The organism is Burkholderia lata, from assembly GCF_902499335.1.
Classification (GTDB): domain Bacteria; phylum Pseudomonadota; class Gammaproteobacteria; order Burkholderiales; family Burkholderiaceae; genus Burkholderia; species Burkholderia lata_B.
In genome coordinates, this window is sequence record NZ_CABVQK010000015.1 from 113,504 (window position 1) to 228,846 (window position 115,343).

The following is a 115,343-nucleotide window of genomic DNA, read 5'->3' on the forward strand; positions in this document are numbered from 1 at the left end:
GTGCCGCTCGACGAAAAGATCGTCGCGGCCCAGCAAGGTGTCGCCGATGCGTTTTATGCGGCGAAGCTGATTCCGCAGAAGCTGAGCGTGGCCGACAACGCATGGGTCGATAAAAGCGTGCAGAGTGCGCTCGCGGCGAAGTAGCGAGAACGCAGCGCGCAACTTGTCAAAGCGGCCGACGGGCGCACAACTCGCCGGCCATTTTTGTTCCTGTCGAATGTTCGGGAAACGCGGGCCGAACTATCGGCGTTCGGCCTGAGCGCGGGTCACGCTTTCACGTTTATCGTGGCGACCTTGTGCGTCGTCCCGGGTAGCGCGCGCGGCCAGGCAGGGCCACATCGCCTCATCCGCAAAGCGGGCCGCCTGGTGAAACTGTTACAAGATTGCGATTGACGCCACCACTGCCCACCGGTTAGTGTGTCGGTCGAAGTTCAAGAAGTCCGATTGCTGTTCATCAATTGATCGCTCCTCGGCGGTATTCGTTGTCCTCTCCCTCCTTGACGCTTCACGCGCTCTTTTATAGAGCAAATCATCATATTTTTCTTTTTCTCAAGGATTCTTCATGGATACCGGTATCGTCAAGTGGTTCAACGACAGCAAAGGCTTTGGCTTCATCACGCCCGACAACGGCGGCGACGACCTGTTCGCACACTTCTCCGAAATTCGCGCCGACGGCTTCAAGACGCTGGCTGAAAATCAGAAAGTGAGCTTCGAAACGAAGCAAGGCCCGAAGGGTCTGCAAGCGGCTAACATCAAGCCGCTGTAAAGTTTGAAGGACCCGGCCTCCCGTAACGGACGCCGGGTTGCAGCGACATCCTCGCGGAGACTGGTCTCCCAAAGTTGGCGCGATTGCTCTTAGCTGCATCTGTTCATGCAGCAGCTCGCCAAGCGCCACACGCCTCGTTGCACTTCATTCGCCCTCCGGCCGCGAAACCCTTTTCGCTTTACGACTGCTTCAGATTCAGCCCGCAATGGCTTTGAATCGGCGCACCCGTGCACATTCGGCACGGCACGCGCGCAGTCGAACATTATTAAAATTAAAATGCAGAACAAACAAATTCAACAATACAACGGCTATGCCGTTCACCCCTCGGCGCATCGTTTGCCCGACGGTAGTTTTTCATCCAACCTGCTGCTTGAACGCGCCGGCAGCGCACGCACCGAAGGCCGCTACCAGTTCTATTCGCTCGATTACTTCACGAGTGAGGAGCAGGCGTTGCAGCATTCGGCCCGCTGGGCACGCAACTGGGTCGACACGCGCGGCTAAAGGCAGCGCCTGCCCATCGATCCGCGACGCGCACAACGCACCGGCGGTCGGTGCCCGCCACCTTCTCCGCCGGCCGCGTTGGCCGCGATATCGCGAGTCTCGAACCGCCCTGCCCGCGTATCCCGAACGCGTTCCACCTGACCAGGCCGGGACGCGCATCGGGAAACACGCCGCCGATCGCTTCGGCCGAGTGTTCCAGCACGTTCGTGCGCCGTCCGATGATGACGGCCTGCGCATTGCGCCGAGCGAAATACGTCGCGGTGGCCGGGTCGACTCCCGTCCCGCCGCCACTCACCGGCACCCGCCGATTCATCGCACCGCCTCAAAGATCGTCGTTCGACGACAACCACTCCGGCTCATACGCACCCAGCGCACGTGCCGGATAAAACCATCGGAGCGGTGCATCGTCGATCTGCACTGGCGGGAGGAGCCGGGATGCCGGCCCCCACGACGTCGGTTCGACGTGTTCCGCACGATCATGTTGACCGTCGGCGACCAGTTCGACCACCTCGCTCATCGGCTCCGACCGCAGTTGCAAATCGGCCGCCGTGCGCGCCAGCGATGCGCGAACCTCGGTACCGACGCCCTGTTTCATTCGTGTCGTCAGCCCACGGATGGCGGCCATCGCCATCAGGTAGCCCGTCGTATGGTCGATGGCCTGAACGGGCAGGTTCACCGGTTCATCGCCGCCCATCACGCGCATGCCCGCCTCGGCGATGCCCGTGCTCGTTTGAATGAGGCTGTCGAAGCCGCGCCGGAAACGCCATTCACCCGTCCAGCCATAAGCGTCGAGCGACACGTCGATGAGCGCGGGATTCAGTTCGCGCCGATGCGCGGCATCGAGCCCGAGGCGCGCCAGCGCATCGGCCCGATAACCGTGCACGACGATATCCGCACTGCGCAGCAACTGCTTGAGCGTATCGAGATCCGCGGCATCCTTCAGGTTCAGCCGCGCACATCGCTTGCCGAGGACGACTTCGGGCACCGTACCCGGTTCTTCCCATCCGTACGGATCGATGCGCAGCACGTCGGCGCCCAGGCCAGCGAGAAATCGCGTCGCCACGGGGCCGGCGAGAATGCGCGTCAGGTCGAGCACGCGAATGCCGCGCAACGGCCGGTCTTTCGAAGGCCGCCAGTCATGCGCGACGGCATCGGTCGCGGCATGAACATGCAGCAACGGTTCGGTTGCGACCGACTTGCCCTGCGGATGCTCGGCCCACTCCTGCGCCGAGTACATCGCCGCGGCACAACCGCCGCGCTCGACGATCGCGCCTTCGAGCGCACCGGCATCCCAGCGATTCACCGCTTGCGCGACCGACTGTGCATCGTCGGCACAGTCGAGCACCGACAAGGCGGCCAGCCGATGATGCGGTGCGTTGGTGTGCAACCGGATCCAGCGATCGCGCGCCCGATAATTGCCGGCCACCGGATCCCATTGAGGCGGCATCTTCCAGCCCTGCGGGCGCAGCGACGTGCCGAACCACAGCGACGCCATGCGCCGGTCGACCCGAACCGCCGGCAACGCCCCGGTCGATGCATGCAGCAACTCGGCAACGGACACCCCTGCCGCGCCGATCGCCGCCGTGGCCATGTCGGTTACGCGAAATGCCGAAACCAGTTCACCCGATCCGCTGAAGCTGCACGACTCGAGGAATGCCTGGGACCCACCCGCCGCCAGCCAGAACGCCCGCAGATGACGCGACACCCGATCCTCATCGGCCGCGGCCCATTCCCTCGATATTTGATCGACTCGCATGTTCGCCTCGCATGAATTAGGTGACGCAAAGATCGTCTCGCTCGCATTTGCTGTCAACGTTGATTATCCTGATCAACCTGTCGAACGATTCCCCCTGCGCACGATGTCGAACTACCTGAATTCGACCGAAGCCGCGGCAAGGCTCGGTGTCTCGCGGCAAACCCTCTATGCGTACGTCAGCCGCGGCCTGCTTCGCGCTGAGCCGGGCGGCAGTCACCGTGAAAGCCGCTACCTCGCGGCCGATGTCGACCGGCTCGCGGATCAACGCGCACGCGGCCGCAAGCCGAAGGAAGTGGCGAAAGCCGCGCTGAACTGGGGCTCGCCCGTGCTCGAATCGAGCATCACGTTGATCGACGCTGGCCGGCTCTTCTATCGCGGTATGGATGCACTCGATCTCGCTGCCCGCGCGAGTCTCGAGGAAGTCGCGGCGCTGCTATGGCGATGCGACGAGCAGACCGCGTTCGGCCGTCGCGCCCCCGCGACGCCTGCGGTACTGCGAACGCTCTTCAGGCACTACGGCGAGCAACGCGCCGAGCAGGCGCTGCTACCGCTCTTCACCGTCGCAAGCGAGGACGCACCAACGGCGATCTGGCATCAGTCGACCGATCGTCAGGCGCAGGGCTGCGGCGATCTCGTGCGGATTCTCGCGGCATGCCTGCTGCGAACCCGGATCGATACGGCACCCATCCATGTGCAATGCGCGCGGGCATGGGGCGTCGGGCCTGCGGGCGCCGAACTGATCAGGATGGCGCTCGTGCTGTGCGCGGATCACGAACTGAACGCGTCGAGCTTCACGGGGCGATGCATTGCGTCGACGAACGCGAGCTTGCGGGCCGTCGTGGTCGGCGGCCTCGCCGGCCTGTCGGGCGAGCGGCACGGTGCCACCACCGCGCGCGGCGAAGCACTGTGGGACGAACTGGGTAATAAGGACATCGAGCAAAAAATGGGCGAGCGTCTCGCCCGGGGAGACGGCTTGCCGGGCTTCGGACATGCGCTCTATCCCGACGGCGATGTGCGCGCGACGTATCTGTTGTCGCGGATCCTGCCGCGTCATCCTCAATGGAAAAGGATGATCGATGCCGGGAGCGCGCTCGTCGGCCAGAAACCCTCGCTGGATCTCGCGCTGGTGGCACTGCGCAGACATTTGCGGCTTCCCGTCGGCACCGCATTCGGCCTGTTCGCGCTTGGCCGCTCGATCGGCTGGATCGCGCACGGGCTGGAGCAGCGCGAGCAGTCCGATCTCATCAGGCCGCGTGCGGTTTATACGGGGACGTGGCCAGGTGAAAAAGGCGCCGGGCCGGGTCATTCTCGATCCCGCGGACGGTCGGGAAAGCAGCAAACAACGCAACCTGCCGCTCCGAAAGACGACATGCTTGCCGCTTTTTTCAGGAGTCGCTAGCTTTTCGGTCGATGCGATGACGTCGGCGCACATCATCGGTGACACGCCAACGCCTCGTTGGCGTACGGAATCAGCCACGCTATGACTTTCCGCTGAAGTCGCTAACGGAAACGGGTCGGCAAGGTCCCTTCCTGGAAATCCGCGAAGACTGCTTTCGCCGGCCCCATGGCATGCGAACAGCTCACGGCGCATCGACCCGGCGACGCGCGCACCACTCCAGCGGTACGCGCATCCTCGGCATGCTGACTTACTTCAGCGTCCCCGCCACCTTCTTCTGCCGCCACAGACACAGCAAGTCACACGCGACGTGCGCGGCCGCGATCGCGGTGATGTCCGCGTGATCGTATGCAGGCGCAACCTCGACCACATCCGCGCCGACCAGGTTCACCGCGCCGAGCGCGCGCACGATCGCGAGCGCCTGCGCGGACGACAGCCCGCCCGCGACCGGCGTCCCCGTACCGGGCGCGAACGCCGGGTCGAGGCAATCGATGTCGAACGTCAGGTACGCGGGCCGCGTGCCGACGATGTCGACGATCCGCTCGACCGCCGCGCGCGAACCGTGGTCATGCACCCACGCGGCATCGAGCCGCTCGATCCCGAGAAAATCGTCGTTCCACGTGCGAATCCCGACCTGCACCGACGTCGCCGGATCGATCAGCCCTTCTTTCACGGCCTTGTAGAACATCGTCCCGTGATTGAGGCTGTCCGGATCGTCGTCGGCCCACGTATCGCAGTGCGCGTCGAAATGGATCAGCGACAGCGGCTTGCCGTAGCGCTCCGCATGCGCGACCAGCAGCGGATACGTGATGTAGTGATCGCCGCCGAGCGTCAGCATCTTCGCGCCGGAACCGAGGATCGTGCGCGCATGCTCGATGATCGCGGGCTTGATCGACAGCGGGTTGTGCGCGTCGAACCAGCAGTCGCCGTAGTCAATGGCCGCGAGATCGTCGAACGGGTTGAAACCCCACGGATACGGATGAAGCTCCGCGAGTTGCACGCTCGCCGCACGGATCGCGGCCGGGCCGAGCCGCGCACCGGAGCGGTAGGTCGTCGCGAGGTCGAGCGGCACGCCGGAGATCGCGACGTCGACGCCGTCGAGCTCGCGTGAATAGTTGCGGCGCATGAACGACAACACGCCCGCATAGGTGTTTTCGATCGACGAGCCGTACGGCGTCGTGCGACGGATCGCACCGTCGCCGTGGAGAAGTTCGGTCATGGTCGGACCTGTTTTCGTGGGGGGCCGGCCGACCCCGCTTCGCATGAGCGCACGGGCCGGGCACGGCATGGATTCATCGGGCACGCACCGGCTTGCGCATCCAGTCGCGCGGCCGGGCGAGACAACGACAGCAACAACCACAACGGGAACGGCAACACCGCGGCGATCATAGCAAGCCGAATTGAAGTCGTTGCCCCGGTTCAGCCGGGGCAACGCGCGGAGAAATCCGGCGGCCGCGCCCCGGCATCGAAACCCGGCAATGCGGGATCGCGGCCCCGGCGGGCACTCCTGTGCACGGCGATCCCGGTCGCTTCCTAGAAGGATTCGCCGGTTTTCGCTCGCCCTTTCTTCCGGATAATGGCCGACAGCCGCGCCCTCGACGGCGCGCCGTCCACCGCAGACAACAACAAACCGGAGACACCCGCCTTGATCGCCACGCTTCCCGCCACCTACCGCCGGCTCTGGCCGCTCGCCGTCGTCGCCGCGCTGCTGTACGGGCTGTCGCTCGCCGCCGCGCCCTATCCCGGCCAGGCCGCCGCGAAAGCCGCGATGGGGATCCTGCTGCTCGCGGCGGGCAGCACCTGCGGTGCGCCGCGCGAACGCGCGTGGCTTTGCGCGGCGCTCGTGACGGCCGTGCTCGGCGACGTGCTGCTCGCGCTGCCCGACTGGCCGCTGTCGTTCGTGCTCGGCCTCGGCGCGTTCCTGCTCACGCACCTGTGCTATTGCGCGATCTTCATGCGCTGGCGCGCGCGGCCGCACGGCTGGCGCATCCTCGCGCTGGTCGGGCTGTGGATCGCCGCGCCGGCGTTCTACGCGGCCTTCCTTCCGCACCTCGGCGAGTTGCTGGCACCGGTCGCCGTCTACATGCTCGTGCTGTGCGCGATGGCGAGCTTCGCGCTCGCCGCACGCACGCGCGGCCCGCTGGTGGCCGTCGGCAGCCTGATCTTCGTCGGCTCCGATACGCTGATCGGCGTCGGCCGCTTTCTCGGCGGCTTTCCGGGCATCGATTACCTGATCTGGGGCCTCTACGCGCTCGCGCAGGTCACGATCGTGGCCGGGGTTTTCCATGAGACGTCCGCTCGATCGATCCGTCCCTGATACCGTTTCAAACAGACCGCCGCGTGCCGGCGGTCTCGCCTGCTTCCTCTCTCGCCCTGTCGACGGCCCTTCCCGCGCATCCCGCGATGCGGAAACCGGCCCGTTCCAAACCCCGCTCAGCCTTTTCCCGCCTGGCTTCCGGCCCTTAGAGCGCCGCTTCTAGCCTCTTGCGGTTTCCGGGCTCACCCACTATCGTTACATCAAACAATGTAACATTCGAAAATGAGCCAAATCGGAGACACCCGGATGAATGCTCGCACGTTGCCTTTCGGTCCGCCCGGCCACGACGGCCTGGACGAAACCATCGACATCGCCATCATCGGCACCGGCTTCGCCGGCCTCGGGATGGCGATCCGCCTGCGTCAAACAGGCGTAACCGAATTCGTCGTCCTCGAGAAGGCCGCGTCGGTCGGCGGCACGTGGCGCGACAATCATTACCCCGGGTGTGCATGCGACGTGCAATCGCACGTCTATTCGTTCTCGTTCGCGCCGAACCCGCGCTGGACGCGCATGTTCGCGCCGCAGCCGGAAATCCGCGCGTATCTGGAAGACTGCGTGCAGCGCTTCGGGATCGGCGCGCACCTGCGCCTGAACCACGAACTGCAGCGCGCCGAGTACGACGAGGCCGCGCAACGCTGGCACCTCACGTTCGCGAACGGCAAGCGGCTGTCCGCGCGCGTGCTGGTATCGGGGATGGGTGGCCTGTCGCGCGCCGCGCTGCCGTCGATTCCCGGCGTCGAGAACTTCAAGGGCCGCGCGTTCCACTCCCAGAATTGGGATCACGACTATGCGCTCGAAGGCAAGCGCGTCGCGGTGATCGGCACCGGCGCGAGCGCGATCCAGTTCGTGCCGCAGATCGCGCCGCGCGTGAAGGAACTCGCGCTGTTCCAGCGCACGCCGCCGTGGATCATGCCGAAGCCCGACCGCAACCTGACCGGGCTCGAGAAGTGGCTGTTCCGCACGCTGCCGTTCACGCAGAAGGCCGTGCGCAGCAGCATCTACTGGATGCTCGAATCGCGCGTGCTCGGCTTCGCGATCCATCCGTCGCTGATGAAGAACGTGCAGAAGCTCGCGCTGCGCCACATCCGCAAACAGATTCCCGATCCGGAGCTGCGCAAGACCGTCACGCCGAACTACACGCTCGGCTGCAAGCGCGTGCTGATCTCGAACGACTACTACCCGGCGCTGTCGCGCAAGAACGTCGACGTGATCACGACCGGTATCGACCATATCGAAGCCGACGCGGTCGTGACAACCGACGGCCGCCGCCATGAAGTCGACTGCCTGATCTACGGCACCGGGTTCCAGGTGGCCGATCCGTTCCCGCGCGGCGCGATCGTCGGCCGCGGCGGGCTCGACATCGTCGACGCGTGGCGCGACGGCGCGCACGCTTATCTCGGCTCGACGCTGCCCGGCTACCCGAACTTCTTCATGATCGTCGGCCCGAACACCGGCCTCGGCCACAACTCGATGGTGTTCATGATCGAGTCGCAGATCGAATACATCCTCGGCGCACTGCAGGCGATGCGCCGCGAACGTGCGGATGCGATCGAGGTGCGCCCGCTCGTCGAGGCGCAGTTCAACAGCGACCTGCAAGGCCGGCTCAAGAAGGCGATCTGGTCGACGGGCGGCTGCAAGAGCTGGTACCTCGACCCGCGCACCGGCAAGAACACGACGCTGTGGCCGGGCTTCACGTGGCGTTTCCGCCAGGCGACCGCGCACTTCTCGATCGCCGACTACCACGCGTATCGCACGCCGCAACACGACACGACCGCGCGGCCCGCCACCGCGCCCGCCGCTTCCGCTTCGACTTCCACGTCCGCCGAAGCGGCCTGAGCCAGACAAGGAGCAACCGACATGAGAGATTTCACCAACAAGGTCGCCGCGATCACGGGTGCCGGCTCGGGCATGGGCCGCTCGCTCGCGATCCAGCTCGCGCAGGCCGGCTGCCAGGTATCGCTCGCCGACAAGAACGCCGTCGGCCTCGCCGAAACCGAGCGGATCGTCCGCACGATCGCGCCGAACGTGCGCGTGTCGACGCGCGTGCTCGACGTCGGCGACCGCGAAGCGATGTTCGCGTGGGCCGACGACACCGCGAAGGAACACGGCAAGGTCAACCTGATCTTCAACAACGCGGGCGTCGCGCTGTCGAGCACGATCGAGGGGATGGAATACAGCGATCTCGAGTGGATCGTGAACATCAACTTCTGGGGCGTCGTGCACGGCACGAAGGCGTTCCTGCCGCACCTGAAGGCATCGGGCGACGGCCACGTGATCAACACGTCGAGCCTGTTCGGGATCTTCGCGCAACCGGGCATGAGCGGCTACAACGCGACCAAGTTCGCGGTGCGCGGCTTCACCGAATCGCTGCGCCAGGAACTCGACATGATGAAGTGCGGCGTGTCGGCAACCTGCGTGCATCCGGGCGGCATCCGCACGAACATCGCGCAGGCCAGCCGCGTCTCGAAGAACATGGTCGGCTTCATGGTCGCGAGCGAGCAACAAGGCCGGGACACGTTCGAGAAGTTCTTCATCACGACCGCCGACGACGCCGCGCGCACGATACTCGCCGGTGTACGCCGGAACAAGCGCCGGGTGCTGATCGGCCGCGATGCGAAGGCCGGGGACTGGATGGCGCGCGTCCTGCCGTGTACGTACCAGGCGCTCGTCGTGCTCGCGACGCGCCGCGAGGCCGCGAGGGCCCGCCGCGACGCCGCGCGCGGCACGCCGGCGGCCGCCCCGCTGCACGCCACCTACAACAATGCAGGCAATCAGGGAGGAGAACAATCATGACGACCCCGAACATGATGCCCGTGCGGCGCGACATCCGTTTCGCGCTGCCCCCCGAACGCGCACGTGACTGGCACGTGCAGGGCGTGCCGGTCACGCACTTCATGAACGCGCTGTCGCTGCTGTTCCCGGCCGGCGAACGCTTCTTCATGGATTCGGTGCGCAACTATCGCGACCAGATCGAGGATCCCGAACTGAAGAAGCAGGTGCTCGGCTTCATCGGCCAGGAAGCGATGCATACGCGCGAGCACATCGAATACAACGACCTGCTGCAGTCGTCCGGTCTGCCCGCGCACAAGCTCGACAAGCGCCTGTGGACGATCCTCGGCTGGTTCAAGAAGGTGCTGCCGCATTCGATGCAGCTCGCGATCACGATCGCGCTCGAGCACTACACGGCGATCCTCGCGAACCAGCTGCTGTCGGGCCACGAGCACCGGATCGACGGCTCGGTCGAAGGCTACCAGCAGATGTGGATGTGGCACGCGATGGAGGAAACCGAGCACAAGGCGGTGTCGTACGACGTATGGACCACCGTGATGAAACCGGGCCTCGGCAGCTACCTGCTGCGCACGGGCACGATGCTGACGACGACCGTGTTCTTCTGGACCATCGTGTTCGACTTCCACGTGCGCCTGATGCGCGCGCACCGTCGCGAACACGGCAAGTTCGGCGGCATGTGGCGCCTCGTGAAGTACCTGTACAGCCCGAAGCACGGCGTGTTTCCAAGCATCGCGCGCGAATGGCTCGACTACTTCCGCCCGGGCTTCCACCCGTGGGACCACGACAATCACCAGTACCTGCAGGGGCTCGATACGTTGCTCGAGAACATCGACGCGACCAATGCGCGCTACGCCGCGCAAGCCGCCCCGCGCCGCGTGCCGCTGCACCCGGTTCCGCAGGCATGACGCCATGGCGCGCGCCCACGAGATGCTGACCGTCCAGTCCGGCGACGTGAAACTCGCCGTCTACGTAAGCGGGTCGCGTCGCGCCCCGCCGCTGATCCTCGTGCACGGCTACCCCGATTCGGCGGCCGTGTGGGCGCCGATCCGCGCGCGGCTCGCGAAGCGCTACCGCGTGATCGCATACGACGTACGCGGCGCCGGTGCATCCGATGCACCGCGCCGCCGCGCCGACTACACGCTCGAGCGGCTCGCCGGCGACCTGAAGGCGGTGGCCGACGCGACCTGCGGCGGCCGGCCGTTCCACCTCGTCGGCCACGACTGGGGCTCGATCCAGTGCTGGGAGGCTGTGACCGACCCCGCGTTTCGCGGCCGGATCGCGTCGTACACGTCGATCTCGGGCCCGTGCCTCGATCACGTGTTCCGCGCGAAGATGCGGCTCAAGCAGAGCCTGAAGTCGTGGTACATCGCGTTCTTCCACCTGCCGCTCGTGCCGTCGCTGGTATGGCGGCTCGGCGGTGCGGCACTGTGGCCGCGCTGGCTGCAGCTCACCGAACGCGTGCGTGCCGAGCGCGACCCCGTGCAACTGAAGAACGCGCTGAACGGGCTGCAGCTGTACCGCGCGAACTTCCTCGCTCGGGCACGCAAGCCGCGCGAACGGTACGCGCAGGCGCCCGTGCAGATCCTGGTGCCGGTGCGCGACCGCTATGTGACGCCCGAGATGTCGGTCGACCTCGACCGCTGGCTCGGCGACCACGTGCGTGAGGAAATCGACGGCACGCACTGGATCGTGCTGCGCCATCCCGACATGATCGCGTCGCGGATCGACCGCTTCGCGTCCGCGCAGGAGCGGCCGGCGCTCGCCCCGGCCGTGGCCCGGGTTCAGCGCATCGCCGGCGCCGGCAGGCGTCTGAACAGCGTCTCGTAATCGACGACGAGCCCGTCGTCGTCGATCTCCATCTCGGCCGTGAAGTCGCGGAAGATCCCTTCGTAGCGGTAGCGCCGGCCCGGCTCGAGGCACGCGTAGGCCTGCTTGACCGGCGTGACCTTAAGGTCGGGCGTAGAGATATACGCGACGTCGATCGGCCGCCGCTCGCCACGCGCGAGCCCGAGGCGGCCGATCGGCAGCGAATTCGTGAACGGCGTCGCCGCGATGTCAATGTCGATGCAGCCGTCGAGCGCCGGCAGTGCGCGGCCCGAGCCGTCGTGCCAGTGGCCGGCGCCGTCGCTGCGCAATTCGAGCGTGCCGCCGCCCATCACCTTGAGCACCGCGCAGGTCACGCGCCAGTGCGCGTCGCACTCGACGCGATACGCGAGCCCGTACGCACGCCCGTACCGCTGGCCGACCACCGCGCTTTCGACGACGATCCCGCCGCCGCTCCGGTCGAATGTCAGATGTTCGACCCCGTCGCCTTCGAGCGACGCCCAACGCACTTCGCGCATCGTTCCGCCTCCCGGTTTTCCCGATGCGGGACATCGTGGCACAGATCGCTCGACGAAAGTGCCGGCCACCGCCGGTATCCGAGTCCCAAACGGGCAGCCCCGCCGAATGGCCTAACGGCGCGGCGTTCGGGCACGAATCGACATCCGGATTCACCGTTTCGGGGCATCGACCACAAATCCTGACTATCCAGAATTCCCTATTCCGGTGCACGGGATTGTGGCCTATGCTCGCGGCTCGTCCTGTTCCGCCGCCATCATGCCTACCGCCCGCCCCGTCCCGCCGTCGATCGACCTGCGTATCCTGCTGCGCGGCATCGGGCAGATCGTGCTGCAGGCGAATGCGCTCACCGGTGCGCTGCTGCTCGCCGCGCTGGCGCTGACCGACCTGCGGCTCGCGAGCGCCGCGCTGGTCGGCTCGGCCGCCGCCAGCATGACGGCCGTGCTGACGGGCGCCGCGCGCCGCGACGTCGAACAAGGGCTGCACGGCTTCAACGGCGCGCTCGCCGCGCTGATCGCCGTGCTGTTCGCGCCCCATCAACTCACCGCCGTCGCGCTGGTGCCGCTGGCCTCGATCGGCGCGGCGCTCGTGCAGCGCGCGATGCGCGTGCCGCTCGCCCGCTGGCGCCAGTGCCCGTATTCGAGCCCGTGCCTCATCGTCACCGCGCTGTGGTTTCCGTTTGTCGCACTGCAACATGCAGGCGGCGCGGCGGCCGACCCGGCGCTGACGTTTTCATCCTCGGCCGATGCGCTGCTCTCCGGCGTCGCCCAGACCACCTTCGCGCAAGGCGCATGGGCCGGCGCGCTGATCGTCGCCGGCCTCGCCTTCGCATCGCGCCGCGCGGCCGCGTTCGCGCTCGGCGGCGCGATCGTGTCGACCGTGCTGCTGGTCGCGCTCGGCGCGAGCGGCGCGTCGTTCGCCGACGGCCTGCTCGGCTTTAACGGCGCGCTCGCCGCACTCGCGCTGATGCCGCGTGGCCCGCGCGCGGCGCTCGCGGCCGCCGCACTGGCCGCGCTGATCCAGTGGCTCGCGACGCGCGCCGGCATTCCCGCGTTCACGGCCCCGTTCGCGCTCGCGTCGTGGGTCACGGTGATCGTCGCGCGCCGCTTCACCTTCGGAGAACCCGATGTCGTCATTCGCACACCGTCCTGATGCCGTGAAACCCGGCGGCCCGATCACGGACGCCGAACGCCAGATGCGCGTCGACCTCGCCGCCGCGTACCGGCTCGTCGCGCTGAACGGCTGGGACGACCTGATCTACACGCATCTTTCCGCGACCGTGCCCGGCGAGCCCGGCCACTTCCTGATCAACCCGTTCGGCCTCACGTTCGATGAAGTTCGCGCGTCGAATCTCGTGAAGATCGACCTGGCCGGCAACCGCATCGGCGACAGCGAGCATGCGGTCAACGTGACGGGCTTCGCGCTGCACGCGGCCGTGCACGCCGCGCGCGCCGACGCCGTGTGCGTGATGCATCTGCACAATACGGCCGGCATTGCCGTATCGATCCAGCGCGACGGGCTGCTGCCCGCGTCGCAGCACGCGCTGCGGTTTCATGGCGACCTCGGGTACCACGACTACGAGGCGCTCGCGTTCTCGCCGGCCGAAGGCGCGCGACTGACCGCGAGCCTCGGCATGAAATCCGCGATGCTGCTGCGCAACCACGGCACGCTGACGGTCGGCCGCACCGTCGCCGAAGCCTATGTGCTGATGGATACGCTGATCAAGGCGTGCGACATCCAGGTGCGCGCGCAGGCCGGCGGCGGGCCGCTCGTGCTGCCCGACCCGGCCGTCGCCGACCGAACTGCCGAACAGCTGCGCGACGGCGGCGCGATCGAGGGCGAACTGGAATGGCCGGCGCTGCTGCGCCGGCTCGACCGGATCGACCCGACGTATCGCGACTGACACCGCCGGCTTCCCACGAATCATTCACCCCAATCATCGGAGCACTCCGTCATGCCGACTTTCAATATCCAGCTCTTCGAAGGCCGCACCGTCGACCAGAAGCGCGAATTCGTCGAAGCCATCACGCGCGTCACGTGCGAGACGCTCGGCTGTGAGCCCGGCTCGGTCGATATCATCCTCACCGACGTGAAAAAAGAGAACTGGGCGACGGCCGGCAAGCTGTGGAGCGACGAGCGCTGAGCGTCAACGGCGGCGTCGCTTCGACGCTGCGTGCCCTGCTCTGACTCACACGCTGCAGCGCCCGCGACGGGCGCTGCACGCGGCCTCCCCAGGCCACCACTCGTTGTGCGCCCGCACATCGCTTTGTCACGCAATCGGCGCATAATGCCGGACAGACGCAGCAGCCGATGGCCACCCGACGAGGAGACCGCCATGGAAGCGAAGAACGAGGAAGTCGTCGCACACCTGCTCTCGGACGTCGTCGAATTCGCGCGCGGGCGCCTGCCCGAAGCCACGTTCCGGATCGTCGAACCCTTCCTGCGTCATTACTACGATTTCGTCGATGCCGACGATCTGCAGAGCCGCAGCATCGCCGATCTCTACGGCGCCGCGATGGCGCACTGGCAGACCGCCCAGAAATTCGTGCCCGGCAGCGAACGGCTGCGCGTGTACAACCCGATCGTCGAACAGCACGGCTGGCATTCCGACCACACGGTCATCGAAATCGTCAACGACGACATGCCGTTCCTCGTCGATTCGGTGACGATGGCCGTCAACCGCCTCGGGCTCGCGCTGCACTCGGCACTTCACCCCGTGTTCCGCATCTGGCGCGGCCGCGATGGCGGCATCGAACGCGTCGATGCGGGCGGCGCGACGCCCGGCGACGGCCAGTCGCAGCTCGCGTCGTTCATCCATTTCGAAGTCGACCGCTGCGGCGACGCCGCGCTGCTCAACACCTTGCGCAACGACATCGCGCACGTGCTCGGCGACGTGCGCGCGTCGGTGGAAGACTGGCCGAAGATCGTCGACATCGCACGCGCGACGATCAAGGAAATGAAGGCGCGCGAATCGACCGCGGAAGACATCGAGGCGCGCGCGTTCCTCGAATGGATGGCCGCCGATCACTTCACGTTCCTCGGCCAGCGCGACTACGCGCTGGTATCCGACAGTTCCGGCTTCGGGCTGCGCGGTATCGAAGGCTCGGGTTTCGGCCTGCTGCGCGAATCGTTGCGCGCGCCCGATGCGCCCGACGTGACGCCACTGCCGACCGCCGCCGCCGACATCATCACCGGTCCGTGGCCGATCTTCCTCACCAAGGCGAATTCGCGGGCGACCGTACACCGGCCCGGCTATCTCGATTATGTCGGCGTGAAACTCGTCGGCCCCGATGGCAAGGTCGCGGGCGAGCGCCGCTTCATCGGGCTCTACACGTCGACCGCCTACATGGTGTCGAGCGCCGAGATCCCGATCGTGCGCCGCAAGTGCGCGAACATCGTGCGGCGCGCGGGCTTCCTGCCGAAGGGACATCTCGGCAAGTCGCTCGTGACGGTGCTCGAAACCTATCCACGCGACGAGCTGTTCCAGGCCGACGAAGACCAGCTCTACGACATCGCGCTCGGCATCCTGCGGCTGCAGGAACACCAGCGCACGCGCCTGTTCGTGCGCCGCGACCGCTTCGACCGCTTCGTGTCGTGCCTGGTGTTCGTGCCGCGCGACAAGTACAACACCGACCTGCGCCGGCGCATCGCGAAGCTGCTGATCGATGCGTACAACGGCGTGAACGTGGAATTCACGCCGCTGCTGTCGGAATCGGCGATCGCGCGCATTCATTTCGTCGTACACGCGGAACCGGGCACGATGCCCGACGTCGACACGCGCGAGCTCGAAACGCGGCTCGTGCAGGTCACACGCCGCTGGCAGGACGATCTCGCCGACGCGCTGCTCGACGCATTCGGCGAAGAGCAAGGCAACCGCCTGCTGCAGCGCTATGCCGACTCGTTCCCGGCCGGCTACCGCGACGACTATCCGGCGCGCACCGCCGTGCGCGACATCGAGCTGATCGAGCGCGTGAAGGATTCCGGGCAGCTCGCGATGAACCTGTACCGGCCGATCGAGGCCGAGGCGCGTGCGTTCCGCTTCAAGGTCTATCGCGCGGGCGACCCGATCGCGCTGTCGCGCAGCCTGCCGATGCTCGAGCATCTCGGCGTGCGCGTCGACGAGGAGCGGCCGTACCGGATCCAGACGCAGGATGCCGCGCATGCGTGGGTACACGACTTCGGCCTCGAGCTCACGGATGACACCGAGTTCGACATCGAGCGCGTGAAGGGCCTGTTCGAGGATGCGTTCGACCAGATCTGGAGCGGGCGGATCGAGAACGACGACTTCAACCGCCTCGTGCTGCGCGCCCACCTGAGCGCACGCGAAGTGACGATCCTGCGCGCGTATGCGAAGTATCTGCGGCAAGTCGGCTCGACCTTCAGCGACGCCTATATCGAGCGTGCGCTGACCGGCAACCCGGCGATCGCGCGGCAGCTCGTCGAGCTGTTCCTGCTGCGTTTCGACCCGGCCACCGGCGACACGCGCGACGTGCAGGCCGAGCGGCTGCTGAAGGCGATCGAAGGCGCGCTCGACCAGGTGCCGAACCTCGACGAGGACCGCATCCTGCGCCAGTTCCTCGGCGTGATCAACGCGACCGAGCGCACGAACTACTTCCTGCTCGACGCGAACGGCGAATCGAAACCGTACCTGTCGTTCAAGTTCAATCCGGCGAAGGTGCCGGGCCTGCCCGAACCGAAGCCGATGTTCGAGATCTGGGTGTATTCGCCGCGTGTCGAGGGCGTGCACCTGCGCGGCGGGCGCGTCGCGCGTGGCGGCCTGCGTTGGTCGGATCGTCGCGAGGATTTCCGCACCGAAGTGCTCGGGCTGATGAAGGCGCAGATGGTGAAGAACGTCGTGATCGTGCCGGTCGGCTCGAAAGGCGGCTTCGTCGTGAAGAACCCGCCGCCGCCGAGCGATCGCGAAGCGTGGATGCGCGAAGGCATCGCGTGCTACCAGACCTTCCTGCGCGGCCTGCTCGACCTGACCGACAACCTGGTGAGCAACGCGATCGTGCCGCCGCCCGACGTCGTGCGTCACGATCCGGACGACCCGTACCTGGTCGTCGCCGCCGACAAGGGCACGGCCACCTTCTCCGATTACGCGAACGCGATCTCGCACGAATACGGCTTCTGGCTCGACGACGCGTTCGCGTCCGGCGGCTCGGTCGGCTACGACCACAAGAAGATGGCGATCACCGCGCGCGGCGCGTGGGAATCGGTGAAGCGGCACTTCCGCGAGATGGGCATCGATACGCAGACGACCGACTTCACGGTGGTCGGCGTCGGCGACATGTCGGGCGACGTGTTCGGCAACGGGATGCTGCTGTCGCCGCATATCCGGCTCGTCGCCGCGTTCGATCACCGGCACGTGTTCCTCGACCCGAACCCCGATCCCGCGACGAGCTTCGCCGAACGCGCGCGCATGTTCGCGCTCGAACGCTCGAGCTGGGCCGACTACGATCCGGCGTCGATCTCGTCGGGCGGCGGCGTCTACCCGCGCACCGCGAAGACGATTCTGCTGTCGCCGGCCGTGCAGGCCGCGCTCGGCATCGACGCGCACGCGCTGCCGCCGGCCGAGCTGATCCGTGCGATCCTGCAGGCGCCGGTCGACCTGCTGTACAACGGCGGCATCGGCACCTACGTGAAGGCCGCGCGTGAAACCCACCTGCAGGTCGGCGACCGCGCGAACGACGCGGTGCGCGTGAACGGCACGGACCTGCGCTGCAAGGTGGTCGGCGAAGGCGGCAACCTCGGCTGCACGCAGTTCGGCCGGATCGAGTTCGCGCAACGCGGCGGCCGCATCAACACCGACGCGATCGACAATTCGGCCGGTGTCGATTGTTCGGATCACGAAGTCAACATCAAGATCCTGCTCGGGCTCGTCGTGTCCGACGGCGAGATGACCGAGAAGCAGCGCAATGCGCTGCTCGCGGAGATGACCGACGAAGTCGGGCTGCTCGTGCTGCGCGACAACTACTACCAGACGCAGGCGCTGTCGATCGCCGGCCGCTATGCGGTCGAACTGCTCGACGCCGAGGCGCGCCTGATGCGCTGGCTCGAACGCGCAGGCCGCCTGAACCGCGTGATCGAATTCCTGCCGACCGACGATGAAGTCGCCGAACGCCAGGCCGCAAAGCTCGGACTCACGTCGCCGGAACGCGCGGTGCTGCTCGCGTACAGCAAGATGTGGCTGTACGACGCGCTGCTCGAATCCGACGTGCCCGAGGATCCGCTGGTGGCCGCGATGCTCGTCGACTACTTCCCGAAGCCGCTGCAACAGCGCTTCAGCGAACCGATGCGCCGCCATCCGCTGCGCCGCGAAATCCTCGCGACGCACCTGACCAACGCGCTCGTGAACCGCGTCGGCTGCGCGTTCGTGCACCGGCTGATGGAGGAAACCGACGCGCAGCCCGGCGACATCGTGCGGGCGTGCATCATGGCGCGCGACGTGTTCGACCTCGATGCGGTGTGGCGCGACATCGACGCGCTCGACAACCGCGTCGCCGACGACGTGCAGGCGCGCATGTTCGTCGACGTCGCGCGGCTGCTGGAGCGTGCGGCGCTGTGGTTCCTGCGGCACCTGCAATCCGGCGCGGTGGCCGACGGCGGCGTCGCCGAGCTGATCGCGCGCTGCCGCGATGCGGCCGAGCGGCTGGCGCCGCAACTGCCGTCGCTGCTGCCGGCCGACGATCTCGAAGCGCTGTCCGAGCGGCAGCGCGTGCTGGTCGAAGCCGGCGTCGACAGCGCACTTGCGGTGCGCGTCGCGAGCGGCGACATCTCGGCCGCGCTGCTCGACATCGCCGAAGTGGCCGCGACCAGCAACCGCAGCCTCGAACTCGTCGCGGGCGTCTATTTCTCGCTCGGTACGCTGCTCAATTACAGCTGGATCGGCGAACGGGCGGCAACGCTGCCGACGCCGACGCACTGGGACATGCTGGCGCGTGCGGCCGCGCTCGCGGAAGTCGCGCGCCTCAAGCGCACGCTGGCGACGAGCGCGCTCGCGGAATCGCCGGATTCGACCACGCCGGAGACGATCGTCGGCGCGTGGCGCACGCGCCGCGAAGCCGCGCTCGCGCGCTATGAACACCTGCTCGCGGACCTGCGCGCGTCGGGCGGCGCAAGCCTCGCGGTGCTGCTCGTGGTCGTGCGGGAAATGGCGGTGCTCGAACGGGCGTGATGGTCGCTACGGTCGCGACGGCTCAGACCGTCGCGACCAGCAGCTCTTCCGCGTTGTTCGGCGGCCGCAGGCCGTCGGTGCGATCGGCAAAGTAACGGCGCGTCAGTTCGGCGGCCGATACGTGTGCGGCTTGCGCGAAGCCGGCCTCCCGCGCGAGCGCCTGGATCTGCGCCGGCATGAAGAAGCTGATGAACGGTGTGCCGCTGGCGCGCGCACCCTTCGCGGCCATTTCCAGCCCCGGACGCACGTCGGGATCCGCATTCTCCAGCGGCAACAGGAACGTCATCGCGAGCGTCGAGCCCAGCGCGAGCGACGCGACTTCGCGCAACGCAGCCGCATTCGCTTCGTGCGTCAGGTACATGCTGACGCCGGTGGACACCACGACCGCCGGCTTGCCGGCATCGAAGCCCGCGCCGACGAGCGCAGCGCGCCACGACTGTTTCGCCTCGAAATCGACCGGCACGAAACGCAGCCAGTCAGGCACGCCGAAACCAAGCTCGACCAGGCGGCGCTGCTTCCAGGCCTGCGGCGCGGGCGGGTCGACTTCGAAGACGGTCACACGCGACGCCATGTCCGGCCGGCGCTGCACGAAACTGTCGAGGCCTGCGCCGAGGATCACGTACTGGCTCACGCCGCGCGCGGCCTGCTCGGCCACCAGATCCTCGATGAAGCGCGCCCGCGCGACGATCGACGCGCGGAACGGCCGAGTGAACTGCGGATCCATGTCGCCGCGCTGCTGCCAGCCGGGTTCCGGCGCGAGCAGTTGCAGCCCGACTTCGTCGGTGAGCACATGCGGCGGCGCGTCGAGTTCGACGTGCAATGCGCGCCACAGCGCGACGCGCGCGGCCGTGCTGTCGGGGGCGCTTTCGCGGGGTTCGGTCATGGCCGCCTCACGCGCCCTGCTTGCCCGGCGCCTGCAGGCGCCACACGCGGCCGTCCGGATCGCGCACGGTCATGTCGCGCGTGCCCCAGTGCGTGTCCTCGAACGGCGTGACGACGTCGACGATCGGCTGCGGCTGCACCGCCTGTTCATCCGCCACCTTGAGCACGACCTGCATGTCCGGCGTCTCGCCCGGCGGCACTTCGGCGATGAACAGGAAGGGGCCGTCGCCGCCGCGCAGCTGGCCCGAGTGGTGATCGGTTTCGAACTCCAGCGTGAAGCCCAGCGCCTGGAAGAACTTGGCCGACTTGCCCCAGTTGTGCGTGGTCAGGTACACGGCTTCGATTCGCTCGGATGACATGTCACTCCTCCTTGGTGGACGGCCCCGCGCCCGGCGGCGGCGCGGCCAGGTACGCGCGCAATGCGTCGGCCACCAACGCGGACAGCGATTGCTCCGTTTCGATGGCGCGATGCTTGACCTGCCGGATCAGGCCGAGCGGCAGGTACACGTTGAACTGCTTCACTTCTTCGTCGGTCATGGAGGCTAGTATGCTAGCAATCTAGCAAAAGTCAATTGCCGGGGCGGCCGAATGGATAGCAGACGCAGGTGCTGCCGATCGCCGGCCGCTACGCGGTCGAACTGCCCGGCGGCGAGGCGCGTCTGATGCGCTGGCTCGAACGCGCGAGTAGCCGGGTTTGGCCGTTGCGATCGCGGCGATCGCGACAACACGTATACCAATGTAAATCGCCGCAACCCACTATATGGGCTCCCTCTCATAATGCTCAACGATCGACGTCCTTTTTGCCAAAAATTATAGTTGTAAAGCACTCATGCGCAAACTAGTCTGAATTTTCCATATCTGAATTCAGTAAAAGTCGAGTTTCACGTTTTTCGAAACTATTCCGGCATTCGTTGACATGATCGCATGCGATGTTGCGATTTCCGTCGATCCATTACGCTTGTCGTTAAAAAATTAAACAATACAGCCCCGGAGTTTCCATGAATGTCAGCAATGTCTCGAGTTCAGGTTGGCGTGTTTCCCACTGGGCGGCAGCGGCGATATACGCGGGCACTTTCATAGCGGCGACCGGCGCCGCTCTGCCGGCGAATGCAAAAGGCGTCGAAAGCGGTGAATGTGACACGCCGACGACACCATTCTGCGATGCGCTGATGAACCCGTTGCCGGGCTGGCCTGGACACGTTTTCAAGCTGTCGCAGAATTACCCCAATGAAGTGAAAAAAGATTACCGGCCATGGCTTAAATACGATCCAATTACCGACACCAAACGCTACATTCTTTCGGCTCTCACCTATTTCTATGAAGGGAATATCCGGGGGAACCCCGCGGAAAGCGAATACAATTTCGATCCAGAACTCAATTCGAGGCGCGCCTGGTATCACGCCCCTTGGCAAGATCACGGCAAGGAAGGGCGTGAGTTCATCCATGGGCTGACGCGGGAACGTGTATCGGAACCGCTCGAACTCGCCAAAACACAAACGTCATATTGGAATAACTACGCGGTCGGTTTCTACAACGCACCGGGCGGCGTCACGTTCGGAAAGGTCTGGCAGGATCGTGGGAAGCCCGATCCGAATGCCGCAATCTTTCCTGAAGGAACCGTTTCGGGGAAGTTGCTTTTTACGACGGCCACCCCTAACGAGGTTCCCTATCTCGCAGGCGCGCCCGAATGGAAGGCCTATATTTATTGCGACGTGCACGAGCAAAACCCGACGCTGGATAGCAAGCGCTGTGTCACGACGGTTCGCTTGCTGCAGATCGACATTGCAGTGAAGGACAACCGTTCAACGGCCACCGGTTGGGTATTCGGTACCTTTGTCTACGGAGGCGGCAAGCCACCGAAAACGAGTCTGTCAAAGAGTTCGGAACTCGCTGTCGGCGACGGGAGACCGAAACTGAAGCCGCTGAGGAATTGGGAACAGGTTTATCCCGTCGGTGTCATGTGGGGCAATGATCCCGGTTACTCCGGATCCGGCAAGCTGACCCAGACGTGGCTCAATCCGGACGTCAAGCTGCCCCATTACGGTTATCAGAACCGCCTTAACGGCCCGGTCGACAACCCGAAATCGGCTTGCATGTCGTGTCACTCGACTTCCCAGTGGCCGTTGAGTGCAAGCATGATTCCGCCCAACGGGGCATCCGATTATGTCACTGCATGGTGGTTCCGCAATATCCCTTCGGGGACACCATTCGGACCGGGGATGCCGCCGGAACCGCCACCGCCTGGAACGCAGCCCGTGAGCGACGATGTGCATCGTGTATCTCTCGATTATTCGCTTCAGCTCGCAGGCGGCATCAGAAATTTCTATAAAGCCAATCAGCAGCTCATCGAAAAAATGTTTCCCAAGGCATCCGCTGAAGATGTCAAGGCGTTCCTTGGCAATCCGGTCACCCGGTCCGGCGACGAATAGTCTTCAGGACGGGCACAGGTAGCGATTTCGCGTGACTCGGGATCACCACGAACGGGGCGAGGGCCCGGGACTGTCGTTTGCGGGCAGGTATAGCGTCCACACGCAACGGAGAATTTTCTTGCGGCCCTCGGAAACAGCACTATCAGAACCAGGAATCTTCGATCAGGAGCGCATAATATGTTGCAGCCCGGAAAATGCCACGTCCGCTTACTGCGCGTTGCGATGCTGATCGCGGGGGGCGTGTCGCTCACGATTTACCCAACCATCGGGATGAGCAGTTCCTCTGACGAGGATGCGAAAAATCCGATCGAGATCCGTTCCTCGCTCCCCGAGGACCTCAATAATTCCGATGCGCCGCACGCAACATTGCAACAGGCCGCCGCTTTTGCCTGGAATCAGTTTATTGCGCTGAACTGGCCCGCACTTGCAAAAGACACCAATAATCTAAAGCGAGATTATCCCGATACGAGTCTGCCGTTTGGCGACCCCCAGTACAAAGACCCTCTCGTCTGGCATACTTTTCGCGGAAAAGTAGAAATATTCCCAACAGACAATTCCACGGCCTTCGCAAAGGGAGCCGCCAGCGATTACGGCTACGATGACAGGCCGAATTACAATTATGGCCAAGGAAATGTCGCCCGCTCTTCCGGGCCGACGCCCTGGATCAATCTCGACGAGAACAGCCAGATCGGCCTGAATAAAATTTATGCCGGCGTCGTGTCGAGCATGCCGCTGGATAAAAATGCACAAATTCTCTTCATGGCAAAGGCCAACAGGAATGAATACAGGTACATTACCGCAAACAAATGGTGGAATCCGCTAGCCCCCGACCCAAGATGGTCGAATCCGACAGGATCTACCCCAACCATATTCCAGGCAACAGCCGAATTCGTCAAAGCATACAAGCGCGACCCGGTAGCCGGTTCTACCAATTGCGATGGCAATCCTTCTAAAGCCAGGTGCGTCAGCCTCCCCATAGACTCCATCGAAATCAAGGCGGCATGGAGAAGATTGACTCCCGACGAAATAAAATCCGGACGTTTTTATACTACCCTGACACGCCACTACGAAAGCCAGGACGACGGGAAACACATCAAGGCTACCGATGAAGTCATGGGGCTTGTCGGATTGCATATCATCAGAAAAACCAAATCCGCCCCTTATTTCATTTATACGACATTCGAGCAGGCGGACAATATAACGGATGCCGACGGGAATGCAGTCGAAGATGAAGATGGAAATTACAAGAGTGCACTGAAGAACATAACACCGATGACGCCTAACGTCATCTCCAACAACGCCACCCCTGACATGCCCCAAACATTCGCGCGCCCGGGAAGTTACCCTGCCACACCAAACAAACAGCTTTACTATCAGAACATCAAAGACACCAAAGATCACAGTTCCGGCCTGCTCGATGGCGGGATAATTCTCGTCAATAAAAGAATCAATGACATACCGGACGAAATAATAAACACCAACAAGCAAGCCCACGACAAGATTCGGTCATATGCGGCGTCCAGGAATTTCAAGTCGCCGCCCGTCTGGCTGTACTACAAGCTCATCAATGTTCAAAACACACCGCTTGGAGAAAAGATTCCCGGAATCGACAGATTCCCACGATCAACCTACTACCAAGCCAATAGCGTCATCGAAACCGACTACAATCTCCAGCGGTTCAGTGGAGAGTTTGATGACTTCCGGAATAAAAAGTTTACCATTTCCGATTTCACAAAAAGCGGAAGCAACCTGACCAACGTTTCCCACAACGGGAACAGCCTTAACATGGGCGGCTGCATGGGTTGTCACGGCAATGCCCAGGCCGCCGGGTCCGGCTTCAGCTTCATCTTTCTTGATTCACCCGTGACCGCCCCGGAGTGGGACACCAAATCCCTGAATGACAGCAAATTTCGCCGATTCATGAATTACCTGGCCCGCCCATGAGAGCCTTTGCATTTCGACCAGGCACCAGGAAAGTTTTTCAAAAATTTCGCATCCTGTCCTGAGAATGGATAGGTAACTTAGCCATTACTCAAAGAGGCCATCATGTCAAACACCATCAATGTGCTTGTTGCGGTAAATACAACTGGCGCACTCGAAGCAAACAATGGAGGAATTGGAAACAAAACCGTTGGCGACTTCGTATATATGGCGGACGACTCCGACACCACATACCCCGCCGCCCAAAATTACAAAACCGAGGGCACTGACGAATTGCTCACATACTGCAAAGACGGGGACACCATTATTTGGCGCGTTTATTCAATCAACCAACAGCCGAGCATTTCAATTACAGGAATTCGCGGAGACGTAAATTCCACGTTTACTAATTTTAATCCCACCCCGATATCTGGGCATGACGGCCAATGGTGGTCTGCAGTTATTCATGGAACCGGAACAAGCGTTCAATATTCTGTATACCTATCGATAGGCGGTGTACCTGTATCGTTTGATCCGCATATCACGTCGGTAGAATCTGAATACGCCAAGCGCTAGTTGGGCAAAACGGGGCAACCGAACGGAGTCGAGCGCACACACATGCTCGTCCCGGCCCGTTGCCTCCAAGCTTATGAGCGCAGTGTTGAACAGCGCCGCGCGGCACTCGATCAGGTCGTTGACGCCCATCGCCGGCCTGACGAGCGCGATCCGCGGATACGCGCTGCTGCCCGTGTCGACGGCGATGACGGCACTGGCCGGCTTCGCGTCGGTGCCGGTGCTGACGCCCCTCGCGGCGTTCTTCGTACTCCTCGCGCCCGCGGTCGTCGCGATGGTCACGAAACCACTGCGCCATCTTGCGCAGATGCAGCCGGCCGCAGTCGTGCGCGGCTGCGGCGAGATGGCGTAGTCCTGGGGACGGTTGCCGCGCAATCGCCCCGTCACCCTCAGCGCGCGGCAGGCTGCCCGTTCGTCACCGGGCCGCGCACGTCCGACGCCGCTGTTCGCGCCGCCAGCCGCGCAAACAGCGCGTCGAGATCGAATCCCGTCGTGTCGATGCCGATCGTGTCGCGCAGGCACGCGCCCCAGGCGGCCGCGTCGTCGAACGTGACGGCGCGCCCACCGCCCGCCGCATCGCGGATCGTCAGCGTGGTGTTGCGCAGCGCGGCGCGGCCCTCCGGCAGCACGCGGCATGCAATCAGGTTATGCAGGAAGATCGATTCGGGGTACGTCGACGTAAACCAGTTCGCGGCGTCGTAATCGATCCACTCAACCCGCTTCGGCTGGAAGCGGTAGGTGGTCTGCCAGCCGTCGGGCGTCTCCATCTGCATTTCAAATTCACCGTCAACCGGGGCGGCAACGACTCGGAACGTACCGTGCGGCGTCAATTGCCGCTCGTCGGGCACGAAACGCAGCGGCGCGGTCAGCGTCGCGCTGCCGAAGCCGATATCGGCGAGCCAGGCCGCGCCGTCGAGATCGATGCGCAGCAGCATGTGCGTATGCGCGGAGGCCACTTCCGGCGGCAGCATCCAGCGCACGCGCGCGATCATCGGCGTCACGCGAAAGCCGATCGTCGTGAGCGCGGTGTAGAACAGCTTGTTGAGTTCGAAGCAGTAGCCGCCGCGGCGATGCGCGATCACCTTGTCGACGATCGAGGGCAGGTCGAGCGCGACGCGCGCACCGGTCAGCGGATTGAGGTTTTCGAACGGAATCGCCTGCGGGTGCAGCAGATGCAGCCGGCGCAGCACGTCGAGCGTCGGCTCGACCGGGCCGTCGTAGCCGATGCGGGAGAAATAGCGCGAGAGGTCAAACGAGTCTGTCATGAACCTGCACCGAAAAAAGGGACACGCCACGATAGCATCGCGCGCAATCCCCATGTTGGGCGGGGCGATCTTCGTCGTCGCACGCGATGCCGGCACCGCATCGCGCGCCGCCCCGCACAACGTTACGGCAGCAGCTTCAGCGCGGACGATGCGACCGACGGCACCGAAATGCCCTGGCTCGTCGCGAACTGCACGGCCTGGCTGAGCGTCGCGGCGAGCGACTGCAACTGGCCCGGCGCGCTTTGCGCAATATACGACGCAGCCTGCATGTTCTGCGGATTCAAGCCCGACTGCAACAGCGACGCCGCGCTCGTCGAGCCGAGATTGCCGAGGCCGGATTGCAGCTGCGAATACTGCGTGAGCCCCTGCCCGAGCGACGCGAGGCCGTTGCTGAACGCCTGCTTGTCGATTGGCCCGTGCGTCGCGCCGCCGCTCGCGAATGCCTGGCCGAGCGCCTGCGACACCGATTGCTGCGCGCCGCCCATCTGCGACAGCGCGGCCGGCGTCAGCGCGTCGCCGCCGGCCAGCTGGCTCGCGGCCTGCTGCGCCTGCCCGGCCGCGCCGGTCAGCCCCATCGACGACGCGAGCGACGACTGGCCGGTCAGCACCTGCTGGTTCGCGCCGACATAGGCCTGCAGCAGTTGCGCGACGACGCCCTGCGCGGGCGCCGCCTGCTGCTGCCCGCCGCCGAGCAGCGATGCGCCGAGCGACTGGAGGTCGAGCTGCGCGTGCGCAGTACCGCTTGCCAGGATGCCGAACGCGATACCTGCCGAGGCCAGGTGTCGGCCCGTCGCGCGAATCTGCTTCATGTGTTGTCCTCGTGCCCGAATTGTTGAGGCCAATATTGTCGAAGCGCGCCGCGCGCCGCCGCAACGACTGAAACACATCGAAACGAAATCACGCCATGCGGCGGCTTGCAATTCCGCGACCCGTGTACGCGCTCGGGCGGATTCGTCCGCGATTGCCGTGCGATATCGGGCGGGGGCTGGAATTCGTTCGCGAGCCGCGTCAATGGCGGCGGAAGCTGGGGCTGGGGAAGTGGCGCGGCTGGTGGTCGACCACGCATCGTACGTCTTGAACGGCACGTCGAATTCCCCCTCGACCGGCGCAGCGGCGACGCGGAACGTGCCGGTGCCCGTCGCGGCGTGACGCGCGCCGACGAGCAACACAGTCGGGAATCAAAGCAAAACGGGCGGCTTGTCGCCGCCCGCTTCTCCATCTACTACCGGCCATCCGCCGTTCACCGTTCGCAACCGGCTTCGGCTTCGGCTTCGGCTTCGGCTTCGGCTTCGGCTTCGGCTTCGGCTTCGGCTGCGGCTTCGGCTTCGGCTTCCGGCCAGCACGCGTTACGCAGCCATCCACGCCGGCACCCGCCCACCAACCCGCTCGGCCGCCCGCTCGTAGCCGCGTGCGAGTTGCAGCACAGCGAGATCGGCGCGCGGACGCCCGATCAGCTGCATCCCCATCGGCAGCCCCGCGTCGTTGAAGCCGACCGGCACGCTGATCACCGGGCAGCCGGCCAGCGTCCACGGCACGACCGTTTCCATCCAGCGGTGGTAGGTATCCATCGGGCGACCCGCGATCTCCTTCGGCCAGCGCTGCTCGACATCGAACGGGAACACCTGCGCGGTCGGCGCCGCGATGAAGTCGTAGCGGTCGAAGAAGCTCAGCACGGCCTGATGCCACGCGGTGCGCTCGACGCTCGCGTCGAACACGGCCGCGCCCTGCATCGCGAGCAGCCCTTCGACCTCGTAGATCGCCTCGGGCTTCAGCAGCGCGCGCCGCGCCGGGTCGCGATAGTGCGCCAGCAGCCCGCCACCGGACAGCAGGTGCCGGTGCGCGAGCCACAGGCGCCAGATCCGGTCGGGCGCGAACGCCGGCAGCGCGGCATCGACGTCGCAGCCGATCTCGCGCAGCGTCGCCAGCCCCTGCTCGCACAGCGCAAGCACGCCGGCCTCGGTCGCGAGATAGCCGTTCCAGTCGCCGACCCATGCGATGCGCTTGCCGCGCAGGTCGGCGTCGAGCGGCTGCGCGAACACGGCCGGATCCTCCGCGAGCGACAGCGGATCGTTGCGGTCATAGCCGGCCTGGATCGCGAGCAGTTGCGCGACGTCGCCGACCGTGCGGCCCATCGGCCCTTCGATGCCGAGCTGCTGCATGTACACGTCGACGCCCGGCCAGCGCGGCACGCGGCCCTGCGACGGGCGGAAGCCGTAGATATTGCAGAACGCGGCCGGATTGCGCAGCGAACCGCCGAAATCGCTGCCGTCCGCCACCGGCAGCATCCGCGACGCGAGCGCCGCCGCCGTGCCGCCGCTGCTGCCGCCCGCGCTCTTCGTCAGGTCGTACGGGTTGCGCGTCGCGCCATAGACTTCGTTGAACGTGTGCGAGCCGAGCCCGAATTCGGGCGTGTTGGTCTTGCCGATGAAGATCGCGCCGGCCGCGCGCATCCGCGCGACGCCCACGGAATCGGCCTGCGGCACGTTCTCGCGGAAGATCGGCGAGCCGTAGGTCGTCCGCAGCCCCTTCGTCATCGCCAGATCCTTCGGCGCCTGCGGCATCCCGTGCATCCAGCCGTGGTACTCGCCGCGCGCCAGCGCGGCATCCTTTTCCGCGGCTTCGGCGAGCAGTGCGTCGCGATCGCGCAGCGCGACGATCGCGTTGACCGCGCCGTTCACGCGCTCGACGTGATCGAGGTACGCACGCATCGTCTCGACGCACGACACGGCCTTGCTGCGGATCGCCGACGCGAGCTCGCCCGCCGACAGGCGCACGATCGGGTCGACGGGGATGGAAGCGGGAGCGAGAAGCTGCGGGGCGCCGTGCGGCATGCGGAGTCTCCTGGAATCGGAATGGGATGGCGGGCCGCACGGCGGCGGTCGCTCCCGAACCGGCCGGGGGCGGCCGCGCCGCGGTCGATGCACTACTCTACGCGACGCCGGATCGGCGACCTCCGATATTTTCCGCCGCGATTCATTGCGGATCCGACTAAATCGGGGTGGCAAGCCACGGGTCGCCCACGCCGCCCCGGTCGATGAAATCGTTTATGCGCATAAACTTAAATTTCTTATATTTCTATTAGGCGCGGCACGACGCGGCGGGCGTTAACGACATTTTTACGCGGCCGCCCGTTCTCTTTAGATCGTTCGTCCCGGCGGCGCGCTACGCTGGAATCATCTCGTTTCCTGGACAACGTTCATGCTCAAGCTGCTGGTTCCGGTCGGCCACTCTCCCCGCTCGCTTCAGGCGGTTCGCCACGCGACCTTCCTGTATCGCGAACGGTGTGCGTCGGAGATCGTGCTGATCAACGTTCAGGCACCGCTCGAATCGACGCGGCTCGAGGCCTACCATCCGCTGTCGCGGCTGCGTTCCATCGAGGAGAAGTTCGCGTCCGACGATCTGGCCATGGCCGAGCGGATCCTGCGGGAAGCCGGCGTCAAGTACAGCGTCGTGATGAAGGTGGGCCCGGTGGCCGATACGATCGCGTCCGTCGCGGCCGAGACGGGGTGCGACGAGATCGTGGTCGTCGCGCCGCGGCACGATCCGTTGCATGCGCTGATGTCGGTGTTCCGCCGCAGCGTGATGAGCCGGCTGGTGCGGATTTCGAATGTGCCGGTCACGGCCGTGCAATGACGGGGATGACGCGCGGCGGCGCGTCGCCGGCTCGTTCGCTGACGGGCCGCAGGCTTGCAACGAGCGGTGCGGCACGTGTGCGCGTTGCCGCTCACGTGCGCACCGGCCTTCTCGCAACGCTTAATCGATGACCTTGCGCCAGAACACGAAATAGGCGGCTGCCGAAGATGCAACGAGCAGAATGGCCCACATCGGGGCAAGGCTGATCAGGACAGAAGAGACGTTAAGCATTTGGATTCCTCACTATTTCGATAGCGACGTTCAACACGCACCTGCTTGCCGGAACCGATGCATTCGACCGCGATCGCGTTCCGTCAAATCATGCATTCATGCTATCGCTTTGAACGGCCACGCGACCGCCCCCTCCCGTCCGTAACCTGACATTCGTCAAACTCGCGCGAATCGCGTGCCTGTCGAGCTGAAATTCGTCGCGCGAATGCCTCGTCGTACGCCCCGTTTCGCCGGCCAGTCGCATTGAAGTCGCGCCCTCCTTCCGCACGCAAATCACGAAAAACGGGACAGGATCACCCCGCCCGCCCCCCGTTTCAGCAGACGTTTACCGGGGGAACCCCCAAGTGCTTCGTCAAACGGGTCCGCGTTACGCTTGAGTGACGAGGAGACGAACCATGAGACGAGCCGTACATATCGCTGTTTTCGCACTGCTGGCATATCTCATTGGCGATCGCGCGATCCTGCATGCGCAAGGCCGCGACACCAGCCCGCTCGCGTGCGAACAGGGCGCCGCGCAAGTGAAGGTCGACGCGCTCGGCCGCGGCTTCGGCGAAGCCGCCGCCAGCAGCCAGAGCGAGGCATTCATGTCGGGCTGCCTGGTGACGGGGCGCGGCAGCCAGGACGTCGCGCTGGCGAACCGCTGACGCGCATCCGTTGAGGTGCCGGTCGCGTTCGGGTCACGACGGCTGGGCCGGAGCCGCGCGCCCGCATCCATTTCCGCTTTTTCGATCAATATTGCGACCCAGGTCACGGTCCGGACGGCGGTCACACCGAACGTCCACACGTGACCTGTATCGTCGCGGGGAAGACGCGTCGACATCGGTTCGATCGGGGCATCCTTGCCGCCTGGCACGCCCCTGGCGATCAACCGGCCGAATTTCCGGCCGGCGCATCGAAACCCCGCTTCATCTATAACGACAACCCACCCAACGATGATCCATCCGCACACCGAGTTGATCCAGCGCTTCTACACGGCGTTCCAGCAGCGCGACATAGACGGGATGCTCGCCTGCTATGCCGATGACGTCGTGTTCAGCGATCCCGCATTCGGCGAACTGCGCGGCGACCTCGCACGCGACATGTGGCGCATGCTGGTCGCGCGTGCGCAGGACTTTTCATTGACGTTCGGCGACGTCGACGCGGACCAACAGGCCGGGCGCGCCAAGTGGATCGCCCAATACCGGTTCACCACGACCAACCGCATGGTGGTCAACCGGATCGATGCGCGGTTCCGGTTTCGCGACGGACTCATCGTCGAGCATCGCGACAGCTTCGACCTGTGGCGCTGGTCGCGTCAGGCGCTGGGACTGAAGGGCGCCCTGCTCGGCTGGACGCCTTTCGTGCAACGCGCGATCCGCGCGCAGGCACGGAAGAATCTCGACGCGTATCGCGCCAAACGGAAGTAACGCACGCAACCGTTATGGCTTCATCGTCGCGTTGATCAGGTCGTAGGCCATGTCCGGCAGAACGCCGTCCGGATTCTTGAGACCGTACTGGCGATACCAGCTTTCGTCGGCTTCGGGATGCGGGCCGACGAGCCCGACGCGCCCTTTGCCGTAGCGATAGGTCGCGGCCGCGATATCGCGGTTCGGATAGGTCGCCAGCACGACCGCGCCAGGGGCGGCCGGAAGCATCGCGCCGTCCTGGAAGTAGATCCAGCGCTTTTTCCCGCGCCATACCACCGGTGTCACCGTGTCGGCAATACCGTGGAGTGTCGAACCCGGCCGGCCGACCTCGGAATCGAACTCGCCGTCGACCAGCCCGAAACCCGGGTCGCCCGCCAGGTAGGCACCCATGCAGATGCCCAGATAGCGCCCGCCGTTCGACACGTATTGCCGCACGGCCTTGATCGAATGCTTCCCGATGCTGGCCGCCGCGCCGGGGATGTCCTGCCCGCCGCCCGGCTGGACATAGAGCGCGGCGCCCGCCAGGACGGCGGGCGTGATCTTGAGTTTTTCCGCCGGCCCGACGTAGATCACCCGGAACCTGTGTTCCGATTCCCGCAGGCGGCTGGCGATCGTCTCGGGACAGCCATCGCACGCGGCCGGGCCACGATAGACCAGCGCGACGGGACGGCTGGCGGAGCCGCGCGTATCGCCGTCGGCCGCAGCCGCATGAACGACCGATGACGCGACGAGCGCCACCACCACGAAAATCGATTCTCTGGATCGCATGTTCTTGAACGACGGGATTTGAGGGCTCGCGGCCGTCCAGGACGAAGCGACCTGCACGCACCGATGCTCGCCCCGCTTTTTGAAACCTGGCTGAAAGCCGCGTGAAATAGAGCGTAGGCGCGCGAAAGCGGCGTGTGTGTGCCGTTTCTTGCGTGCTTGTGCAGATATGTCGCCGCCGACTCCCCCGCGCCACCGCGCTTCCCCGTGCCCTGCGCGCCAACTCTTATATAAGACATAAGACATTTGACGTTAAAGAGCATTGAGATTAGAATCCCGCTGCAAAGCAGTGCCTGGAACAGCCCCGGAGTGCCGGCAAGGCCTTCCCCTCAAACGCAATATCAGCAGGTCTCCCCATGCTTGAAAACTTTCGTGCTCACGTGGCCGCCCGCGCCGCGCTCGGTATTCCTCCCCTGCCGCTGACGGCTCAGCAGACCGCCGAACTGGTGGAACTGCTGACGAACCCGCCCGCCGGCGAAGAGCAGACGCTGCTCGACCTGATCACCCATCGCGTGCCCGCAGGCGTCGACGAAGCCGCCCGCGTGAAGGCCGGCTTCCTGGCCGCCGTGGCCAAGGGCGAGACCGCCTGCCCGCTGCTCTCGCGCGAACGCGCCACCGAACTGCTCGGCACGATGCTCGGCGGCTACAACATCCAGCCGCTGATCGAGCTGCTGTCCGATGAAGCCGTGGCCGCCGTCGCCGCAGACGCACTGAAGAAAACCCTGCTGATGTTCGACCAGTTCCATGACGTCAAGGAACTCGCCGACAAGGGCAACGTGCACGCGAAGGCCGTGCTGCAAAGCTGGGCCGACGCCGAATGGTTCACGAGCCGCCCGGAAGTGCCGCAAAGCCTGACCATCACCGTGTTCAAGGTGACGGGCGAAACCAACACCGACGACCTGTCGCCGGCCCCGGACGCCACCACCCGCCCGGACATCCCGATGCACGCGCTGGCGATGCTGAAGAACGCACGCCCGGGCATCACGCCGGAAGAAGACGGCAAGCGCGGCCCGGTCAAGTTCATCGAATCGCTGAAGGAAAAGGGTCACCTGGTCGCCTACGTGGGCGACGTGGTCGGCACCGGCTCCTCGCGCAAGTCGGCCACCAACTCGGTGCTGTGGTTCACGGGCGAAGACATCCCGTTCGTGCCGAACAAGCGTTTCGGCGGCGTGTGCCTCGGCAGCAAGATCGCCCCGATCTTCTACAACACGATGGAAGACGCCGGCGCACTGCCGATCGAGCTCGACGTGTCGCAGATGGAAATGGGCGACGTGGTCGAACTGCGTCCGTATGACGGCAAGGCGCTGAAGGACGGCAACGTGATCGCCGAATTCCAGGTCAAGTCCGACGTGCTGTTCGACGAAGTGCGCGCCGGCGGCCGCATTCCGCTGATCATCGGCCGCGGCCTGACCGCGAAGGCACGTGAAGCACTGGGCCTCGCGCCGTCGACGCTGTTCCGCCTGCCGCACCAGCCTGCCGACAGCGGCAAGGGCTTCTCGCTCGCGCAGAAGATGGTCGGCCGCGCATGCGGCCTGCCGGAAGGCCAGGGCGTGCGCCCGGGCACGTACTGCGAACCGAAGATGACCTCGGTCGGCTCGCAGGACACCACGGGCCCGATGACCCGCGACGAACTGAAGGATCTGGCTTGCCTCGGCTTCTCGGCCGATCTCGTGATGCAGTCGTTCTGCCACACGGCCGCGTATCCGAAGCCGGTCGACGTGAAGACGCACCAGACGCTGCCGAACTTCATCAGCACGCGTGGCGGCATCGCGCTGCGCCCGGGCGACGGCGTGATCCACTCGTGGCTGAACCGCATGCTGCTGCCCGACACCGTCGGCACCGGCGGCGATTCGCACACGCGCTTCCCGATCGGCATCAGCTTCCCGGCAGGTTCGGGCCTGGTCGCGTTCGCGGCCGCCACCGGCACGATGCCGCTGGACATGCCGGAATCGGTGCTGGTCCGCTTCAAGGGCAAGATGCAGCCGGGCGTCACGCTGCGTGACCTCGTCAACGCGATCCCGCTGTACGCGATCAAGCAAGGCATGCTGACGGTCGCCAAGCAAGGCAAGAAGAACATCTTCTCGGGCCGCATCCTCGAAATCGAAGGCCTGCCCGACCTGAAGGTCGAGCAAGCGTTCGAGCTGTCGGATGCGTCGGCCGAGCGTTCGGCAGCCGGTTGCTCGGTGCACCTGAACAAGGAACCGATCATCGAGTACCTGAACAGCAACATCACGCTGCTGAAGTGGATGATCGCGCAGGGCTACCAGGATCCGCGCAGCCTGCAGCGCCGTATCGAGGCGATGGAACAGTGGCTGGCCGACCCGCAACTGCTGTCGCCGGATGCAGACGCCGAATACGCGGCCGTCATCGAGATCGACCTCGCCGACATCCACGAGCCGATCGTCGCATGCCCGAACGACCCGGACGACGTGAAGACGCTGTCCGACGTCGCAGGCGCGAAGATCGACGAAGTGTTCATCGGCTCGTGCATGACCAACATCGGTCACTTCCGTGCCGCGTCGAAGCTGCTCGAAGGCAAGCGCGACATCCCGGTCAAGCTGTGGGTCGCGCCGCCGACCAAGATGGACCAGAAGCAGCTGACCGAAGAAGGCCACTACGGCGTGTTCGGCACGGCCGGTGCGCGTACCGAAATGCCGGGCTGCTCGCTGTGCATGGGTAACCAGGCTCAGGTGCGCGAAGGCGCGACGGTCATGTCGACGTCGACCCGTAACTTCCCGAACCGTCTCGGCAAGAACACGAACGTGTATCTCGGCTCGGCGGAACTGGCGGCGATCTGCTCGCGTCTGGGCAAGATCCCGACCAAGGAAGAGTACATGGCCGACATGGGCGTGCTCAGCGCGAACGGCGACCAGATCTACAAGTACATGAACTTCGACCAGATCCAGGACTTCAAGGAAGTGGCCGACACCGTGCAGATGTAAGCACGCGGAGCGGGCTGCGGCGGGCGGTTGACGTCGCAGCACACCACGCAATGGCGTCGCAGGCTGAATGCCCGCGGCGCCATTTTTTTATGCGGTGCCGAAACGAGCCCCCTGGGAGATGGCGGGAAAGCCGCGATGACCGGCGATTCTAGCGCCGCTCGCGACATTCACGCGCCCTCGCCGCCCGGCTGGCGGCGGATCACCAGTTCGTTGAAGCCGGTGTGCGGGTCGGGCTCGCGCGCAAAGCGATGCGCAGGAAGCACGGCAAGCAGGATCTCGGCGGTCGTGCGCACCATGCAGCCGCTGGCCACGTGGCCGCCCGACACGCGGCCGACCACATCGGAAACGGACATGTGCAGGTGCGCGCCGTCCGGCGATACCGAGCCGGCCAGCGTCAGGATTTCGAGGTCGCCGCGCAGCTCGGTCGGCACGTCGGCCCCGGCAAAGCGCAACTGCGCGACGCTCAGGCTGCCGATGCCCTGGATCACGAATGCCGCACGCGCGTCGTGCTGACGCAATGCGTGTTCGATCGACGCGCGCAGGTCGTCGCCGGGGGAAAGACGCAGAGGGTGAGCTTGCATGGTCGAGCACCTGCCGATGGAGGATGGTGTCGACCAAGAGTACGTTCGCGCGGTGAATCCGGCAAGTCACCCGCGCTCGGGAACATCGCGCGCCCGCGCCGCCACTGGCCCCGGCATCAGACAGTAAAACGCTCGCTCGCGAACTGCGTGTCCGGCACGCCTGCCGTCATCGCCACGTCCCGCACCGCCTGCACGAGCGGCGGCGGCCCGCATACGTAGATGTCCGGCGGCGCATCGTTCTGCGCAAGCGCCGTGCGCAACGCGTCGGCCGGCGTGCCGCGCAACCCGCCCCACTTCTCGTCCGGACGCCATACGCACAAATCGACGCGCAGTTGCGGCAGGTCCGCCTGCAATCGCGCGAGTTCATCGAGCATGAACAGTTCGCTTTCCTGATTGACGCCGAAAAAAAGCCGGGCGTCGGCCATCTCCTGAAATTCAGCCATGCGCCGCAGCATCGACAGGATCGGCGCGAGCCCCGTACCGCCCGCGACGAACCAGCGCGGCCGCAGACTGTCCGCGAACAACCCGAAGCCGCCCATCGGCACGCGCACGGTCAGCGGATCGCCTGGCCGCGCACGCTCGCGCAGGTACGTCGAAAACCAGCCGCCCGGCCGCAGCCGGATCAGGAACTCGAGGCGGCCGTCCCAGTTGCTCGTGTTCGCGAGCGAATACGGGCGGCGCACACCGCTGCCCGGCACCTCGAGTTCCGCGAACTGACCGGGCTCGAACTCCGCGGCCGAACCGAACGCGTCGTCGGGCTCGACCTGCAGCTCGACACGCATCGTGTCGGCCGCGATCGTCTCGAGCGCCGCGATCCGCGCGGTGCGCACGGGCACCGGATGCAGCAGCACCTTGGTCCGGTCGTACGGCGCGGCGACCCGCAGGTCGCCGCGCGGCCGGGTCCGGCACAGCAGGACCGCGCCGCGCTGGCCGGCCGGCAGCACGCCGGCGCTGTCGGGCTGCATCTCGTACGCGCCGTCGACGACGGTCGCCTGGCAGGCGCCGCAGCTGCCGCGCCGGCATTGCGACGGCAGCGTGATATCGGCGTCGGCCGCGGCCGAGAGCAGATCCTGCTCGCCGCCGCAGTCGAAGCCGAAGCGCTCGCCGTCACGTGTCGTGATCTCGATGCGATAGCTCATCGAACGATCCCGCTCAAGCGGCCTGGCGCGCCAGCGACGCAGCCAGGTCGGTGCCGGCGTCGCCGATCGGCTGGATGCCGAACTGCTCGACCAGCACCGCCAGCACGCCCGGCGTCACGAAGGCCGGCAGCGTCGGCCCGAGGCGGATGTTGCGCAGCCCGAGCGCGAGCAGCGTCAGCAGCACGGCCGCCGCCTTTTGCTCGAACCACGAGATCACGAGCGACAGCGGCAGGTCGTTCACGCCGCATTCGAATGCGTCGGCGAGCGCCGTCGCGATCCGGATCGCCGAGTAGCTGTCGTTGCACTGCCCGACGTCGAGCAGGCGCGGAATGCCGCCGATATCGCCGAACGCGTGCCGGTTGAAGCGGTACTTGTTGCAGCCGAGCGTCATCACGACCGTATCGTCGGGCGCCTGCTCCGCGAACTCGGTGTAGTAGTTGCGGCCCGGCGCCGCGCCGTCGCAGCCGCCGATCAGGAAGAAATGGCGAATCTGTCCGGCCTTGACCGCGTCGATGACCTTGTCCGCCACGCCGAGCACCGCATGCCGGCCGAAGCCTACCGTGATCGCCTCTTCCGGCGCCGTGGCCGGGAACCCGGGCAGCGCCTGCGCGGCGCGGATCAGCGTCGAGAAATCGTGATGCTCGAGATGGCGCACGCCCGGCCAGCCGACCGGCCCCGTCGTGAAGATCCGCTGCCGGTACTGCGGCATCGGCTCGATGATGCAGTTGGACGTCATCAGGATCGGCCCGGGGAAATGCGCGAAGTCGCTCTGCTGATCCTGCCATGCGCCGCCGTAGTTGCCGACCAGGTGCGGAAACGCCTTCAGCGCCGGATACGCATGGGCCGGCAGCATCTCGCCGTGCGTGTACACATGAATGCCCGTGCCGGCCGTCTGTTCGAGCAGCGCGTGCAGATCGCCGAGATCGTGGCCCGATACGAGAATCGACTTGCCCGCCACCGGCGACACGCGCACGGCCGTCGGCTGCTGCGCGCCGAAGCGGCCGGTGTTCGCGCTGTCGAGCAACTCCATGACCGTCAGGTTCAGCCGGCCGAGGTCGAGTGCCTGCGTGAGCAGCGCGTTGACGTCGCTGGGGTCACGCGCGAGAAACGCGAGCGCCGCCTCGATCCCCTCGTAGATGTCGTCGCGTTCGTAGCCGAGCACCCGCGCATGATGCGCATACGCGCACACGCCCTTCAGCCCGTACAGCACCAGCGCGCGCAGGCCGACGATATCCGCGCCCACCTTGTCGAGCCCGTGGTCCACGCCGACGCTCGCGGCCTGTTCCAGCAGGCCGGCCAGATCGTCCGCCGGCTGCCACATCGCCGGCCCGTGCTGCGCCGGGACGACCGTTCCCGCCGCCCGCGCGCTCGCTTCACATGCGGCCTTCACGCGGTCGCGCGTCTGCGCCGCTTCGCGCAGCAGCGCGACGAAACGGGCCGCATGGAAGTTCACGTTGGTCAGCGTCGTGAACATCGCGTACAGCACGAACCGGTCGGCGTCGCGATCCGGTGCGCCCATCGCACGCGCGATCGCGCCGTATTGCGCAATGCCCTTCACCGCATGGACCAGCAGGTCCTGCAGGTCCGCCGTCGTTGCATCCTTGCCGCAGTTGCCTTTCGCCGATGCGCAGCCGGGCCGTGCGCCGGTCCGGTCGGTCTGTTCGCATTGATAGCAAAACACGGTGCTCTCCTTTCTCGATCATGGGGGTGCGGGTCGGCGCGATCGGCGGCGGAACGCGCGTTCCTCGCCGCCGGGCATCCCGCCCGCTTCAAGATGCGTTGTGTATGCACCTTTTTCCATGATGTTTCGTCACGCGTTTCGCAGCCGTGATGCAGATCAAGAAACCGGACGCACTCGGGTGAGGCAACTTGTCGCTATGACTGCCCGCCGGCTTCGGTGGCAGGTTCGCTTTCGTCGCCGGCATCCACGCCTTCGATGCCCCAGTCGCCGTATCGATACCAGTCGTCACCGAGCAGCTCGCTCGGGTGCTGTGTACGGCTGGAGCCGTTGCCGCAGCGCATCGCGTGCGTCGCGCAGTAGTTGTCGCATCCCCAGCAGATCCGCTCCGGATGCACGGGATGCAGCGGAAATTTCCTGGCCATGATGTTGTCTTCCCGGTGTCGTTTTATCCGCTACCGTTCGACTCTAGTTCACCGGCGTACACGCGCCATGCGGCATTCATTCGCACCGGCGGCACGGCATCGGCTAGGCACGCGCAGGCGATTGGTCTAGGCTGCACGGTATTCCGCGGCGCGAGCCGCCCATCCGGACCCTGCCCGATGACTGCCATTCCGAACCGACGATCCCGCCTGCGCGGTGGCCTGCTTGGCCTGCTGATCGGCGACGCGCTGGGCGTGCCGTACGAATTCCACGATGCCGCGTCGATCCCGCCGCCCGCCGCGATCGACATGACGCCACCGCCCGGCTTTGCGCGTGCACACGACGGCGTGCCGCCCGGCACCTGGAGCGACGACGGCGCGCAGGCGCTCGCGCTGCTCGCCGCGTTATCGGACGACCGCGAGCTGAATCTCGACACGTTCGCCCGCAACCTGCAGGACTGGTTTCATCGCGGCGCCTTCACGCCGGACGGCCGCGTGTTCGACGTCGGCCTGCAGACACAGCGCGCACTCCATGCGCTGGCGGCCGGCGCCGCACCAGCCGTTGCCGGCCCCGGTGGCGAACGCGACAACGGCAACGGCTCGCTGATGCGCTGCTTTCCGGTGGTGATGGTCGCCGCATCGCGCGACGAAGCGATCCGGCTCGCGTGCAGGCAGAGCGTCGTTACGCACGGCCACGTGCGCTCGCAGCTGGCCTGTGCACTCTATGGCCTGACGGCATGGGGCATCGTCGAAGGCCTGCCCGCGCCCGACGCGGTGCGCGCGGCCGAAGACGAACTGCTGACGCGCTACGCGGGCACCGCCGACGAGATCGAACTGAAGACCGTGCTCGATGGCCGTTTCGACGCGCCGCAAGGATCCGGTTACGTGGTCGACAGCTTCTGGTCGTCGATCCATTGCCTGCTGTCGACGGGCAGCTACGAGGCCTGCGTGAAGCGCGCGATCGCGCTCGGCAACGACACGGATACGACGGCGGCCATCGCCGGCAGCCTCGCCGGCGCGCTGTATGGCGAGCACGCATTGCCGGCCCGGTGGGTCACGGCGCTGCACGGGAAAGAACAGATCGAGGGCTGGCTCGCGAAACCGTGAGCGTTCGTCGAGAAAATCCGGCAGACAACCGCCGGGATCGACATGACCGGGCCATCACCGGCCCGGCCGCATCATGCTTCACACTTCACGCGCGCCGGTCGCTCGCCAGCAACCCGTACAGCGCGCTGTCCGACACTTCGTCGCCGACGATCCAGCGTTCGCGCAGCACCCCTTCCCGCGTGAAGCCGAGCCGTTCGAGCAGCCGCGCCGAAGCGACGTTGCGCGGATCGATATCGGCTTCGAGCCGGTTCAGCCGCAGCGTGCCGAACGCGTGATCGATCACGGCCGACGCCGCTTCGCGCATGTAGCCGCCGCTCCAGTACTTGCGCCGCAGGCTGAAGCCGATCTCGGCACGCCGGCATTGCTCGTTCGCATGGAACAGCACGCATTCGCCGAGCGCTTCGCCGGTTTCCCGTAGTTCGAGCACGCAGATCTGGTCCTGCCCGCTCGCGGACGTCGTCAGGTTGCGCGCGACGCGTTCGATCGCCTGTTCGACGTGCGTCATCGGCGAGAACGAGAAATAGCGCATCGCTTCCGCATCCGACCAGATCTCGAAGAACGCGTGCGCGTCGGCTTCGCGTAGCGGCCGCAGGACGAGGCGTGAAGTATCGAGCGTGACGGGTTCGAACAGGGGCATGGCGACGGTCGGTCGAAAAACGGAATCGTGAATTAGAACACGCGAACCGCAAGTCAGCCATTTCGTGCGTTCGCACGCCCCATTCGCCCTCGGCACGCGGTGGCCGCCAAACAAAAAGGCCCGGACATCGTCCGGGCCGCTTCACTTCATCCGTTACCGCCGGCCGCGCTTACGCTTCAAGCGCCTCGAGCACCTTCCCCTTCGTCTCGATCCCGACGAAGTGCACGGTCACCGCCGCGATCAGCGGCACGATGCCGATCAGGTAGAACGCCGGCGCGAGGTTGCCGCCGATGATCGCGTGCGGCACCACCATCGGCGCGACGAACGACGCGATCTTCAACCATGCGCTGCCGAGCCCGCAGCCCGACGCGCGGATGCTCGTCGGATACTGCTCCGGCGTATAGACGTACGCGGTAATGAACCCCGACGCCATCAAGCCGAGCGACAGCGAGCAGAAGATCGACACGACATACACCGACGACGCGTGATAGACACCCGCGAACGCCAGCGACAGCGCGCACAGCACGAACGACCACACGATCACCGGCTTGCGGCCGAGCTTGTCGACGAGCAGCGCCGACGCCAGCGACCCGAGCACGCCCATCACCGAGCCGATCACCGCCAGGTTCAGCGCGAGCTGCAGCGGCGCGTGATAGAAGTTCTTGTAGATCGTCGGCAGCCACGTCGACAGCCCGTACTGGATGAACCCGCAGGTCGCCCACAACGTCGCCACCGCGAGCGTGCGCTTGCGATACGCGGCGCTGAACAGGTCACTCATCTTGCGCTTCGGATGCTGGCGCACCATCTCGTCGAACGCGGCCGCCTGCGTGACGGGCGGCAGTTCGCCGCGCACCGACGCTTCGAACACGCCGACGGCTCGCCCGGCTTCCGGGAGCCGCCCGCGCGACGCGAGCCAGCGCGGCGATTCCGGCACGAGGCGCGTGAGCACGAGCGACAGGATCAGCGGCAGCCCGCCGACGAAGTACATGATTTCCCAGCCGAAGCGCGGCACGAGCCACGCACCGAGCGCCATCGACACGAGCAGGCCGATCGGGAACACGATCTCGTACAGCAGTACGAAGCGGCCGCGGCCATGTGCACGCGTGATCTCGTTGATGTACGTCGCGGCAACCGGCAGCTCGCCGCCCAGGCCCAGGCCCTGCAGGATCCGCAGCAGCACGAAGATCTCGAAGGTCGGCGCGAAGCCGCACGCGATGCTCGTGACGCCGATCACAGCCGAGCTCCACGCGATCGCCTTCACGCGGCCGTGCTTCTCCGCCAGCGCGGGAAACAGGAAGGCGCCGATCAACTGGCCGATCGCGCCGGATGCGATCAGCAGCCCGATCTGTGTCGGCGACAGCCCCCATTTGTGAATCAGCAGCGGCAGCGTCGCCGCGATCGTGATCACGTCGAAGCCGTCGAAGAACGTCGCGGTGCCGATCAGCACGCGGGCGCGGATCTGCATCGCGTTGGCGGGAAGCCGCTCGAGCCGCGCGATGATCGCGCCGGGCGTGGAGGCGGCAGCTTCCATCGTGGCGCGACCGGCCACGACGTTGTCGAAAGTGCTCATGCGGGGTGTCTCCTGTGTCTCGTCGCCCGGTCAGGCCAGTGTCTTGCTCGTGTCTGCCAGGGCTTCCGTATCCACTGCCCGGCCCTGGTTCATCCACTTGCGCGCGAGCTTCAGCTCACGCGCGTTGTTGACGGCGATGACACCTCTCACATGTCCTTCGCCCACGAAAAACAGCGTCGCGCGTCGTGCGGCAAGATCGCCGCGCACGACGAGCTGCGCATCGGCCGGCAGATCGCCGAGGATCTGCAGGTTCACGTCGAATTGATCCGACCAGAACCACGGAATCTCCGCGTACGGCGCACGCACGCCGAGCACGGCCTTCGCGGCCGCGATCGCCTGGTTCTGCGCGTTGGCCCACGATTCGAGCCGCACGCGCCGCTTCAGCCAGCCGTTGTGATGGTTCGCGACGTCGCCACACGCGAAGATCGCCGGGTCGCTCGTCGCGCCGAATTCGTCGACGACGATGCCGTCGTCGATCGCCAACCCCGCATCGCTCGCGAGCGACGCGTTCAGCGCGAGGCCGATGCCGGCCACCGCGAAATCGGCGTCGATCGTCGTGCCGTCGGCGAGCGTCGCGCGTACCTTCGACGCGTCGTCCGGCTGCGCGTCGAGCGATGCGAGCGCCGCGCCGAGCCGTACGTCGACACCGTTCGCGCGATGCAGGTCGAGCAGGAAATCCGACACGATCTGCGGCACCGAGCGGCCGCACAGCCGCGGCGCGCCTTCGACGACGACCGCTTCGACGCCGAGCTTGCGCGCGGTCGCCGCGACTTCGAGGCCGATCCAGCCGCCGCCGATCACGAGCACGCGCTGGCTCGCACGCAGCTTCTCGCCGAGCGCGGCCGCTTCGTCGAGCGTGCGCAGGTAATGCAGGTTCGGCGTCTTCACGAGCGAGGCCGGCAGGCGGCGCGACGTGCCGCCGGTCGCGATCACGAGCCGGTCATATTCGATCTCGCGGCCGCTTTCGGTTTTCACGACGCGGCGCGCACGGTCGATCGATGCGGCGCGTTCCGGCTGCCACGCTTCGACGTTCAGTGCGTCGAATTCGTCGGGACGCACGACGCGCACGGTTTCGATGTCGGCGTCGCCGGCCAGCACGGCCTTCGACAGCGGCGGGCGCTCGTACGGCAGATGCGGTTCGTCGGCGATCATCACGAGGCGGCCGGCATAGCCTTCCGCGCGCAGCGTCTTCAGCACCCAGCCGGCGGCCTGGCCGCCGCCGATCACGACGACCGTGCCGGGCACTGCCTGCTCCTGTGCGTTCCCTTCGCTCATGATTTGCGCTCCGTCATGAACTTGCCTTCCGGCGCCTTCGCGTTCTTCTGCCGGCGCGTGTTGCCGTCGAGGCCGCCATCGACGGCCCATTCGGCGAACACGGTCGGGCCCGGCTCGAATTCGCGCGGCTGCCACTCGGGCGTCAGCACGTCTTCGTCCGCGTAGTACTCGATCAGCCCGCCGGCCGGGTTCTGGAAGTACCAGAAGTACGCGGACGACACCGGGTGACGCCCCGGGCCGAGTTGCGTTTCCCAGCCGCAGCGGTCGATGTGCATGCCGCCGCCGAACACCTCGTGGATGTCGCGCACGGTGAACGCGACGTGGTTCAGGCCACGTTTGCCGTTCGGCAGCGCGAGCAGGAACAGGTCGTGGTGGCCGCCGTGCGGCGCGCAGCGCATGAACGCGCCGCGGCCCGGATAACGGTCGGACGTCTCGAAGCCCAGCAGCTCGTGATAGAACTTTTCCTGCGCGTCGAGGCAGTTCGTGAAGAACACGACATGCCCGACCTCGACCGGCTCCGCGCGTGCATAGATCGGGCTCGGCTGGTCGACGCGCAGCGTCTGGCCCCACACGTTCGACGGCGAGCCCGTGATGTCGAGTTCGCGCTTGCGCGTGACTTCGATGCGGATCGCCATTCCGTTCGGGTCGATGCAGCCGACCGCATCGTCCTGCGCGTAATAGCCGGGCTGGCCGGCGAGCTTCGTGCGCAGCGCGTCGAGTTCCTGCCGCGTCGCGACGCCCCACGTGACTTCACGCAGCGTCGGGCCCGCCTCGAACGCGGGCGGCAGCGCCGGATCGTCGGCCTTGACGGCCAGCACGGTGCAGCCGTTCAGCGTCTCGAAGCGTGCGCGCGTATCGTCGTGCGCGACTTCCTTCATCCCCCAGTCGGCGAAAAAGCGCCGGCAGGTCGCGAGGTCGTCGACGCCGTACGTGATCTGCTCGATTCCCAAAATGCTCATTGCGTCATTCCCCTTCGCTCAGTTCGCCCACGGCAGCGGCGCGTCGTTCAAGCCCCAGTAGAGGCTCTTCTGCTGCATGTACTCGCGGATGCCCAGACGCCCCTTCTCGCGGCCCATCCCGCTCTCCTTCCAGCCCGAGAACGGCGTGGAGATCGAGAACAGCTTGTACGTGTTGATCCAGACGGTGCCCGTTTCCAGCGCACGCGCGATGCGCCAGGCGCGCTTGTAGTCGCTCGTCCAGATGCCGGCCGCCAGGCCGAACACGCTGTCGTTCGCCTGCGCGATCAGCGACGCTTCGTCGTCGAACGGCATCGCGACGAGTACCGGGCCGAAGATTTCTTCCTGGCAGATGCGCGCGCTGTTCGGCAGGCCTTCGAGAATCGTCGGCTGATAGAAGAAGCCGTTCTCGCGCCCGTCGCCCGACGGCCGCTCGCCGCCGCACAGCAGGCGGCCGCCTTCCTCTAGGCCGAGCGCCACGTAGCGCTCCACCGATTCGCGATGCTTCGCGGTGATCAGCGGCCCCATCTGCGTGTCGGGCCGCGTCGGGTCGCCCACGCGCAGCTTGCGCGCGCCCGCGACCAGGCGCTTCATGAATTCGTCGTACACGGAGCGCTGCACGAACAGCCGCGAGCCCGCGATGCACGCTTCGCCCGACGAGCTGAAGATACCGTACAGCACGCCGTTGACCGCGTGATCGAGATCGGCGTCGTCGCATACGATGGTCGGCGACTTGCCGCCGAGTTCGAGCGACACCGGCATCAGCTTTTCGGCCGCGATGCGCGCGATGCCGCGGCCCACTTCGGTGCCGCCCGTGAACGACACCTTCTTCACCAGCGGATGACGCACGAGCACGTCACCGATCACCGACCCCTTGCCCGGCAGCACGCTCAGCACGCCCTTCGGCACGCCCGCTTCCTCGCAGATGCGAGCCAGCGCGAGCGACACGAGCGGCGTGACTTCGGCCGGCTTCAGCACCACCGCGTTGCCGCCTGCGAGCGCCGGCGCGAGCTTCTGCGCATCGGATGCGATCGGCGAATTCCACGGCGTGATCGCCGCGATCACGCCGATCGGCTCGTACACGCTCATCGTCAGGTAGTCGCCGCGCGACGGCGTCAGCTCTTCGTCGAGCGTCTCGAGGCACGCCGCGAAATAGCGGAACGTGTTCGCGGCGCTCGCCACCAGCACGCGCGTCTCGTTGATCGGCTTGCCGTTGTCGCGGCGCTGCAGGTTCGCGAGTGCCTCGTGGCGCTGCATGATCAGATCGGCGATGCGGTACAGCACCTGCGCGCGCAGGTGCGGTTTCAGCCCGGCCCAGTCGGCGCGGCGCCACGCGGCGTCGGCGGCCACGACGGCTTCGGCCGCGTCGTCCGCATTCGCGGTCGACACTTCCATGTTCAGCGACTGGTCGGCCGGATAGATGCTCGCGTAAGACGCGCCACGGCCGCGCCGCCATTCGCCGCCGATCAGGATGTTGCCGTCGGGTACGAGGCTCGTATCGAAAGGAGTCATGTCACAAGTCCCACAAATCTGTCTCTGCACGTCCGCCCTCGCCGTGGCGCGGGCGGACATTCAATGGCCCGGTCAGATCACGCAGCGGGCCGCGCGGTTGCGCAGCGCGCGGATCGCGCTGTACGCCGTCAGCGCGGACGTCTTCGGGTTGTCGGGCAGCGGCTTGCCGCTCATTTCCAGCGACATCTCGCCGAATGCGCCGCGCGCGGTGATGCGGTGCACGTTGCGCGCGACGGCCGGATCGGCAATCAGGCGCACGTGCGTCGCGTCGAGGCCGAGGCCCGCGAGCGCAACGGTTGCCGCGACGTTCGCGTTCTTCGGATACAGGCGTGCGGCATCGCGCGCGCTGCCTTCGAAGATCACCTTTTCCTCGGTCATCGCGCGCAGGTCGCACAGCGCCTCGGCGGGCGTGCCGAGCCAGCCGAGCGGCGGCTTGCGGCCCACGTACAGCACTTCGTCGAGGCCGCCCTGCTTCGCGGACGCCAGCGCGTCGATCCCGCCGATCGCGCCGGACAGCAGCGTCACCGTCGCGTCGCCTTCGTCGGCTGCCTGCGCGAGCACATCGAGCAGCGCGAGATCGGACAACGCGCCGATCGACGCGACCGCGCAATCGGTGCCGGCCTTCAGCAGCGGCACGACGTGATCGACGAGCGCGCTGTGGCCCGCGCATTCGAGCGCGAACTCGGGGCGGCGGGCCAGCGCGTCGACCGACGACACGACCTCCACCGCGCCGCCCAGCACGCCCCGTACCGCCGCGCACTGGTGTTCCGGCACGATCACGTGCGCGACGCGCAGCGACGCATCGTGCTCGACCGCGTGGTACACGGCCGCGCCGATCGCACCGAAGCCGATCATCGCGACATCGACGGGTGCGTGGCCGTTACGCATACTGGCGCTCCGACGGCTCTTCCTTCTTCACCGGCGGGCCGGCGAAGTTCGATGCGAACGAGCCGACCGACAGCATGTCGACCTCGACCATCACCGGCCCTTGCTTCGCCATCCCTTCGCGCACGATCGCTTCCGCGTCGTCGAGCGACGTGATCCGGTAGTGCGTGAGGCCGAAGCTCGCGCAGAACTGCGCGAAATCGGGCTGGTGCAGTTGCACGAAGCAGCGGCGGCCGTCGTAGTGCGCGTCCTGGATGTTGCGTATCACGCCGTAGCACTGGTCGTTCATCAGCACGATCATCACGTTCGCGTTTTCCTGCACGGCCGTCACGAGCTCGCCGACGTTGACCATCAGGCCGCCGTCGCCGACGAGGCAGACCGTCTTCGCCGCGGCGCCCGCGAGCGCCGCGCCGATGCCCATCTGGATGCCCTGGCCGATGCCGCCGCCGAGCGCATGCACGCCCGAGCGCGGCTCGAAGATCTTCAGCAGACGGTTGCCCCACGTGCTGTTCGAGATCGTCACGTCGCGCACCCAGTTGTAATCGCGGCCAACAGCGCCCTGCAGCGTGTCGACGAGCTGCTTGTACGGCCCGAGGCCCTTCGACACGTCGGCCACCGCCTGCTCGCGGGCTGCCGCGAGATCAGCCGCGAACCGCGGGTCGACCGACAGGCGGCCTTCGAGCTGGTCGGCCAGCTCGGCCAGCACGCGCTTCGAATCGCCGTGCACGAACAGCTCGTTGCGATAGCCGCGGTTGTCGGCGAGCGCGTCGGCATCGATGCGGAACAGCGGCTGCGGCAGCCCGAGCTTGTACTTCAGCGTCTCGTTGCCGCGCAGACGCGAACCGACGACGACGAGCGCATCGCAAGTCTTGTAGAACGCTTCGACGGACGCGTGCACGTTGAACGCGCCGAGCGTCGCCGGGTGATCCTCGGGCAGCACGCCTCGGCCCTGCACGCTCGTCACGACGCCGAAGCCGAGCTTCACGAGGCGTTCGACTTCCTCGCGTGCGTGGCGCGCGCCGCCGCCGAGCCACAGCAGCGGGCGGCGCTTGGCCGCCAGTGCGTCGGCGAGCTTCGCGACGCGGGCCGCGTCGTGCTCGCGCGCCGCGACGTGCGCGGGCTCCAGGTCTTCCGGCCATTCGATTTCAGCGGCCTGGATGTCGATCGGAATCTCGACCGACACGGGGCCCGTCGGCGCGGTCTGCGCGATGCGCACGGCTTCGCGGATCGTCGGCAGCACGGTTTCGACCGTGCGCACGCGGAACGCGGCCTTCGAAATTGCATCCAGCATCGACAACTGGTCGGGTGCTTCGTGGATGTACGCGAGATCCTGGTCGAGGTACGGCGTCTCGATCTGCCCCGTGATGTGCAGCAGCGCGGTGCCGGCCGTCAGCGCCTCGACCATCGCGCCGGCCGCGTTGCCCGCCGCCGTGCCCGTGCTGGTGAGCGCGACGCCGAGGCCGCCCGACACGCGGGCCAGGCCGTCGGCCATGTTCAATGCGCCGGCTTCGCCGCGTGCGCCGACGTACCGGATGTTGCCGCGCGTGTTGATCGCGTCGAGGATCGGCATGTTGTGGATCGAGATGACACCGAATGCGGTCTTCACGCCGCACTGCTCGAGGAAGGTGGCAATCAGCTCGCCAACCGTGGTTTTGTTAGACATGGCGTGCAAAGCCTCCAGAAACGTCGATATGGCTGCCCGTCGTGTACGACGACAGATGCGTTGCGAGATAAAAAAGTGCCCAGGCGGCCTCGTCAGGCTTGCCGAAGCGGTTCAGCGGAATGTTCTTCGTGCGGGCGAGCGCGCCCGTCCAGTCCTCCCAGCTTTCGCCGGACTGCGCCTGCGTTTCGTAACGGCGGCGCCACTGGCCCGACTCGACGATGCCGATCAGGATCGAGTTCACGCGGATGCGCTGCGGCGCTAGTTCGGTCGCGAGCGACTTCACGAGGCTCAGTACGCCCGCGCGCGCCGACGACGTCGCGACCATGTGCGGCTCGGGCTGCAGCGCGAGCAGCGAGTTCACGCAAGTGATCGTCGGCGCCTGCGCGTCGCGCAGCAGCGGCAGGAACGCGCGTGTCGGGCGGATGATGCTGAAATACTTCAGTTCGAGCTCTTCGCGCCACGCATCGTCGGTCGTGTCGGCGAAGGTCGACACGCGGCCCTGGCCGGCGTTGTTGACCAGCATGTCGGCACGGCCGAAGCGCGTCGAAACCGCTTGCGCGAACGCGGCCACATCCTGCTCGTCGAGCACGTTGCAGCGCTCGGCGAGCAGTTGCGCGCCCGGGTATTTTTCAACGAGCATCGCTTCGGCACGTGCGAGACGGTCGCCATCGCGGCCGCAAATCGCGACCGACGCGCCCGCCTGCAGGAACCGTTCGGCGGTCGCGAGGCCGATGCCGGACGAACCGCCCGTCACCACCGCCACCTGCCCGGTCAGATCGATCTGAATCATCGGAGTCCTAAAGCCTTGAGAAACGTGTGCTCGTCATCCGAGCGGTAATTGAGCCGCCGCGACAGTTCCGCCGCCGCGCGCTGCACCTTGTCGATCAGCCCGTCGGCGATCAGTGTCGCATCGATCTCCGGGCGCGGCACCGTCACCGTGATGCATGCAACGATCTTCTGCGTCTCGTTGCGCACCGGCGCCGTGACCACCGAGATGCCGCGCTCGAACGACGAATTGCTGACGCCGTAACCACGCAGCGCATCCTCGCGGATCACTTCATACAGCGCGTCGACCGTCTCCGGCGTCGCGTTCGTCATCCGGTTCAGCGCGCTCTCCGGATACAGCGCATGCAGCTCCTTCAACGACAGGTCGCCCATCAGCACGTGGCCGTGCGTCGTCGCATGCGCGGGCAAGCGCGTGCCGACGTTCACGCGGATCGAGCTGAACACCGGCGCCTGGCTCTGCGCCTTCGCGACGAACACCACGTCGCGGCCGTCGCGGATCACGATGTGCGTCGTGAAGCCGGTCGCGTCGCGCAGGCTCTCGATCACGGGCAAGCCCAGATCGGTCAGCTCCAGCGAGCTCAGGTATTCGAAGCCGAGCCGCAGCACGGCGATGCCGAGCTTGTAGTTGCGATCCTTGTCCGCACGCTCGAGGAAGCCGAGCGATTCGAGCGTCTGCAGCAGACGGAACACCGTCGTGCGCGGAATGCCGAGCCGCTTCGACAGCTCGGGCGCACCGAGCACGGGCTCGCGCGGCGAGAATTCGGCGAGGATCCGCAGCCCGCGTTCGAGGCCCGGCACCACGTAACTGGCTTCGGCCTTGCCGTTTTCGAGTTCGGGTTGTTGCAGCGGTTCGTTCATGCCAGCCCCCGCTGTTGGTCGCACTGACGGCAGAACGTGTCGATCAGTGTGGAATAAACGGCCGGTGCCTCGACATAGCCGGCGTGACCGGCTTGCGGAATCACCTGCAGCCCGACGTGCGCGGCCGCGGCAATCCGCTCGCACGCGGCAGGCGGCGTAATCGCGTCGTTCGCGCCGACGGCCACGGCCGTGCGGCCGCGAAAACCGGCGAGATCGGCCGCGAGATCGGCGTTCGCGAGCAGATGCGTGGCCTGCGCATAGCCGGCCGGCACGATGCGCGCCATGTTCCAGCGCACCCATGCACGCGCATCCTCGTTCGCGAAACCGGACAGCATGTTGCCGCTGCGCTGCTCGGCGAGCCCGGCCGGGCCGAGTTCCGCGAGCATCGCGAGCCGCGCGGCGCGGCGCGATTCGCGTGTTTCGGCCGGCGCGCTGCCGTAGCCGCCCGCGGGCGACACCAGCAGCAGGCCGGCGATCCGCGCGGGCATCACGCGGGCGAGACCGCCCGCGATGATCGCGCCGAGCGAATGACCGACCAGCACGCAGCGTTCGATGCCGAGTGCCTCGAGCCACGCGTTCAGCGATGCCGCGTAATCGGCGGCGGCCGGCGACGCGCCGTGCACCGGCGTCGACACGCCGTAACCGGGCGCATCCCACGCAAGCACGCGCCGCGATGCGCCGAGCGTGTCGAGCTGGCGGACCCACGATGCGGCGCCCGAGCCGATGCCGTGCAGCAGCACGACCGGCAGCGCACGGCCCGCATGCTGCGCGCCGGCCTCGCGATAACCGATCGTGCCCGCTGCGCCGGCCGCGCAACGCTGTTCGGGAAACTGCCCGAGCAGCGTGGCGAACGCCGAGGTGCGGTCGCGTTCACGTTTGTCGATGACACTCATTGCTTCACCTGCTCCGTCTCAGCGCTTGATCTTCGCGAGCGGCGAATCGGGCGGATACGTCGGCGTGATCGGCTTCGGCGAACCGAGCATCACGCACATCAGCGCATCTTCCTCGCCGATGTTGATTTCCGTGCGATACACGCCCGGCGGCACCGAGATCAGGTCGCGCTCGCCGAGGATCGCTTCCCACGTCTCGCCGTCGCGCTCGCAGATCACCTTCATCTTGCCGCGCAGCACGAAGAAGATTTCCTCGACGTCCATGTGGATGTGGCTCGGGCCGATGTTGCCGGCCGGGATGACCATCGTCGAAAACGTGAAGCCGCCGGCCGGCACCGTGTTGACGTCCTTCGCGACGCCCGTGCCGCCCGTGCCGACGTAGCGCATCTGCGCGCGGCGGTACTTCGGGTCGTAGTCGGCCTGGAACTTCAGTGCGTCCCAGTCGTAGCGCCGCGTCGCGTAGCGAGCAACGCGCCCTTCCATCCAGTCGTTGAAGCTTGCGCCTTCCGGCTGGTCCCACGACTTGCGTTCGAGATCGGCGTCCGCCATCGTCCTCTCCTTCATCAGAGTGAAAACTTCAATTCATTACGAAGCCGCCGTTCACCGGCAGCAGTTGACCCGTCACGAAGCGCGCGCCGTCCGACAGCAGGAACAGCACCGGGCCCGTCACGTCGTCGGGCACCTGCGCACGCGTCAGCGCGCGGCCCTGCATGTAGAACGCGTGGCGCTCGGCCGGCACGTAGGCCGTCGCCTCGACTTCGGTCAGCCCCGGCGCGATCGCGTTGACCGTCACGCCGTGTGCGCCGAACTCGCGCGCCTGCGCATGCGTCATCGCGATCACCGCGCCCTTGCTCGCGACGTACGCGAGCAGCTTCGGCGCGCCCCACAGCGCGGTGTCCGATGCGAGGTTCACGATCGCGCCGCGGCCCGACTGCGCGAGGTACGGCAGCGCCGCATTGCTGACGAGCCACACGCCGCGCACGTTCACGTTCATCACGGCGTCCCACGTCGACACGTCGAGCTCCGTCGACAGCTTGCCGCCCGAGTTCGTGATCGCCGCGTTGTTGATCAGCGCGTCGATACCGCCGAGCGCCGCCGCACCGTGCGCGACGAACGCGGCGACGCTCGCCGGATCGGCGAGATCGAGCGCGAAGAAATGCGCGACATGGCCCGCTTCGGAGAGTTGCGCGGCAAGCGCTCGGCCTTCGTCGGCCAGCACGTCGCCGAACGCGACCTGCGCGCCCGCTTCGACGAGCGACTTCACGAACGCCGCGCCAAGCCCGCGCGCGCCGCCCGTGACGAGCACGCGGCGCCCCGCGAGCGACACGACCGGAGCGCGCTCAGCCATTTGCCGGCTCCGATGCGGCCTGCGCCTGCGCCGCGCGATGCGCGTCGAGCGTGGAAAGGTGCTCCTGGGCACGCGTGCGCAGCATCCGGCGCACACGCGTCATGCCGACATCGTGCTGGTACAGGTATTCGTGATCGCGCGCATTCGGCGCGAGGCTTTCGAGGACGTAGCGGTCCTGCTCGAGCACGTCCCAGTGCAGGCCCTCGAGGCGGTTGCGGTACATGAAGCGCCACACGTCGCGCTGCCAGCCGCTGACCTTGCGCGTGCGCCAGAAGTAGACCTGGCAGTTGTCGCCGTCGACCGGCGTCGCGAAGCCGATGATCCCGAAGTTGCCGCCCGGGCCGAACTTCTGCTTGTACGGAATCGCGAGGCGCATCCACAGGCAGCCCGTTTCGCCGAGCTCGACCCAGTCGAAGTTCACGTCGCGCTGGCCGATCTTCTCGAACATCAGGCCCGTTTCCGTCTTGCGCACGCGCATGTCGGCCTGCTTGTCGCCTTCGGCCATCGAGTGCGAGGTGGCATGCAGGTACGCGCCGTGCATCGGGTCCATCACGTTGTCGATCGCGTACTGGTAATTGCACTTCCAGTTCGACACGCACAGGAAGTGGCCGTACTCGTCGTCGACCAGTTCCTCGGGCAGGTTCAGCGGCGCCGGCTCGCCGTGCGCTTCGTCGCCGAACCACAGGAAGATCGCGCCGGCCTTCTCTTCGACCGGATACGACTTCACGCACTTCGTGCCTTCGAGCGGGCAGTTCGACACGGCCGGCACGCGGTTGACCGTGCCGCCGCCGTCGACTTCGATGCCGTGATACCAGCAGGCGATGTTGCCGCCGAGGTTCCAGCCGAGCGACAGGCGCGCGCCGCGGTGCGGGCAGCGATCTTCGAGCGCATGGACCTTGCCGTCGTGATCGCGCCACAGCACGATCTGCTCGGACAGGCGCGTGAGGCCGACCGGTGCATTCGACACCTGCCAGCTCGGCGCGACGGGATACCAGTAGTTCTTGATGCCGCGGTCGAGATACTCACGGACCGGGTCGTGTTGGACTGCGTGTTGTACGGGGGACGTCATCAGTGTGCTCCGGATGCGGTTGTCGTCGGGTCGGCGGTCAGCGCTCAAGCGCTCATTCCGCGAGCGAGGCCATTTCGGCGCGGAAGCGCTCGGCGGTCCACACCGTGCCGTCCGGCGCGCGGAAGCCGATGCGGTTCAGGCCCGCGACGACGTCGTCCAGCTCGACCGCACCGGCTTCGAACACGCGCTCGAGCGCATCGCCGAGGTCGTCTTCGTACTGGGTCGGTGCGGCCTTGCGGTTCTGCCAGACCTGGTTCTCGACCTGGCCGGGGATCTCGATCTGCCCCTTGCCCGCGACGTTGTTCGGCTGCGGCGCCACCCACGGCTTCAGGAAGGGATTGAAGTTGACGGTCGCTTCTTTCATGTCATTCCACCTTGATCTGGATTTCCTCGCCGGCGAGACGCACCGCGTACTGCTTCAGTGCGCGTCCGCCCGGACCCTTCAGGCATTCGCCCGTCTTGATGTCGAACACGGCCTCGTGCAGCGGGCATTCGACCGTGCCTTCGTCGACGAACCCCTGCGTCAGCAGCGCATACGCATGCGGGCACACGTTCTCGAGCGCATACACGTCGTCGCCGACGCGGTAGATCCCGATTTCGACGCCGTCGGTCCGCTTGAACTCGATCGGCGTGTCTTCCGACAGCGCGCCGGCGTGCCCGGCGCAAACCCATTGTTCAGACATCTCACACCCTTCCTTCTGATCGACTCTCGGTTTGTTCCGATTTGTTCCATACCCGGAACAGCAGTTTATGGATGGTGATTATAGGAGCGACTTTCCACGAGTAAAACAAAAAGGTGCACGCCCTAGGGAAAACACTGACCGCCGGGTCGGCGATCACGTGCACCCATCTCATTAAATGAAATTTTTTGTTATGTGACGGGGAGTTACCGGGTTTACACGGGCTTCGCGCAGCGGCGCCGGGTATCGGCCGCGAACGCATCCGTCCCGTAAAAATTATTTTTGATCCGGTGCTTGACGCCTCTATACTCCATTCCATCAGAGGCACATTGTTCCTTATATGGAACATACGAATGCCCACTCGATGGCGAAGACGCGCGACGGCCGGCCGTTCCTGCGCATGCCGCCACGGCACGTTTTCATCAGGTTGGAGATTCAGGAGATCAAATGGTCAAGCACGCGGTAGCAGCAGCAGTGATCGGATTGGGCGCCGTGTCGGGCGCGTGGGCGCAGAGCAGCGTGATGCTGTACGGCAGCATGGATGCGGGTGTCGCGTACGTGAACAACGTCGGCGGCCATGCGAAGTGGGCGATGATCCAGGGCAATACGCAGCCCGATCGGTGGGGCCTGAAGGGCAAGGAAGACCTCGGCGACGGCCTGTCGGCGATCTTCCAGCTCGAAAACGGCTTCTATACGAACAACGGCCAGTTCGCGACCGCGAACACGATCTGGAACCGCGCGGCATTCGTCGGCCTCAGCTCGGAGCGCTACGGCACGCTGACGCTGGGCCGCCAGACGCCGCTGTCGTTCGACTATCTCGATCCGCTCAGCACGGCCTACCTCGCGATGAGCTGGTACGCGTTCCACCCGGGCAACATCGACGGGCTCGCCGCGACCGGCAACGTGCCGTACAACAACTCGGTCAAGTACCGTTCGCCGACCTTCGCGGGCTTCTCGGCCGCGGCGACGATGGCGCTCGGCAACACGACGAACTTCTCGACCGGCAAGTCGGTCGGCGTCGCGCTGAACTACGCGAACGGGCCGTTCAAGGCGTCGGCCGTGTACTCGAACGAGCACGACCGCTCCATCCTGATCAGCACGACCGGCATCACGTCGTTCCAGGGGCAGAACACCGCGAACGGCTACACCGCGAGCAAGGTCGAGAACATCGGTGCGGGCGCTTCCTACCAGTTCGGCGACTTCCTCGTGCATGGCCTGTACACGCGCACGAAGATGCAGTCGAACGGTTTTTCGGACACGTTCCAGAGCTACGACGCGGGCGTGAACTACCGCAGCAGCGCGTTCAACACGATCGCGGGCGGCGCGGCGACCACGACACTGGCCGGCCGCCGCTGGACGCAGGTCGAGCTCGGCGACATCTATGCGCTGTCGAAGCGCACGCAGTTGTATGCAAACGTGCTGGTCGAACACGGTTCGGGCGGCGCACAGGCCGCGTTCTTCACGGCGGGCGTGTCGAGCACCGCGAACCAGGTGATCGTGCTCACCGGCATCCACCACTCGTTCTGAACGAAGTCAGGCGTTCGGCGCCTGAAACGACAAGAGCGGCCCGCGGGCCGCTCTTGTCGTTTCGTGGATCGCATCTGCACAGCCGCCGTACCCGTCGCACCTGCAACGGGTAGCATCACCGGACCCCGACGAACGGAGACGACCGTGGCAGTCTATTTGCTGGCGCAACTTCGCTTCACGCACCGCGACGCCTACGACCGGTATCAGGCGCGCTTCATGGAGGTATTCCGCCGCTTCGACGGCCGCCTGCTCGCGGCCGACGACGCGCCGGTGGCGCTCGAAGGCGAATGGGACCGGAACAAGGTGGTGCTGATGTCGTTTGCCGACGAGGCGTCGGCGCGCCGGTTCATCGAGTCGCCCGAATACCGCGAGATCTCCGAGGATCGCCATGCGGGCGCGGACACGCTCGCGTTGCTCGTGCACGGCCTGCCCGTACCGGGCGCATGAACATGACGGCGGCGGCGCGGCCACGCGCCGGCCACGCATCGGAACACTCAGAACATCGCGACCTTGTGGCGCGCGTGCGCGAACGTCGGGTCGCTTTCGAGCGGACGATAGTTCAGCCGCTGTGACAGGTCGACCGCCGCGCCGCACACCGCTTCGACGAGCCGTTCCTTCTCGCGGGCCTCGCCGATCTCCGAGCGCGGCACCGTCGCGGTGATCGCCGCGACGATCGAGCCCGAATGATCGCGTACGGGTGCAGTCACGGCCGAAATGCCGCTCTCGAATGCCGCCTCGCTGACTGCATAGCCGAGCCGCGCGTAATGGCGCACGCGTTCGTACAGTTCGTCGACGGTGCCCGGCGTGCGCTCGGTGAACTGCTCGAGCCGCTTTTCCGGATAGAGCTGGCGCAGCGCATCGCGCGTCAGGTCGCCCATCAAGACGTGGCCGTGCACGGTGGCGTGCGCAGGCAGCCGCGTGCCGACATGCACCTTCACGGAGCCGAACATCGACGTATTGCTCTGTGCCTTTGCGACGAACACGACGTCGCGCTGGTCGCGGATCAGCAGGTGCGTCGAGAATCCGGTCGCGTCGCGCAGCCGCTCGAGCACGGGCGTGCCGAGATCGGTCAGTTCGAGCGAATTCAGGTATTCGAAGCCGAGCCGCAGCACGCCGACGCCAAGCCGGAAATAGCGGTCGCCGTTCACGCGCTCGAGGAAACCGAGCGCCTCGAGCGTCTGCAGCAGGCGGAACGTGGTCGTGCGCGGAATGCCGATGCGCTTCGACAACTCGGGCGCGCCGAGCACCGGCTCGCGCGCGGAGAATTCGGCGAGGATCCGCAGCCCGCGTTCGAGCCCCGGCACCAGATAGGACGATGCGCCGCCGGACGATTCGTCGTCGCCGGGCGCCGCGGATTCAGGCGCGCCGCTCATCGTTGTCTTGGCCATGTGGACATGGACGGAAGGAAATCAATCACGAAACAGGTCATGGATCGTCGTGGCCGGCCGGTCATGCCGCCCCGGCGCGCACGCAGTTGCACCCGCGCGCTTCGCCGCGACGCAGCATGCGCCGCCACGACTCCAAGAAGAGTCATTCACGGTCGAGAGGATAGCAGTGATGGACAGCGCGACGCCATGCGGAAATCGCCGAACGGCCGGACAGCCGCCGCCCGGCCGTGCGCGCGGCGAGCGGCTGACGGATCGCGGCCGGCGTGGCTTGCTGCGCCAGGACGCCGAGGCGCCCGCAGGCTACAGGCGCGACAGGTGAACCCGGATGTTCGCGCGGTCATACGTGAAGCCGCCGGCTGCGTCCGGCTCGAGCACCCGCGCAAGGTCGACCGCATACATCCATCCGCTGCCCAGGCGGCCCCCGTTGATCGCCCGGATCCGGCTGCCGCCGACAGCGATCGCGGCATGAAAGACCGTGCCGCCGCGCGAGAAGCCGACCGCGGTTCCCGCCGGAATGCTCGCGCGCCCGTCCCATTGACCGCCGGTCTCGAAGTTGAAACGGGTCCGCCAGTGCTGGCCGATCGTGTCGAGCAGCGCACCGGGCGCGATCATCGCGTCGCTGCGCAGCAGATACCGGACATAGGCCGCGGCGTCATAACAGACGCCGCCGGAAACGTATTCGTTGATGTCGGCCATGCCGAACATCAGCCCTTGGGCGTGCTTCTGCCGTTCGGCGAAACCGGACTGGGCGACATGGCCGCCTAACTGGGAAAGTTGCATGGGTGGCTCCTTGGAAGAAACAGGACATCGTCGTCCCGTCAACGCAATAACTTCATATGTTATTACGATATCGAGCCACTTCCGCATCCGGCCTCGGGCGTCACGGCATGCGCGCCGCCGAAGCCGGCGCGGCGGCGGCCGCATCGGGATTCGGCGCGAGCCGCAGGCGCACGCGCAACGGCTGCAGCATGTCGGGCGGCGGCGGCTCCGCCAGCGGGCCGGCCATAAGCAGTTGCCGCAGCGTCGCGTCCGCGCCGGGATCGCCGAGCGACGCGAATTCGACGCGCGTGACCGCGCCGTTCGCGCCGATCCACGCGCGCACGACGATCGCGGGCGGCGGCGCATCGGCGCTCGCGTTCAGCACGCGTGCCTCGAGATACTGGTGCAGACGGTCGGCCGCGTCGCCGTCGCCCTCGAGCCACGTCTGGAACTGCTGCCCGGCGAGTTGTCCGTAGCGGATCCACGTTGGCGGCACGTCGGCCGTCTGCGCGACGGCCGGCACGGCACACACCGCCAGCGCCCATGCGACGACGATCGCCCGCCGCACTCCGGATGCGCTCCACTCCTGCATTCGTTTCATTCCGCCTCCCGTTTCGATGGTGCGCCGTCGTGCTGCACTGCGTCGCCCGTTCGCTCCATCAGCCGATCTCGATCGGTACATACAATCGCGTGCCGCCACGCTGGACGAGCAGCGCGACGTTGCCGTGCGCGGCATCGATCTCGGCCATCAGCGCACCGATGTTCGCGACCGGCGTGCCGTTGACCGACAGCACGATATCGCCGGGCTGCAACCCCGCACGGGCGGCCTGGCCGCTCGCCTGCTCGACGACGAGCGCCTGACCGACGCCGAGCCGCTGGCGCTCCTGCTCCGTCGCCGCGCGCAACGCGAGCCCGAACCGCGCGGGCCCTTGCTCGCCGCTCGCCGACGCCGTGCCGCTGTCGAATGCGCCGACCGTCGCGATCACGTGCATCGCCCGTCCCGCGCGCCACACGAGCAGGTCGGCCGGCCGGCCGGCACGCATACCCGCGACCGTGCCGAGCAGGTCCGCCGATTCGGCGACCGGCTTGCCGTCGACCGCGAGCACGACGTCGCCCGGCTGGAGGCCCGCGTGCGCGGCCGGGCCATCCGGCTCGACCACGGTGATCAGCGCGCCGTCCGGGCTCGCCAGGCCGAACGAACGCGCGAGCGCCTGGCTCACTTCCTGGACGGCCACGCCGAGCCGGCCGCGCGTGACCTTGCCGGTCCGCAGCAACTGGTCCTTCACGTCGAGCGCGATGTCGATCGGGATCGCGAACGCAAGCCCCTGATAGCCGCCCGTCTTCGAGAAGATCATCGAGTTGATCGCGATCACGCGGCCGCCGAGGTCGAACAGCGGGCCGCCCGAATTGCCGGGGTTGATCGGCACGTCGGTCTGGATGAACGGAATCGCGCGCTCGCCGGGCAACGAGCGCGATTTCGCGCTGACGATGCCCTGCGTGACCGTGTTCGCGAACCCGTACGGCGAACCGATCGCCATCACCCAGTCGCCCACTTCGGTGCGCGCCGGGTCGCCGGTCGCGACGACCGGCAGGTTGTGCGCGTCGATGCGGATCACCGCCACGTCGGAGACGGGGTCGCTGCCGATCACGCGCCCCTTGAACTGCCGCTTGTCGGTCAGCTTCACGTCGATCGCAACGGCGTCGCCGACCACGTGCCGGTTGGTCAGGATCACGCCGTCCGCGCTGACGATGAAGCCCGAGCCGAGGCTCACCTCCTCGCGGTTGCCGATCACGCGCCGCGCAAGAAACGGCGCGAGCGGATGATCGGGCGCGATGCCGGGCGGCAACTGGATGCCCATCTGCGTGACTTCGCGCGTGACGCTGATGTTGACGACCGCCGGGCCGACGCGCCGGACCAGCGCGGCGAAGTTCGGCAGCACGACGGTCGGGGTCGGCGATGCGGCACCCTGCTGCGCGGGCCGCTCGCCGGCCGCCGCGGTTGCACAAGCGCCAGAGCCTGCGCATGCGCAGGCCAACGCCAGCGCGCCGGCGATTGCTCGCAGCATCACCGCCCGGTTCGTCTGCCTGCCCGCCTTCATGTTGCCGTCCCTCGTCGGTTCGCGCCGGAGCGCCTCCGGCTCATCGATTCATCGATACCTGTGCCACGCACTCGGCCGCCTGCATTACTTCGGCGGCACCGCGACCGGCGCATCGGGCCGCTGCGGCGTCGTCGACCGCCCCCAGTTCGAGCCGAAACGGTTCCGCTCGGTCGACAGGTTGAACGTGCCGAGACGGTTCGACGGCTGCTTCGACAGCCGCTCCGAATCCGTTTGCGATGCGCCCGCCTGCGGGTCGGCCGTCGGCTTCAGTTGCTGGCTCAGGCAGTCGTACGACAGCGCGCGCTTGCCGTCGACTTCCGCATCGACGCACACCGGCTTCGCGGCCGAGCCCGGACTGGCTGCCGCGGGCACGGCCGCGCTCGCCGCCGCGTGTCCGCCCTGCGCGTGCGCACCGGCTGCCAGCAGCAGGCAGACGAACGTCGCGATTGCGCTTCGTCGCATCTTCATGCGCGCCTCCTTCAGAAATGGCTCCATGGCACCCGCGCTGCGGCCGTCACAGGTTCATGCCCGGCGCCGACGCGCGCGCCAGGAAACGCGCGAACGCCGCGCGATCGGACTCGTCGACAGCAGGCTCCCGCGCATCGACCCGCTGCTCCCACGCGTCGCGCATGCCGTCGACCGGCTGCCACGCATGCACCTGCGCGCCGGTCGGATACGGCGTGACGAGCGGTTCGCGATAGTCGACGCGAAACAGCGGCGGCGCGCTGCCGCCGGCCGTCCACAAATCGCCGACGTCGCGCACGCTCGCGTCGAACCAGAACCGCACCCAGCGCACCGTCGGCGCGCGCGTGTCGGCGTCCGGTGCATCGGCGCCCGACGCACCGGCGCCCGACGCATCCGGCACGCGCAGGAAGCCGGCCAGCACGAGCAGCACGGCCGCCAGATCGTCGTCGCGGAACATCCGGTACGACCAGAGATCCGCGACGTCGACACAGGAAATCACCGCGATGAAGCGCCCGATCGTGAGCGCGGGCCACACGCGCCGCATCAGCGCGTAATGGCGCGCCCACTGCGCAACGAAGCGCTCGCGATGCCGGGTGGCGACCTGCACGTCGCGCGAGCCGCGAATCGTCAGTTCCTCCGGTTGATACTGGCGCGTCGTGAGCACGCACTGCGCGGAGCACCGCGCGCTCCGGTGCCGCGCGTAGCCGCCCGCACCGGGCAACGGCTCCAGTGCCCCGAAGCACAGCGGGCAATGCGTGGGCCATTCGCCGGGCCGGCCCGGCCACGGGTTCGCCTTCGGCATGCGCGGGCGGTCGGCGGCCGCGGCCGGGCGGCGTCGCCCCGGCGTGCGCGCGTCGGGGGCGTCGACGCGCGGCGTCGAACGGACGGTTGCCATGAGTGTGCCTACCGGGCGGACGCGAGCGCTTTCTTCAGCGCGTCTTCGTTGATCGGTGCGTTCGCGGCGAGCTTCGCGAGATACGCCTGCGCATTCTGCTGCGTGCGCTGCGCACGCAGCATCGCGCGCAGTTGCTCCTTCACGTCGGCCAGCGGACGCGGCGCGGCTGCGCGGATCTCGATCAGCTTCACGACATGAAAACCCGTGGGCGTCTGGATCGGCGCGGAGACCTGGCCCGGCTTCAGCGCGTCGGCCGCCTGACGGACCGCCGGCACCATCAGTTGATCGGGCACGAAACCGAGATCGCCGCCGTTCGCGGCGCTCGCCTTGTCCTGCGAGTTCGCCTTCGCGAGCGCCGCGAAATCGCCACTGCGCGCGCGGCTCGCGAGATCGGCCGCCTGCTTGCGCGCCTTGTCGAGCGTCGCGGCATCCGCGTTCGGCGGCACCGCGATATAGATCTGCGCGACATGCAGCGCGCGCGGCGCGGCGAACGCGGCGCGGTTCCTGTCATACGCGGACTGAAGCTCCGCATCCGACGGATAGTCGGCCGGCGGCGCATTCACCGACGCCAGATAGCTGCGCGCGACGATATCGCGCTGCGCCTGTTCGACGGCCGCCTGCACCTGCGCCTGCTTGTCCCAGCCCTTCGCTTTCGCCTCGGCCAGCACGGCCTTCTGCGCGAGCGTCGAACGCACGACCTGGTCCAGCGCCGCGGGATCGGCCGCGAGACGCTCGCGCCCTTCCGGGCTCACCGACTTCAGCAGCCCCTCGATATCGGCCTGCGTGACCGACGCCTGCGCGGCATTCGCGATCACGTCGTCCTGCGCGTGTACAGCGAACGGCGCGCCCAGCACGACACTGCCTGCCACGATCGCCAGCATCTTCATCTTCGTCATCATCGTTCGACTGCCCTCTCGATTGCTCTTGGAATGCGGACGCTGCATCAGCGCGCGTCCGTCAACGTCATGCGCAGGACGAGCGGCTGCGCCATCCCGCGTGGCGGCGCCGCGCCGACCGCCCGGCCGACGAGTGCGGCGTACAGCGCCGCGTCGAGCGCTGGTGGCCCGGCCGCGCCGCTGTCGACGCACGTCACGTGCCCGTACCGGTCGAGCCACGCGCGCACCGGCAGCACCGGACTGTCGTCGCCGGCCTCGGCCCGTTCGCCGGCCCAGTGCTCGATGCCGGCGCGCAGGCGGCACACCGCTGCATCGTCGCCATCGAGCGTCGCCCGCAGCCACTGCGCGATGCGCCGGGCATACGCGCCCCACGCGGCGGGTGCATCGCTCGCGGCTATCGCGTCCGCGTCGTGCCGCGCACGGCCCGGCAGCAACGCACGCAATGCGGCGCCGATCCTCACTGCGCGGCAGCCTCGACCGCTGCCGTGGCCGCTTCGACGGCCGGTGCGCCGGCCTGATCGCCGGCCGCCACACGTGCCGCCGCTTCCTGCTCGGCCATCGCGGGACGGTTGCGCAAGTGCAGCAGGAATTCCTGGATCAGGCGATCCCACAGCTCGATCGTCGAGCGCAGGTAGCGCTCGGACACGCCGCCCGCGACGACCACGTCCATCTCCAGCGCGAGAAACGGCCCGTGGCTCGCGAGACGCGCGAAGCGCTTGGTCCGGTTCCAGTCCGCGACGAGTTCGGCCGGCAAGTCGCCCTGCACCTGCAGCACGCACGACAGCGTGTAGTCGATGAACAGCAGCGCGGCGGGCGGTGCATCCGCGCCCTGCGGCGCGAGCGCAGTGGCCGGGTTGCCGAAGCGCACCGCGAAGCCGATGCCCTGGCTCGCGCTCATCAGTTGCACCGCGCCGTTCTGTTCGGCCGCCGTCACGCGGTAGCCCGCGCGGCGCAGCACGTCGGCGAGGCGGTCGGCGCTGATCGCTTCGATCGGCGCGTCGTGTGCCGCGCGCTCGTCGCCGGCATTCGGTTGCTTGTCTTGCATGTCTGTCTTCCCCGTATTCAACGAATCGATCGGTTCAATCCCGGCTGCAGGCCGCGCGCTCACTGTGCGTTCGCCGCAGCGGCAGCCGACGCCGGTGCCGGCGTTGCCGCAACCGGCCGCGCGGCCGGGTCGTACTTGCCCGCATACAGCGCATCGCCGTAGCGTTGCGCGATGTCGTCGTACTTCACGCGCGCCGACTGCGCGAACGGCTGACGCGACGAGAACAGCGTGCCGATCCCGACATGCTCGTACGCGTCGAGAATCTCGTGCCCCACGCGATACAGCTCGGCATTGTGTGCCTGGCAGGTTTTCAGCTGCGTGTCACGCGCGGCGACGTCCTTCTGCAACTGCGTGTGCTGCGCATCGCGGGCACGCGACACGGCGAGCAAGTCCTCATAGGACGACTTGTATTTCGCCAGCGACTTCGCGTCCTGCTCCCGGCCTGCCCGCTCCTGTGCGAGCGCACGCTTCGCGGCCGCCTCGGCGCCCGAGTCGCCGCGCGCGCCCGCCAGTTGCCCCTGCATCGCCTTCAGTTGCGCGAGCGCGTCGTCGCGCTGCTTCTCGGCCGCCGCCTTGTCGCTCTGCAACTGCGCCTGGTTGTCCTGCAACTGGCGCAGCTCCTGCACGGTCGAGCGCAACTGGCTGCGCAGCTTGTCCTCGATGCTCTGCGCGTGCGCGCCGCCGGCCGCGAGCAGCAGCGTGCCGGTCAAGGCGGCCGCGAGCATCGTGCGAGTAATCGTGTTCATGCGCGGCTCCGGTCAGAAGCGAGCATTGAGCTCGATCTGCAGCACGTCGATCGAGACGGGCGGCCCGTACACTTCCTTCGAGCTCAGGTAACGCGCCGACACCCACGTGTCCCGTGCGACCGCATACGCGGCGCCGAGCACGTAGCCGCGCGCGTTGGTGCCGCCGAGATGGAAATCGGGATCGTTGAACGCGTCGAGCACGGCGTCCGGCTGCAGGTACTTGTACGCGATCGAGAAGTTCCACTGGCCCTTCTCGCGCGGCTCCGGCTCGCCGAACGTCGCCTTCGCGAGGAAGCCGTTCGGGCCGCTGCGGTAGTCGGCGCGCGTCGCGTTCACCGACGTCGAATCGTAGTTGTTGACCGGCAGCGACGACGCGGCGAACGCCTTGTTGTCGTTGTACGCGAGGTTGCGCACGTATTCGCCGTCGAGACGCAGCTTGAAGCGATCGGCCACCACCGTGTCCCACTGCGCCTTCAGGTCGAGCAGCCGGTAGTTGTAGGCCAGGCCGAACAGCTGCGGCTGCGGCGTCATCCCCGGCGCGAGGTTCGGGTTCTGCACGATGTTGCGCAGCGCGATCAGCGTGTTGCCGCCCTGCATGAATGCCGGCGCCTCGTTGTCGGTGCTGCAGCTCGTCGCGCCGAGATACAGTGCGCACGGCGACGACAGCGTGCCGCGCATGTTCTGGAAGTCGTAGTACGCGACCGCACCGCGCAGCCGGTTCTTCGCATCGATCTTCCAGTCGGCGCCGAACTGCGCGCCGAGCATCCACTTCGTGTCGCTGCCGGCCTTCTCGGTGCTGTTCGACGGGAAGTTCTCGCTCGTGTACTGGATCGGGAACACGCCGAGCGTGCCGAACAGCGTGACGTCCGGATTCCACGGCAGCGCATGGCGCAGGTTCGCGGCGATCCCGTCCATCATCAGGTCGTCGGAGAACACCAGGTCCGACTTGAAGAACGGATTGTCGAAGCGGCCGGCCGTGAGGTTCAGCCACGACGTCGGCTTGTATGCGAAGAACGCCTTGTTCAGCCAGATGTTCTTCTTCGCGAAGCCGCCGCCCGCGGTGGCCGTGGTCGACACCGGCCCGTTGTCGTTGCCGCTCGCGAGCTGGATGCCGGCGATCATCTCGTCGGACAGCGTCGCCGTCACGCCGAGCCGCGCGCGGTAGCGCAGCAGGTTGTTGCGGTTCTCCCGCGTGTTCTGCGTGGGGATCTGCGTGTTGTTGGTGTTCGAATTGACGTCGAACCCGCCGCCCTGGTTGATCGCCGCGAAGTTCGTCACGCCGTTCGTGTTGCCGCCGCCGTAGAAGTGATACTCGTCACGCACGCGCAGGTCGCCGTCGAGCTTGATGCGCGACACCCAGTCGGGGAACGTGTTCGGCTGCGCCCAGTTCTCCGCCTTCGCCTGCGCGATCACTTCCTGCTTCACCTGGTCGCGGATCTGGTCGCGCACGAGTTGCGGCACGTACGGCACCGCGACGTCGCCCGGCTGCGTCGGCGGGTTGACCACGCCGCCCGCCACGACCGGCGCACCCGACGCACGGGCCGACCTCGCCTGTACGGCCTCGGTGCGCGCCTCGCGGATCAGCTCGTTCGCGTTCTGCTGCGTGAGCACGCCGCGTTTCACGAGCAGGTTGATCAGGTTGATCACCACGCTCTCGGTCGGCGCGGCCTTCCCCGACGCCGCCTGCGCCTCGAGCGATTGCCCGTGCGCGGCGGACGCACAGGTCAGCCCGAGCATCAGCACCGCCGCGCCGACGCACGACAGGCGCGCGGGCAGCGCGCCGTTGCGGGGCACCCCACCCCGTCCGTTCATCTTCCCAATCATCGAAGTACTCCGAACAATTTTCGTTTCTTTTCCGGCAGCATCCGTGCGACGGCGCCGCCCCATGATTCTTTCGTCGTTTCGCGTGCGCATCGTCATGCCGGCTTGCGCCCCTGAAGCTTGACGAGCACCGGATACGTCGTTGCGGGCGGCGGCACCTCGTCGACCCTGCCGAGCGCTTCGACCGCCGCGACGACGGCCGCATCGATCTTCGCGTCGCCGGTGGACTGCGCGATCGTCACCTTCGTGATCCGTCCCGACGCATCCATCCACAGGTTCAGGTTGCCCGCGAACCGCGCGCCGCCGGCCTCCTGCACGCCCTTGTCCTGCTCGATCGCGCGTTGCAGCACGTACACCATGTATTGCGCATAGCTCGCGTTGCCGAACTTGCCGCCCCCGCCGCTGCCCAGCATGCCGGAGCCGTCGCCGGCGCCGATGCCGAAGTTGTCGCTGCCCGCCTGCGCATCGGCGTTCATCGTCATCTGCTGCGGCTGGTTGTCCGCCGGCTTCGGTGCCTCCGATGGCTTCGGTGCGATCGTCGGCCGGTCGACCGGCGTCTTGACCTCTTCCTTCACCTTCTCGGGCGGCGGCTTCTGTTTCGGCGGCGGCGGGGGCGGCGGCAACGGAATCACCGTCGTCACCTGCGGTGCGCTCACGCGCTTCACGCCCGCGGTGTCGCCCGCGAAACGCCAGATCAGCGCGGCCACGCCCGCGAGCACCAGCGCGATCGCGACGGGCTTCACGTAGCGGCCGGGGCCCTTGTCCGGCGGGCCGCCGTTGTAGGTCATTTCCATCGCGTCAGCCGCCCTGCTTCGCCTTGCCGGTCACGAGGCCGACTTGCGACAGATCGAGGCGGCGCAGCAGGTCGAGCACGTCCATCACCTTCTGGTACTGCACGCCCGCGTCGCCCTTCAACACGATCGGAAAATCCGGACTGGTCGCCTTCTCGGTGCGCAGCCGGCTCTCGAGCTCGTCCATCGTCACCGGGTACGCGTCGAGGAACACCTGCCCCGAATCGGCCACCGTGATTGCCTTCGTCTTCGGCTTCGCGAGACTCGCGGACGAGCTCGCCTTCGGCAGATCGACCTTGATGCCCTGCACCGACGCGGTCGTCATGATGATGAAGATGATCAGCAGCACGTACGCGAGGTCGAGCATCGGCGTGATGTTGATGTCGTCGTACGGCTTGTCGTCGTCCTGAACCTGCATGGTGGTCTCCTGCGTGCGTCAGTCGGCCAGCACCGCGTGATCGGGCGCGCGGTGCGCTTCGGCGAGGCGCGTGACGAATTCGTCGACGAACACCTGCATGTTCGCGGTCACGTTCTTGTTGCGGATCAGCAGGTAGTTGTAGCCAAACAGCGCGGGAATCGCGACGAACAGGCCCGTGACCGTCGCAAGCAGCGCGGCCGCGATACCCGGTGCGATCGCGTTCACGTTCACGTCGCCGGCTGCCGCGATCGCCGCGAACGTGATCATCACGCCGACCACCGTGCCGAGCAGCCCGAGGAACGGGCCGCCCGAGATCGCGATCGTCAGCAGCACCATCGACTTCGACAGCTTCTGGTTTTCGCGCACCAGCGTTGCGTCCATCGACGCGCGGATCGCCTCGATCGACTCGGACGTGATCACCGTGCGGCCGTTGTCGTCCACGCGGCTGTGGATTTCATGCACGCCGGCCTTGTACAGCCGGTACAGCGACGACTGGTACAGGCGGCGGCCGTCGGTGCTCGCTTCGTCGACGTGCGCGAGGCCCACCAGGTGACGCCCGGCCACTTCGCGGAAGCGCTGCACGAAATACTGGTTCGCCTTGTCGACGGTGCCGACGTAGCGCGCCTTCGTCCACATCACGACCCACGACACGAGCGCCATGCCGAGCAGGATCGTGATCACGACCCACGCGTCGACGGTCACCGACTGCACGATCACGCCGAAGTAGCCGAAGCCGAAACCCGACTGCTTCTCGTCGGCGCCATAGGCGACGAGCTTCGATTCCGAGCCCTGCGCGAGCGCGTCGACTGCGATTGCCGCCGGCGAGCGAGCAATCTTCGACAGACGCAGTTCGTCGAGTGCGCCTGCGTAACCGGCGAAGCCCGCCGGCGCACCGGTGGTGTCCGCACCGACCGTCGCGGCGCTGTTCAACGCGGGCAGCGTCGAAGCGACCTGCGCGGCCTGCTTGCCGTTCACGTAGACGGTGAGGTTCTTGCCATCGGCCGTGACCGCGAGATACGTCCACTGGTTCGCGGCGACGGGCGATGCGGCCGGCGTGCGTACCGGTGCCGGATTGCCCGCACCACCCTGGACTTCCGCGAACGGCACGCCGTTGTCGAGGCCGATCAGCAGCGCGTTCGCGCCATCGCGACGGCTGTACAGCAGCGTGTTCGGCGTGAGTGCCGACGGCTTCACCCATGCGCTGAACGTGAAGCTGCCGCCGGCCGGCACATTCAGCGACGGGCTCGCAGGCAGCGTCAGCGACCCGTTGCCGTCGAACCGCGCGCCCTTGCCGACGATGCCGTCCTCGACCGTCCGGAACGACGCGTTCTGCGCGTGGTTGCCGTAAGCGGTCAGGTCCTTCGGCGGTGCACCCGCCGCGCCGTTGAAGTGGTAGACGAGCGTGTAGTCGGGATCGAACGTCTCGGCCGGCTTGCTGCCGTCCGGCGCCTTCTTGTTGCCGTAGTACATCCAGATCGACTCCGCGGCGCCGGCCGGCATCTTCGGAATGTCGACCCAGATCAGCGCGACGCCGAGCACGGGATCGTATTGCTCGACGTGGTAGTTCAGCGGCGTCTTGTCGTCGGCGGCGACGAAACGGATGTCCGCGCCGTTGTCGGCCAGCCCGTCGAACTGGAAGTTGCCCGAGTGCAGGCGGATCAGCAGCGGCACCCGGCCGGCCGATTCCGCGAGGTTCGCGCCTTTCGCGCTCGCGTCGATCGTGATCGCCTTCCGGTACGACCAGTCGTTCTGCCACCATGCGTTCGCGATGCCGGGCAGCACGCCGAGCATCACCGCCAACAGGAAAAACAAGACTCGCTTCACGATCCACTCCCCGAATGTGCGGGCGCCGCGCTCGTCGCATCGCCCCGGCACGATCAAAAAAATCCGTCAGAACCCCAGCCTTACGTAGAAATCGAACCGAGGGCTGTACTGCCGCGTATAGACGCCCGCCTTCAACGGCCATCCGGCCTCGAAATCCGCGCTTGCGTACTTCATGATCTGCACCCGTGTGCCGACGCCGACACTCATCAGGTTGAACCGCGACGTCTGCTCGGGCAGCGGGCTCAGCAGCCACAGGTGCGCCGCGTCGAAGAACGCGTGGAAGCGCCACTCGTTCACGCGGCTGCCGACCGCGCCGCCGAGCCACTTCGCGAGCGACGGGCTGCGCAGTTCGACCGATGCGATCACGCCACTGTCGGCCGTGTCTTCGGCCTGCATGTAGCCGCGCACGCTGTTCATCCCGCCCGCGGCGAACTGCTCGCTCGACACGAGCGGCGAGTTCGAGATCTGCGCGTTCACGTGCGCGTTGGCCTGCATGTCGTTCGCGAAGCGCTGCGTGTGGTTGACGTCGAACTTGCCGTACACGAAATCGGGCGTCGCGTTGTAGCGCTTGTTGTCCCATGCGCCCCAGTCGCTGCCGAGGCCGCGGATGTTCGTCGTCACCGACGCGGAGAACGACGTCTGCGAGTTCTTCAGGCTCAGCTGGCCGTTGTACGACAGCGTCACCGGCACGTACGTGAGCGGCGCCGTCGAGCCCGTCTGGCCCGGTATCGACACGTTTTCGTCGAAGTGCTTGCGGTCGATCTCGACGCTGACCGAGTGCGCGTAGGTTTCCGACGCAGGCAGCGAATAGATCGCGGTGAAGCCGTACGTGGTGCCCTTGCCGAGCACGTTGGTGTTCGCGACCGACGCGACGTTGCTGTCCGAATGCACGACCGTCGCGAGAAAGCTCCAGCGCGAATCCCTGATCGGCGCTAGATACGAGAACGCGTAGACGCGCGCATCGTTCGGATGCTGCGGCGCAAGCACGTAGGTGCCGGAAATCACGTGGCCGAGCTGCCAGAGATTCGAGTAGCTGAGGTTCGCGGTCGTGCGCAGCGTCGACGTGCCGGGACTGTTGTCGTTGTTCAGTTCGAGCGAGCCGTGCAGCGGGCTGTGATCGTCGACCTTCAGGTCGACGTCGACCGTCTGCGGCAGCGCGCCCGGCTTGAGGATCGGAATCACCTGCCGGTCCGCCGAGCGGTTCAGGTCGGTGAGCTGCTGCTGGGCCTGGTTGAAATCGGGCACCCGGCCCTCGGCCAGCGCGGGCACCGCATCGCGGATGTTCTGCGGCGAGTTGTATTTCGCGCCGTCGACGCGCAAGCGCCCGACCTTCGCTTCCGTCACCTGCAGCAGGATCACGCCGTTCTTCACCTGCTGCTGCGGCAGCTCGACGACGACCGACTGGTAGCCGCGGTCCTGGTACGCCTTCTGCAATGCGTCACGTGCCGCGTTCACGTCGGCGAGCGTGCGGCCCGGCCCTTCGAACGGATACACGGCCTTCTCGATCTCGAGCGCCGGCAGCGTCGTGTTGCCGCGCACCACGAAGGCATTCACGTCGAACGACTGCGGCGCGGCCGGTGCCGCCTTCGCGGCCGGCGCGGCTTCCTGCGCATGAATCCCCGGCGCGAAGCCCAGCCCACCGGCCAGCACGACACCCGCCAGGCATCGGCAGTTCAGCCGCCATCGTTCGCGTGACTTGCGGTCTACTCTCGGCGGCATGCGCCATTCCCCTTTGTTGTTCCGGATCGAAGCTTTGCGCACCGCGCCAGCCGTTCGCTCCGCTATCAAATGCCTGTTTCACTTTGATGACGATTTATTCGTCATCCTTAGCATGATCTGCGCATTGCTTTTCCCGATTTCCGTGCCCGGTGCGTTCAAGCGCATCTACCGGAAAGGACGAAGCGAATCCGGAAAACCCGCAACCTCCGTCACGCATCGTCGCGATCGACTGCCTGCCGACGCATCGGCACTGCTGCGTCGATCGGCAACGACCATCGTGTGCGGCGCACGAGTCGCCGCTCTCACCTACCTAGACGGAACCGGGCGCGCATTGCCGCAAACTTTTTTTCGCGGGCCCTTCAACCGGCCGTCCAACTGGCCGTCCGGCTCGACGCCGGAAGCAGGACACGGCCGCCAGCGTGCGGCCTGCAATGCGCGCGCAACGAAAGCCGGCGCGAATCGCGCGGCGCGTTGCGCAGGAATGTGCGTGGCCCCCGTTTCGTGTTCGTATCGTCTGCCGTGGCTGCCAGGGCTTCCTGGCATCGCGCGTGCGCGATCGCCGGCAAACGTGTTGCCGCCCCGAAGGCAGCGCGCCCGGCGCGTCACCCTCCCCCTGCGTGCGGCACGACAATCCTCGGGTTTCAACCGGGAAGTTTTTGTGACATTCCGCTGAAGATATGCACGAGATGCGCGCGAGACCGTTTCCGCGCACCGCACGCGCGATGCGGCGCCGCGACAAGCCTCCCGGCAACGAGAAATCCTGCGGTTTGCGGCCGTCCGTTTCGTCCTAGCTATTGGGTAAAAACATCAACGACCGGATCCCTCCATGTCATTCGCGACGATGTTCGTACGGTGGCTCGCCGAACGCCTGTCCGGCCATGCCGCGACCGCAGGCAGGTTGCCGCCCGCCGCCTTTGCCGCGGCGCGGCGCCCGCTGCGCTGGCGCGCGCCCTGGCTGGCCTGGCACCTGCTGTCGTGGGTCGTGCTCACGTTGCTCGCGCCGCCGATCTGGACGATCGGCACGCTGCTGCTGATCGATGCGTCGAGCGACCAGCCGCTGTTCTGGATGCTCGCGATGGCGATCGTGCCGGTCGCGAACGGCGCCGCGATCGTCGCCGCGAACCAGCGCCATCACCGCACGCCGTTCACGCGACGCTCGACGGTCGCGCTTTACCTGTTCTTCGTCGCGATGGCCGTCGGCTGCGCGCTGTTCCTGCTGCTGCTGTGGCGCTCGCATGCGATCGCGTCGCTGGTCGGCCCGCTGGCGCTGACGACCGACGGCACGCATCCCGCGACGCTCGCATTCTGGGTGGCCGGGCTCACCGCGATGTTCGGCGTCACGTCATCTGCGCATGCGAGCATCGCCCATGCGTGGCTGGCGTTCGTGGACTGAACGCGGCCGCACCGCCCTTGCAGGAGCATGCGAATGCATCGATATGGAAGGTCCGGCAGAGCACGGCTGCCGCGCGAACGCGGCATCGCGATCGTCACGGTGCTGCTCGTCGTCGCGCTGGCGGCGACGCTCGCGGCGAGCGTGCTGTGGCGCCAGCAGGTCGCGACGCGCGACGTGGAGAACCAGCGGCTCGCGACGCAGACGATGTGGGTCGAGCGTGCGGCGGTCGAATGGGCGCGTGCGACGCTGCGCGCGCAGAGCGCGACGTCGAACGTCACGTTCATCGGCCAGCCGTGGTCGTCGCCGGCCGCCGATGTGCAGCTTGCGGACCTGCTGCCGCCCGACGCCGCGGCGGTCAATGCGGAGCTGTCGCGTGCGTGGATCTCCGGCCACGTCGAGGATGCGCAGGCGCGCTTCAACCTGACGAACCTCGTGACGCGCATCGCGCCCGGCAAGCCGTGGCAGGCCAACGGCGAAGGCGTGCTCGCGTACCGGCGGCTGCTGAGCCAGCTGTCGCTCGATCCCGCGCTCGCGCAGCAGACGGCCGACTACATGCTGCGCTCGCTGCGCGACACGAACGGCCCCGACGGCTGGCCGCTGCAGCTCGTCGCCGTCGACGATCTCGCACGCATTCCCGGCTACGACGCGCATGCGATCGAGACGCTGGCGCCGTTCACGACGATCCTGCCGGACCTGACCACCGTCAACGCCAATACCGCGGCCGAGCCCGTGCTCGTCGCCGCGATTCCGACGCTGTCGGCCAGCCAGGCCAAGCGGCTCGTCGACCGTCGCGGCACCGCGTATTTCATCAGCACCGGCGATATCGCCGAATACCTGCTGCCCGCGCGCGGCGGCAATCCGACATTGCCGGACGGCTCGACCGTCGGTGTCAACAGCCTCTACTTCATCGTGCATTGCCGCGTGCATTCGGCGCGCATCAACGCACGCGTCGACACGCTGATCGCGCGCTACGGCAGCGGCAATTTCACGTGGACGTCGGTGATCTGGGTGCGGCGGCTGACGAGTTGAACGCGGCGCCTGCGCGCCGCTTCTCCGGCTAGTTCAGCGGCGATTCGCTCAATGCGACCGAACGCATGCCCTGCGCCGCCGCGCAGTCGAACGACAGCCGCGTAAGGCTTGTCTCGCGCACTTCGCCGAGCAGCCGGTTCCAGTCGTCGATCGACACGAGCAGCGCGATCGGCCGGTTGTATTTGGTGACCATCACGAGCGCCTCGCCCGCGTGCCGCAGCGCCTTCGACGGATTGCTGCTGAAGTCGCGCGTCGCCATCGCGATCGTGCGCAGGCTGAACACGTTCGCGGCAGGATCGCCGCCGTCGTCATGCAGCAGGTGTTCGAGCGTCGCCGCGCGCAGCAGCGCCTGCGACTTCGCGGACAGCCGGTTGTCGCGGCGCCTGCGCCGCTCGCTGCGCGGATCGACGTGCACGGCGAGCATCCGCACGATCTGCCCGAGCGTCGCCGCGGGCAACTGGTCGTAGCGTCGCCACCAGTCGGGCGGCAGCGCGATCATCATCCCGGCATAGGTTGCGGTGACGCCGTCGGCGATATGCGACGGCACACGTTCTACATCACGCTCGTCCAGACCGAGCGCGCCACCGACCACACGGGTCATCACGCTGAACGCGTTGTACGCGAGCGCCGCGATGCCGCACGCGAGCAGCGACGCGCGGGCGGGCACGCTGCCGAACAACGTGCCACCAAGCGCCGGTTCGAGCGGGAACGGCATCGCATCGCGCCAGCGCCGGCGCGCCAGCTGCATCACCTGGCACGCGTCGAACTGCTCGACCGGCAGGTTCGTCAGCACCGTGACCGTCGCGCCCGGGTGGCCGTCGCGCCCGTGGCCGCACCATTCGATCCGCCTGAGCGTTCCGGACGCTTCACCGTCGCCCGCGATGCCGACGGCCTGCTCGCGAACGCCACCGCCGTCGAGCGGGCCGGCATCGCGCCAGCCGCCGAGCGGCCGGCATGCGGCCGCGCCGCCATCGTCACGCAATACGAATGCGCCGCCGCGGCGCGGCCAGCCCGACACGATCGCGTCGGTATCGAAACGGCCGTCGACGATCCACAGCTCGCCTGGCCTGACCGTCTCCAGCAGCGCGCCGACGAACGCGCGTTCGTGCGACCGGCCGCGTTCGACCGGCAGCAAGTCGACGATCATCGCAAGCTCGGGATCGTAGACCGGCATCACTCGCGCGCCGGTCATGCCCAGCGCCGCGTCACGCGCCGGGTCGTCACACGCGCGGCCGCAGTCGCAACCACCACCGCCGGGCGCGCAACTGTCGCCCGTGCCGTCCAGCACGCGCAGCCGCATCCCGCCGAGCGTGCGCCCGCGTTCGTCGGCCCGCGCCGCCGCGACGGGCAACAGCAGATCGACGCTGTCCCTGACGAGCGCACGCCCCCAGCCGGCCCGCCAGCGGCTCATGCCGTCGTGAAGCGCGGCCACCGCGGCGCCGGGCGCGGACGACACGTGTCCGGGCACCCCGTGCGGCATCTGCGATGTCTCCATCTGCGCCTGCGCGGCAATCGCCGCGATCGCGTCGACCGCCAGCGCGAACAGCGTCTCGCGGATCGACTCGTCGTCGGGCTCTTCGTCCGCTTCGACAGCCGTATCGATCCAGTCGTCGTGCAGCGCGCACTGCAGCACGAGCCGCGTCATGATCGTCATCGGGCTCTGTTCGACGAAGCGTTCCACAATCGTGCGCATCATCCAGTCACTCCACACTGTTCAGCCGGGCCCACTCGCACTTGACGGGCCGCCCGCGACGCCGCAGCATCGTGGGCGACCGGACCCACACGACGGCGCGCCGCCGCGGCGGTCCGCCCGCAATCGATGCACGAGGCACCGGCATGTACGTAGATCCCCGCGTGGCCCACGGCCGCGCCCGGTTCGACCTGAGCGGTTCCCCGCGGCTCGTCGCCGACGAGCGCCGCTGGGAAATCAGCGACGTGGTCACGCGCGGCCTCGACGATTTCACGGGCGTGCGCAACCGCCGCAACCTGATGCGGCTGCTCGAACGCCAGATCGCGCCGAAGCTCGCGCGCCTCGGGCTCGAGCCGTACGTCGGCGCGCTCGGTCATGCCGAAGGGTTGTTCGTCAACTTCTCGACGATGAGCGCCGAGCACGGCCTGCGCGAATTCCAGCTTCAACTGACGGTGCCCGACCTCGTGCTGCGCAGCTTCGCGTCGAACGTGATCCGGCCGCACGCGGTCGCGCGCTGCATGCAACGCAACGGCGTAATGTCGCTGGCGGAAATCGAACAAGAAACGCGCATCGCGTTCGTCGCGGCGCGCGTGATGCGCTCGCTCGCCCTCGCGGAAGGCTGGCAGCAGATCGGCGTGCCGACGCCGCACGGGCTGTTCGTCGGCGCGCTGACCGACGCGCACGACGTCGCGATGAACACCTATTTCCGTCCCGGCGACAACGACCGGCCGTCGCGCTGGAGCGGCTTCTCGGCCCTCTTCTCGACGATGCCGGACTGGCGCCCGGAACAGGTCCGGCACGGCGGCGATCTGCTGCAATGGATGGTCAACCATATCGTGGCCCTGCAAGAATCCGCACCGTTCGTCGAACGCTTTCCCTTTCTGCGCGAGCCGCTGCGCGATGCCGGCGATCCGCTCGACGCCGCCTGGAACGGCGCACGCGCCGGCCTGCAACCCGGGTCGCCATCCTGAATCGTGAATCCGGGCTTGCGTGACGCGGCCGGCACGTACTCGGCACCTGCCCGCCACCGTGCGTGAACGGTGATCCGGGAGCCCATTCAGGCCCCCGTTCCCCGGTCTCCGCGCTACAGCCCCTCTGCACAGCCCCCTCGCTCTCTCATATACAAGGTCGAAGCGGGCCCGCATAACCCGCAGACTTTCTTTCAGTGCGTGCGCCACGGCTCGAACGCGATTGCGCACCACACCGGTGCACGCAAGAAAAGCCGCCGCCTCAATGCGTGCGCGTCGGCCCGCCGGGCTCCTGGCGGCCGACCGTCTCCAGCACGGCCCACATCCAGATCAGCTCGCGGACCGTGCGTGCATGCTCGTCGCTCTGCGCGCGCCAGCGCGCGAAAGCGTCGAGTTCCTGTTCCGTCGTGTCGCCGGTGCGCAACCACAGCAACCAGCGCACCGCGCCCTCGCGGATCGCATCGGCGCGCGTATTCGCGTCGCCGGGATCCGACTCCCGTTGCGATTCGTTCATGATCACGCCACCGCCCGAAGCTCCATCGACACACATCCCCCGCACCGCGCATCGCTGCACGGCCGGGGCGCTTGCCACCCACGCCTCGGGTCCGACGACGTCACACCGGGCCGCCATGACAGACGGCCCGGCGTTTGCCGGCCCTCATTGATCAAGTCGTATCGGACGGCCGTAACCCGCAGTGCGCGGACAGCCGGAAGCGACGCGAACGCATCGCCAGCGGGAGGAAGAAGGGAAAGTGGAACGCGGGAAGCCGGTCAGCTCAGCAGCACGATATTGCCGGGCAGACGCGTGATGTGCGCGCCGTACAGGCGGCCGACCATGTCGATCACGTCATCGAGCCGCGTGATCGGGAACTGCGCCTGCATCCGGTTCTCGCCGAGCGACGCGCTGCGCAGGATGACCTTGCCGCGCCGGTAGCGGTTGATCTCGTCGACCACTTCGGCGAGCGGCACGCCGTTGAACACCAGCATCCCGCGTCGCCATGCGCTGACCGCGCCCGGATCGATCCGCGACACGGGCTGCACGCCGCGATCGTCGTAGACGACCTGATCGTCGGCCGTCAGCGTGCGTGCGCCGCGCGGATGCTCGAGCGCAACGGTGCCGGAGAGGCAGGTCACGCAGACCAGCGAGCCGGTGCGCCGCACGTTGAAGCGCGCGACGGTCGCCCGCATGCGGCCGCCGCCCGCAACCACGGTGACGGGCTGGATCGGCGTCGCGCGGTCGGCCGGCGGCGCAGCCGCGTCGATCTCCGCCTCGCCGGCGACGACTTCGACGCCGCGCGCGGCATCGCTGGCGGCCAGCACGTCGAGGCGCGTCTGCGTATTCAGTTCCACCGTCACGCGCGACGACAGCGCGACGCTGCGCTGCTCGCCGGTGCCCGTGTGGTAATCGGCCGCGAGATCGCCGAGCGACGGCCACAGCTGCATCGGCGGGCGCAACGCGAGCCACGATCCGCCCGCCGCCACCGCGAAGCCGATGAACGCGCGCCGCCCGGTGCGCATCGTGCGCTCGCGCTTTGCAACGTTTGCCCAGGCAGCGGCCGCGCGTTCCTCGTGTGAGAGTTCGGTCGCCGCCGTGCGCAGCGCGCTCCAGGTATCGCGCAGCAGATCGGCGGCTTGCGGACGATCGGCGCACCAGCGCTCGAACGCATCGGCTTCGGCCTGGCTCGCGTCTCCCGAGCGCAGACGCAGCAGCCACGCACTCGCTTCGTCGAGTTCGTCGTGAGCAGGTTCGGCCTGGGCTTTCGTCATCGTCCTGATGCTCAAAATTTACGCGGGCCGCCTCGCGTGCCCGTGTACGGATCACCGTCTTCCTGCATGCGCTGCAGGCAGTACTTCATTGCCGCGCTCAGCTCGCTTTCGACGAGCCGCAGCGAAATGCCGAAATGCTCGGCGATCTCGCGATTCAGCAGGCCGTCCACGCGGGCGGCCAGCAGGATCGCGCGGCGCCGCGGCGGCAGGCCGCGCAGCACGTCCTTCAGTGTCTCGACCTTGCGGCGCGCCGCGACGATGCGCTCGGGATCGGCCAGTTCGTCCGGCATCTCGAGCAGCGTCTCGACATCGTCGTCGTGCAGATGCCGGCGCTCGCGCCGATGCTGGTCGATCGCGACATTGTTCGCCATCCCGAGTATATAGGCGTCCGCGTTCGTCACCTGGGTGGAGACGTTCGCGTTCTCGAGGCGCAGCCAGGTTTCGTGCAACGCGTCGGCGGCGCCGTCCTTCGATCCGGTCACGCGCTCGAGGCGCCTGACGAGGTACGCGTAGCGCGTCGCCAGCAGCTTCCTGAGCCCGGTGCGGTTGCTGTCGGTCATCGCGGCCTAGCCCCGGACGGCCGGCTGCGGCGCCGGACAGCGGAAATGCACGCCGTTGCCGGCCGGCCGCAGCAGGATCGTGACCGGCTGCGGCAAGTCCGCCGGCGGCGCGTCGTCCAGCTTCAATGCGCGCAGCGCGCGCATCACCGCCGCGTCGCGGGCGGCCGAACCGCTCGATGCCACCATGTTGACCGCCACCACCGCCCCCCTGTTGTCGATGCGCACCTGCGCGACGAGTCGATAGCTGCCCGGCACGGCTCCCGGCTGCGCGCAGAGCGCATCGATCAGATGCGCCTGCAGCAGGCCCGCGAACGCGCGCCGATCGCCGGAATCGCCGATCCCGTCGATCGGCAAGGCCGCATCCGCCGGCGTGTCGGCCGTTGCGGGCGCCTGCTCGGCGCCCGGCTGCGCGACGATGATCGCTTCGTCCGGGCGCGAGAATTCCGCGCGCAACCCCGTTCCGGCCAGCATCCGCTCGAGCGCGTCGCGCGGCGTGAATTCACCCTGGACCGGCGCACTCGTGCGCCCGTCGAGCAGCGGCGCCGGCGCCAGCACGATCAGCTCGGTGAGCCGCGCGAAGTCCTGCAAGGTCTTCGCGAGCGGCTGCGCGGGCAGATCGAAACGCACCGTGCTGCCCGGCTGGCGGACGATGGAACCGGTCTCCTGCGCATGTATGCCGTGCATGCACGGCACGACGAACGCCAGCCACGCAACGAGCGCCAGGACACCAGACGGCGCCCGTGAACGAGTCATGAATCCCTGGACGGAAGTGGAGTTGCACGTTGCCGGCGAAACGCGCCCCCCGTGAGCGGTTCCGCAGCAAACGAACGTCAGATTGTGAGCGGGCACTATGACAGTCAGGTGAAGCGTGCAGCAATGCGATTCAATACTTTCGCTGCGTTCATTCGGCTCGCATTCAACGGGCCGTTTGCGGTTGCAGCAACGCCGAAACCGTCGTCACGCCGGGCTTGCCGTCGGCGCTCGCATGCGCGCTCACGACGCGCACGTGGTGCGTGTGGCGCGCGCGATCGAGCCAGTCCATCCAAGCTGCGAACGAGATGCCCTTCGCGTCCACCTGGATGCCTTCGCCAAGCACGGCGACCTGCGCTTTCGCGATACCGGCCTGCGCGAGCGACGCAGCGAGTGCGTCCCGCAGCGCGGCACCGGCCGGCGGCCGGATCGCGGCGGCTGCGCGCAGGCGCCGTGCTTCCGCGAGTTGCCCGCCGGCTTCGGCCACCTGTTGCTGCAATGCGGGCAGGCTGGCCGCGATCCGTGCGCGGCCCGTGTACGCGGGCTCCCACATCACGTTGTAGATCAGCGCCGCGGACAACACGGCGCCGCCAGCAGCCAGCAGTGCGCGCTCGCGCGGCGAACGGCCGTCGAGCCACTGTGTCAGCGCGGCGCGGGCCGCGTGGAGCCGAGCATCCACTTCGCATCCTCCTCGTTGGCCGTCACGCCCTGTGCCTGCAGGCGCTGGCGGAATCCGTCGCCATCGACAGCGGTACCGGGACGGAAGGCGACCGCCAGCGACCCGTCGCGATAGTCGAGGGTCGCGATCGCATCGGACGGGATCGGGCCCAGCGCACGCGACAGCGACGCCGACAGCACCAGGAAATCGCTTGCATGCAACTCGCCGGCAGCCGCGCGCAGGCGTTCGAGCCCGGTTCGCATTTGCAGCGGCGGGTCGAGCAGGACCTTCGTTTCAGGGAGCGCGGCTTTCACGCGGGCCGTCAATTCTGCATTCAACGCATCCTGGCGGTGGCGTAGCTGGAACCACTGCACGTTGATCGTCGTGATCGCGACGATGGCTGAAACGATCGCCAGGCCGGCGGGTATGCGCCAGCGACGCCATCCTCCGCTATCGGTGCGCGAGGTGCTGCGGGCGAATTCGAACTGGCAGAGGTCGAACTTGCAGTCGAGCGCACCACGCGCGAGTGTGTCCCACCGCAGCGTGCGTGCGGCCAACGGGAATGCGGAAGGCCCGGACATGCGTGCGCGGAGATCCGATGCAACTGTGGAGCCGCCTTCGACATCGTCGCGCCCCTCGACAACCAGCGCGTGTACCCGCACGGAATCGTGTTTCGACAACTCGGCAATCGTCGCATCCAGCGCCGACGCACGCGTTTCAAAGCCGAACCCCGACGATCCGCGCTTGACGGCCAGTTCGAGTCGGAGCGGGTTGCCGCGCGCATCGGTATCGGCTTCGCTCGATGCGGGCGGACAGATGATCAGCACATCGGTCTCGCAGCGTCCGGTATCCCCTTCGCTCAATGCGGGCGGACTGGCGATCTGCACATCGGCCTCGCTGCGCATGAGCACTGTCGCTTCGCCGTCCTCGTCGCCGTTCGGTAATGGACACGTTCGCGATGTGGGTGACCTCGCGGACTCGGGCAGCACGTTGTCCTGCTCGCCGCCATCCGCTGGCTCACCGTACACCGTCGTCGTCATGCAATGAATCAACGGCACCGCGCGCACGCGCCGATGGCCGGCCTCGTTGAACCAGCGGATCACTTCGCCGAACCGCTCACGATCGACGACCGCCACGGGCCGCGTTGCATTGCCGTTTGCAGTCGGGCCGACCGCGACATGACTCCGCTGCGCATCACCGATCAGATACTCTTCGACCGCATTCGGCAGCACGCGGCGCAGCTTCGTGCCCTTCACGGGCGGCAGGTTCACGTCGACGAGCAACGTATCGCGTGCAGCGAGTACGAGCACGGTCGATGCTGCCTTCGGCCACGCTTCGCGGCACGTGCGCCCCGCCCGCACGAATTGCCCACGCCGGTCGAACAGCGCGTACGGCATCTCGATAGCTTCCCACCCCGCCGCATCGAACGTGCCGATCGACGGCAGCAGCACGATCAGGCTCGACATCGTGCCTCCCGGACGCTCCGCGCGCCGCTCATGGCCGGCGCACGACGAAGTTGCCAATACCTGTGCCGACGACGGCCATCCGCACATCACCGGACCACAGCGTGATCGTCACCGGCACGTCGATGCTTTCGCTGCCGAGCACGATACGTGATGGCGTTTCACCACCGCCGGTGTAACGCACCGATACGCCCGTCACCTCCGTGCCCCAGCGGCGCGCGCGATACATGTCGTCCGTCATCGGCGCCCACGCGCCGCTTTCCGTGCGCTGCACGAAGCGATAGCCGCCGCCCACCGCTTGCCACGCGATCGGCATCGAGCGCACCTGCGCTTCGTCGCCGGCGGATTCGAGCAGGTTCGCGAGCCGCTGCGCTTCCTCGGCGAGATCCGTGCGGCGATTGCGCGACGGCGCGAGCGTCACGACCGCGACCAGCAGCCCGACGATCACGAGCACGACGAGCATCTCCAGCAGCGTGAAGCCTGCCGCACGGCGTGACGCGAGCGGACGCCGTTGCTTGACGCGTGCGAGCGTCATGCCGTTACTGCCACGAGCCGATGTCCGCATCGTTACCCTCGCCGCCTGGTTTGCCGTCCGCTCCGTAACTGAACACGTCGATCGCGCCGTGCGCGCCCGGGTTCAGGTATTGATACGCGTTGCCCCATGGATCCTTGGGCAAGCGCTCCAGATAACCGCCGTCCTTCCAGTTGTTCGGCACCGGATCGTTAGTCGGCTTCTGGACCAGCGCGGTAAGCCCCTGCTCCTGCGACGGATAGCGTCCGTTGTCGAGTCGATACAGGTTCAGCGACTGCATCATCGTGCCGATGTCCTGCTTCGCGGCAATGCGACGCGCCTCGTCGGGTCGGCTCATGATCTTCGGCACGATCAGCGCCGCGAGAATCCCGAGGATCGCGACCACCACCATGATCTCGATCAGCGTGAAGCCGCGTTGCATGCGGCGGCGTGCACCGTCATGCGACCGGCCGGCTTGCAACGTTCGGACTTCTTCGTGGCGCGTCATCATGCATTCACCCTTACGTCAAAGAATGGAAACCGTTCACTGTTCATCGAACTCATCGAACCCATTCACTGCCATGAAACCGCTCGCCCTGCTTCGCACCGTTCCGTCCCGCATCGATCCGTTGCCGCTCATCGCGACGCTTGCAGCCGGCGCGGTGCTCGCTGCCGTTTCACTGTGGGCCGCGCGCGCACTGAACGCGCCCGATGCGCCGCCCCCTGCCCAACCCGCACCGCCCGCACCGTTCGACATCACGGCCAGCGCGCAACTGTTCGGCGCCAAACCCGACGACAACCGCAATACGATCCAGTTGCTCGGCGTGCTCGCATTCGACGCGCGCCGTGCAGCCGCGATCGTCAGCGTCGGCGGCGAAGCGGCGCGCGTCGTGCGGATCGGTGCGGCGATCGGCGAAGCCGCGAAGCTCGCTGAAGTGCGCGCACGCTCGATCGTCATCGACCGCAACGGCCTGCAACGCGAGATCGCGCTGCCCGCCGTGCAGAAGGCCAACGCGTTCGTGCGCTGAGCAGCCGCGCATCACTGCACCATGTTGTTCAGCTCGATGATCGGCATCATCACCGCCAGCACGATCACGAGCACCACACCGCCCATCGCGAGGATCAGCAACGGTTCGAGCAGGCTCGTCAGGAACATCGTGCGGCGCTCCAGTTCGCGCGATTCGCCTTCGGACGCGCGATCGAGCATCGTCGTCACGTCGCCAGTCGCCTCGCCCGAGCGGATCAGGTGCACGAGCACCGGCGGAAAAGTTTTCGTATGGGCCAGCGCGCGCGACAGCGCCGAGCCTTCGCGCACACGCACGATCGCATCGTCGACGTTCGCGCTCATCGCGCGGTTCGACAGCGTCTCGCCGGCCGCCTGCAACGCGCGCAGGATCGGCACGCCGGCCGCGGTCAGGATGCCGAGCGTGCTCGCGAAACGCACCGTGTTGTAGCCGCGCACGAGCTTGCCGGCGAGCGGCGCGGACAGCAGCCAGTGGTCGAACTTCAGCCGCGGCCCGTCCTGCGACAGCACCTTGCGGATCGCGAAGACGATCGCAATCGTTGCGAGCAGCGACGCCCACCACCAGTGCCGCACGAAATCGGACAACGCCATCATCACGACCGTCAGCGTCGGCAACTGCTGCTTCGTGCTGGTGAACACGTTGGCCACCTGCGGCACCACGTAGCTCAGCAGGAACGTAACGATGCCGAACGCGATCAGCGTGACGATGCCCGGATACGTGAACGCGAGCAGGATCTTCTGCTTCAACGCATTGCTTTGCTCGATGTAGTCCGCGAGACGCGACAGCACGATGCCCAGCTTGCCGGTGTGCTCGCCGGCTGCGACGAGCGCGCGATAGATCTCCGGGAAATCGCGCGGGTGCTGGCTCAACGCATTCGCGAACGAATGGCCGCCGACGACTTCCGCACGGATCGACGCCATCAGCTCGCGCACGTATTCGCGCTCGGCCTGCTCGCTCAGCACCGACAACGATTCGTCGAGCGGCAGCCCCGCGACCAGCAGGCTCGCGAGTTGGCGCGTGATGATCGCCTGCTCGCGCTGCGACAGCTTGCGGCCGAGCGACAGACGTTGATGACGTTCGCCGTGCAGGCGTTGCGCGGCGAGTTCGACCACGAGCGGCGTAAGACCCTGCGTGCGCAGATGGCTACGGCCCGCGCGCGCGCTGTCGGCTTCGAGCACGCCCTTCAGCGTGCGGCCGGTGGGATCGATCGCTTCGTAACGAAATGCCGACATGTCTGTGCCCTCGTGTCACGTGTGCGACTTTTCTCGACGACGTCGTGCAACGAGTCGGACAGAGTCGCCGGGGAAGACTACGGAGTGAACCGGCGCAGATTTGTGACGGATGTTGGGCTACCTTTTTTGGGTTTGGCGGGCTTTATTACTTTTGGTCGTTGTTCTTATATTGGATAAACGATTTCATTCGGATCGGCGACATCAATTATTCAATCATTAACGATAAAACTCACACGATCCGACTTTTTAAATTACCCCATTCAATAAATTTCATAAATATCTCAACCGCATGTCGTATTCGTCTCTGGAAGAAATGTTCCGTAGCATCCGCCACGAAACTGACTTGATGTTGCGATAGCGCTGCCGTGTGCGCCAACACGCCTGCAGCGCATGCCTGTCGCCACGGTACGCCATCACGTTCCCAACATCTGGGAATCGGTCATCCCGCGAATCGATCCTGATTTACCGCCATCCAATCCGGATAACGCATTGGCAAACTCGCCAAAAATGTTACGTACCATTCGTTATTAAAAATTCACACGCGTCATACGGATTTCCCCCTACATTTACCCGGCGGTCTACACGGCAATTCAACCGCAGCAGCAGGCTTCCCGTTTATCTTCGTCCAAGGAAATTTCTCATGAAATCCAGCAAGCGCAAGATCTGTCAAGTCCTCGCTCTCGTCGTTTCGGGCATGGGCGCATCCCTCGCGATGGCCGCAGGCCCGGTGATTCAAGGTGGTGGTTCGTCGCTCGTCGCGCCGACGATCGGCTCGGTCAGCAACGCCAACAGCGAAATCGGCCTGTTCGGCACGTCCGAAGGCACGTTCACGTACTACTCGGTCGGCTCGGGCGCCGGCCAGAACGCGTTCCTGAACAACCAGCCGACGTTCTTCGGCGCGGGTGTCACGGGCACGGTTCACTTCGCCAACAGCGATGCCGCGCTGACGACGGCTCAAGTCACGGCGTACAACAACACGGGCCTCGGCACCACGAACGGCCCGCTGATCCAGATCCCGTACATCGTGACGGCTATTACGGTTCCGGTCGTCAACGCACCGGCCGTGACGAGCTCGGTCACGCCGCAAACGACGCCGGGTCAGGCGCACAGCATTGCGCTGAACGACAATGACCTGTGCGGCATCTTCTCGGGCAAACTCACCGACTGGAACGTGGTGATCAATCCGGAAACTGGCTCGGCCTACTCGACGACCAGCAAGCCGATCAAGGTCGTGTATCGTTCGGATAGCAGCGGCACCTCCGAACTGCTGACGCGCCATCTGGCTGCCGTTTGTACGACGGCCAATACGAAGGCTGGCGTGACGTTCATCGATTCGCTGACGTTCGCGAACGCGACTGCCTTCCCGACCGGCGTACCGTCGAACTTCATCGGCGCTTCAGGCAGCGGCGGCGTCCGCGGTTCGCTCACGTCGCTGTCGTCGGCCGGCACGGCCGCGGTCGCGTACCTGAGCCCGGACTACACGAACACGTTCCTTGCGTCGCAAAGCTCGGTCGTGACGTCGTCGGGCGCACTGCAACTGCCGATCGCCAGCCTGTACAACACGACAGCCAACGCCTACTACGCACCGACGTATGCGAACGCGACGACGGCGATCGGTACGATTGCCGCCCCGGCTGGCAACGATGCTGCCGATCCGACCAAGTGGGTTCCGGTTTCGGGTACGGCTTACACGGCCTTGGCCAACCCGGCATCCGGTTATCCGGTCTCGGGCACGAGCCAGATCATCCTGAGCCAGTGCTACTCCAACGCCGCAGCTGGTACGGCTGTTCATGACTTCCTGAACAACCACTACACGAACGCCAGCTACGCGTCGGTCGTCCATGGCAACGGCTTCGACACCGTGCCGTCGGGATTCCAGACCGCGATTTCGTCGAACTTCCTGAGCAACTCGAGCGGCAACTTCCTCGACATCAACGATTCGGGCGTGTGCGGTGGGAGCGGCTTTGCCGGCCGGTAAGCTGAATCGCTTCTGAATCAAAGTCCTGATGAACCGCCTCGAGTGATCGAGGCGGTTTTTTTGTTTCAACACGCCGACCATGCACGACACCTTCACGCTGGGACCTGACGTACGTCACGCCCCGAAGGTTGCGCGAACATCCGTCGGCATCGTGAAAACCCTCTATGAATTCCATTCAACGAAAAATCTGTCAGGCTCTGACTCTCGTCGTTTCGGGTATGAGCGCAGAACACGCCTTCGCTGCGGGCCCGATCATTCAGGGCGGTGGTTCGTCGCTCGTCGCGCCATTGCTCGGCAGCACCGCGAACGCAGCGAGTGAAATCGGCCTGTTCGGCACGTCCGAAGGCACGTTCACGTACTACTCGGTCGGCTCGGGCGCCGGCCAGATCGCGTTCCTGAACAACCTGCCGACGTTCTTCGGCGCGGGTGTCACGGGCACAGTTCACTTCGCGAATAGCGACGCCGCACTCACGACTGCTCAGGTCACTGCATACAACAACACGGGACGCGGCACCACCGACGGCCCGCTGATCCAGATCCCGTATGTCGTGACGGCCATCACGGTGCCGGTCGTCAACGGCCCGGCCGTGACGAGCTCCGTCACCCCGCAAACGACGCCGGGGCAGGCGCACAGCATTGCGCTGAACGACAATGATCTGTGCGGCATCTTCTCGGGGAAGCTGACCAACTGGAATCAAGTGATCAATCCGGAAATGGGCATGGCCTACACGACGTCCAGCATACCAATCACGGTCGTGTATCGCCGGGACGGCAGCGGCACGACCGAACTGCTGACCCGCCACCTGTCTGCCGTCTGCACGACGGAAAACACGAAGACCGGTGTCACGTTTGTCGATTCTGTGACATTCGCAAATATGACAGCCTTCCCCGCAGGCGTGCCATCCAACTTCATCGCAGCGTCAGGCGATGGTGGTATTCGAACGTCACTTGCATCGCTGTGGTCGATGGGCGCGGCGGCCGTCGCATATCTGAGCCCGGCCTATGCAAATACGTATTTGGCACCATCGAGTTCGATCGTAACGTCGTCCGGTGTCTTGCAGCTTCCGATCGCCAGCCTGTACAACTCGTCGATCAGTGCGTACTACGCACCGACGTACGCAAACGCGACGACGGCGATCGGTACGATAGCCCCCCCGTCGAACTATTCTGCTGGCGATCCGACCCAGTGGGTTCCGGTTTCCGGTTCGGCTTATGCTGCTCTCGCCAACCCCGCTGACGGTTATCCGGTCTCCGGAACGAGCCAGATCATCCTGAGCCAGTGCTACGCCAGCGCGGCAGTGACGTTGGCAGTTCACGACTTCCTGAACTACCACTACACAAACGCCAGCTATGCATCGGTCATCCGTGGCAATGGTTTCGACATAGTGCCGTCGAGCCTTCGAACCGCCATCTCTGCGAACTTCCTAAGCAACTCGAGCACCAACTTCCTCGATATCGGCAACCCTGACGTTTGCGGTCCAACCGCATTTCCCGGCCGTTAGAAAGCGCTGCCAGTCAAACGAAATCCGATAAACCACCGGGACGATCAGGTGGTTTATCGTTCTCCATTGCTGACAAGCACCGTCTACACTCTATGTCTTCGTCCTTCAACATTCCTTCCAATTCCGCTCAGAACCTGTTCAGCTTCCCCAACTCCTCTTTGCTGAGCAACGTCTTCTGAGTCGGCCCCGCCGCCCCGAACCCCAACAACGAAACCGAATTCGACGAGTCGTAGCCAACCTGTTCCGACCTGCGCCGCTTCGATCCGCCATCCGGGCCGTTATCGCCGAAGCCCTCGACCTGCACGCTAATCGTCCAGCGACGCGGCGCCACGCCTGATGCGTTGTTCTTCGCGATGTCCTGCGCGACCTGGCTCGCCGCCGATGCCGCCGAGCTTGCCGCCGTTAATGCACCCGTGTTCACCGCCTGTACGAGCGGAATCCCGGTCGCCTTGCCCGTCACCTGGATGTTGTCCGCGTTCACCACACGCAAAGCCGCGACGTTCAGGTTGCCCGCACGAATGCCGGCGTCGCCTGCATCGACGGTCCCGCGCGGCGCGATCAGGTTCACCGTGCCTTTCGGCGCGCCCGGTATGCTCTGCAGCGTCGCGATACCCGCACCCGTCACCTGCCCACGCGAATCGACCGTGCAGTAATGGTTCGCATCGCATACATACTGCGGCGCCGGCGTGTCTGCCGACGTCTTCGCACCCTTGCCTGCGTTGATGTCCCCGTTCGAACTCCAGATCGTCATGTCGCCGCCTTGCTCGGTGAAGATCCGGCTCTGCGCGAGCAGCACGCTCTGGTCCGTGAAGATGTCGACGTTCCCCTTCTCGAGCGTCAGGATCCCCATCGTGCCGGGGCCCGCAACCACTTTCCCGGTGCTGTCGACGATCTGCGGCGGCGCCGTCGTGCTGCCGACGAGCGCCTGTCCGCCCGGCCCGAGGATCGTCACGTCGCCGCCCTGCTGGGTCTGGATCGTCGTGCTCCGGATGTCCAGATTGCCGGTACTGACCTGCTTGTTCGCACCATTCGACCCACCGCCCAGGTTGTTCGCCGTATAGCCGAACGAAGCCGGGAACAGCGTGTTGATCGCCTGATAGCCTCTCGCATACTGGCCGCTGTACGGACTCGACGGATCGTTGAAGTCCGCGCCCACTTGCGCGAGCACGCCGAACAGCACCTTCTCCGCGAAGAGCTGCTGTACGTACGACGGCAACGCCTGGAATTGCTTCCACGCTTCGTCGGTCGTCAACCTGCCAACCTTCACCTGCGCCGCATCCTTGTCTGCCTGCAGGCCCGTATCGACGCCAAGCCCCGCGTCGTACTGCTCCATGAATGCAATCAGTGCGGGCGTTGCGCTCGGGACGCCTGCAACCGAACTGCCCGGTGCGATATAGGTCGAGACGAACCCAGGCAGATCGACGCCGGGACCCACGCCGAACAGGACGTTGACGTTCGCGCTCTCGTGCGGCAGGTTCGGATTGTTCGCGTTTCCGATTGCATCGATACCCGTGAACGGAGCCGTGATGCTGCCTGTTTGCACATTCCTGTTGTACAGCTCGCCCTGACTCGTCAACGGGCCGATATTTCGTCCGGCCTGTACGTCGAACCAACCGGGGCCGCCAACTGCCAACACGGGTACCGCGCCACCTCCGGTGTTCGGAATCGGCGTATCGTAAATGTCCCGGCCGGCCACGATACGCGTCACGTCGGAACTGCGCAGATTCTGCCCCCAGAACGCCAGGTTTACGATGTCCTGGCCCGCCTGCAGAAGCGCCGGCTTGTCGATCGAAAGCGTGACGAGATTCTGGTAAAAGCCGTCACCGCTAGCAGATGTATCGATCCCGCCGTTGACGATGCTTCCGTTCAGACTATAGAGCCGCGCAGGCAGCGTATCATCGCCGTGAAGCGCCCCGGTCGCATGGGCGGCAATCGTCACGTTCGTCAACGCAGGAATACTGACATTCACCTGTGGGTTCGTCGGGGAAGGCATCCGAGAAGGATCGGCATCGGACATGCCGAATGTATTGGGCAATGCGACATTTGTCTGCTTGGCCGCCACATTGGAAAGGTACACGGACTGGTCTGCAACCAGATTCAACTGGCCGACGGCAGACGGATAAAGCACGCCACCCGAATCAATACTGATCCCGCCGCCGAATGCGGTCAGATTGACGTTCGCTGGCAGTATTCCATTCGCTCCCGTCAACAAACCACCTAGCGCGCCAAGGCGGACGTCTCCGGTTGTGGATAGAACATTCACCGCGGAGGTCGGCGAGTAAGCCTGATTGTCAGGATACTGCCCGTAATAATCCAGACGGACAGTGCGGGTAGGCTGATCACCGGGCGGCGCGAAGGTGCTCGCATAAGACGGATTCAATACTTGGCCAATGTCCACGCCTTGTCGCGCCGTGACATCGAATATGCCATCCTGCGTCGCGAGCACAGTAGAGACGGCAATCGAACCCACCCCGGTTTGTGGAGATGACACGACGATATCCGACCCGATGCGTCCGCCAGCCGAAATCGTCCCCTGTCCCTTCGCGACGAAGTAGTCACCGCTAAGAATGTCGCCACCGGCTCGCACCGTCAGATTTCCGCCGCCTACGGTGACAGGCTTGCCGCTTCCGTTCAGGTACCACGTGGTCGGCAACGACACGGCCAGATCCGAAATATTGCCACCGGCGCTGATCGATACATTACCGCCAACGCTCATTACACCTTGGTCAAACGCACCGAAGTCGATCGAGGTCCGCGTCAACGGAGCAAGGACGATCTGGCCATTGGAAGTGGTTCCTGCCGTGACTTCCATCCATTGCCACCAGTACTGGCCGATGCTGTTGCCGGCTCCCCCCGTTACCGCCCCGGCAGTATCAATCACGTTCTGCATGCCCGTGATGTCGCCCTGGGCGTGAATCGTGATGTCGCCGGCCGAATCGGGATTCACCGCCGGCGTGACCAGAACGTCCTGCGTGCCGCTCGCTCCGCGTGCGATAGCGATCGCGGCACCAACCGGCGGTGCCCCTGCAGCGGGTGCGCCGGCCGTATAGATCACACCGGGAATGGTCAAGGTTGACGAATCGGCCGTCCTCGACGTGTCGAACAAGGACACTTCGTTACCGGCCGCCACGTCGATCGATCCCGTGCCGGTGCGGATCGTTACCGGCTCGACGAGTGTCAATCCGTTCCTGTCGACATAGCTGGTATGTCCGCTCAGCATCACATTGCCGGTACCGGCGGAGGTCGCCCCTGCATTCGCTAGCGTCGAAACCGGTTGCAATGCGAGCGGGTTCGCACTCTGCACATCGGCACCCGACACGATCCGGTATGACGAGCTACCACCGCCAAGCAAGGTCGCGAAAGCTATCGGCATCGGGTTGTTTGGCGTCGGCACGTTGGCTGCCGCGTTACCGGGCAACGCACCGATGTTGATGATGCCTGTGTCTGGAACCGATGCGGGTGCGATCGGTGCATAGAACATGTTGTAGGCATTTCTAGGTGGGAGAAGACTAGACCATCGACTATTGAAATAGTCCGAGTACGCCAGCATGTAATTCGAATAGTCTGCCAAGTACGCAGCTTGGGCAGAACCAATCGAATTGCGTTGCAACCCGACCGGAGGCGTGGGCGCAGCGGGCGTCCCGAATCGGGTTACCGTCGGGCGAGCGTACCCAAACAGATACGACGTCGGGCTCTTGGATCCTGTCAGGTCCGGCCCCCAATAGGCAGTCAGATAATCCGAATAAGTGGCGAAATCAGCCAGCACCGGCGCCGGCGTCGTCGATGGCCTGATCGGCAGGATGTGCCCAATGTAATTCGATGCCGTGTCCGGCGACGTCCAAGCTTCGATATCCTTTTGCCAAGCTCCGGTATATGACAAATACGCAGAGTAATAGCCGGCCGTCTGTCCCGTTAGCGGCGAAGCGAGCGTCGCATTCGGATCTAGCGACGCCAGGCTCGCCGTAGCGCCATTCGTAAAAGTCACCGTCACCTGCGTCGGATCGTCGATCGACACGAGTTGATCGAACTTCTGCTTCGCGTCCGTATAGGTCCCCGTCGCCGTAACCGGCCCCGATCCACCGAGAATCGACGCCACCTGGCTCTGATAGAACCCGTCCGAAATGCTTGCGTATGCATCGAAGTTGTTCGCCGCACGGAACGTCAGCGTCGGCGCGATCGTCGATTGATAGCGGAAATCGGGCGTGATGCTTCCGCTGTTGTTCGGCGCGCCAGCACCAAGGTTCCAGTTCGACAACACCGAAATGTTACCGCCGTTGACCGCGTTGCCCGGATTGTCGAGCTCGATGCCCGGCACGATGCTGAAGTGCTGCAACGTGGTGCCGGCGAACTGGCTGGCAACACCATCCGGCCCATGCTGAACAAACGCCATCAGCGTACCCGGTGACGTTCCCGTGCCGTTCGCGCGATATCCATAGAAGGCCACATGATCGGCGTTCGCGGTCCCCGGCGCGAAATACGCGCCCGTCAGGCCCGTAAAGCTGCTCCCGGAAATCCCGTTTCGCAACTGGTCTTCGGTCACCGCAATCGACTGGCCAGTCGAGATATTGGTCAGCGTGCCGCCTCCCGTCCCGCCCGGTGCATAGGTGTACGTTACCGGCTTGCTGCCCGGCACCGTGAAAGTGCCCGCAAGCAGGTGACCGCTACCGTCGTACCAGCCTGCCGGATCGATGAGGCCGTCGAAATGCTGCGAACCCGTTGTCGCATCCGCCGCGCTCCACGTTGCGTACGCTTCGACGGTCGTCTTGCGTGAGCCATGCACGCCGGCCCCGTCGAGCACGACATTGACCGTGCCGTCGCGCAGCAATGGTGCACGGAAGTTGACCGTGCCGTCGAGCGTACCGCCCGGCGTACCGCCAGACACATCGATCGATGCGTTCGAGCCGAGCCGTATCAAACCTGACTGCGCCGCCGACACGTTCTCGTAACCGTAAGTCGCGTTGTACGGATTGGCCGCGGCCGGATCGAACGTCGCGCTCGTGCCGATCAAGACCTTGCCGCCGCGCTGGCTTGCGTTGGTTGCCTTCGCCAGCAGCGAACCCTCGATATCGACGCCGCTCTTGCCGAACAGGCTGATCTGCCCGCCGGCGTTGCCCGACGCGTCGATCGTCCCCAGCACGTTCACGTTGCCGTTTGCCGTATCCGACGCCTTGCCTGCACCGCCGTCGGCCGTCAGCGACACCGATCGCGCGACCAGCGCATTACCGCCCGACAGAGTCAGGTTGCCCGACCTCGTATGAATGTCGATCGACTGGTTCACGCCGCTCGACGCGAGCGTCTTCGCCAGCGAATCCAGGTTGGCCGCACCGGCCGTATCGAGCGACAGCGAGCCGCCCGCGTAACCGTTCGTTGCGCCGCCCTTGATCGTGCCGTTGAGATTCACGACTTGCTTCGGCGCCGACAGCGTCAGGCTGCCTGCCGCGCCGCCGCCTTTCGCTCCGGAGAAATCGAGCGTCGTGCCCGACTGAACGTCGACCGTTCCTGCATCGGCGGTCAGGATGATCGAACCGGCCGGCGCATACTGCGTCACGTCGAAGAACTGCTTCGACACGCCGGCAGCGCTCACCGTCGAACCGCCGCCGATCGTCAGGTTGCCGGTCGTCGCCTCGAGACTGACATTGCCGGCCGGTGCGGCGATCGTCGCACCGTTGTCCGCCAACGTGCCGCCGATGAATTTCCACGCGCCGCCAACCGGCGTTTTCGTCAATGCGGTGCCCGCTGCGCCGTTCAGAGCCAATGCGCCGGTCGTCTTCACGGTCGACGCGGAACTCGTATCGGCCAGGTACACGGGCGCATTCAGCGTCACCGGCAGCGCACCGAAATCAAACGTCCCCGTCCCCTGCCCGACAATGCCGCCGGTCGCGGTCAGGTTCGCCGACGAGAATCCGCTCAGCGTCTTCGTCCCCGTGCCGAAGTCGATCTCCTTCGCGTTGACCGTCAGCGTGCCGTTGCCCGGCGTAGCCGTGCCGTTCGGCGCGCCCGTCTCGTTCGTGAACGCGATCTGCTGCCCGTTCAACGTGACGTGGCCGCCATCGCTCGTGAACGTGCCCGCGCTCAGATCGACGCTCTTGCCGAACGTTGCATTCACGTCGCCGACGAAACCCATCGCGCCATAACTGCGCAGCGTGACGAGATCCGCGTTGCCCAGTTGCACGAGCCCGGCCGGATCGATCACGAAGCCCGGCAGGTTCGCCGCGGTCGCGCCGCTCGTATTGGTAAACGTGATCGCCGAACCATCCACCGTGATCGCCTTCGCCGACAGCGCCGCGCTCGGGTCGACCTTCAGGTTGCCCGACGAATCGAGCATTAACGCCTGGCCACCGGAGAGCGTCGCACCCGCATCGACGGTCAGCAGCCCGGCACCGGTGCCGCCCGTGCGCGTGAGCGGCGCCATCGCGCCGTTGGACACGCGCAGCAATGCGCCGTCGCCGGCGATCGTGATCGGTTGATCCTTTGCCGCCGGGTAGTCGCCGGCAGCCACGATCGATGCGCCCGCGTCGACCCGCAGGCCGTTCGCCGCATTCGAATCCGTACCGCTCGCATCGGTCTTCGTCACGAACAGGATCTCGGGGCCCTTCAACGACGAGTTGGCATCGTTCGACACCACCACGCTGTTCGCGATCGGCGTGATCGTCACGCCGTTCGTCGCCGCCGCGCGCGTGCCGCCGATCAGCAGGCTGCCAGCGTTCAGCGAGTCGAGCGCATCGCCGCCGATCTGCAGATAGCCCGGCAACGCCGCGCTACCGTTGCCGGTGATCTGGATATCCCGCGACGCGATGTCGACCTCCGCCGGTGCACCGCCCGCACCCGCCGCCGCGTTGAGCGTCGCGCCAAGCGCGAGCGCCTTCGTCGCGGCCAGTACGAGCTGGCCGCCGTCCACCGGCAGCGGCGGGGTCACGTTGCCCTGCTTCGCGGCCTGCGCGGTGAAGAAGTCGTTCGCGCCCTTCAGCGTGTACTGCGAGTACTGCTGCCACGTCGCACCCGACTGCACGTTGAAAAGCGTCGGCGTTGCGCTGCGGCCACCCGTCACCGCATCGGCAAAATATCCGGCCGTCGTGACGGTGCCGTCCGGCAGCACCTGCGACGCGCCCGGGGCGACGTTGCCCGTGACGGCCGATACCGTCACGCGATACGCGCCCGGCAGCGTCGCATATTTACCCGGCAGCAGCGTGTAGTAACCGGGCGCGAGGCCCGGCACGCCGGACAGGTACACGGCCTTGCCGATCGCGTCGTTCATCCCGGCCTGACCGACGCCCAGCGTCACGGTCTTGGTCGTCGGCGTGCCGTTGCTGGCGACGTCCGGCTGCACGGCCTGCGCGAACAGCGGATCGTACGCAGCGACCGGCGATTGCACGCCCGGCACGATGGCATAGACGTTCCCGGCGCCGGAGTTGACCGGCACCGCCGTCGCACCCTTGCCGCTCGCGTAGCTCACGTTGTATTGCGACAGCACGTCGCGCGTGCCGCCCGTGCCCGGCACCCATTCGGCAGCCTGCAGGTCGCCGCCGCCGGACAAGTCGATCGTCGCGCCCTTGTTGAGTGCGACGCGCGTGCCGTTCACACCGATGTACTTCGCAGGCGGCGCATTCAGGTCGGAGACCGTCGTGCCTGCGAGCGGGTTGAATTGCCATTCGACACCATCGATCGTCGTGCCGTAAGGAATGATCGATCCGCCGTTCGACACCGACGTCACGCTGCCGTTCGTGAACGTCACCGAATCCGTCGCCACGAGCGGCAGGTTGCCGAACTGCTTCTGCGTCGTACTGTTCGTCGGGTCGCCGACGCCGAATACGAGTGTCCCGGACGGTGCACGTACGGCACCGCCCTGCACAATGTTCGTCGCGTCGACGAGCAGCGTGCCGCCGGCTGACAGCGGCGTGCCGGATGAACCGTTCGTGGCGAACGTGACGGTGGTCGGTGCGGGCTTGCCGGTGACCGAATCGACCGGGCCGACCGCGTTGACGATGAACGTGCTACCGGTCGCCGGATACACGTCCGCTGCCTTGAACGTCACGTTGCCAGGCGTGTACAGCATGCCGGGCGCCAGCCCGACGGGGCCGCTCTGCGCCGCGCTGGTCGAACTGAGTCGGATATCGCCACTGCTCGTGAAGTTCGCTTGGCCGAAATTGTTCAGTTGGAACTGATTGCGCAGGTCGAGGAACGATGCGTTCACGTTCAGCGTCGCATCGGACAGCGTCGCAACTGGCGCGAACGCGGGTGTCGATGAGGTTGCCGTCGGCCCCGCCAACCCGACATAAGGTGCGTTGATCGTCACCGTCGTGCCGAGCGGATGCGCCGGCGGCTGCGCGAGCAGGTTCACCGGCGCCGAATTGCCGTTCGCCGGGGTAGACAGCAGCGTCGAGAGCTGGTCCATTCCGATTGCCGCGATGCGTCCGGTGTTCAGCGTCACCGATTCGGGCAACGTGAGGTTCACGTTGCCGGCAAACACGATCGGCGGCACCGGCGCACGAATCGGAGACGGCGTGCTGTCACCCAGCACGAGATTCGCGATTCCCGAATCGTTCAGGCGGTCGGCGGAGAACTGGATCACGCCGGTCGGCTGACCGATCGGCTGCCCGGTGGTCGGATCGATCGCGACCGAGAAATCCTGGCCGGATGCAAGCCCGACGGGAACGAGCATGCCGCTCTGCCGCACGACGAGTGCCGTGGCGCCGGCCGAGCCGCTGATCTGATGCGGCAGGATCGTCAACGTGCCGCCACGTGCCTGCGACGCGCCACCGTGACCCGCCAGCGTCGCATCCGAGAAGAGACCGTACGCGGCCGACAGCGTGATCGAGCCTGCATCGCTCCATACAGGCTGACGCGCATAGGTGCCGTTCGCCTGCAGTTGGTCGAAGTTCGCCGACGCGCCCGACGCGTCTATCTTCGAACCGGCCTGCGCGACCACGTAGCCCGAATCGCTCGACAGCGTCACCGCACCGCCCGGCAGAACCTTGCCGGTATTCGGCACGACAACCGTACCGCCGATCTTGACCGGCGCGGCAAGCGGATTGGCAAGCGCGACGCCCGATACGTCGAGCGTCGCATCCGAACCGAGCCAGACGGACCGGCTGTTGCTCGGCGTGAAGACATTGAACTGGCCCGGTTGAGGGGCCGTGGTTCCGGTATCTGCGCTCAGCACGATCGACCCGCCCGGCGCGACCACCGAGCCGAGCACCGTCACCTGCTTCGGCGATGCCAGCGCAACACTCGCCCCGGCGTCCGCATTGATCGACGCGCCCGCTGACAACGTGACCGCGCCGGTCACGCCCGGATACGACGGCACTGTGCCGCCGGACGCCGCGGTCAGCCACGACACGGCGTTGCCGCCGGTCAGCACGAGGCTCGTCGGTTGCCGGTGATACGCGTCGAGCTGGCCGATCGTTGTCAGACCGCCCGCGGACAGGTTCGCGCCCGACCCCGTCTGCAGGAGTGCCAGCGTATCGGGCAGCAGGTTCCTTTGCGTCAGCGCAACCGTCGCGCCCGGCGCGATGGTCGAGTCGTAGTACGCGTTCAGCACGTACTTGCCGAAGCCCTGTTCCGAGAAGAAGCTTTGCGGCAGATACACGTCCCACGGCGCCGCTGCCGCCTTGTCCCCGCCGATCCGGAAGCCGAGCGCACCCAGCGTCATCGTGCCGCCGCCCGAGAAACCGTCGCTCAGGATCGTGCCGCCCATTGCAATCGTGCCGGCGATCGGCTGGGTGCCTGGCAGGTTCGCACCGCCGTCACCCGTATCACCGAATTGCGCGCCGCCGGCGGGTACCGCATAGGTCTGCAACGCAACGTTGCCCCCGCGCCCGGCCGGCACGCCGTTCTGCATCAGAAACTGGCCGTTCGCAAGCATTTCTCCGCCGCTCGAAACATCGAGCACACTGCCGGGCTGCAGCAGAATCGAACCCGTCGCGTCCACGGCGTTGCCGTTCACGAATGTCGAACTCTGTTTCGCCGACAGCGAAATGCTCCCGCCGTTGATGAACTGGCTATTGCCGGGCGTCGTGCCCGGCGCTGCCTGCACGTCGTTGTTCACCCACTGGCCGGCCGCGCTGATCACGCCCTGCGGCCCGACGACGACGTTACCGCCGCTCGTGATCGAAATCGAACCGGACGGCGCGGACAGCCGCCCCGCGACATTCACGTCGGCGCCAGCCGCCGGGCTGTTGAGCGAGATCGAACCGCCCGGCTGCAGGTTCAGTTGCGTGCCTTGCGCGACCACGATGCCCTTGCCGGCGTTCTTGTCCTCGGTCACGTTCAGGTTCGCGAAGCCGCCATTGTTCAACTTCGCAACGGGCACGACCTGCGTCGTCAGCAGGTTGTTCGGATCGTTGGCCGCCAGCGATTGGGACGCGGTCTTGTCGATCGGCGTATCGATCGAGAAACCCGGCAACAACGCGCCAAGTTGCGGTGCATTGTCCTGCAGGATCACGGAGCCCGAGGTGCCGTTGATCGTGATCGTCGAGTTGGCGACACTGTTCCACGTCATCCCGACCAGTGCCGCACCGGCCAGTTTCGGATCTGCGCCGAGGTTGAACGTCCCGCCGGACGGCAGGCTGTTGCCCTGCATCTGCTTCGCGCCGCCGAACGACTGCGCGCTGATGTCGCCGTCGAGCACCAGCGCCTGCGACGCGAACAGATCGAGCGTGCCCGCATTGCCGCCGACGATGTAATCGGACTGGTAAGTGCCGCTCGTCAGTAACGGGTTGTACCAGGATTTCGTCACCCCCCAGCGCGGATGATTTTCGACGAACTGCCCGGCGATGCCGACATAGTTGTCGTAAGGGCTTGCCTGCCCGATCGGTACGATCGCGCCGTTGGCATCGACGAGCCGCGTCGTGTTGACGATCCCGCCGTTGTAATGCACATACCCGCCGTTCAGGTTCATCGACGAACCTGCAGCGGTCATCACCTCGTTGCCGGACAGCGTGATCGTGCCGCCGTTGGTCAGCAACTGGTCAACGGTGCGCGGAATCAGGTTCACGTACCCCGACAGGTTCAGGATCGGGCTGCCGACCCACTGCACGCCGTCGCTGCGCGTGCCCGTCAGCGTGCTGTCGACTACCGCACCCTTCAGCCCGAACAGGAAGCTGTTGCGCAGCAGCGGCGAATCGGCCAACTCGTTCTGGCCGATCCGGTCGATCGTCACGAGCGTTTGCGAAATCGGCGCCTGCACGTTCGCCAGCCCCGACACGTCGATCGTCGCACCATCGTCCACATAGATCCGGCCCGGCACTGCCGTCTGGCCCGGCACCTTGTTCGTCACGACCGACGGCGCGTAGGCCGTCACCGACACGTTCGAACCCGGCGCCTCGATCAGCGAGCCGCCCTGGAACCACACGGAACCGGCCGTCATGGTGATGCCGCCCGGCGTGAATGTCGTACCCGGCGTGGACGTCGCGGTCTGGCCGTTGTTGTCCGGCAGCACCGTCGTCACCGATCCCTGGCCGAAGCTCAACAGGCCGGCACGATTGATGGCATCGCCTCCACCGCCGTTGCCCGTGACCGGCGTCGAACCGGTATAGGGATTACCCAGCGGATTGTTCGACGCATACTCGTCCGCGGTCGAGATCGTGATCGTGCCCGGCGTATTCACGCTCGTCGTCACGCCCACCACGCCGTTCTGTGCGACCCGGCTGCCGAGCAGGTTCACGTTGCCGCGCGCGGCCTGCACGATACCCGTGTTCGTCAGCGTGCCGGCGGGCGTGACGTCAATCGACGCGCCAGTGGCCGGATCGACCGTCACGATCTGGCCGCTCAGTTCCGGCAGCAGGACCTGCGGATTGATCGTTTTGCCCGAGTTGGGCAGAAGGCTCACCCCCACGCCCGCCGCCAGCACGACCTGCCCCGACGTCGCCGAAATGCTGCCGGCATTCGTCACATTCGGTGCGGCGACCAGCACGAAGCCGCCGTCGCTTGCCGTGCCGTTGGTATGCGTCGTGATCGACGCGCCCTGCTCGATGGTCACATCACCCGGTGCCTGGTAAGCGCCGGTCAACGTCACCTTGTTCCCCAGCCCCAGCACCTCGTTCGGCTTACCCCCCGCCCCGACCGTCCCGCTCGAACTCCCCGACTGCGGATAAGCCAGCCCGCCCGTCGTCCCCGCCGGCAAGCTCAAGAACTGCTGGTTGCTCGCGACAATCCCTGCAGGCGTCGGCACCAACTGATTCTTCATGTCGAGCAGGTTCAGCGACGAAGCAACGAGCGAATGCACATTGACCTGCGACCCCGCACCGAACAACACCCCGTTCCGGTTGATCACATACACCGCCCCCTGCGCGGTGATATTCCCGAGAATCTGGCTCGGCTTCCCGCTCGGATCGTTGATCCGGTTCAGCACGGCCCAGTTGTTCGCGCCGTTGGTCTGCGTACCGCCCGACTGGTCGAAATTCAGCGTCGTCTGCCGGCCGACGTTCATCGTCTCCCACGTCAGCACCGCGTTCTGCCCGGTCTGCTTGACGTCGACGTTCACGTGCCCGCTGCTGTCCACGTTCTGCGTCGGCGCATTCGCGTTGAACCACAGCACCGGATTGTTCGTATCGCCCGACGCGCCGGCCGCCACCTGCAGCCCGCCCGGCGTCAGCCCGTTCGGCACGCTCGAAGGCAGCTTTGCCGCTGCAGCCGCCGCATTCTGCTGCGCGGCAATCTGCGCGGCGATCGCATGCGCGGCATACCCGAGGTTGCGGATCGAAGGCTGGCTCGCCTGCAGCGCCTGCTGCGGCGACACGCCCAGATTCGGCATGCCCGGCGCGCCACCGGCACCGCCCGCGCCGCCGCCCGATGCACGCGCGGCCGCCGCCCCGAGGTTCATGATGCCGGCCGCCTGCACGTGCGCGGACGCGCCCGCCAGCAGCATCAAGGCCACGGCCCGGACCAGCGGCCGCAGTTCCGATTTCAGGACCGGGCGCGAGCCCGTCGCGTCAGGTTGTCGTGCCGTGCGTGCGCGTGCTGCCATTCTTCACCCCGAATCCTATGAAATTGCGCTTGACGACGGTCGCGCCGAAAGCGGCGCCGATCCGTTTTCGCGCTCGGTCGTTGCAACCGGGATCGAACCCGGCCACTGGAATCCCAAGAACATACGAAGGCCCGATGGCAGCGGCGTGGCGGGTGTTACGGACCATTCGGGCCGCATGCGAAAGGTCCGTAGCTTTTGTCACAGTCGGTCGGTCACGCGGTTGTGCGGATACGGGCCGCGAGGGCCTGCGCCACACGCTCGACCAGCGCCGGCCAGTCGCCGGGAAGCCCCTGCCGGAACAGCGTCGCGCTCGGATACCACGGGCTGTCGTCGCGTTCGAGCAGCCAGCGCCAATCCGGCACGCGTGGCAGCATCACCCATACGGGGCGCCCGAGCGCGCCGGCCAGGTGCACGATCGACGTATCGACGGCGATCACCAGATCCAACGAGTCGACGAGCGCGGCCGTTTCCGCGAAATCCCTCAGCTCCGCCTCGAACGACAGCACGCCGCTTGCCGCGAATGCATCGGCGTCGCGCGGGCGTACGCCTACCTGCAGACTGACGAACGTCGCATCGAGCGCGACGAGCGGCGCGAGCGCGGCGAACGTCATCGACCGGTTTTCGTCGTTCGCATGATCCGGATTGCCCGACCACGCGAGCCCCACGCGCAATCGTCGCGGCTGGGCGGCCGCATCAAGCCGTTCGATCCAGGCGGCGCGCCGTTGCGGGTCGGCATGCAGGTACGGCACGTCGGCCGGCACCGTGTCGAGCGTCGTGCCGAATGCGAAAGGCAAGCTCATCATCGGGCAATGGAGATCGAACGTCGGTGCCGGCTGCCCGTCGACGACGACGCGGCTCACGCCGCGCAGCGTACCGAGCAGGCCGGCAAGCGCGGCCGGTACGTCGATCAGCACGGTTGCGCCGCGCGCGTGCGCGAGGCGCGCGTAGCGGCAGAACTGCAGCGTGTCGCCGAAGCCCTGCTCCGCATGCAGCAGCAGCGTGCGGCCGGCGAGCGGCTCGTCGCCCGTCCATTGCGGGCGGTCCGCATGACGCCGGTGCAACGTCACGTCGGCGGCATCCCAGCGCGCTTCATGCTGCCGCCAGCCTGCTTCGAAGTCGCCCATCACCAAACGGCAGAACGCCTCCGACCGGCGCGCGACACCGTGATTCGGGTCGCGCCCGCATGCCAGCGCGAAATCGACAAGCGCGGCTTCATGATCGCCGAGTTGCTGCCGGGCGACCGCGCGCGTATAGATCTCCTGCGCCGTCCGGCCCGGCGCACCGACGGCCGCCGCGTAACTCGCGAGCGCATCGTCGTAGCGGCCGAGCAGTTGCAGCGCGATCGCGCGATTGCACAGCACTTCCGCATGCGCGCCACGCGCTTCGAGCGCACGGTCGTAATGCGCGAGCGCTTCGTCGAACGCACCGAACGCCCGCAGCGCGCCGGCCCGGTTGCGCAGCGCGTCGAAATCCGCCGGTGCACGCGCGAGCGCTTCACCGTATGCGTGCGCGGCTTCCTCGTGCCGCCGCAGCCCGAGTAGTGCATTGCCGCGGCCGACCCACGCGCCGAGGTTGTCGCGGTCGCGCGCCAGCAGCCGGTCGCTGCGCTTCAGCAACTCGTCACGCAAATGCAGCAAGTCAAGCGCGACACAACTCACGAACAGCAGTTGCATGTCGTCCGGCATCCGCACGAGCGCTTCGTCGAGACACGCCAGCGCTTCGGCCGGACGCCCCAGCTCGATCAGCGTATAGCCACATGCGTAAACGAGATCGGGTGTCTTGCCGCGCACGACCATCGCGAGCTGGAAGCAATGCAGCGCCTCTTCGCCGCGGCCGAGCGCACGCAACGCGTGGCCGCGTTCAGCAAGTGCCGCCGGATCATCCGGATCGATCCGCAGCGCGCGCTCGATGCTGATCAGTGCGTCGGCGGGCCGGCCGAGCGCGCGCAATGCCTCGCCGCGCCGGACCCACGACACCGTGCGCGCTGGCTCGCGCGTCAGCGCAAGGTCGTAGGCACCGACCGCTTCGCCATGCCGGCCGAGCGCATGCAGCGCGTCGCCGCGCGCCGCGTAGGCCTGCGCATGGCCGGAATCGCGTGCGAGCGCCTGCGCGGCCGCGTTGAGCGCTTCACGATGACGGCCCGTGCCGCTCAGCGCCTCCGCATGATTCACGAAATTCCACGGGTGATTCAGACCGGACTGCATCGATCGCGCGATCAGCGGCTCCGCACGCACGGCGTCGCCGAGCTGGAGATGCGCGAACCCGAGCAGATGCAGCGCCTCGACGTGGTCGGGCATCATCGCCAGCACGCCCTCGTAAAGCCGTTTCGCGCCCGCGTAATCGCGTTGCTCGAGTCGCGCGCGCGCATTGCGCAGCGCATCGTCGACGGCGGCCCGCAGCGGCGCGGCACCCGCGCCGAACGCCGGTGCCTGCGCCGTGCTCATCGCGACGCTCCCGCCACCAGCGCCGGCAGCGCGTCGCGGAGCCGCTCGACGACCGGCGCCCACTGCCCGCCTTCCGGCTGGCGGAACAGTCGCGCGCGCGGATACCACGGGCTGTCGTCGCGATCGAGCAGCCAGCGAAAGTCCGGCGTGTGCGGCAGCATCACCGCGAGCGGCCGGCCGAGCGCGCCGGCCAGGTGCGCGACCGACGTGTCGACGCTGATCACCGCATCCATCGCCTCGGTCAGCGCGGCCGTTTCCGCGAAATCCGTCAGTTCGTCGCCGACGAAGCGGATCGGGCTCGCATCGAGCACGGGACGATCCTCATCACGAATCACCTTCTGCAGGCTGATCCATTCGTAGCGGTCGTCGAGCAGCGGCAACAGGTCGGCGAGCGTGATCGAGCGATTGCGGTCGTTCAGGTGCAGCGGGTTGCCGGACCACACGAGGCCGATGCGCGGCCGGTCGGTCGCACCCAGCCGCGCGCGCCAGTGCTCGACCCGCGCGGGATCGGCGCGCAGGTATGGCCCGCCCGCCGGAATCGACGACAGGTCGGTGCGGAATTCGAGCGGCAGGCTCAACAGCGGGCAATGCAGGTCGAACGGCGGCAGCGGATCGCCGCGCGCGACGAGCACGTCAACGCCATCGAGCGTCGCGAACAGCGCCTTCAGCTCGACCGGCGCCTCGACCACCACGCGAGCGCCGAGCGCCTTCACCAGCGGCACGTAGCGGCAGAATTGCAGCGTGTCGCCGAGCCCTTGCTCCGGATACAGCAGGATCGTCTGCCCGTCGAGCGGCATCCCGTGCGTCCAGCGCGGCTGCGCGAAATCGCGCCGGCTGCCGTCGAGCTGGCTGTCGCGCCAGCGCCATTCGTATTCGGCCCAGCCGGCCTCGAAGTCGCCGATCGACAGGCACAGGAACGAGCGCATGCAGTGCGCGTGCGCATAGTCGGGATCGATGTCGATCGCTTCCGCATACGCGTGCAGCGCATCCTCGTGCCGCCGCAGTGCGCGCAACGCGCTGCCGCGATGGAAATGCGCAAGCTTGTCGCGCGGCGTCGCGGCGATCACGCGGGCGAGATCGTCGAGCGCGCCGTCGTAGCGATGCGTTTCGAGCCGGACGCGCGCACGCGTGAACGATGCGGGTGCATAGTGCGGATCGATCGCCAGCGCGCGATCGCACATGTCGTGCGCATCGTCGTGACGCGCCACCTGCATCAGCGCGCTTGCGTAGTTGCACAGCACGCCCGTGCTGCCCGGCTCGACGTCGAGCGCACGCGCATAGCTGTCGACTGCATCCGCGAAGCGGCCCAGATGGCTTGCCGCATTGCCGCGATTGGCGAGCGAGCGCGCATGGCGCGGGTCGATCGCGAGCGCACGGTCGCAACGCATCAGCGCCTCGTCGTGCCGGCCGAGCTGTTCGAGCGCGATCGAGCTGTTGAAGATCGCATCGACGAACGTCGGGCTCGCCGCGATCGCCGCGTTGAAATCCGCCAGCGCGTATTCGGGGTCGTTCAGGTCGAGATACGCGACGCCGCGCAGGAACAGCGCGTCGGCGCTGCCCGGCCGCAGCGCAAGCGCGTGACCATAGCTGTCCGCTGCATCGCGGAAGCGGCCGAGCTCACGCAGTGCGAGCCCGCGCGCGCGCATCGCGTCGAACGTGCGGCCCGCAAGTGCGATCGCGCGGTCGCAATCGGCGAGCGCATCGTCGAAGCGCCCGAGCGCACGCAGCATGTCGCTGCGCTTCACGTAACCGTCGGCGAACCCGGGCGTCAGTTCGAGGAGACGATCGTAGACCGCGCACGCTTCGTCGTACCGCGCGAGTTGCGCGAGCAGCCCGGCCCGTTGGAACAGCACGCGCTGATGCACGGGATTGATCGCGAGCGCCTCGTCGAGCCGCGCGAGCGCATCGTGCTCGCGCCCGAGACCGGCCAGCACGGCCGAGTAGTTCGCGAGCGCGAGCGGCACCGGCTGGCGCTCGACCGAGCGCCGCATCAGCGGCTCGGCATCGTCGAGCCGCCCCTGCTGGAAGCGCACGGCGCCGAGCAGGTGCAGCGCCTCCGGATGCTCGGGATCGAGCGCCAGCAGCTCGGCATAGGCATTCTCCGCATGCTGCAGCGCGCCCTCGTGATGCGCCTTGCGTGCGCGCACGAGCAGCCGTTCAAGCTGCATGGTGTCGGGCGGACGGCGATCCGGCGCGACCGTCGCGCTCGCCAATGTCGTCCCTTCCCCGTTCGGTGTCATCGTGTGGCCCCCACTGATCGCTGTTCGTATCGCGTGTCGTGTCTAACGTGTCATCGGTTCGAGCGCGGCACGCACCGCGTCGATCGCATCGGTCCAGTTGCCGGGTGCCGGCTGGCGAAACAGCCGCGCGGACGGATACCACGGGCTGTCGTTGCGCGTGCGCATCCAGCGCCAGGCCGGCGGGTCGGGCAGCAGCACCCAGACGCGCGCGCCCAGCGCACCCGCCAGATGCGCGACCGCGGAATCGGCCGCGATCACGAGATCCAGCGCGCCGATCAACGCGGCCCTGTCCGCGAAATCGCCGAGTTCGTCGTCGACACGGCATACCGGCGCATCCGCCAGCCACGCGGCGTCGCGCTCATGCACCGGCTTCTGCAGGCTGATCCAGTCGACGTCGAGATCGAGCAGCGGCGCGAGTCGCGCGAGATCGATCAACCGGCCGGCGTCATCCCGTCGTGCCGGATCGCCCGCCCACGCGAGTCCGACGCGCAGCCTGCGCCGTTCGCCGAGCAGCGTGTCCCACTGGCGCGTGCGCTGCGGGTCCGCATGCAGGTACGCGGCTGTGTGCGGAATGGTGTCCGCGTCGGTGCGAAACGCATGCGGCAGGCTCGGCAGCGGCACATGGCAGTCGAAGGCGGGAAGCGGCTCGCCACGCGCGATCACATGGGCCGCGCCGGTGAGCGACGCCATCAGCGCGCGCAACGACGGCGGCACCTCGAGCACCACGCGTGCGCCGCGCGCCGCGACGAGCGGGACATAGCGGCAGAACTGCAGCGTGTCGTCGATGCCCGGTTCCGCATGGATCAGGATCGTCTTGCCGTCGAGCGGTTCGTCGCCGTGCCACACCGGCTGCGTGAACGGCCGCGCATGCTGCGCGAGCTGCGTATCGCGCAGCCGCCATTCGTACCCGCGCCAGCCGTGCGCAAAATCGCCTTCCGTCAGGTGCAGCGCGGCACGCGCGCAGTGTGCGGCGGCGAAGTCGGGTTGCAGCGCGAGCGCGCGATCGTAGGCGGTGAATGCTTCATCCACCTTCCCCGTCTCGGCAAGCAGGTTGCCGCGGGCCAGCCAGTTCGTCGCAACATCGGGGCTCAGCGCAAGCGCACGATCGAGCGACGCGACCGCTTCGTCGTAGCGGTGCAGGTCCCGCAACACGTCGCCGCGGTTCGTCCACGCTTCGGCGAAATGCGCGTCGAGCGCGAGCGCGGCATCGTAGCTCGCGAGCGCCGCATCGAAGCGCTGCAGGTCGCGCAGCACGGTGCCGCGATTGCACAGCGTGTCGGCCGAACGCGGATCGATCGCAAGCACCCGCTCGTAGCTGTCGAGCGCATCGTCGTGGCGCTCGAGTTGCAGCAGCGCATTGCCGCGGCTTGCGAGTGCGCGGACATGATTCGGCTCCACCGCGAGCACGCGTTCGCAACGCGCGAGCGCCTCGTCCGCACGGCCCAGCCGTTCGAGTACGGCCGCGCTGTCGCAAAGCGCGTCGAGCCGCGCGGGATCGGCCGCGAGCGTGTCGTTGAAGGCGGCAAGCGCTTCGTTCAGACGGTCGAGCTCGGCGAGCGTGCGGCCGCGCTCGGCCATGATCGCGGCGATGCCCGGCCGGATCGCGTTCGCGCGATCGAAGCAATGCAGCGCATCGGCCGCGCGCCGCAACTCGCGCAGCACGAGGCCGCGGTTGAACCAGGATTCGAACGAATGCGGATCGACCATCAGCGCGCGGTCGTAGGTGTCGAGCGCGTCGTCGAGGCGGCCGAGCGCGCGCAGCGCGCCGCCGCGATTGCAGAGCGCGTCGAGCACGAGCGGCGACACCGCGAGCGCACGGTCGAACGACACAAGCGCGTCGTCGTAGCGGCGCAGGCCAAGCAACGTGTTGCCGTGGCGCACGAGCGTCTGCACGTCGTCGGGCGCCGCGCGCAGCGCGTTCGCGAAATGGCTGAGCGCCTCGTCGATGCGGCCGCGCTCGCCGACGATCGCGCCGAGATCCGACAGCGCGCGCACGTCCGGCGCGATCGCGATCGACTGGCGCAGCAGCGCTTCGGCCTGATCGGCCGCGCCGCACTGGAATTGCAGCACGCCGTACAGATGCAGCGCCTGCGGATGATCGGGCTCCTTCGCGAGCACCGCGAGATAGTCCCGTGCCGCGTCGTCGAAGCGACCGGCGCCATGCCACTGCTGTGCGCGGCCCAGAATCGCCGCCGACTGCCATTGCCCGCGCGCGTCGTGTCCCGACGCGAGCGCGTGTGCATCATGCCGGTGCTCGACCGTCACGTTCGCCCCCTTCCCGTTTGCCGATGCCGCCGCTGAGCCGGTCGATGGAACCGGTTGCGTCGGTCATGCTCGTGACGAGACTAACGGACGGCCAATAACAGACGTATGACGAAAGTTACGGACCATTTTGCCCGGGGGACGGAACGGCTTTCGGGGCGTGGCCGCGTGCACCAGACGGCATCGCACACTCACTGGCCGATCGGGATCGTCCGCACGTATTCGACCGCCGGCGCGCCCATCGTGACCGCGAAGCGAACCCCGCGCGGCACCGGTACGCCGATCGACGTCGAGTTGCTGATGCCGTGCTGCGCGAGAAACTGCGCGTAGGACTGTTCGATGTCGGCCTGGCTCGTCGTCCATCCGCCGGGTGGAATCCACACGGAAAGCTGCATCGAGCGCGCATCATTGCTGACCACCACACGCGCGAACGCATCCATGTGATGCAGCGCGTCGTCGACCTCGGCAAGCGACGCGAGCGGCTGCGACGCGCTGCGCACGAGTTCGCGCCCCTTGAGCTGGTAGCGCACGACCTGCATCTGCGTCGGTCCGCTCCCCACTCCGAGATGGCGCACCATCACGAGTTCGCCCGGGCGGATGCGCAGCGGCGGCCCGAACACTTCGTCGGGCGTGACGAGGTTCGTCAGGTCGAACTGCAGTTGGGAGAAGTAGCGGCCGAGCAGACGCGTTTGCGCCAGATTCGACGCGATATCGTCGCGGCCGCGGATCGTCGCATCGAGGCCGCGCCACGACAGCAGCGCGATCACGGCGAGCAGCGTGATCGCGACCAGCATCTCGATCAGCGTGAAGCCGCGGGCGCGGGCACGCACCGCCACGCGCGGGTCAGCGACGCGCTTCATTCTGGATCACCGTGACGACTTCAGCGAGCACGTTGCGGCTCGACGCGGACGGATACACGCTCACCGTCACGCGACGCACGAGCGGGCTCGGCAGCGCGGCCACCGACTGGCGGCACACGAACCGGTAGCGGCCCTGCGGGCACGCGAACGTGTTCGTGCCGACGGACGGCCAGGTCGATGCGATGCGGATCTCGCCGAGCGCGTTGTCGGCGCTCCATAACGCAAGCAGGCGCATGCGCGCCATGTCGGTATCCGACGCGAGCGCGCCGATCGCGCGCATCACGGCGCCCAGCGCCACGGCGACGATCGCGAGCGCGATCAACACCTCGATCAGCGTGAATCCCCGTTCCGGCGCCCGCGCCGTGCGCGATCCGCCGCGCGCATGGCGGTTGTAGTCGGTTCTGTCGTCGCACATGACCTGCATTCTTGTCGATGGGTCGTCGTCCGGCGTCCGGCGTTCAAACCGCGGCGCGAAGCCGCATCGCCGACGCGACGGACGCCGTGCAAGGACGTTAAGCGTGGCGTATGGCACACGCGTGTCGAATGGTACGGACCATTTGGCGCGGCGAGCGCGGACGAGCCGGCGCGCAGGAGCGCCGCACGCGCTATCGCGCGACGGGCGAGCGGAAAACTGAAAGCGATCGGGAACGAACCACCCGGCCGCGGGCGGTGAATAGTGAAGACGATCCTCAGGCGGGATCGCCGCGACGGCGTCAGGCCGTCACGGCGTCGTCATACTCGGCGCGGGCAAGCTGGCCGGCGGCGTAAGCCTCGGCTTCGCCGCGAAAGCCTTCCCGGCTGAACGCGACGACTTTCACGCCGACGCCGGTCGCCCGCTTCACCGTCAGCGCCCATTGCCATCCGCCGTCTTGTTCAAAGACGTGCAGCGAGGGTTCGAAGGAAGGGTCGAATACGGTCACGCGTTTTGCTCCTGCCCCCTTGCGCACCGCATCGGCGACGCTTGGGGCATGTCGAAAGGATCGCGCCGGGATGCGACGCGTTTCTGCCATTCGACAGTCTAGTCAAAGATTGTTGCGACGCACCATCAGAGGTTTCACTCATCTATCGGAACCGGGCGGTCGATCGAATTTACCTGAAACCCATATGCCACGGGCCTCAGCGCCATTTCAGCGCGCACGGCTCAGCGCCGATGCGGCAACGTGCCGCACACACGACCGCTTGCCCGCATCGGTTGCCCGTGAATCGCAAAAAACGGGGCGCGAATCGCCCGGCGATCCCGGCACCTCTATGACGAGGGTGGTTACCGGCCCGTGCCGGCCGGCATCACGCGGCGGAACGTCAGGTTCACGCGCTCGCCCTGCACGCCCGGCGCCTTCGGCACGCGATGCTGCCATTCGGCCTGCGTGCGCCCGCGCATCACGAGCAGGCTGCCATGCACGAGGCGATACGCATGCGTGACACCGGTCGCGCGATGCCGAAGGTCGAACACGCGCATCGCACCGAGGCTCACCGATGCGATCACCGGCGCATCGCCAAGCTCGGGCTCGTTGTCCGCGTGCCAGCCGAGGCTGTCCTGCCCGTTGCGGTAGCGATTGAGCAGCACGCTGTTGAAACGCACGCCGCAGGTCGCCTCGACCGCGCGCTTCAGGTCGAGTACTGCCGGCGTCCACGGCTCCGGTACGTTGCGGATCCCCGAATACACATAGACGGCATCCGGCTCGCCCTGCCATGCGGTGAGCCGCGGCAACGGAATGCGTCCGCGCGGCGTGCGGATCGTGTCCTGCCGCCACGCGACCTCGTCGATCAGCGCGGCCAGTGCGCGATCGGCATCGGACGGCGCCAGCCAGTCCGGGTACCAGTCCACGTCGGGCGCGGGCGTGTCAGCGAAGAGATCGGGCGTCGACATGTCGAAAGGAACGGGCGATGAACGGAGCGAACGGTGCATGCCTGCATACTAGCCAACGGCGTCGCACACAGCCATGCGCTGTCATTCGCGGATGAATGGAAACCACCGCGCACCGCGCCCCACGATGCGCGTTCGCGCACACGCTATCATCGCGGCGTGTCGCGGCGCCCCTGCCCGAGTGCGCCGCATTCTCCCGCCCTGCCGGCCGGCTCGCCGCGGCCGCTTTCCTTCCGGATCCCACCCCTCATGACAACGCTGTCCGACTCCGCCCTCGATCAACTGTTTCTCACCGCGCGCACGCACAACGCGTGGCAGGACAAACCCGTCGACGACGCGCTGCTGCACCGGCTGATCGACCTGACGAAATTCGGCCCGACGTCGGCCAATGCGAGCCCCGGGCGCTTCGTGTTCGTCAAGTCGCCCGAAGCGAAGGCGCGCCTCAAGCCCGCACTGTCCGCAGGCAATCTCGCGAAGACGATGGCCGCGCCGGTCACCGTGATCGTCGGCATGGACATGGCATTCCACGAACACCTGCCGCGCCTGTTCCCGCACGCCGACGCACGTAGCTGGTTCGCCGGCAACGATGCGCTGATCGAGGCCACCGCATTCCGCAATTCGTCGCTGCAGGGCGCATACCTGATCCTGGCCGCGCGCGCACTCGGCCTCGACGCGGGCCCGATGTCCGGCTTCGACGGCGCGAAGGTCGATGCCGCGTTCTTCGCGGGCACCGCGATCAGGAGCAACTTCCTCGTGAATCTGGGCTACGGCGATCCGGCCGGCCTGTTCCCGCGCAGCCCGCGCTTCGACTTCGACGACATCGCGCGCATCGAGTGACGGCCGCGGGCCAGGGCCGGTGCCCGCTGATGAATGGCTTGCACCGGCCCCACGAATGAACGTGTCCCAACGTGGGAACGGGCGCTAGCCGCCTCGCGTCAGCCGGATCAGCGTGATCTCGGACGGCACGCCGAAGCGGTTCGGCGGCCCCCAGTATCCGGTGCCGCGGCTCGTGTAGAGCCACAGGTCGCCGATGCGGCTCAGCCCGCCGATCACCGGCTGCTGCAGCCGCACGAACGGCGGCCACGGCAGGAACTGGCCGCCGTGCGTATGCCCCGACAACTGCACGGTAAAACCGGCGCGATTCGCCGCTTCCGCGCTGCGCGGCTGGTGCGCGAGCAGGATCTTCGTGCCGACCTCGCGCGGCGCACCCACGAGCGCCTGCACGGGGTCGCTGCGATGGTCGGGATCGAACCCGCCCGCCGTGAAATCGGTGACGCCCGCGAGCACCGCGTGCGCACCGTCATGCTCGATCAGTACGTGTTCGTTGAGCAGCACCGTCAGCCCGATGCGCCGGAATTCGTCGATCCACGCATGCGCGCCCGCGTAATACTCGTGGTTGCCCGTCACCAGGAAGCTGCCGTGCCGCGACTGCATGCGGCCGAGCGGCGCCGTGTGCTCGCGCAGGCGCTTGACCGAGCCGTCGACCACGTCGCCCGTCACGACGACGAGGTCGGCATCGAGCGCGTTGACCGCACGCACGATCCGTTCGACATAGGGCCGCTTGATCGTCGGCCCGACGTGGATGTCGGACAGTTGCACGATCGTCAGCCCGTCGAGCCCGGCCGGCAGCCCCGCGACCGGGATCGACACGCGCTTGACCGCCGCGGTGCGGCGCGCGCCGACGAATCCGATCACGGTGACGAACACCGCGCCGGCCAGCACGCCAATCGCCGTATCGGTCGCCGCGCCGGGCCACGCGCCGTCGTGACCGAGATGCCGCCATCCGACCGCGCCGAGCAGCACGAATTCGCGGAGGAACGTCAGCAGAAGCAGCGACGAGAAGAAGCCCATCACGAGCGAGCCGGCCCAGCCGGCCAGCGTCGCGGCCCAGCCTTCGTCGAAGCGGCGCGAGAACATCCCGACCGGGATCAGCACGACGAAGCTCGCCAGCACGAGCGCCGCGATCGTGCGCGCGGCCGGCGACGCAAACGCATCGGGAATGATCCGTATCCCGACGTACAGATGGAACAGCATGCCGATTGCAATGAACCGGACAAAGAAACTTCGCATGGAACGCTCACCTTCGTTGCGATACCGCCTTACCGCTTCCGCGCCGCGTGTCGCACGAGGCCGTGAGGCTTCGTGCCGCGCGTCGCGCCATACGTACGATGGTACACAGATCGCGGCTGTGACGACCGGTCGCCGGCCGGGCCTCGACGCCGCTCGTCGCGACGGTCGACCGCCGCTGCATCGGCCTGCCAGAAGCGAGCGCCGTTGACGCTCTCTTGAAGCCCCTCGCGACCGACATGCAGCGCACGCTGCGTTTGCACCTCTAGATGAGTCACGTGGAGACGGCCTGCCGGATGATCGATGCAAAGGTCCGCGTCTTGCCCGAACGCACCGCGCACCGCCATGCAAAACAAATGGCACTACGCGTCGTCGCCCTCGCAGACATGCAAACGAGCAAACGCCTCTGACCGAACGCCCGCCGCAGATCTGCGGCGCCGATCGCGACGCGCTGCCGCGCTTCGCACGCAATCCGGTCTGCATATTCGTCAATATCGGCCCCCCGACCTGCCGAACCGACCCAATTCCCGTACGCTCGAGCGGCAATCAACCGTTTCCGCACCGATTCCGCCCTGTCGACACGGCAAATCAGCCACCCTTCGTTCGTCTGACGATCCTTTACGGTCCGTTAGCAACCCTACGCGAGGTTGCGCTGGCAGAATCGCGACGGTCCGGCCACCATTGCAGAAACGCGATGCCGGACGGGTGGACGCGCCCCCCGACCGGCACCCCCCCCCCGAGTGCACGGGGCGGGTGGCTGGCGGTCCGCATCGCGCTGATTTATTATCGGCTCCGTATCCCGGAATCGTCGTCGCGGCGACGATCCGCATTGCGCCGCGCCCGGCATCCACCCCCAACGTCGAGCTCGTCACACCATGAGAAAAACAACGCCGCGCGCGCCCCTGCGCGTCGCCGCCGTCCTGGCGCCAGCCCTGCCGCTCGCGGGCTGCGCATCGCGCGGCGCACCGTCGTACGTCCTGTTCGGCGCGTATTTCCCGCTTTGGCTCGTCAGCGCGATCGTCGGCGTCATCGGCGCGATCATCGCGCACCGCGTATTCGTCGCGACCGGCTGGGCCGCCACGGTGCCCTACCAGCTTGCCGTCTGCACCGCGATCGGGCTCGTGGTCGCCGTGATCGTCTGGCTTACCGGCACGGGGCCGTTCGCATGAAGGCCGCCGGCACTGCCCGTCCCTCCGTCAAAGGCCGCGTGATCGCCCTGGCGATCGTCGCGCTCGGCATCGCGGCACTCGTGTACGCGTACTACCGCACGACGGCCTACCCGTCCACCGACGACGCGTCGATCGACGCGGACGTCGTGCACGTCGCGTCGCCGGTAGGCGGCCGCATCGTGCAGCTCGCGGTACATGAAAACCAGCGCGTCGCGAAGGGCGACCTCCTGTACGTCATCGATCCGGTGCCGTACCGGCTGACGGTTGCGCAGGCGCAGGCCGACCTCGAACTCGCGCGCGCATCGCTCGACACGCGCCGCCGGTCGCTGATCGGCGAGCGCTCGAACGCGGCCGTGGCCGCCGAGCAGGTCAAGCGCGCGACGCAGAACCACGACCTTGCGACGCGCGACGTGAACCGGCTCGCACCACTCGCCGCGCAGGGCTACGTCAGCGCGCAACAGTTCGACCAGGCGAAGGTCCGCCAGCGCGACGCGGCCGTGTCGCTCACGCAGGCACAGGAACAGCAGCGCGCGTCCGCGCAGACGATCGGCGACGAGGCCGACGCGATCGCGACGCTGCATGCGCGCGAGGCCGCGCTGGCCCGAGCGCAGCATGCGCTCGAAGACACCGTCGTACGCGCGCCGCACGACGGCCTCGTGACGGGCCTGAGCGTACTCGCCGGCGAAACCCTTGCGCCGAACCAGTCGATCTTCACGCTGATCGACGCAAGCGAATGGTTCGCCGTCGGCAACTTCCGCGAGACGTCGCTGAGCCGTATCGAGGTCGGCGACTGCGCGACCGTCTATTCGATGATCGACCGCAGCCGCCCGCTGACGGGCAAGGTCGTCGGCGTCGGCGCGGGCATTGCCGACAGCGCCCGCATCAACCTGCCGCGCACGCTGCCGATCGTGCAGAACTCGGTGAACTGGGTGCACGTCGCGCAGCGCTTCCCGGTGCGCGTGAAGCTCGACGAACCCGACGGCAAGCTCGTGCGCGTCGGCGCCAGCGCGATCGTCGAGGTCCGGCATGGCACTGCCTGCCGCTGAGGTTCGCTCGCCGGGCCCGCGCGAAGTCCTGCGACTGCTCGCGCCGTTTCCGGGGCGCATGTCGATTGCCGTGCGGGTCGCGCTGATCTGTGCGCTGACCGCGCTCGTGACGGCCGCCTACGGCACGCCCGAGGCCGCGCTGTCCGCGTACGTCGTGTTCTTCATGATCCGTGCCGACCGCGTGACGAGCGTGGTGCTCGCGGCCGCGCTGCTGGTGATCGTCACGATCGTGATCGGGCTCGTGCTCGGCGTCGCGATCTTCAGCATCGACTATTCGATCCTGCGGGTCTCGTGCATGGCCGTGCTGTCGGTCGGTCTCCTGTACCTGACGTCGGCCAGCAAGCTGCGCCCGGTCGGTGCGATCCTCGCGATGATCGTCGGCTTCGGGCTCGACCAGCTCGGCCTCGCGCCGTTCGGCGAAGCCGCGACACGCGCGCTGCTGTACATCTGGCTGACGATCGCGATCCCGGTCGGTGTCGCGATCGTCGTCAACCTGCTGATCGCGCCGTCGCCGCGCAAGCTCGCGCACGCGCAACTCGCGAAGCGCCTGCGGCTTGCCGCGCAGCGATTGCGCGGTGACGACGCGGCGCGCGACGCATTCAATGCCAGCCTGCACGAAGGCGACAAACAGCTGCTCACGTGGCTCAAGCTGTCGAAACTCGAAGGCTCGTCGTCCGCCGCCGACTTTGCTGCATTGCGGCAGGCCGTGGCATCGAGCACCGCGCTGCTGGTCGGCGTCGCGCTGGCGGATCGCGAACCGGGCGCGCTGCTGCCGGATGCGTACGCCACACCCATCGCCGCGACGCTCGACGAGATGGCCGACATCCTCGAACAAGGTGGCTACCCGGTCGACGTGACCCTCGCAATGCCGCCAACCGACACGCTGCCGCCGCTCGCGCGCGTCGTTGCGACGGATGTCCATGCGGCGATCACGCATTTCGCGGAACCGGGCGTAACGGTCGATGTCGGTTCGTCGGCTTCGTCGGCTTCGGCAACCACCCCCGAATCCGCCCCGCCCCCCGCGCCGCGCGGCGGCTTCTTCCTGCCCGACGCGCGCACCAATCCCGATCACATCCGCTACGCGCTGAAGACCACCGCCGCGGCGATCTTCTGCTACCTGCTGTATTCGCAGCTTGACTGGTCGGGCATCCATACGTGCGTCGTCACCTGCTACATCGTGTCGCTCGGCTCGACGGCCGAGACGGTCGAGAAGCTCACGCTGCGGATCCTCGGCTGCATCGTCGGTGCGTTGCTCGGCACTGCGGCGCTCGTATTCGTCGTGCCGTCACTGTCGTCGGTCGGCCACCTGATGGCGCTGGTGTTCGCCGGCGGGTGGCTCGCCGCGTGGGTCGCATTCGGCTCG

97 protein-coding genes and 1 pseudogene (2 of these 98 running past the window's edge) are annotated in these 115,343 nt (G+C 66.7%); 35 read left to right on the plus strand and 63 right to left on the minus strand.

Going from position 1 to position 115,343, the window contains the following annotated elements; translation table 11 throughout:
• From BCO18175_RS31515 to BCO18175_RS31525, 3 genes are all read left to right on the plus strand, one after another.
• On the plus strand, positions 1-144 hold the 3' portion of the coding sequence (locus BCO18175_RS31515; RefSeq protein WP_174986710.1) for a sulfonate ABC transporter substrate-binding protein. The gene continues 837 nt to the left of window position 1, outside the view; the window shows 144 of its 981 coding nt (coding positions 838-981); the start codon falls outside the window, past its left edge; the stop codon is at positions 142-144.
• Between the two features lie 418 nt (positions 145-562).
• Positions 563-766, plus strand: coding sequence for a cold-shock protein (locus BCO18175_RS31520; protein WP_006485974.1), 204 nt, complete (start codon positions 563-565; stop codon positions 764-766).
• Between the two features lie 276 nt (positions 767-1,042).
• On the plus strand, positions 1,043-1,267 hold the full coding sequence (locus BCO18175_RS31525; RefSeq protein WP_174986870.1) for a hypothetical protein: 225 nt from the start codon (positions 1,043-1,045) through the stop codon (positions 1,265-1,267).
• A gap of 322 nt (positions 1,268-1,589) precedes the next feature.
• On the opposite strand, the gene BCO18175_RS31530 is transcribed toward BCO18175_RS31525, so the two are convergent.
• Complete coding sequence (locus BCO18175_RS31530) at positions 1,590-3,023, minus strand: CoA transferase (RefSeq protein ID WP_174986712.1); 1,434 nt, start codon at positions 3,021-3,023, stop codon at positions 1,590-1,592.
• A gap of 103 nt (positions 3,024-3,126) precedes the next feature.
• Between BCO18175_RS31530 and BCO18175_RS31535 the strand changes: the two genes are divergently transcribed.
• Positions 3,127-4,422 carry a citrate synthase family protein gene (locus tag BCO18175_RS31535; RefSeq protein WP_174986872.1) on the plus strand — a complete coding sequence of 432 codons (1,296 nt, stop codon included), beginning with the start codon at positions 3,127-3,129 and terminating at the stop codon, positions 4,420-4,422.
• A 247-nt stretch (positions 4,423-4,669) separates the two neighbouring features.
• On the opposite strand, the gene speB is transcribed toward BCO18175_RS31535, so the two are convergent.
• Entirely contained in the window at positions 4,670-5,638 is a 969-nt protein-coding gene (gene speB / locus BCO18175_RS31540) for an agmatinase (RefSeq protein WP_174986714.1), read from the minus strand.
• 426 nt (positions 5,639-6,064) lie between these two features.
• Between speB and BCO18175_RS31545 the strand changes: the two genes are divergently transcribed.
• From BCO18175_RS31545 to BCO18175_RS31565, 5 genes are all read left to right on the plus strand, one after another.
• Entirely contained in the window at positions 6,065-6,736 is a 672-nt protein-coding gene (locus BCO18175_RS31545) for a lysoplasmalogenase (RefSeq protein ID WP_174986716.1), read from the plus strand.
• Positions 6,737-6,982: 246 nt separating this feature from the next.
• The gene (locus BCO18175_RS31550; RefSeq protein WP_174986717.1) at positions 6,983-8,572 is read left to right on the plus strand and encodes a flavin-containing monooxygenase; all 1,590 of its coding nucleotides are present in this window, start codon (positions 6,983-6,985) and stop codon (positions 8,570-8,572) included.
• Positions 8,573-8,593: 21 nt separating this feature from the next.
• Positions 8,594-9,529: an SDR family NAD(P)-dependent oxidoreductase gene (locus tag BCO18175_RS31555; protein ID WP_174916581.1), complete on the plus strand. Its 936-nt coding sequence runs from the start codon at positions 8,594-8,596 to the stop codon at positions 9,527-9,529.
• The gene (locus BCO18175_RS31560; RefSeq protein ID WP_174916582.1) at positions 9,526-10,431 is read left to right on the plus strand and encodes a metal-dependent hydrolase; all 906 of its coding nucleotides are present in this window, start codon (positions 9,526-9,528) and stop codon (positions 10,429-10,431) included. The genes BCO18175_RS31555 and BCO18175_RS31560 overlap by 4 nt, the downstream gene beginning before the upstream one ends.
• A gap of 4 nt (positions 10,432-10,435) precedes the next feature.
• Positions 10,436-11,353, plus strand: coding sequence for an alpha/beta fold hydrolase (locus tag BCO18175_RS31565; protein ID WP_174986719.1), 918 nt, complete (start codon positions 10,436-10,438; stop codon positions 11,351-11,353).
• On the opposite strand, the gene BCO18175_RS31570 is transcribed toward BCO18175_RS31565, so the two are convergent.
• Positions 11,308-11,868: a putative glycolipid-binding domain-containing protein gene (locus tag BCO18175_RS31570; RefSeq protein ID WP_174986721.1), complete on the minus strand. Its 561-nt coding sequence runs from the start codon at positions 11,866-11,868 to the stop codon at positions 11,308-11,310. The two genes, BCO18175_RS31565 and BCO18175_RS31570, sit on opposite strands and share 46 nt — an antisense overlap.
• A gap of 256 nt (positions 11,869-12,124) precedes the next feature.
• Between BCO18175_RS31570 and BCO18175_RS31575 the strand changes: the two genes are divergently transcribed.
• The 4 genes from BCO18175_RS31575 to BCO18175_RS31590 all read left to right on the plus strand — a co-directional run bounded on the left by BCO18175_RS31575 (position 12,125) and on the right by BCO18175_RS31590 (position 19,043).
• Positions 12,125-13,018 (plus strand): urea transporter, encoded by an 894-nt coding sequence (locus BCO18175_RS31575; RefSeq protein ID WP_174986722.1) that lies wholly within the window; start codon positions 12,125-12,127, stop codon positions 13,016-13,018.
• The gene (locus BCO18175_RS31580; protein WP_174986724.1) at positions 12,993-13,769 is read left to right on the plus strand and encodes a class II aldolase/adducin family protein; all 777 of its coding nucleotides are present in this window, start codon (positions 12,993-12,995) and stop codon (positions 13,767-13,769) included. Before BCO18175_RS31575 ends, BCO18175_RS31580 begins: the two co-directional genes overlap by 26 nt.
• A gap of 51 nt (positions 13,770-13,820) precedes the next feature.
• Positions 13,821-14,009: a 4-oxalocrotonate tautomerase gene (locus BCO18175_RS31585; protein ID WP_069251875.1), complete on the plus strand. Its 189-nt coding sequence runs from the start codon at positions 13,821-13,823 to the stop codon at positions 14,007-14,009.
• Positions 14,010-14,201: 192 nt separating this feature from the next.
• Entirely contained in the window at positions 14,202-19,043 is a 4,842-nt protein-coding gene (locus BCO18175_RS31590; protein WP_174986726.1) for an NAD-glutamate dehydrogenase, read from the plus strand.
• Positions 19,044-19,065: 22 nt separating this feature from the next.
• On the opposite strand, the gene BCO18175_RS31595 is transcribed toward BCO18175_RS31590, so the two are convergent.
• Genes BCO18175_RS31595 through BCO18175_RS31605 form a run of 3 tightly spaced genes read right to left on the minus strand, consistent with a single transcriptional unit; the run spans position 19,066 to position 20,462 of the window.
• On the minus strand, positions 19,066-19,926 hold the full coding sequence (locus BCO18175_RS31595; protein ID WP_174986728.1) for a class I SAM-dependent methyltransferase: 861 nt from the start codon (positions 19,924-19,926) through the stop codon (positions 19,066-19,068).
• Positions 19,927-19,933: 7 nt separating this feature from the next.
• On the minus strand, positions 19,934-20,284 hold the full coding sequence (locus BCO18175_RS31600) for a VOC family protein (protein WP_174986729.1): 351 nt from the start codon (positions 20,282-20,284) through the stop codon (positions 19,934-19,936).
• Between the two features lies 1 nt (position 20,285).
• Positions 20,286-20,462 carry a ribbon-helix-helix domain-containing protein gene (locus BCO18175_RS31605; protein WP_089475130.1) on the minus strand — a complete coding sequence of 59 codons (177 nt, stop codon included), beginning with the start codon at positions 20,460-20,462 and terminating at the stop codon, positions 20,286-20,288.
• A gap of 461 nt (positions 20,463-20,923) precedes the next feature.
• Here BCO18175_RS31605 and BCO18175_RS31610 point away from each other — a divergent pair, with 461 nt between their 5' ends.
• From BCO18175_RS31610 to BCO18175_RS31625, 4 genes and pseudogenes are all read left to right on the plus strand, one after another.
• Positions 20,924-22,354 (plus strand): hypothetical protein, encoded by a 1,431-nt coding sequence (locus BCO18175_RS31610; protein WP_174986731.1) that lies wholly within the window; start codon positions 20,924-20,926, stop codon positions 22,352-22,354.
• 177 nt (positions 22,355-22,531) lie between these two features.
• Positions 22,532-24,298, plus strand: a complete 1,767-nt coding sequence (locus tag BCO18175_RS31615) for a hypothetical protein (protein WP_174986733.1) — start codon at positions 22,532-22,534, stop codon at positions 24,296-24,298.
• 102 nt (positions 24,299-24,400) lie between these two features.
• A complete protein-coding gene (locus BCO18175_RS31620; RefSeq protein ID WP_174986735.1) occupies positions 24,401-24,850 on the plus strand; it encodes a hypothetical protein in 450 nt (149 codons plus the stop codon).
• A 115-nt stretch (positions 24,851-24,965) separates the two neighbouring features.
• A pseudogene (locus tag BCO18175_RS31625) lies at positions 24,966-25,199 on the plus strand (multidrug effflux MFS transporter); the annotation flags it as partial.
• A gap of 37 nt (positions 25,200-25,236) precedes the next feature.
• Here BCO18175_RS31625 and BCO18175_RS31630 read toward each other — a convergent pair.
• The 3 genes from BCO18175_RS31630 to BCO18175_RS31640 form a co-directional block, all read right to left on the minus strand.
• The gene (locus BCO18175_RS31630; protein WP_174986737.1) at positions 25,237-26,112 is read right to left on the minus strand and encodes an arylamine N-acetyltransferase family protein; all 876 of its coding nucleotides are present in this window, start codon (positions 26,110-26,112) and stop codon (positions 25,237-25,239) included.
• 122 nt (positions 26,113-26,234) lie between these two features.
• Complete coding sequence (locus BCO18175_RS31635) at positions 26,235-26,921, minus strand: hypothetical protein (protein ID WP_174968889.1); 687 nt, start codon at positions 26,919-26,921, stop codon at positions 26,235-26,237.
• 537 nt (positions 26,922-27,458) lie between these two features.
• Positions 27,459-28,943 (minus strand): amidase, encoded by a 1,485-nt coding sequence (locus BCO18175_RS31640; protein ID WP_174986739.1) that lies wholly within the window; start codon positions 28,941-28,943, stop codon positions 27,459-27,461.
• A gap of 367 nt (positions 28,944-29,310) precedes the next feature.
• Here BCO18175_RS31640 and BCO18175_RS31645 point away from each other — a divergent pair, with 367 nt between their 5' ends.
• The 3 genes from BCO18175_RS31645 (at position 29,311) to BCO18175_RS31655 (ending at position 31,382) form a co-directional block, all read left to right on the plus strand.
• The gene (locus tag BCO18175_RS31645) at positions 29,311-29,745 is read left to right on the plus strand and encodes a universal stress protein (RefSeq protein WP_174968887.1); all 435 of its coding nucleotides are present in this window, start codon (positions 29,311-29,313) and stop codon (positions 29,743-29,745) included.
• Between the two features lie 626 nt (positions 29,746-30,371).
• The gene (locus BCO18175_RS31650; RefSeq protein WP_174986742.1) at positions 30,372-30,620 is read left to right on the plus strand and encodes an adhesin; all 249 of its coding nucleotides are present in this window, start codon (positions 30,372-30,374) and stop codon (positions 30,618-30,620) included.
• A gap of 288 nt (positions 30,621-30,908) precedes the next feature.
• Positions 30,909-31,382, plus strand: a complete 474-nt coding sequence (locus BCO18175_RS31655; RefSeq protein ID WP_174986874.1) for a nuclear transport factor 2 family protein — start codon at positions 30,909-30,911, stop codon at positions 31,380-31,382.
• Between the two features lie 12 nt (positions 31,383-31,394).
• On the opposite strand, the gene BCO18175_RS31660 is transcribed toward BCO18175_RS31655, so the two are convergent.
• Entirely contained in the window at positions 31,395-32,207 is an 813-nt protein-coding gene (locus BCO18175_RS31660) for a BPL-N domain-containing protein (RefSeq protein WP_254608198.1), read from the minus strand.
• Positions 32,208-32,503: 296 nt separating this feature from the next.
• Between BCO18175_RS31660 and acnB the strand changes: the two genes are divergently transcribed.
• Positions 32,504-35,089 (plus strand): bifunctional aconitate hydratase 2/2-methylisocitrate dehydratase, encoded by a 2,586-nt coding sequence (gene acnB / locus BCO18175_RS31665; protein WP_174986744.1) that lies wholly within the window; start codon positions 32,504-32,506, stop codon positions 35,087-35,089.
• A gap of 167 nt (positions 35,090-35,256) precedes the next feature.
• On the opposite strand, the gene BCO18175_RS31670 is transcribed toward acnB, so the two are convergent.
• The 4 genes from BCO18175_RS31670 to BCO18175_RS31685 form a co-directional block, all read right to left on the minus strand.
• On the minus strand, positions 35,257-35,670 hold the full coding sequence (locus BCO18175_RS31670; RefSeq protein WP_174986746.1) for a PPC domain-containing DNA-binding protein: 414 nt from the start codon (positions 35,668-35,670) through the stop codon (positions 35,257-35,259).
• Positions 35,671-35,786: 116 nt separating this feature from the next.
• Positions 35,787-36,809, minus strand: coding sequence for an FAD-binding oxidoreductase (locus BCO18175_RS31675; RefSeq protein WP_174986748.1), 1,023 nt, complete (start codon positions 36,807-36,809; stop codon positions 35,787-35,789).
• Positions 36,810-36,822: 13 nt separating this feature from the next.
• Positions 36,823-38,490 carry a hydroxylamine reductase gene (hcp, locus tag BCO18175_RS31680; protein ID WP_174986750.1) on the minus strand — a complete coding sequence of 556 codons (1,668 nt, stop codon included), beginning with the start codon at positions 38,488-38,490 and terminating at the stop codon, positions 36,823-36,825.
• A gap of 194 nt (positions 38,491-38,684) precedes the next feature.
• Positions 38,685-38,912, minus strand: coding sequence for a DUF3079 domain-containing protein (locus BCO18175_RS31685; RefSeq protein ID WP_174986752.1), 228 nt, complete (start codon positions 38,910-38,912; stop codon positions 38,685-38,687).
• A gap of 177 nt (positions 38,913-39,089) precedes the next feature.
• Here BCO18175_RS31685 and BCO18175_RS31690 point away from each other — a divergent pair, with 177 nt between their 5' ends.
• Complete coding sequence (locus BCO18175_RS31690; protein ID WP_174986754.1) at positions 39,090-40,016, plus strand: ADP-ribosylglycohydrolase family protein; 927 nt, start codon at positions 39,090-39,092, stop codon at positions 40,014-40,016.
• Between the two features lie 85 nt (positions 40,017-40,101).
• Here BCO18175_RS31690 and BCO18175_RS31695 read toward each other — a convergent pair whose 3' ends face one another.
• The 15 genes from BCO18175_RS31695 to BCO18175_RS31765 all read right to left on the minus strand — a co-directional run bounded on the left by BCO18175_RS31695 (position 40,102) and on the right by BCO18175_RS31765 (position 54,148).
• Positions 40,102-40,653: a GNAT family N-acetyltransferase gene (locus tag BCO18175_RS31695; RefSeq protein ID WP_174986756.1), complete on the minus strand. Its 552-nt coding sequence runs from the start codon at positions 40,651-40,653 to the stop codon at positions 40,102-40,104.
• A gap of 169 nt (positions 40,654-40,822) precedes the next feature.
• Positions 40,823-42,223: an MFS transporter gene (locus BCO18175_RS31700; RefSeq protein WP_174968878.1), complete on the minus strand. Its 1,401-nt coding sequence runs from the start codon at positions 42,221-42,223 to the stop codon at positions 40,823-40,825.
• 30 nt (positions 42,224-42,253) lie between these two features.
• Positions 42,254-43,498, minus strand: coding sequence for an NAD(P)/FAD-dependent oxidoreductase (locus BCO18175_RS31705; protein ID WP_174986758.1), 1,245 nt, complete (start codon positions 43,496-43,498; stop codon positions 42,254-42,256).
• Positions 43,495-44,457 (minus strand): VOC family protein, encoded by a 963-nt coding sequence (locus BCO18175_RS31710; protein WP_174986759.1) that lies wholly within the window; start codon positions 44,455-44,457, stop codon positions 43,495-43,497. The genes BCO18175_RS31705 and BCO18175_RS31710 overlap by 4 nt, the downstream gene beginning before the upstream one ends.
• Positions 44,458-44,475: 18 nt before the next feature.
• Positions 44,476-45,966 carry an aldehyde dehydrogenase gene (locus BCO18175_RS31715; RefSeq protein ID WP_174986761.1) on the minus strand — a complete coding sequence of 497 codons (1,491 nt, stop codon included), beginning with the start codon at positions 45,964-45,966 and terminating at the stop codon, positions 44,476-44,478.
• Positions 45,967-46,038: 72 nt separating this feature from the next.
• Positions 46,039-46,854: an aspartate dehydrogenase gene (locus BCO18175_RS31720; protein WP_174986763.1), complete on the minus strand. Its 816-nt coding sequence runs from the start codon at positions 46,852-46,854 to the stop codon at positions 46,039-46,041.
• Positions 46,847-48,514, minus strand: coding sequence for a thiamine pyrophosphate-binding protein (locus tag BCO18175_RS31725; protein WP_174986765.1), 1,668 nt, complete (start codon positions 48,512-48,514; stop codon positions 46,847-46,849). The genes BCO18175_RS31720 and BCO18175_RS31725 overlap by 8 nt, the downstream gene beginning before the upstream one ends.
• The gene (locus BCO18175_RS31730) at positions 48,507-49,304 is read right to left on the minus strand and encodes an SDR family oxidoreductase (protein WP_174946691.1); all 798 of its coding nucleotides are present in this window, start codon (positions 49,302-49,304) and stop codon (positions 48,507-48,509) included. Before BCO18175_RS31730 ends, BCO18175_RS31725 begins: the two co-directional genes overlap by 8 nt.
• Positions 49,301-50,158: an IclR family transcriptional regulator gene (locus BCO18175_RS31735; protein ID WP_174986767.1), complete on the minus strand. Its 858-nt coding sequence runs from the start codon at positions 50,156-50,158 to the stop codon at positions 49,301-49,303. Before BCO18175_RS31735 ends, BCO18175_RS31730 begins: the two co-directional genes overlap by 4 nt.
• Complete coding sequence (locus BCO18175_RS31740; RefSeq protein ID WP_174986769.1) at positions 50,155-51,051, minus strand: alpha/beta fold hydrolase; 897 nt, start codon at positions 51,049-51,051, stop codon at positions 50,155-50,157. The genes BCO18175_RS31735 and BCO18175_RS31740 overlap by 4 nt, the downstream gene beginning before the upstream one ends.
• Positions 51,052-51,069: 18 nt before the next feature.
• Positions 51,070-51,597, minus strand: coding sequence for a cupin domain-containing protein (locus tag BCO18175_RS31745; RefSeq protein WP_043177345.1), 528 nt, complete (start codon positions 51,595-51,597; stop codon positions 51,070-51,072).
• Positions 51,598-51,625: 28 nt separating this feature from the next.
• Positions 51,626-52,396, minus strand: a complete 771-nt coding sequence (locus BCO18175_RS31750) for an SDR family oxidoreductase (protein WP_174911481.1) — start codon at positions 52,394-52,396, stop codon at positions 51,626-51,628.
• Complete coding sequence (locus BCO18175_RS31755; RefSeq protein WP_174986770.1) at positions 52,389-53,465, minus strand: aromatic ring-hydroxylating dioxygenase subunit alpha; 1,077 nt, start codon at positions 53,463-53,465, stop codon at positions 52,389-52,391. Before BCO18175_RS31755 ends, BCO18175_RS31750 begins: the two co-directional genes overlap by 8 nt.
• A gap of 52 nt (positions 53,466-53,517) precedes the next feature.
• On the minus strand, positions 53,518-53,829 hold the full coding sequence (locus BCO18175_RS31760; RefSeq protein WP_174986772.1) for a recombinase-like helix-turn-helix domain-containing protein: 312 nt from the start codon (positions 53,827-53,829) through the stop codon (positions 53,518-53,520).
• A gap of 1 nt (position 53,830) precedes the next feature.
• Entirely contained in the window at positions 53,831-54,148 is a 318-nt protein-coding gene (locus BCO18175_RS31765) for a non-heme iron oxygenase ferredoxin subunit (protein ID WP_011354710.1), read from the minus strand.
• Between the two features lie 444 nt (positions 54,149-54,592).
• Between BCO18175_RS31765 and BCO18175_RS31770 the strand changes: the two genes are divergently transcribed.
• A complete protein-coding gene (locus BCO18175_RS31770; protein WP_174986774.1) occupies positions 54,593-55,672 on the plus strand; it encodes a porin in 1,080 nt (359 codons plus the stop codon).
• A 144-nt stretch (positions 55,673-55,816) separates the two neighbouring features.
• The gene (locus BCO18175_RS31775; protein WP_174986776.1) at positions 55,817-56,119 is read left to right on the plus strand and encodes a DUF1330 domain-containing protein; all 303 of its coding nucleotides are present in this window, start codon (positions 55,817-55,819) and stop codon (positions 56,117-56,119) included.
• Between the two features lie 47 nt (positions 56,120-56,166).
• Here the strand turns inward: BCO18175_RS31775 and BCO18175_RS31780 are convergent, their stop codons facing one another.
• From BCO18175_RS31780 to BCO18175_RS31850, 15 genes are all read right to left on the minus strand, one after another.
• On the minus strand, positions 56,167-57,060 hold the full coding sequence (locus tag BCO18175_RS31780; RefSeq protein WP_174986778.1) for an IclR family transcriptional regulator: 894 nt from the start codon (positions 57,058-57,060) through the stop codon (positions 56,167-56,169).
• Positions 57,061-57,360: 300 nt separating this feature from the next.
• Entirely contained in the window at positions 57,361-57,927 is a 567-nt protein-coding gene (gene tecA, locus BCO18175_RS31785; RefSeq protein WP_254608199.1) for a type 6 secretion system effector deamidase TecA, read from the minus strand.
• 13 nt (positions 57,928-57,940) lie between these two features.
• A complete protein-coding gene (locus BCO18175_RS31790; RefSeq protein WP_174986780.1) occupies positions 57,941-58,420 on the minus strand; it encodes a YbaB/EbfC family DNA-binding protein in 480 nt (159 codons plus the stop codon).
• Between the two features lie 58 nt (positions 58,421-58,478).
• Positions 58,479-59,918 carry a Do family serine endopeptidase gene (locus BCO18175_RS31795; RefSeq protein WP_174986782.1) on the minus strand — a complete coding sequence of 480 codons (1,440 nt, stop codon included), beginning with the start codon at positions 59,916-59,918 and terminating at the stop codon, positions 58,479-58,481.
• 84 nt (positions 59,919-60,002) lie between these two features.
• Positions 60,003-60,386 (minus strand): hypothetical protein, encoded by a 384-nt coding sequence (locus BCO18175_RS31800; RefSeq protein WP_174986784.1) that lies wholly within the window; start codon positions 60,384-60,386, stop codon positions 60,003-60,005.
• Between the two features lie 46 nt (positions 60,387-60,432).
• Positions 60,433-61,278 (minus strand): hypothetical protein, encoded by an 846-nt coding sequence (locus tag BCO18175_RS31805; RefSeq protein ID WP_174986786.1) that lies wholly within the window; start codon positions 61,276-61,278, stop codon positions 60,433-60,435.
• An 8-nt stretch (positions 61,279-61,286) separates the two neighbouring features.
• Positions 61,287-62,177 (minus strand): peptidylprolyl isomerase, encoded by an 891-nt coding sequence (locus tag BCO18175_RS31810; RefSeq protein WP_174986788.1) that lies wholly within the window; start codon positions 62,175-62,177, stop codon positions 61,287-61,289.
• Between the two features lie 44 nt (positions 62,178-62,221).
• Positions 62,222-62,635, minus strand: a complete 414-nt coding sequence (locus BCO18175_RS31815) for a hypothetical protein (RefSeq protein WP_174986790.1) — start codon at positions 62,633-62,635, stop codon at positions 62,222-62,224.
• A complete protein-coding gene (locus BCO18175_RS31820; protein ID WP_174986792.1) occupies positions 62,632-63,219 on the minus strand; it encodes a YbjN domain-containing protein in 588 nt (195 codons plus the stop codon). Before BCO18175_RS31820 ends, BCO18175_RS31815 begins: the two co-directional genes overlap by 4 nt.
• 59 nt (positions 63,220-63,278) lie before the next feature.
• A complete protein-coding gene (locus BCO18175_RS31825; protein ID WP_174986794.1) occupies positions 63,279-63,965 on the minus strand; it encodes a hypothetical protein in 687 nt (228 codons plus the stop codon).
• 12 nt (positions 63,966-63,977) lie between these two features.
• On the minus strand, positions 63,978-65,789 hold the full coding sequence (locus BCO18175_RS31830; protein WP_174986796.1) for a putative porin: 1,812 nt from the start codon (positions 65,787-65,789) through the stop codon (positions 63,978-63,980).
• A gap of 92 nt (positions 65,790-65,881) precedes the next feature.
• On the minus strand, positions 65,882-66,580 hold the full coding sequence (locus BCO18175_RS31835; RefSeq protein ID WP_174986798.1) for a TonB family protein: 699 nt from the start codon (positions 66,578-66,580) through the stop codon (positions 65,882-65,884).
• Positions 66,581-66,584: 4 nt separating this feature from the next.
• A complete protein-coding gene (locus BCO18175_RS31840) occupies positions 66,585-66,995 on the minus strand; it encodes an ExbD/TolR family protein (RefSeq protein WP_021161942.1) in 411 nt (136 codons plus the stop codon).
• Positions 66,996-67,013: 18 nt separating this feature from the next.
• A complete protein-coding gene (locus BCO18175_RS31845; protein WP_174986800.1) occupies positions 67,014-68,819 on the minus strand; it encodes a DUF2341 domain-containing protein in 1,806 nt (601 codons plus the stop codon).
• 66 nt (positions 68,820-68,885) lie between these two features.
• Positions 68,886-70,538 carry a ShlB/FhaC/HecB family hemolysin secretion/activation protein gene (locus BCO18175_RS31850; protein WP_254599144.1) on the minus strand — a complete coding sequence of 551 codons (1,653 nt, stop codon included), beginning with the start codon at positions 70,536-70,538 and terminating at the stop codon, positions 68,886-68,888.
• Here BCO18175_RS31850 and BCO18175_RS31855 point away from each other — a divergent pair.
• The 3 genes from BCO18175_RS31855 to gspK all read left to right on the plus strand — a co-directional run bounded on the left by BCO18175_RS31855 (position 70,537) and on the right by gspK (position 72,960).
• A complete protein-coding gene (locus BCO18175_RS31855; protein ID WP_174986802.1) occupies positions 70,537-71,211 on the plus strand; it encodes a hypothetical protein in 675 nt (224 codons plus the stop codon). The two genes, BCO18175_RS31850 and BCO18175_RS31855, sit on opposite strands and share 2 nt — an antisense overlap.
• A 153-nt stretch (positions 71,212-71,364) precedes the next feature.
• Complete coding sequence (locus BCO18175_RS31860) at positions 71,365-71,931, plus strand: hypothetical protein (protein WP_174968854.1); 567 nt, start codon at positions 71,365-71,367, stop codon at positions 71,929-71,931.
• A gap of 33 nt (positions 71,932-71,964) precedes the next feature.
• Entirely contained in the window at positions 71,965-72,960 is a 996-nt protein-coding gene (gene gspK / locus BCO18175_RS31865) for a type II secretion system minor pseudopilin GspK (protein ID WP_174986804.1), read from the plus strand.
• A gap of 28 nt (positions 72,961-72,988) precedes the next feature.
• On the opposite strand, the gene BCO18175_RS31870 is transcribed toward gspK, so the two are convergent.
• Entirely contained in the window at positions 72,989-74,656 is a 1,668-nt protein-coding gene (locus BCO18175_RS31870) for a type II toxin-antitoxin system Phd/YefM family antitoxin (RefSeq protein WP_174986806.1), read from the minus strand.
• A gap of 140 nt (positions 74,657-74,796) precedes the next feature.
• Here BCO18175_RS31870 and BCO18175_RS31875 point away from each other — a divergent pair, with 140 nt between their 5' ends.
• The gene (locus tag BCO18175_RS31875) at positions 74,797-75,621 is read left to right on the plus strand and encodes a hypothetical protein (RefSeq protein ID WP_174986808.1); all 825 of its coding nucleotides are present in this window, start codon (positions 74,797-74,799) and stop codon (positions 75,619-75,621) included.
• A 259-nt stretch (positions 75,622-75,880) separates the two neighbouring features.
• On the opposite strand, the gene BCO18175_RS31880 is transcribed toward BCO18175_RS31875, so the two are convergent.
• The 8 genes from BCO18175_RS31880 to gspG all read right to left on the minus strand — a co-directional run bounded on the left by BCO18175_RS31880 (position 75,881) and on the right by gspG (position 81,835).
• Positions 75,881-76,132, minus strand: a complete 252-nt coding sequence (locus tag BCO18175_RS31880; RefSeq protein ID WP_241011610.1) for a FecR/PupR family sigma factor regulator — start codon at positions 76,130-76,132, stop codon at positions 75,881-75,883.
• A gap of 257 nt (positions 76,133-76,389) precedes the next feature.
• Positions 76,390-77,385 carry a FecR family protein gene (locus tag BCO18175_RS31885; protein ID WP_174968850.1) on the minus strand — a complete coding sequence of 332 codons (996 nt, stop codon included), beginning with the start codon at positions 77,383-77,385 and terminating at the stop codon, positions 76,390-76,392.
• An 11-nt stretch (positions 77,386-77,396) separates the two neighbouring features.
• Complete coding sequence (locus BCO18175_RS31890) at positions 77,397-77,945, minus strand: RNA polymerase sigma factor (RefSeq protein ID WP_043177401.1); 549 nt, start codon at positions 77,943-77,945, stop codon at positions 77,397-77,399.
• A 6-nt stretch (positions 77,946-77,951) separates the two neighbouring features.
• Entirely contained in the window at positions 77,952-78,698 is a 747-nt protein-coding gene (locus BCO18175_RS31895; protein ID WP_174986810.1) for a secretin and TonB N-terminal domain-containing protein, read from the minus strand.
• A 163-nt stretch (positions 78,699-78,861) separates the two neighbouring features.
• Entirely contained in the window at positions 78,862-79,374 is a 513-nt protein-coding gene (gene gspM / locus BCO18175_RS31900) for a type II secretion system protein GspM (RefSeq protein ID WP_174986812.1), read from the minus strand.
• Positions 79,338-80,906, minus strand: coding sequence for a type II secretion system protein GspL (gspL, locus tag BCO18175_RS31905; protein ID WP_368040725.1), 1,569 nt, complete (start codon positions 80,904-80,906; stop codon positions 79,338-79,340). Before gspL ends, gspM begins: the two co-directional genes overlap by 37 nt.
• A complete protein-coding gene (locus BCO18175_RS31910) occupies positions 80,848-81,351 on the minus strand; it encodes a GspH/FimT family pseudopilin (protein WP_254608201.1) in 504 nt (167 codons plus the stop codon). Before BCO18175_RS31910 ends, gspL begins: the two co-directional genes overlap by 59 nt.
• Before the next feature lie 4 nt (positions 81,352-81,355).
• A complete protein-coding gene (gene gspG / locus BCO18175_RS31915) occupies positions 81,356-81,835 on the minus strand; it encodes a type II secretion system major pseudopilin GspG (RefSeq protein WP_438820520.1) in 480 nt (159 codons plus the stop codon).
• 73 nt (positions 81,836-81,908) lie between these two features.
• Between gspG and BCO18175_RS31920 the strand changes: the two genes are divergently transcribed.
• Positions 81,909-82,355: a type II secretion system protein N gene (locus tag BCO18175_RS31920; protein WP_174986818.1), complete on the plus strand. Its 447-nt coding sequence runs from the start codon at positions 81,909-81,911 to the stop codon at positions 82,353-82,355.
• An 11-nt stretch (positions 82,356-82,366) separates the two neighbouring features.
• Here BCO18175_RS31920 and gspF read toward each other — a convergent pair whose 3' ends face one another.
• A complete protein-coding gene (gene gspF / locus BCO18175_RS31925) occupies positions 82,367-83,584 on the minus strand; it encodes a type II secretion system inner membrane protein GspF (RefSeq protein WP_174911573.1) in 1,218 nt (405 codons plus the stop codon).
• Between the two features lie 640 nt (positions 83,585-84,224).
• On the opposite strand from gspF, the gene BCO18175_RS31930 reads away from it, so the two are divergent.
• Entirely contained in the window at positions 84,225-85,562 is a 1,338-nt protein-coding gene (locus BCO18175_RS31930) for a substrate-binding domain-containing protein (protein ID WP_174986820.1), read from the plus strand.
• Between the two features lie 164 nt (positions 85,563-85,726).
• A complete protein-coding gene (locus BCO18175_RS31935; protein ID WP_174986823.1) occupies positions 85,727-87,064 on the plus strand; it encodes a substrate-binding domain-containing protein in 1,338 nt (445 codons plus the stop codon).
• A gap of 127 nt (positions 87,065-87,191) precedes the next feature.
• Here the strand turns inward: BCO18175_RS31935 and BCO18175_RS31940 are convergent, their stop codons facing one another.
• The 8 genes from BCO18175_RS31940 to BCO18175_RS31975 all read right to left on the minus strand — a co-directional run bounded on the left by BCO18175_RS31940 (position 87,192) and on the right by BCO18175_RS31975 (position 109,701).
• Complete coding sequence (locus BCO18175_RS31940) at positions 87,192-99,929, minus strand: filamentous haemagglutinin family protein (protein ID WP_254608206.1); 12,738 nt, start codon at positions 99,927-99,929, stop codon at positions 87,192-87,194.
• 311 nt (positions 99,930-100,240) lie between these two features.
• Positions 100,241-102,472, minus strand: a complete 2,232-nt coding sequence (locus tag BCO18175_RS31945) for a tetratricopeptide repeat protein (protein ID WP_174986827.1) — start codon at positions 102,470-102,472, stop codon at positions 100,241-100,243.
• On the minus strand, positions 102,469-104,712 hold the full coding sequence (locus tag BCO18175_RS31950) for a tetratricopeptide repeat protein (RefSeq protein ID WP_174986829.1): 2,244 nt from the start codon (positions 104,710-104,712) through the stop codon (positions 102,469-102,471). Before BCO18175_RS31950 ends, BCO18175_RS31945 begins: the two co-directional genes overlap by 4 nt.
• A 42-nt stretch (positions 104,713-104,754) precedes the next feature.
• Positions 104,755-106,977, minus strand: coding sequence for a tetratricopeptide repeat protein (locus tag BCO18175_RS31955; RefSeq protein WP_174986831.1), 2,223 nt, complete (start codon positions 106,975-106,977; stop codon positions 104,755-104,757).
• 188 nt (positions 106,978-107,165) lie between these two features.
• Positions 107,166-107,834, minus strand: coding sequence for a PulJ/GspJ family protein (locus BCO18175_RS31960; RefSeq protein WP_174986833.1), 669 nt, complete (start codon positions 107,832-107,834; stop codon positions 107,166-107,168).
• Positions 107,818-108,249, minus strand: a complete 432-nt coding sequence (gene gspI, locus BCO18175_RS31965) for a type II secretion system minor pseudopilin GspI (RefSeq protein ID WP_043179123.1) — start codon at positions 108,247-108,249, stop codon at positions 107,818-107,820. Before gspI ends, BCO18175_RS31960 begins: the two co-directional genes overlap by 17 nt.
• 298 nt (positions 108,250-108,547) lie before the next feature.
• On the minus strand, positions 108,548-108,754 hold the full coding sequence (locus BCO18175_RS31970) for a hypothetical protein (RefSeq protein ID WP_174911594.1): 207 nt from the start codon (positions 108,752-108,754) through the stop codon (positions 108,548-108,550).
• A 341-nt stretch (positions 108,755-109,095) separates the two neighbouring features.
• Positions 109,096-109,701 carry an alpha-ketoglutarate-dependent dioxygenase AlkB family protein gene (locus BCO18175_RS31975; RefSeq protein ID WP_254608202.1) on the minus strand — a complete coding sequence of 202 codons (606 nt, stop codon included), beginning with the start codon at positions 109,699-109,701 and terminating at the stop codon, positions 109,096-109,098.
• Between the two features lie 246 nt (positions 109,702-109,947).
• Between BCO18175_RS31975 and BCO18175_RS31980 the strand changes: the two genes are divergently transcribed.
• Entirely contained in the window at positions 109,948-110,535 is a 588-nt protein-coding gene (locus tag BCO18175_RS31980; RefSeq protein WP_174986836.1) for a malonic semialdehyde reductase, read from the plus strand.
• Between the two features lie 84 nt (positions 110,536-110,619).
• Here the strand turns inward: BCO18175_RS31980 and BCO18175_RS31985 are convergent, their stop codons facing one another.
• Positions 110,620-111,768, minus strand: a complete 1,149-nt coding sequence (locus BCO18175_RS31985; RefSeq protein WP_174986838.1) for a metallophosphoesterase — start codon at positions 111,766-111,768, stop codon at positions 110,620-110,622.
• A gap of 872 nt (positions 111,769-112,640) precedes the next feature.
• Here BCO18175_RS31985 and BCO18175_RS31990 point away from each other — a divergent pair.
• The 3 genes in view from BCO18175_RS31990 to BCO18175_RS32000 are tightly spaced (each overlapping or abutting the next) and all read left to right on the plus strand, a layout consistent with a single transcriptional unit that may run on beyond the window.
• Positions 112,641-112,934, plus strand: coding sequence for a hypothetical protein (locus BCO18175_RS31990; RefSeq protein WP_174911606.1), 294 nt, complete (start codon positions 112,641-112,643; stop codon positions 112,932-112,934).
• Entirely contained in the window at positions 112,931-113,980 is a 1,050-nt protein-coding gene (mdtN, locus tag BCO18175_RS31995; protein WP_174911609.1) for a multidrug transporter subunit MdtN, read from the plus strand. Before BCO18175_RS31990 ends, mdtN begins: the two co-directional genes overlap by 4 nt.
• On the plus strand, positions 113,961-115,343 hold the 5' portion of the coding sequence (locus BCO18175_RS32000) for an FUSC family protein (protein ID WP_174986840.1). It continues 660 nt past the right edge of the window; the window shows 1,383 of its 2,043 coding nt (coding positions 1-1,383); the start codon lies at positions 113,961-113,963; its stop codon lies off the right edge, out of view. Before mdtN ends, BCO18175_RS32000 begins: the two co-directional genes overlap by 20 nt.

Coding starts and splice junctions, on each gene's coding strand:
- BCO18175_RS31520 (WP_006485974.1), top strand. CDS start 563: ATGGATACCGGTATCGTCAAGTGGTTCAACGACAGCAAAGGCTTTGGC.
- BCO18175_RS31525 (WP_174986870.1), top strand. CDS start 1,043: ATGCAGAACAAACAAATTCAACAATACAACGGCTATGCCGTTCACCCC.
- BCO18175_RS31530 (WP_174986712.1), bottom strand. CDS start 3,023: ATGCGAGTCGATCAAATATCGAGGGAATGGGCCGCGGCCGATGAGGAT.
- BCO18175_RS31535 (WP_174986872.1), top strand. CDS start 3,127: ATGTCGAACTACCTGAATTCGACCGAAGCCGCGGCAAGGCTCGGTGTC.
- speB (WP_174986714.1), bottom strand. CDS start 5,638: ATGACCGAACTTCTCCACGGCGACGGTGCGATCCGTCGCACGACGCCG.
- BCO18175_RS31550 (WP_174986717.1), top strand. CDS start 6,983: ATGAATGCTCGCACGTTGCCTTTCGGTCCGCCCGGCCACGACGGCCTG.
- BCO18175_RS31555 (WP_174916581.1), top strand. CDS start 8,594: ATGAGAGATTTCACCAACAAGGTCGCCGCGATCACGGGTGCCGGCTCG.
- BCO18175_RS31560 (WP_174916582.1), top strand. CDS start 9,526: ATGACGACCCCGAACATGATGCCCGTGCGGCGCGACATCCGTTTCGCG.
- BCO18175_RS31565 (WP_174986719.1), top strand. CDS start 10,436: ATGGCGCGCGCCCACGAGATGCTGACCGTCCAGTCCGGCGACGTGAAA.
- BCO18175_RS31570 (WP_174986721.1), bottom strand. CDS start 11,868: ATGCGCGAAGTGCGTTGGGCGTCGCTCGAAGGCGACGGGGTCGAACAT.
- BCO18175_RS31575 (WP_174986722.1), top strand. CDS start 12,125: ATGCCTACCGCCCGCCCCGTCCCGCCGTCGATCGACCTGCGTATCCTG.
- BCO18175_RS31580 (WP_174986724.1), top strand. CDS start 12,993: ATGTCGTCATTCGCACACCGTCCTGATGCCGTGAAACCCGGCGGCCCG.
- BCO18175_RS31585 (WP_069251875.1), top strand. CDS start 13,821: ATGCCGACTTTCAATATCCAGCTCTTCGAAGGCCGCACCGTCGACCAG.
- BCO18175_RS31590 (WP_174986726.1), top strand. CDS start 14,202: ATGGAAGCGAAGAACGAGGAAGTCGTCGCACACCTGCTCTCGGACGTC.
- BCO18175_RS31595 (WP_174986728.1), bottom strand. CDS start 19,926: ATGACCGAACCCCGCGAAAGCGCCCCCGACAGCACGGCCGCGCGCGTC.
- BCO18175_RS31600 (WP_174986729.1), bottom strand. CDS start 20,284: ATGTCATCCGAGCGAATCGAAGCCGTGTACCTGACCACGCACAACTGG.
- BCO18175_RS31605 (WP_089475130.1), bottom strand. CDS start 20,462: ATGACCGACGAAGAAGTGAAGCAGTTCAACGTGTACCTGCCGCTCGGC.
- BCO18175_RS31610 (WP_174986731.1), top strand. CDS start 20,924: ATGAATGTCAGCAATGTCTCGAGTTCAGGTTGGCGTGTTTCCCACTGG.
- BCO18175_RS31615 (WP_174986733.1), top strand. CDS start 22,532: ATGTTGCAGCCCGGAAAATGCCACGTCCGCTTACTGCGCGTTGCGATG.
- BCO18175_RS31620 (WP_174986735.1), top strand. CDS start 24,401: ATGTCAAACACCATCAATGTGCTTGTTGCGGTAAATACAACTGGCGCA.
- BCO18175_RS31630 (WP_174986737.1), bottom strand. CDS start 26,112: ATGACAGACTCGTTTGACCTCTCGCGCTATTTCTCCCGCATCGGCTAC.
- BCO18175_RS31635 (WP_174968889.1), bottom strand. CDS start 26,921: ATGAAGCAGATTCGCGCGACGGGCCGACACCTGGCCTCGGCAGGTATC.
- BCO18175_RS31640 (WP_174986739.1), bottom strand. CDS start 28,943: ATGCCGCACGGCGCCCCGCAGCTTCTCGCTCCCGCTTCCATCCCCGTC.
- BCO18175_RS31645 (WP_174968887.1), top strand. CDS start 29,311: ATGCTCAAGCTGCTGGTTCCGGTCGGCCACTCTCCCCGCTCGCTTCAG.
- BCO18175_RS31650 (WP_174986742.1), top strand. CDS start 30,372: ATGAGACGAGCCGTACATATCGCTGTTTTCGCACTGCTGGCATATCTC.
- BCO18175_RS31655 (WP_174986874.1), top strand. CDS start 30,909: ATGATCCATCCGCACACCGAGTTGATCCAGCGCTTCTACACGGCGTTC.
- acnB (WP_174986744.1), top strand. CDS start 32,504: ATGCTTGAAAACTTTCGTGCTCACGTGGCCGCCCGCGCCGCGCTCGGT.
- BCO18175_RS31670 (WP_174986746.1), bottom strand. CDS start 35,670: ATGCAAGCTCACCCTCTGCGTCTTTCCCCCGGCGACGACCTGCGCGCG.
- BCO18175_RS31675 (WP_174986748.1), bottom strand. CDS start 36,809: ATGAGCTATCGCATCGAGATCACGACACGTGACGGCGAGCGCTTCGGC.
- BCO18175_RS31685 (WP_174986752.1), bottom strand. CDS start 38,912: ATGGCCAGGAAATTTCCGCTGCATCCCGTGCATCCGGAGCGGATCTGC.
- BCO18175_RS31690 (WP_174986754.1), top strand. CDS start 39,090: ATGACTGCCATTCCGAACCGACGATCCCGCCTGCGCGGTGGCCTGCTT.
- BCO18175_RS31695 (WP_174986756.1), bottom strand. CDS start 40,653: ATGCCCCTGTTCGAACCCGTCACGCTCGATACTTCACGCCTCGTCCTG.
- BCO18175_RS31700 (WP_174968878.1), bottom strand. CDS start 42,223: ATGAGCACTTTCGACAACGTCGTGGCCGGTCGCGCCACGATGGAAGCT.
- BCO18175_RS31705 (WP_174986758.1), bottom strand. CDS start 43,498: ATGAGCGAAGGGAACGCACAGGAGCAGGCAGTGCCCGGCACGGTCGTC.
- BCO18175_RS31710 (WP_174986759.1), bottom strand. CDS start 44,457: ATGAGCATTTTGGGAATCGAGCAGATCACGTACGGCGTCGACGACCTC.
- BCO18175_RS31715 (WP_174986761.1), bottom strand. CDS start 45,966: ATGACTCCTTTCGATACGAGCCTCGTACCCGACGGCAACATCCTGATC.
- BCO18175_RS31720 (WP_174986763.1), bottom strand. CDS start 46,854: ATGCGTAACGGCCACGCACCCGTCGATGTCGCGATGATCGGCTTCGGT.
- BCO18175_RS31725 (WP_174986765.1), bottom strand. CDS start 48,514: ATGTCTAACAAAACCACGGTTGGCGAGCTGATTGCCACCTTCCTCGAG.
- BCO18175_RS31730 (WP_174946691.1), bottom strand. CDS start 49,304: ATGATTCAGATCGATCTGACCGGGCAGGTGGCGGTGGTGACGGGCGGT.
- BCO18175_RS31735 (WP_174986767.1), bottom strand. CDS start 50,158: ATGAACGAACCGCTGCAACAACCCGAACTCGAAAACGGCAAGGCCGAA.
- BCO18175_RS31740 (WP_174986769.1), bottom strand. CDS start 51,051: ATGAGTGTCATCGACAAACGTGAACGCGACCGCACCTCGGCGTTCGCC.
- BCO18175_RS31745 (WP_043177345.1), bottom strand. CDS start 51,597: ATGGCGGACGCCGATCTCGAACGCAAGTCGTGGGACCAGCCGGAAGGC.
- BCO18175_RS31750 (WP_174911481.1), bottom strand. CDS start 52,396: ATGGCTGAGCGCGCTCCGGTCGTGTCGCTCGCGGGGCGCCGCGTGCTC.
- BCO18175_RS31755 (WP_174986770.1), bottom strand. CDS start 53,465: ATGACGTCCCCCGTACAACACGCAGTCCAACACGACCCGGTCCGTGAG.
- BCO18175_RS31760 (WP_174986772.1), bottom strand. CDS start 53,829: ATGAAAGAAGCGACCGTCAACTTCAATCCCTTCCTGAAGCCGTGGGTG.
- BCO18175_RS31765 (WP_011354710.1), bottom strand. CDS start 54,148: ATGTCTGAACAATGGGTTTGCGCCGGGCACGCCGGCGCGCTGTCGGAA.
- BCO18175_RS31770 (WP_174986774.1), top strand. CDS start 54,593: ATGGTCAAGCACGCGGTAGCAGCAGCAGTGATCGGATTGGGCGCCGTG.
- BCO18175_RS31780 (WP_174986778.1), bottom strand. CDS start 57,060: ATGGCCAAGACAACGATGAGCGGCGCGCCTGAATCCGCGGCGCCCGGC.
- tecA (WP_254608199.1), bottom strand. CDS start 57,927: ATGCGGAAGTGGCTCGATATCGTAATAACATATGAAGTTATTGCGTTG.
- BCO18175_RS31790 (WP_174986780.1), bottom strand. CDS start 58,420: ATGAAACGAATGCAGGAGTGGAGCGCATCCGGAGTGCGGCGGGCGATC.
- BCO18175_RS31795 (WP_174986782.1), bottom strand. CDS start 59,918: ATGAAGGCGGGCAGGCAGACGAACCGGGCGGTGATGCTGCGAGCAATC.
- BCO18175_RS31800 (WP_174986784.1), bottom strand. CDS start 60,386: ATGAAGATGCGACGAAGCGCAATCGCGACGTTCGTCTGCCTGCTGCTG.
- BCO18175_RS31805 (WP_174986786.1), bottom strand. CDS start 61,278: ATGGCAACCGTCCGTTCGACGCCGCGCGTCGACGCCCCCGACGCGCGC.
- BCO18175_RS31810 (WP_174986788.1), bottom strand. CDS start 62,177: ATGATGACGAAGATGAAGATGCTGGCGATCGTGGCAGGCAGTGTCGTG.
- BCO18175_RS31820 (WP_174986792.1), bottom strand. CDS start 63,219: ATGCAAGACAAGCAACCGAATGCCGGCGACGAGCGCGCGGCACACGAC.
- BCO18175_RS31825 (WP_174986794.1), bottom strand. CDS start 63,965: ATGAACACGATTACTCGCACGATGCTCGCGGCCGCCTTGACCGGCACG.
- BCO18175_RS31830 (WP_174986796.1), bottom strand. CDS start 65,789: ATGATTGGGAAGATGAACGGACGGGGTGGGGTGCCCCGCAACGGCGCG.
- BCO18175_RS31835 (WP_174986798.1), bottom strand. CDS start 66,580: ATGGAAATGACCTACAACGGCGGCCCGCCGGACAAGGGCCCCGGCCGC.
- BCO18175_RS31840 (WP_021161942.1), bottom strand. CDS start 66,995: ATGCAGGTTCAGGACGACGACAAGCCGTACGACGACATCAACATCACG.
- BCO18175_RS31855 (WP_174986802.1), top strand. CDS start 70,537: ATGCGCCATTCCCCTTTGTTGTTCCGGATCGAAGCTTTGCGCACCGCG.
- BCO18175_RS31850 (WP_254599144.1), bottom strand. CDS start 70,538: ATGCCGCCGAGAGTAGACCGCAAGTCACGCGAACGATGGCGGCTGAAC.
- BCO18175_RS31860 (WP_174968854.1), top strand. CDS start 71,365: ATGTCATTCGCGACGATGTTCGTACGGTGGCTCGCCGAACGCCTGTCC.
- gspK (WP_174986804.1), top strand. CDS start 71,965: ATGCATCGATATGGAAGGTCCGGCAGAGCACGGCTGCCGCGCGAACGC.
- BCO18175_RS31870 (WP_174986806.1), bottom strand. CDS start 74,656: ATGATGCGCACGATTGTGGAACGCTTCGTCGAACAGAGCCCGATGACG.
- BCO18175_RS31875 (WP_174986808.1), top strand. CDS start 74,797: ATGTACGTAGATCCCCGCGTGGCCCACGGCCGCGCCCGGTTCGACCTG.
- BCO18175_RS31880 (WP_241011610.1), bottom strand. CDS start 76,132: ATGAACGAATCGCAACGGGAGTCGGATCCCGGCGACGCGAATACGCGC.
- BCO18175_RS31885 (WP_174968850.1), bottom strand. CDS start 77,385: ATGACGAAAGCCCAGGCCGAACCTGCTCACGACGAACTCGACGAAGCG.
- BCO18175_RS31890 (WP_043177401.1), bottom strand. CDS start 77,945: ATGACCGACAGCAACCGCACCGGGCTCAGGAAGCTGCTGGCGACGCGC.
- BCO18175_RS31895 (WP_174986810.1), bottom strand. CDS start 78,698: ATGACTCGTTCACGGGCGCCGTCTGGTGTCCTGGCGCTCGTTGCGTGG.
- gspL (WP_368040725.1), bottom strand. CDS start 80,906: ATGTGCGGATGGCCGTCGTCGGCACAGGTATTGGCAACTTCGTCGTGC.
- BCO18175_RS31910 (WP_254608201.1), bottom strand. CDS start 81,351: ATGACGCTCGCACGCGTCAAGCAACGGCGTCCGCTCGCGTCACGCCGT.
- gspG (WP_438820520.1), bottom strand. CDS start 81,835: ATGACGCGCCACGAAGAAGTCCGAACGTTGCAAGCCGGCCGGTCGCAT.
- BCO18175_RS31920 (WP_174986818.1), top strand. CDS start 81,909: ATGAAACCGCTCGCCCTGCTTCGCACCGTTCCGTCCCGCATCGATCCG.
- gspF (WP_174911573.1), bottom strand. CDS start 83,584: ATGTCGGCATTTCGTTACGAAGCGATCGATCCCACCGGCCGCACGCTG.
- BCO18175_RS31930 (WP_174986820.1), top strand. CDS start 84,225: ATGAAATCCAGCAAGCGCAAGATCTGTCAAGTCCTCGCTCTCGTCGTT.
- BCO18175_RS31935 (WP_174986823.1), top strand. CDS start 85,727: ATGAATTCCATTCAACGAAAAATCTGTCAGGCTCTGACTCTCGTCGTT.
- BCO18175_RS31940 (WP_254608206.1), bottom strand. CDS start 99,929: ATGCTGCTGGCGGGCGCGTCCGCGCACGTGCAGGCGGCCGGCATCATG.
- BCO18175_RS31945 (WP_174986827.1), bottom strand. CDS start 102,472: ATGAGCACGGCGCAGGCACCGGCGTTCGGCGCGGGTGCCGCGCCGCTG.
- BCO18175_RS31950 (WP_174986829.1), bottom strand. CDS start 104,712: ATGACACCGAACGGGGAAGGGACGACATTGGCGAGCGCGACGGTCGCG.
- BCO18175_RS31960 (WP_174986833.1), bottom strand. CDS start 107,834: ATGAAGCGCGTCGCTGACCCGCGCGTGGCGGTGCGTGCCCGCGCCCGC.
- gspI (WP_043179123.1), bottom strand. CDS start 108,249: ATGTGCGACGACAGAACCGACTACAACCGCCATGCGCGCGGCGGATCG.
- BCO18175_RS31975 (WP_254608202.1), bottom strand. CDS start 109,701: ATGTCGACGCCCGATCTCTTCGCTGACACGCCCGCGCCCGACGTGGAC.
- BCO18175_RS31980 (WP_174986836.1), top strand. CDS start 109,948: ATGACAACGCTGTCCGACTCCGCCCTCGATCAACTGTTTCTCACCGCG.
- BCO18175_RS31985 (WP_174986838.1), bottom strand. CDS start 111,768: ATGCGAAGTTTCTTTGTCCGGTTCATTGCAATCGGCATGCTGTTCCAT.
- BCO18175_RS31990 (WP_174911606.1), top strand. CDS start 112,641: ATGAGAAAAACAACGCCGCGCGCGCCCCTGCGCGTCGCCGCCGTCCTG.
- mdtN (WP_174911609.1), top strand. CDS start 112,931: ATGAAGGCCGCCGGCACTGCCCGTCCCTCCGTCAAAGGCCGCGTGATC.